Genomic DNA, 115343 nt, shown 5'->3' with positions numbered 1-115343 from the left:
GCCTCGATTATTCACACACTACAACAGCGTGAATACGTCATCGTGGATAAAAAACGTTTTGTGCCAACTGATGTCGGTCGCATAGTCAACCGCTTTCTGACCGGTCACTTTACCCGCTATGTTGATTACAAATTTACAGCGCAGCTTGAAGATACACTCGATGCGATCTCACGTGGAGAAAGGGAGTGGATTCCTGTCTTAGACGAGTTTTGGCAACCCTTCATTCAACAAATCCATGTGACTGACGAGCAGGTACAACGAAAAGACGTAACCACTGAAACACTTGATGAGCAATGCCCTAAGTGTGGTAAACCCTTAGCGATTCGCTTAGGAAAACGGGGGCGATTTATTGGCTGTACTGGCTATCCAGAATGCGATTATACACAAGATCTTAATAACGAAGGCGAAAAAACAGAACCTGAAGTCGTTGAAGGGCGCACTTGCTCAGACTGTGGAAGCCCTTTACATATTAAAATGGGGCGTTATGGGCGTTTTATAGGTTGCAGCAATTATCCCCAATGTAAACATATGGAACCGTTGGAAAAACCGGCTGATACTGGTGTTGAATGCCCTAAATGCCATAGTGCTAAGATTCTCAAGCGAAAATCGCGTAAAGGTAAAATATTTTACTCCTGTGGCAATTATCCAAAATGTGATTATGCCCTATGGAATGAACCCATCGATAAACCTTGCCCACAATGTGCTTGGCCTTTGCTCACTGCCAAAGAGACTAAACGTTCTGGCCGTCAAATTATTTGCCCAAATGAAAGTTGTAACTATACTTCAAAGGAGGATGAGTAATCCTAATGGCTAATAACTGTCTTTGCGCACCTATTTCTGAGACTTAGGATGAGCCAAACTTGGGCGCGGCCATGATTCAAAAGAAATGCGGCTAACAAAAGGAATTTAGCTATGTATTTACTCTTTGATTTTGATGGAACTTTAGTTGATAGTTTTGATTGCGTCGTTGAAAAAATGAATGAATTAGCTGAGGTATTTCATTTTAGAAAAATTGAAGAACATGAAATTGAAGATTTACGAGAAATGTCCGCCAAGGAATTGATTAAATTTTTAAAGATTCCCTTTTATAAAATACCAATACTCATTCGGCAAATAAGAAAACTTTTACACAAAGAAATGCCTAGCATCAATCCAATTGCCAATATTAATCCTATAATAGAAAAACTATATCAGGCTGAATTCTCTCTTGGCATTTTAACCTCTAATTCAATTGAAAATGTAATCATGTGGCTTGAGAGCCATCAAATGAGTCATCTCTTCAAATTTATCCATAATGAATCTAATTTTGTTTCTAAAAAATATTTATTAAGAAGAACCATTAAAAAGTACAATATTGAAAAATCAAACCTGCTTTACATTTGTGATGAAACACGCGATATCGAAGCGGCAATGAAAAATAATGTTAAATCCGTAGCAGTAACATGGGGCTATAATTCCGAAAAAATTCTTTCACAATACCAACCCACTTTCCTCGCGAATAAACCTGAAGATTTATTAGAAATTTGCGGCTTGCAAACCTAAGCCCTCCCATAAAAACGCCGCCTTCTGGCGATTACTTGAACTTAAAGAACAAAATTAATAAATTAGATTATAATTAAAGGCAATTCGAATAAATATTAGACGCGAGAGCTTCTATGTTTTCTAAACGATGTCCCGATATATTAGATTATAGTTTAAAAAATTTAGAGTCTTTAACCAGAAAAAATAAAGAAAAAAGAATAGGTAATTATATTGTCAGTAAGACTGCAAGTAATGATCTATTTACGGATTTTCGTCATTATTCGCTACAGCAATCCTTAAGCACAGGGTGGAAAGCATATCTTAGTATCTTGCCGGAGCAATTAAGTGAGAGCTATCAATCCATTGTGTCTATCTTATTAAAATACGAAGTATTACAGTTTAAATTTAGTGATATCCCGGTTATGAAAGCCTACCTAAAAAAAATAAAGGATAATGAAGATTTTGTGAAAGATATCGAACGTTTATATTACGGTATGCAGGTTAGTATTTATATGCAAAACGGCCAAGAGTGTTTGTTTAATGAGATGTTAGCTGAAATTGAATTTGCACTCACTGAAAAAAACATCCTACCAGGTATTATAAGTTCATCAGATAGAACACTAGGGAAGTATAGTTCCGTACGACATCAAGGAACCCGCGAATATACCTCTTCACAAAACGCCGAATCTTATAATCCTGAAAAAGTGTATGATCCTTTTATTAAACTTGAGGATTTACAAGAATCAATTCATAGAACTAGCTTGTAGCTAACCTCTCATTAGTTTTTTTCTTAATCGCTTTATTTTTCCCTGGAATTATTAAAATACTCGTCTTTCAATTTGAGCTAATTAATGTGAGAAATGGAATAAATTATTTACTTCGATAATAAAAAAATTCTATTTTTTTCTATAAATATTGAGTATTTTTTATTGTTTCATTTACCTACTAATTCGTGTAGTAAATAATTTATGTTTGCGAAACTTTATCTTTTCTAAGCGGGAATACATTTGAAGAAAATGACAATTTTTTTAATTTCTTTTCTGAGTATAAATGGTTAATAAAAACCTGCATTGCTTCTTTAGAAGTCAGGTAAAGAACACTATCCTCACCGTCCTGTAAATAGCAATTAAAAGTAGCATAACTTTCCGTAGATACACCAATTTTCTTTAAAAAATTAATAATCAAATTGAGGTTTCCATGGCATGCACAAATTATACTCGCATTATGACGTCTTTCATCGCTCCAAATTGAATAAAATTTATTAGCTACAAAAATATCAACTAACTTCTCCTTATTGTCATCTTTGTAAGTAAATTCATCATCAATATTGAGATCGCTATCTTCGAAATTCTCAAAGACTAAAAATTTATAACCAAATAATTCAAATAGCTTCCTCTCAATTTGAATTTTTCTCATTAGATCCTCTTAATTTTTTCAAATCAGGATCAGTTTATAAAATCGGGATTAAAAATGAAAGGAATGAAATGTGGTAAAATTGTAAATATTTCTTCGATTATTTACTTGAAAAAAATAAAGTTATAGCTGATAAATCCAAGTGAAAAACAGTTGCACACTAAGTTTTTATACAATCAAATAAACTCATTCTTTTGAAAAAAAACCTTATTATTGGCAATGAATAAATCAATTTTCTGCTGTTAAAAAATGATATAAATTGATTTAATAATTGTACTGGGCCTACAGAGTTGTCCACAAGTTTGTTGTCAACCTATCTTCGCAGGGACAATTGGAGCCCAGGCAGCAATCCCTCGCTACATTCAGATGAAAGGAGAAATAGCCTGATGAGAAACCTCATGTAAGGAATTGGCAATGATAGAATGCTGCCTCAATAGATCCTTCCCTTACTTTGTATAAAAAGACTTTATTTGCTTAACAACTTCCCTTAAATCAACCCTCGATACATCCAAGTGCGTTACACATCTTAGCTTACCCATTTTATTAGGCTGTTCAGCAAGTAAAATGCCTCTAGTAAATAAATAATCCCGCAAAGCAAAATAATCACCTTTCACCTGAATAAATAAAATATTAGTTTGCAAGGAAGCAAGATCTACTTCGATTTCATCGATCTCTGCTAATGCTTGAGCAAAATAGGCAGCATTCTCATGATCTTCGCTCAAACGCTCAATATTATGTTGTAAAGCATAAATTCCTGCAGCTGCTAAAATACCTGCTTGGCGCATTCCGCCACCGAGGACTTTACGCCAGCGTCTTGCTTTTTTAATGAGCTCGCCTGGACCACATAAAATGGATCCCACGGGAGTCCCTAGTCCTTTAGATAAACAAATAGAAATTGAATCAAAATTAGAACTAATTTCGTTGAGATTTACACCTAATTTGACAGCCGCATTAAATACTCTCGCTCCATCGAGATGATTATTCAGTTTATTTTGCTCACAAAATCGTTTCGCCTCTCTTAAATAATTGAGGGATAAAACTCTGCCCGCCGTTGTATTTTCCAAACAAAGTAACTTGGTTTGGGCATAATGGTAGTCAAGTGGTTTAATTACCCTAGCAATCTTATCGAGTGCTAAGCTGCCATCTTTTTCAAATTCAATAGGTTGCGGTTGAATGCTCCCTAAAACAGCAGCGCCACCACCTTCCGACATATAAGTATGTGCTGTTTGGCCCACAATATATTCGTCCCCTCGTTCACAATGAGCCATTATAGCCATCAGATTCGTCTGTGTGCCTGAAGCTGCGAATACGGCCGCCTCCATACCGGCTCTCTCAGCAATTATGCTCTCTAAACGTTTTACGGTTGGATCTTCGCCATAAACATCATCCCCTGTTTCCGCATTCATCATCGCGCTTAACATTGCCTTACTCGGCTTAGTGACCGTATCACTGCGTAAGTCAATTAATTTCATAGTATTATTCTCAAATAGAGTTATTAAAAAAAGACTGACAATCTGAATAAATTTTCTGCATTTTAGGAAGATTTTCCTTGATAAATTCAATAAGCTCGCGCGTATATTTCGCCTCTTCTACTCTGTTGTGCTGTAAACAATAGCTATACCAAAGAAGCCAGGTATGAAAGCTGAGCATCCATAATTTAGGATTCATTTGAGGCAAAGTTCTGGTGCGCTGACCATAGCCTATCAGGGTGGCACGAAAACGCTGTGCTTGAAAATCTCCATAGGCAAGCCCTGAACAATTTTCAGCAAGTCCAATGAGTTCAATAGCCGGATGAATAAGGCCCGCGCTTTCCCAATCAAGCAAATGCGGCGTTTTTTTTTCACGCCAAACTATATTCTCAGCATGAATATCACGATGGCTAAACACCCAGTTTTCTGCTTGATATTGCGCATTGTCATTACAGAAACTAATGAGTTCTTGTAGCCAAACAGGAGAATCATTGTCTTCTGGTAGTAGAATTGAGGGGAGGGCTTGTGCTGCTTTTTGCGGTAGATGATGAACTAAATGCAATTGGGCTAAGATTTCACCCAATACAAAGGCTTGTTCTTCGTTGACTGCCTCTATCACTTGACCTTCACAGTAGGGGTGTATGATTGCTTTAGCACCATCTACGATGAAAACAAACTTATTATTTTTTTTGTAGGCGGCAAAAGTAATTCCAAGCTCGGCAGCAACTGTTGCGGCTAGCTCTTCAGTTAATTCGAGATTGGACTCCTCGACTTGACCCAACCAAGTTTGCGTATCAAATTTCTTACAAACCCATTTGCTTTGGTCGCTGAGCTCAATTAATTCAAGATGATGCGGCCTTCCTTCACCTAGAGAAGAGCGCGATATAATTTTTTGCTTAAAAAAATCCTTAGACCAATGCTCATTGTTCATGCATGAGCTGCTCGATATAACGTCTACAAGTCAGGGGTTTGTCGAGAAAGTTTATCATCTGTCGGGTTCCACCTGTACCAGTAATAATGAGTGTGCCGTAGCGAAAGATACTTCCTAGAACCGATTGTCTAATATCAATGGTTTCAATTTTAGTCAAAGGAATATCGATGGTTTGTCTTACTAAGATCCCGGTGCGCAAAATAACCTGTTTCTTCTTGATTGTGAGAGAAGCGAAATGATAGTTAACCCAATTCATTATCCCCCAAACCAAAGCAAACAGCAGAAAAAAAAGCGCTACCTCTTTGAGCTGATGAATTTCTATGCCAATCAACATTGCAACGCAAGCAAGTACAACTGGCCAAAAAAAGAGAACCCAATGAAGTCTTGCCAAATATACCACATTGCTCTCTGCCATCTTTATCCTCTTAGCTAAAAACTAGTTTAAACCTAAAACTTCAAGTCCCATGAGTATATTTCAGATGCTATAAATTTGCTATGCTAGGCTTTTGTAGGATCTAAACCAATTATTATGATTCGGCCTATCAATCGTTGTTTAAATGCGCAGTTATTAACTATCTGTCAGCAGGCAGTTCAATTAGACGAATTAAATCGTAAACTCAAAGATCATTTACCCTCGCCTTTAGGCAATCATTGCCAGGCTGGTTCATTTAATAAAGGCTGCTTGTTAATTACGACTAGCAATGCCTCTTGGGCCACAGAGCTTCGATACACTGTTCCGGATTTGCGAGATAAGTTAAGAAAAGAGGGATTGTATCAATTAACTTCAATCAAGATTGCTGTCATTGACCAGGTTGATCAAATCATTGCCGATAAACAAGCTAAGCAAACAAAACTCTCCTCATCCGCTCGCGATAATATTCGCACAGCCAGTGAACTTTGTACTTATCCACCATTAAAAATAGCCTTGGATCATTTAGCTAGGGCTAAGGGGGAATAATAGCCTTAGCTACGTACGTCATCCCCGCACTGAGGTATCTCTTGTTTTTTTGAACAGGAATCTGAGTGAATAAATTGTCATCCCTGCAAAGGCTGTGGATGACAATAACTTCGAAGGGATACCTCAGCTCTCTCGCTACACTCGAGATGACGCCCTAGGATCGAATGACAACACGGGAGCCCGAACAACGTAAGGAAGTGAGCTATTAAGTATTATGCTTCGGCCGGGAGCATATCAACAACGAAATTAGGTTGATAATTTTCTGCATCAAAGTAGGTATATTCCCAGGCATCTTGGCGTACCATTAATTCGCGTAATAAGCGGTTATTGAGACCATGACCTGACTTGTAGCCTTCAAAAGCACCGATTAATCCACAGCCTAAGAGGTAAATATCTCCGATTGCGTCCAGCACTTTGTGAGTCACGAATTCGCTTTCAAAGCGTAAACCGTCTTCATTGAGCACTCGATAATTATCCACAACGATGGCATTATCTAAGCTGCCGCCTTTGGCCAAATCACATTCCCTCAGTTTTTCGTAATCAGACAGAAAACCAAAGGTTCTCGCCCGACAAACCTCTTTTACATAAGAGGTGGTTGAGAAATCGAAAGTAGCTGTTTGGGGTTTATCATTAAAAACTGGATGATCAAAATCTATCGTAAACGAAACCTTGCAACCGTTATAGGGCAAAAATTGTACGTATTTGCCCTTATCTTCTACACGGATAGGTTTTAAAATTCGAATGAAGCGCTTCGCTGCACTTTGTTCGCGAATGCCAGCAGATTGAATCAGGAACACAAAAGGCGCTGCACTGCCATCCATAATAGGAAGCTCGGCCGCATTGACATCCACATAAGCATTGTCAATTCCTAACCCCGCGAAAGCGGAAAGTAAATGTTCGACAGTCGCTACCTTTACCCCATCTTTTTGTAGAGAGGTGCACAGCATGGTATCGCCAACCTGATCATATAGAGCAGGAATTTCAACCACTGGATCTAAATCAGTACGCCTAAAAATGATACCGGTATTAATGGGAGCAGGATGTAGGGTAAGATAGACCATTTCCCCGGTGTGTAACCCAACCCCTGTTGCTTGAATGACTTTCTTAGGAGTTCTTTGTTTTATCATTCAGTGTTCACCTTTTCAGATATCCCATATTTTAAGCGCAATAAACGGCGGAATCATAGCAGCAATTTATTGGGCTGTCTAATTTTCTCATGCTACCTAACAAGCTAAGTGCATACCTTGTTCAAATAAAACCGAACTGACTTTTTTGCAAACGAAGTAAAGCAATTTAGGTAATGCTTAATTAAAACAACGTCTACTAGCTGTTACAGTTTATCGGTACTACTTAAGAACGGACAGAGCCGTTCTTAGTCACTCCACTTGTTCTTCTTGTCGCCGCAAGAACGCTGGGATATCCAGGTAATCAACATCAGGAATTGAAAATTCACCGGCTGATTTTACTGGTGTAGCAGCTTGCTTACGCATCACAGCTGGTCGATCAAGCTGCTGATAATCAAGAGAACCGTCGCTACGTGTTGACTCCATCATACGAGCTTTAGCTAGTGTTTGTTGCTGGCCGCGACCTCGTGCGTCACCCAAACCAGTAACAATAACTGTCACTCGCATTTCATCAGTCATATTGGGATCGATAACCGTTCCCACAACAACAGTTGCATCATCAGAAATAAACTCTTTTACCACATCACCGACTTCCTCAAATTCACCGATAGACATATCTAATCCAGCAGTGATATTGACTAAAATGCCCCGTGCGCCAGAGAAATTGACATCTTCCAACAGAGGAGAGGCAATCGCCGCTTCTGCCGCTTGACGAGCTCTTTGTTCCCCCGTAGCACTACCTGTTCCCATCATTGCCATGCCCATTTCTGACATGACAGTGCGAACATCGGCAAAATCGACGTTGATTAAACCAGGACGAGTAATCAAATCGGAAATACCTTTTACTGCACCTAAAAGCACATTATTTGCCGCCTTAAACGCATTAACTAGGCTAATATTTTTACCTAGGACGCTTAATAATTTGTTATTAGGAATAGTAATTAGGGAATCGACCTGTTCCGCTAAGCGTCGAATTCCTTCTTCTGCAGCAAGTGCACGTTGCTTTCCTTCAAAGGAAAAGGGCTTCGTAACCACTGCAACCGTAAGAATACCTAATTCTTTTGCTACTTCTGCAAAAACAGGTGCTGCCCCAGTACCTGTGCCACCACCCATGCCGGCAGTAATAAATACCATATCCGCGCCTACTAGCACGTCTCGAATTCTATCTCGATCTTCTTCTGCAGCTTCACGACCAATCTTAGGATTGGCGCCAGCACCTAAGCCTTTAGTTAATTCGTCTCCTAATTGGATATGAATTTTTGCATTCGAATTTTTTAGGGCTTGAGCGTCTGTATTAGCACAAATAAACTCAACAAAATCAATTTTTTCTGCCACCATATGTTCAACAGCATTACCACCGCCACCACCAACACCAACAACCTTAATCACGGCATTGTCTTGTTGACTTTCCGTTAATTCAAACATTAGACCTCTCCCCACTAAAATTCTTCAATTAGATACAACTAAAAATTACCGTGAAACCATTCTTTCATCCGAGCCCACATGCCTTTGCTATTATCGCTCAAGTTTGAACCATTGTAACCACCTTCGTATTGTTGTTGATAGCCATGAAGTAATAAACCTACTCCTGTCGCTAATGAAGGATTTGTAGTTGCATCAACCAAACCTGAAACATGATGAGCACAGCCTTGGCGTACTGGCATTTCAAAACACATCTCGGCCAATTCAATTGCACCTTTGATACATGAACCGCCTCCTGTCATCACCATGCCTGCTGCGATTCTTTGTTCAAAACCACTGCGTATTAATTCATTGCGAACTAAAGAAAATAACTCTTCATAACGAGCGGACACCACTTCGGAAAGCACTTTAGCTGAAATTTTTCGCCCCGGCCTTTCGCTCACACTTAAAACTTCTAGCATTTCACTAGCACTTGCTAATTCTGGCATTGCAAAGGCATGAGAAATTTTAATCGCTTCGGCCGCTTTGGTAGGCGTGCGTAAAGCCATTGCGATATCATTCGTAACTTGATCACCAGCAATCGGAATAACCGCTGTATATTGAATCGCGCCTTCAGCGAAGACGGCAATATCTGTCGTTCCGCCACCAATATCAATCAAACAAACACCAAGTTCTTTTTCGTCATCAGTCAGCACAGCATGGCTTGCAGCAAGCTGCTCGAGGATAATATCGTTCACTTCCAAACCGCAGCGACGAACACATTTAGCAATATTTTGCGCAGCACTCACTGCACCCGTCACAATATGGACTCTTGCTTCTAAACGAACGCCAGCCATACCAACCGGCTCTCGAATACTACCCTGGTTATCGATAATAAATTCTTGCGGTAAGATATGAAGAATTTTTTGATCAGCCGGAATTGCGACCGCTTTAGCCGCATCGATGACTCGCTCAACATCTGCTTGAGAAACTTCCAGATCACGAATCGCCACGATACCATGTGAATTCAAACTACGAATATGACTACCGGCAATACCTGCGTAAACGGTGTGCACTTCACAACCGGCTTTGAGTTCAGCCTCTTGAACTGCTCGCTGAATTGTATTGACTGTTGCCTCAATGTCGACAACAACACCACGTTTTAACCCGCGGGAAGGATGACTTCCTATACCAATAATTTCAATTGCACCATCTGCAGTTACTTCACCAATGAGCGCAACGACTTTGGAAGTTCCAATATCTAAACCGGTGATGATATTTTTTTCTATTTTTTTTGCCATTATCTTCCCGTTCAGTCTTTTTTAATCAAGCGTTAACTTGTTTATTTTTCCATTGCACCGCCATACCTCGCGGATACCGTAAATCAACACTTGCTAATTGATCTGCTCGCTCTGCAAATACAGCAGGATAAGCTTTGCAGAATCGTATTATCCGCGTATCTAAATCTCGTTTACCTAAGTGCAACTGCAAACCATTTGCCAGGGTAAGTTCCCAGGCATGATTATTTCGCCATTCTAATGCAGCTGCGTGTAATCCATAGATTGATAATATCTTACTCATTTTTTTATAAACTTGTAAGACTTCTTTCTGCTGATTAATAGGTCCAATGAAATGAGGCAACGAGGAATCCGACAATGCCCCCCCTTTATTAAAGATTTCACCCTCTTCAGTCATTAGCCCATCGTTCCAAGTTGCGACTGGAATTTTTTCAACTAGAGTAATTTTTAGCGTATCTGGCCATAGTCGCTCAATCTGAACTTTATTGGCCCAATCAAGCGCAGCTAAATCGGCATACAAGCGATGTACCGAAAGAGTAAAAAAACTTGAACTTAAATAGCCCGTTAAAATTGACTCAAGCTGCTTATGAGTTATGTGTTGATAACTTGCTACAATTTTAACGGTATTGATAGGGAATCGCTGCGGGTCTGACGCATAGGAATAGAGTAGCTTCGCCACCAAAATAAAGGCCGCAGCCACTAAGAGCATTAAAAAGCCTGTATTGCGCAAGCGCCCAGTCTCAGCACCCATCCATTCCTTTCCCTATCTATTTCTACTGATAACTGGTGACTAATTGCTGACGACAACGTTGATGCGTCATTGCTAAGCTGACCAATTCATCTAATAGTTCCGGATATCTTAAACCACTAGCTTGCCATAATTTTGGATACATGCTAATCGATGTAAAGCCTGGTAACGTATTGATTTCATTGAAATAAATACCACCAGTTTGTTCATTGACAAAGAAATCAACACGCGCCATTCCTCTACATTTTAACCGCGTAAAAATTTCAGCAGCAATTCCTTGTAATTGCTTTGTTATCCCTTCGTCAAGTTTTGCCGGAACATGTAATTCCGTTTGATTGCTTTCCAAATATTTTGCCGTGTAAGAATAAAATCCATCGGCATGATTAACACAAATTTCACCCGCTAGACTTACTCTTGGTACAGTAAAAGGCACTGTCGCTTCAAGAACGGCTAATTCAATTTCTTTTCCTGAAATATATTCTTCTACTAAAATAGTTTCATCATAACGTAAAGCATCTTCAATGGCTCTAGCAAGCTCTTCATTGTTTTTTACTTTATGAATACCAACACTTGAGCCTAATGAGCAAGGTTTAACAAATAAGGGCCAACCTAACTCGGCTACGACTTGCTGACAAAATTGTTGTTTTTCCTGCGCTGAACTATGCCAAGATAATAGCCGATACCGTGCTGAGCGTATTTCATTGTTGCAGGCAAGACGGCGTGCCATATCTTTATCCATACTAATCGCCGAGGAGAGCACATCGCAACCCACATAAGCGACGCCGGCTAATTTCAAGAGCCCTTGTAAACAACCGTCTTCATAGAGAGGGCCATGGACGACGGGGAAAACGACCTCAGCCTCAACAGCAAGCTGTCCATCAACTAATAAGCTTGCGAGTGGACGTGAGCGTGGTGTCACCACAGGGAGGCTCTCTTTATAAGCCAGCAACTCTTGGTAATCGTTTTGGTAAAACCGTCCCTCTTTATCCATTCCAACAGGGATAATATGATATTTATTAGCATCCAAATGCGCTAATACTGACGCTGCAGAAATTAATGAAATTTCATGTTCACCAGACTTGCCACCATAGAGCAACACTAGGTTTATTTTTGACATTAAAGTTCTCCAATGATGTGCACTTCACGAATTAAATCGATATTTGTCGTCTGATGCACAGTATCACGCACTAATTCAATGAGGGATTCAATATCGCTCGCTGAGGCGCCACCTTGTTGATTAATTATGAAATTGGCATGTTTTGTTGAAACCACAGCACCGCCTAATTGCTTGCCTTTTAATCCGCAGGATTCAATAAGCCGGGCAGCAAAATTACCCGGAGGATTTCTAAAAACAGAGCCACAATTATATTCGCTAGTTGGTTGAGTCTCTGCACGATGCGCCAATAATTCTTTGATTAGATGCAGCGACTTTTCTTTTTGTCCCCGGGCTAAACGACAAGTTGCTGCGATAAACCATTCATTTTCTAGCCCAGAAACATGACGATAAGCAATGTCGAACTCTTCGGGTTTACGCACTCTTATTTCGCCATCACGAGTCATGGTCTTGACTTCAACAACGGTTTGCCAAGTTTCACCACCAAAACAGCCGGCATTCATCCGCAGCGCACCACCCATCGTACCCGGAATGCCAGCCCAAAATTCACCGCCTTCAAGATGCGCCCGAGCACAAAAGCGCGCCATTGTAGCGCAAGAAACCCCAGCCTCGACATAGACTAACTCTTCGCCCAGCAAACTAATTTCTTTCAGGCATCCTTGGGTTAATATCACTGTTCCAGCAAATCCACTATCTCGGATTAGAGAATTAGAACCCAGACCCAACCATAATAGCGATTCTTCTTTAGGGAGCTGTTTAATAAACAGGGCCAAATCAGCAATGCCTGCAGGTTTATAGAGCTTTTTTGCCCTTCCTCCAACACGCCAGGTAGTATAATCAGCTAAAAGCTCGTTGAAAAGTAGCTGTCCTTGATAAGAGCCTAGGCTTGGAGCGATTTCTTCTGATCTGTTCACGCTGATTCTCTCATTGTCTGCATCAGATTAAGTGCCATTTGACCAATATTACCGGCGCCCTGCATTAAAATAACGTTTCCATCTCTAATCAATTCATTGAGGACATCCGTGAGATTTTGGGATGTAACTAGCCGGGCATTAGGCCGTTTCTGGTTAATTTGCTGTAACAAAGTTTCACTCGTCAATCCAGGAATTGCTGTCTCTCCAGCTGAATAAATATCTAATAGCAGTAACTCGTCAGCTAAGCAGAGTACATTCACAAATTGATCAAATAAGGATTGTGTACGACTATATCGATGTGGTTGAAACACATGAATCAAACGTTTGTCGGGCCAAACACGACGGAAAGCATCAATAGTCGTTCTGATTTCTTGGGGATGATGTCCATAATCATCGACAACAATGGCCGAACCATGTTCAAAACGTTTCTCCCCAAGCATTTGGAAACGTCGACCTACCCCTTGGAATTTAAGCAAGCCATTAATAATCGCTTCATCACTTACACCCAGCTCAGTTGCGATAGCAATAGTGGCTAAAGCGTTAAGCACATTATGGCGTCCCGGCCAGTTAAATTGAATAGTTAAAGGGCCATGGGGTGCTGGACGTTGTACTTTAAATTCGCTTAATAAGCCGTTTTGGGTCCATTCGAAAGCACGATAATGGGCATCTTCGCGGAAGCCGTAGGTTCGTATTGGACGTTGTACTAACGGAATGATATTGCGAACTTCTTCGTCTTCAAGGCAAAGAACCGCAAGTCCGTAGAAAGGTAAATGATGTAAAAACTCAATAAAAGTATTGCGTAACTTATCAAAATTATCCTCATAGGTTCCCATATGATCGGCATCAATATTGGTTACTACGGCCATCATAGGTTTTAAGAATAAAAATGAGGCGTCACTTTCGTCGGCTTCTGCCACAAAATACGCTGATTTGCCTAGCTGGGCATTGGAGCCACAACTATTTAGTTTTCCTCCAATAACAAAACTGGGATCTAAGCCGCCTTCGGCTAAGACACTACTCACAAGGCTCGTTGTGGTTGTTTTTCCATGGGTACCGGCAATGGCAATACCGTGACGGAAACGCATTAACTCCGCAAGCATCGCGGCGCGAGGAATGACGGGAATTGATTTTTCTTGAGCCGCTACAATTTCAGGGTTGTCCGCTTCAACAGCGGTGGATTTCACCACCACATCGGCACCCTCTATATTTTCAACTTGATGGCCAATATAGACTCTAATCCCTAAAGACTGTAAGCGCTGCACTACACGGCTGTCACTCAGATCAGAACCAGTGATCCTATAGCCTTGATTATGTAGTACTTCTGCGATGCCACACATACCAGCACCACCTATGCCAACAAAATGAATCTGCTCAACTCGCCCCATCCTTGGTGACAAGAATTGTTCTACATTGTTCACAAAGTTCCCCTATTCGTTATTCTAGAAAAGTAGAAGCATCTTTCATACCTACTTTTCTAGAATTATGATGTCGGCGACCTCAATCCTAGAGCATGCCAACGATTTTCATGATCAATGCGAAGAAGAAGGGCAATGACCATACAATTCACAACCATGCTAGCGCCACCATAACTCAACATGGGTAAAGTTAACCCTTTTGTAGGCAACAATCCTGAGTTGACCCCCATATTGATGGCTGCTTGCAATCCTAACCAAAACGTCAAACCATAAGCAGTAAATGCTGCAAATAATCGTTCTTGGCTATGCGCTGTGAAACCAATCATTAGCCCTCTTACAACTAGTATACTATATAGGCTCAGTACTAGAGTCACACCTAACAACCCTAGCTCCTCTGCAAGTACAGCAAACAGAAAATCCGTATGCGCCTCTGGTAAATAGAACAACTTTTGGACACTCTCGCCCAGTCCTACACCTAACCAACCACCGCGTCCAAATGCGATAAGCGACTGAGTAAGTTGATAGCCTGAATTAAATTGGTCGGCCCAAGGATCGAGAAAGGCTGTTAGCCGGGCTACTCGATAAGGCGAAGACAACGCAAGCACGACAAGACAACAAATAACAACAATCACCAAACCTATATAATAACGCAATTTTACGCCAGCCAAAAATAACATTGCCATTATTGTTCCAGTAATAACCACGGTAGCACCAAAATCGGGCTCCATGAGCAATAAAATGGCAATCACACCCAAGATAATCATCGGCTTAATAAAGCCGAAGATACTCTGTTGTACACTCGCTTGTTGTCGCACTAAATAGCCGGCCACGTAAAATATCATCGTCATTTTAGCCAGCTCTGACACTTGAATACCTATTGGCCCTAAAGCTAGCCAGCGTCGGCTACCATTCACTGAGCGACCAATACCGGGTACTAAAACGACCAATAACATTAATAAGCAAATCAACAATAAGGGCGTGCTTATTTTTTCCCAAGCAGCACTATCAACACGCATCACCACAAGAGCGACTACAAATCCGGCAAATAAATAACAGGATTGGCGAATCAAAAAATGAAAAGGTTGATCATAATATTTGGTCGATATCATGACAGAGCTCGAAGCAACCATCATTAATCCAATAATCAATAAACCCAATACCGCACCCATTAACCATTTGTCATAGAGTGCGATGGGTTTATTCGTTGGTTTACCGCGTTGATTATAATGACGAGGCTGCATAACTACTCACAATTGCCCTACTAAATTAGCGAATGATTCGCCACGATGATTAAAATCCTTGAACATATCAAAACTGGCACAAGCCGGCGATAATAAAACAACATCACCTGGCATCGCTTGTGATTTCGCGAGATTCACAGCACCATCAAGTGACGGGGCTCGCAGCACAGGTACGACATTGGATAAAGCCGCTTGAATTTTATCGGCATCTTCACCAATTAACACGACTGAACGGACATAATCAGCTACTGGAGTGCGTAGTTCAGTGAAATCGGCTCCCTTGCCAATTCCTCCGGCAATTAATACAATCTTCCCTTGCATGGAACCTCCTATTCCAGAAATAGCAGAGATAGCTGCTCCTATATTTGTTCCTTTTGAGTCATTAATCCAATCCACCCCATTTAAATTTCGGACCCACTGACAACGATGAGGTAAGCCTGAAAAAGTCTCTAATACTTTAATCATAAATTCGGGCTTAATATCGGCAACAGAAGCCAAGGCACAGGCAGCCAGCGCATTTTGCCAATTGTGTTTTCCCTTAATGCGCAATTGGTCGACGGCTAATAAAAGATACGATCCTTGAGCAAGATAATAAACCCCTTGCTTTTCAACGATACCCCACTCCCCTTCTGCTGGCGTATCTAGACCATAACTGATCGATAAAATCTCATTGGGGGGGTAAGTGGCCTGATCATCGCGATTATACAAAATAAATTCCGCGTTTTTATAAACCCGCTGTTTTGCCGCGGTATAAGCAGCCAAGGTACGATGTCTATCTAAATGATCAGGGGAAATATTAAGAATGGTTGCTGCTCTAGGCTTTAGGGAGTGCGTTAACTCTAACTGAAAACTTGATAACTCGAGTACCCACAAATCATATTGAATACCATTATCTAATAAATCCAGAACGGGTAAACCAATATTGCCAGCAACCGCAACATTTAAACCCGCGGCTTTAGCCATTTCACCGACCAAGGTCGTGACCGTTGATTTACCATTCGTCCCAGTGATTGCAACGACAGGCGTTTTTAGATCACGAGCAAGGCATTCAATATCCCCGTAGACCGGAATATTAAGTTGAAGCGCTTGATGCAAAAAAGGTTCATCAAGCGATACGCCTGGGCTTGTTATAATGCTATCTAACTGCTCAAACAGGACGGTGGGGAATGCACCTAAAAATACCTCCACCCCTGGAAATTGGTTAGTAAATTCGGCTAAGCCTTCAACTTCACGCCGCGTATCGAAAACCACAAAAGGCATGTTGCGTCGGCGCAAATAATTTGCAATGGAATGCCCTGTTTTACCTAAACCCGCGACTAAATAAAGTGGTTGACTCATGATCGCACCTATCTTAATTTTAGAGTTGCTAACCCGCAAAGCACAAAGACTACTGTCATAATCCAAAAACGCACAATGACCTTGGGCTCAGACCATCCTTTTAATTCAAAATGATGGTGGAGAGGGGCCATGCGAAATAAACGTTTACCGCCAGTATATTTAAAATATCCCACTTGCAAAATAACGGATAGCGTTTCGATAACAAATAGACCACCCATGATAAGTAATACTAATTCTTGCCGAACGATAATCGCAACGATCCCAAGAGCGGCTCCTAGCGACAAAGAACCAACATCACCCATAAAAACCTGCGCAGGGTAACTGTTATACCAAAGAAAACCAAGTCCTGCACCGACCAAAGCTGAGCAAAAAATCGTAAGTTCCCCAGTATTAGGGACATATGGAATGGCTAAATAGTGAGCGTACAAAGCATTGGAACTTGCATAAGCAAAAACACCCAATGCACCAGCCACCATGACGATAGGCATGATTGCTAAACCATCCAAGCCATCTGTTAAATTCACTGCATTAGAACTACCTACAATGACGAAATAGGCGAGCAGGGGGAATAACGGTCCCAAATTTATCAATAAATTTTTGAAAAAAGGAACTGTTAAATGTGAACTAACAGGAATATCGGGGCTTAAATAGAGGAAAAGCACTGCAGCGAGTGCGATCACAGATTGCCAAAAATATTTCCATCGCCCCGGTAATCCTTTGGAATTTTTTCTAACGACTTTGCGATAATCGTCAATCCAACCGACAAGGCCAAAACTGGCAGTCACGAGCATAACTAGCCAAAGAGCAGGTTGATGCAGATCACCCCATAATAAGCTGCTTACTAGCACCGCTAATAAAATCAACACGCCCCCCATTGTTGGGGTTCCTGCTTTTGATAAATGTGATTTTGGCCCATCATCGCGTACCATCTGACCGATTTGCAAATTTCGAAGCCAATTAATCATTAAAGGACCACAGAACAATCCCACAAGGAGCGCGGTTAAAGCGGCCAAAATAGAACGAAAGGTCAAATATTGGAACACTCGAAATGCATGATATTGCCCTTGTAATAGCTGTGTTAGCCAATAAAGCATCTTTTTTACCTCTCAAAAAGTTAAGTCGTGCAATTAAACTATTCAGCTTATCAATTGCTGTACGATTTTTTCCATCGCAGCAGAGCGCGAGCCTTTTACTAGAACCGTAGTATTCTTATTGAGTTCAGGGAGCAAATCTCGCGCCAATTCTTCTTGATTTTTATAATGTTTTGCTGCAGAACCAAAGGCTAGAGCACTGTATTCACTGTGCGTTCCGCAAGTCATTAATCGATCAATACCACGCTGCTGAGCAACACGTCCAATCTCTTCATGATGCTCTCTTGTCCAGGCGCCAAGCTCACCTAAATTTCCCAAGACGAGAATTCGCTGCCCCTGTCGTTTGGCAAGCACGTCAATCGCTATAAGCACAGAACGCAAATTAGCATTATAAGTGTCATCAATAATAAGCGAATTATTTTTGCCAGCACGAAAGGCCATTCGCCCCGCTACGCCCTGAAATTGGTTTAATCCTTGAACAATATCAGTCAAGGAAATACCTACCGCATAACAACAGCTTGCTGCCGCTAAGGCATTGCGCACGGAATGTTCCCCAGGAACTTGTAAACTGACTTCTGCCTCTCCGATAGGCAATACCAGAGCAAAAGAGGCATAACCTCCCTCATTAAAGGAAAGATTTCGTGCATAAACATCAACTGGTTTTGTTAAAGAAAATCGTAATTGCTTTTTATCCCTTAGCAACTCATCCCAGAAATGAGCATAGTCGTCATCATCATTAATCACTGCAGTACCATCCGCACTGAGACCTTGATAAATCTCGCCTTTTGCGCGCGCCACCCCATCAATGGAACCAAAGCCCTCGATGTGGGCAGGTGCAATATTATTAATCAGCGCCACTTGCGGTTGAACCACCGCCACTGTATGAGCAATTTCTCCAATGTGGTTGGCACCTAATTCAAAAACTGCATAACGATGTTCGGGCAATAATTGCAGTACGCTTAAGGGAGCTCCGATATGATTATTTAAGTTTCCAGGAGTCGCGTGAGCCGGTTTTGGTAAAATAGAAGAAATCATTTCTTTCACAGTGGTCTTACCATTACTTCCTGTCAGCGCAATGACTGGACAGTGAATTGTTAAACGATAATGGGCGGCTAATTTTGCTAAGGCTTGTAGAGTATCCGTGACTTCGATTTGTGGGATAGTGACTTCGGTGTTCTTTCGGCTACAAATGACAGCGGCAGCACCTTTTGCAACTGCATCTTTAATAAAATCATGACCATCAAAATTTTCCCCCTGCAAGGCAACAAATAAATCGCCTGATTTTACCTTACGACTATCAATGCAAACCCCATTAATTAATGGATTACTTGAAAAGGAACTATTAAATAGTTCGGCAATATTATTTAAGTTTAGGTTCATGATGTTTTTAAATGGTTAAAAGACTAGTGTACTGATTATTCGCAAAACTCACCAGCGTAGAATTATCATTCTCGCTACCTAGTTGAATTGTAGATTGGGCCTTGATCTAGCACCATTAAGCTAAGGTAATTTTATCTGGTTCCGTTCCGGCTCAGAGATATCCCCACGAAATTAAATAGACCATTTAGTTCATTGATCGTTATGTTTATCCCGTTCGCACTGAGGAAGCGCGCAGCGCTGTCTCGAAGTGTCGCAAAAGCGCCCCCCTTCAAGAGCCCAGGGCAGGCCTTCGAGAGCTTCAGGACAAGCCCCTTCGAAGGAGCCTCAGGTCAGGCTTCGAGACGCACGCCATACCTGCTCCTCAGGCTGAACAGGATAAAATGAATACAAATTCCTTAAATACTCTTTTCATAGAGATAGCCCAGAGCCCGAACGGGTATATGGCCAAGGTTCCAACACTGCTAAGCCGGCTCAAGCTCAGAAATATTTAGCAACTCCCGATATCGCACTAAACTTGTTTCTAATAAGGGTTGTTTTTGCTCGTCGAGTAAATAAGTATCTAAACCATCGCGGAGTTGTTTTGCTGTTTCGTACATAATGGTTAAACGCTCTGAATCGATCGCAGGATTACCGGAAGATTGCATAAATAAGCACAGTCCGCGCACACTAAAAGCGCCGATATTCTGTAAATCGAAAACTCCGCTGGCTGTTGCTGCAGCTAAGCTGCAGAGGATAGGTCCTTGGCCATTAGCAAATTGATGACGATGAAATAAATTCCCTTCCCCGAAACGCAAACCCGCAGCCAACACTGTTTGCAGTAACTCATAACCAGCTAATTGGCGATTTTCTTTCGCTAGCAAAAACATCATCACTGATTTGCCTTTTTCAGTAGTAAGAGTATTGCTCTCTTCAATTAGCGTATCTGCTATAGGAGTTGAATTGGCTTCCAATGTATCGTGATAGTTATCTTCGGGCGGGGTTTCTATATTAACTTTTCGAACAGCAATAATATCATCAAAATGCTTGTTTTCAGTTTGCCCTAAAGAAGGTTGATAGCCTGCAGGCTTTAAACTACGGCGTCTTGCTTTCATCAAGCGGCCGATAGCAATCACAACCCCAATGAGTAAAAGAACATTAAGGATAAGACTCCAATTTGCCTGCATGTTTACTCCCCTATAGTTTTTCTGCCAGACTGGGAGCTAACTCCCTGTTCCCAATTATTTTTAAGTCTCAGTCATTGCCAAAGCTTGTTCTACATCGACTGCAACAATACGTGAAACGCCAGGCTCACGCATCGTTACTCCGATTAGATGTTCTGCTAACTCCATTGTCACTTTATTGTGAGTGATAAACAGAAACTGCACGAACTGTGACATTTCTTTTACCAAATCACAGAAACGCCGGACATTAGCATCATCCAAAGGAGCATCCACTTCATCCAACATACAAAAAGGCGAAGGATTCAGTTGGAAAATCGCAAAAACTAAAGCCACAGCCGTCATTGCTTTTTCCCCACCCGACAATAAGTGAATGGTACTATTTCGCTTACCCGGGGGCTGTGCCATTACTACAACACCAGCTTCCAACAGATTATCACAAGTTAGCTCTAACAGAGCACGTCCGCCACCAAAAAGACGGGGAAAAAGCGCTTGAAAAGCGGTATTCACTTCATCAAAGGTTGTTCTTAATCGTTGATGAGTTTCTTTATCCATTTTTTCAATGGCCGCATCGAGTGTTGCTAAAGCCTCCGTCAAATCGTTGTATTGCTCATCTAAATGCTGTTTTCTCTGAAATTCACTTTCGTATTCTTCAATCGCAGCTAAATTGATGGCACCTAAGCGTTTGATTTTATCAACAATATCTTGTAATTGTTGTTCACGCAAATTTTGATTAACACCGGCAGGAATTGCGGCAAGTACTTGATCAACTTGTTCATCTAATTCCGCTAACGCTTCAAGAATTCCCCCTGCACGAACTGCTAAAGCCTGTTCTTGCATTTGTTCTTGCTGAATGTTTTCTTGCACCACTTTGCTTTGCTTTTCTTCAGCTCGCATCTTTGACTCTAAAACTTCCAACTCTTTGGTAAGATTTCCTAAGTCATCACGTCTTAAGTTTAATTCAGCTTCTAACTGACCATGTTGGCTAATTTTCTCAGTTAAGGATTCATTCAATGAAGCATCAGGCTTATCGAGTTCGAGTAAGCGATTTGCTAGCACTTCCATACGCTCATTTAAGGTACTCAACCGCGCTTGTTCACGTTGCAGATTAGCTCTCAATTGTTGGATTTTTAGTTTTTCGCGATCCGTTTGCAATTGGCTTTGATGAAGGGCAGCTCTAACCTCTTCAAGTGCTAAACGGCAGTTTTGCAAGGAAGCTTCTAGTGCTGCTTTTTCTTCACTTAAGAGTTTCTGTTCTTGTTCATAGTGTTTTGCATCTTCAGCCGTGGCCTGTAGCAATTGTTCTGTTTTTTCTTGCTGAATAATGAGATCTTCAAGGTTGAGATGTAATTCCTCACTTTCGTCGGTTAAGGCATTTTTGCGGAGTTGCAATTGCTGTAAACTGCGCTCTTTATGACTGATCTCAGCCTGACAAGCGCGCAAATTATCCTTCGTTGCCGCTAAATTTTGCTTTATCGTTTCAAGCTGCTGTTCGTTTTCTTTGACCTGATCATGTAAAAGATCACGTAAATCTTTTAAAGCAATTAATTCGTCTTGAGCAACAGTAAGCGCTTCTTTGAGCTGGGCTAATTGTTCCTGGCGCAGCAATAAACTGGGTTCATCTTGAGTTTGTTTTCCTGGGAATTTAATCCATCCCTGGCCTAACCAATAGCCTTCAGGAGTGATTACCGACTCATCCGCCTTGAGCTGGCCTAGACAATCGAGCGCCTCTTCAAAGGACGAGGCAGTATAAATATTATCTAGATTGTAGATCCAATTTGGCTTATAGCCCTTGATCTTCTCCGATAAACGAGGGTAGCTCATTTTCTTTTCCGTTATTTGGCTCGGTGTGAGAAATAGAGCAGCACTGTCCTGTAGTTGTTTAATCTCAGGCCATAAATCGTTAAAAGAATCTAGTAAAATGGCCTGTAATCCTTCCCCTAAAATCAGCTCGCAAGCAAAGAGCCACTCTTTTTCAACTTGAATAGTTTCAACTAAGCGCGGCTTTTCCTCCCATTGGCTTAACTGAGCTGATGCGTTGGTTTGCCGACCTAAAGCAGTTTGTTGTGCAGCCAGCAAACCTGCTTGTTGGGTATTGAGACGATGTACTTTATCTTGGGCCTGATGCAGCAGTTTTTCTGTTTCAGTCAATTTATTGCGCAAGGCTAAAGCCTTGTCCTGCAATTGCTGATGTTTTTCTTCCTCGGCGCACGCCGTGGCTTGCAAATCTAATAAAGAATTTTGCTCGGTTTTCAAGTCCTTACTGTCATTCTCTTGTGCGAGTATTTTTAATTCATCAGCAATTTTTTCTAAGCGCGATAAAATCTGTTGCCGACGTTCAGTGAGATGTTGCAGCCGAACCTGCTCCACTTGCATTTCACGCAAACTTTTAGTCAAAACGGCTTGGACCTGCTGCGTTTTGCTATTCCAACTACTTTGCTCACTTTGCTTTTCTTGCAAAGCTTGCTGTTTAACCTCGAACTCTTCTTGCTGTATCTGCAGCTCGGTTTGCAACTTAGCCAGCAAATCCTCACTAATTATTAAGGACTCTTGATCATGCTGTAACTGCTGATCTGCTTGCTGCCAATCGACTTGCATTTGCTGCTGATCCATTTTCAAACGCTGTTTCTCGCGTTGATTTTGTTGAATGCTTTCTTCCAAACGAGCAATATCGGTCGCCAGTTGATAAAAATTAGCTTGCTGTTGCTGGAAGGCTTCATTATCGTCATGATAGGTTTCACGAACTGTTGTGCTTTGACGATAAGCTTCTGTCGCATTGGCCTGATGCTTTTCATATTCAAGCATCAATGCTTTGATATCGACTTGCTTTTTTTGTTGCTCCTCAGTTAAAGACAACCATTTCAAAGCTAGAATTTCTGCTTTGTATAAACGCTCTTCCGTTTTGAGCTGTTTATAACGTTCAGCGGCTTTTGCTTGACGCTCTAAGCGTTGTAATTGTTTATCCAATTCCTCACGAATATCAGCGACCCGCGCTAAGTTTTCACGGGTATGCTCAATCCGCGACATAGTTTCACGCCGGCGTTCTTTGTATTTCGACACCCCGGCCGCTTCTTCAAAATAAGCTCTTAGTTCTTCAGGTCTTGCTTCAATGATGCGGGAAATGGTTCCCTGGCCAATAATCGAGTAGCCACGGGCACCAGCGCCGGTTCCTAGAAAAATATCGGTGATATCTCGACGGCGGCAGCGACTGCCATTGAGAAAGTAAGAAGATTCCCCATCGCGGGTCACTAAGCGTTTCACTGCAATTTCTTGATAACTGGCATATTGGCCGGTTAAACGCCCCAAACTGTTATCGAAGACTAATTCTATAGAAGCCTGCCCCACAGCTTTACGTTGGGAAGAACCATTAAAAATGACATCCGTCATCGATTCGCCACGCAGATTTTTGGCCGAACTCTCGCCCATCACCCAGCGCACGGCATCGATAATATTCGATTTCCCACAACCATTGGGGCCCACCACGGCAACCAATTGACTTGGGAAGGGGACAACGGTCGGATCGACAAAGGATTTAAAGCCTGCCAGTTTTAACTGTTTTAGATGCATTGGAAGCTAGGACAATAAAAGAGGGAATTATAACTGAGAAAGCCACTAAAGGAGAAGTTTTTGCGTCCCTGCAAAAATGAGCGGTCTAATCATACTGCATGCTAGACTCGGCTTCCTTATCCATTGCTTGAATTAAGTCGGGATCAAATCCTATTGATTTTGCTAAATCATCAATGTAGGAGATTGTGGTTGTACGTACTGGAAAAAATCGTGTAAACCAATTTTGTCCTGTATTTAAAGTATCATAATCTGATTTAATCCAAATGCCCTGGTCGTTTTGGATAGGAAGAGTATTTCTACCGCTATAAAACTCTTTTAAAACAGCAATGACGCCGTCTTCAGTTGCTTGACCTTCCAATTTTGTAATCAAACGCTGTAATGGGGCTGCTTTTTTTACTTTTAAATCAATGCAACAAAGAAAAGTATGATCACGTTGATCGTCTCTTAATACATCATCTAGATAGGCTTTTAACCGGCCCATCTCGTTGCTATCCAAGAAATCCCCGACCACTTCCTGCTGTAAAAATTCTTCTTCACCGACTTCTATATTCAGGACATCTTTTATCGCACCCGTTACTAAACCTCTTATACCACCTTTTTTAGGAGCTCTTGCTTTAAGCTCTTCCTTTTGATTGCGCTCTTTTGCTACTTGTAAGAAACCCTGTGCTCCTTCTCCATGATCAAGGAGTACAGGTTCACCAATTGGGTTGGGACCATAAAGCTTTCCATTAGGATTAAGTCTTTTATATGCGGCTTTTAGTTCATCCACATAAGAAGTAAAAGCTTCGTCCTCTTCTAAAGTAAGTTTTTGGTTTCTGGTTTCAAGATAGATTGCGAGAATTTTTACTGCTTCTGCGTATTTTTTTAAATTGGCCTCATTGTTCCGCCGTCTTAAAACACCACGATGCTGTTCAACTTGACTACTGTAGTCTTTCCAAACCCCATTGTGAATCGCTCCTATACCAGGTTGTACCTCTAAGCCTACTATAGCCTCTGCATAACGGCGTACACTTTTTAATCGATAAGTCATCTTCATTACTCCCTATAATGGTAAAAACGTGGCCATTATACTCTATCCGAATTGAGATTTGGTAAAGCTAAAAAACAAAAAATATACAAAAAGAGTAAAACTTTTTTCATCTAAGAAAAACGGGAAGTTGATTTTAGGCTCGGCAAGCACTATCTATTAAATAATAACTAGAATTGACGAAAGAGTATAAATCACGTGAAAATAGAACAATTATGGCCTTCAGGAGTTAGGATGACCCAGGACACAGAACTTAGCGACATCATGCGCTCGGTTGCTGAAAAAAGTATGCGGATTTTGCAAGAAGTTAGCCAACAACCCGCCCAGTTGTCGAAACTTGTGAAAGAATACATGGACTTAACCAAAGAGTTCCAATTATTGGTTGCGGTCATCTTAAAAAATCCCGAGCAAGTATGGCAAATGCAAATCGCGTATTGGCAAGATGCCTTAACTCTCGCGCATGAACAATTGAACTATTGGATGGAAGGCAAATCTATGCCTATCACCGATCGGCGCTTTAGTAGTGAGGAATGGGTCAATAATCCTTTTTTTAATTTCATGAGCCAGCATTATTTGCTCGCTAGTGAACACATGAACTCTTTACTAGAACATATTGAATACGGTGATAAACAACTGGCCAGAAGAGTACAATTTTTTACCCGACAGTATTTGGACGCGCTATCACCTGCTAACTTCTTGCACACGAATCCCCAGTTGATGGCGGAAACTGTCCAAAGTCATGGTAAAAATTTATTACGCGGCCTGCAAAATCTGCTCACCGATATGGAATCAGGTTCTTCGCGACTTATCATCAAAATGACTGACACCGATGCTTTCAAGGTCGGAAAGAATCTTGCTACTACACCAGGCAAAGTCGTTTTCCGTAATGAAATGATGGAATTGATTCAATATACCCCTCAAACTGAGAAAGTCAGATCCATTCCCTTATTAATGATTCCACCCTGGATCAATAAGTACTATATTCTTGATTTGAGCGAAAATAATTCACTTGTGGGTTGGCTGGTTAAGCAGGGAATTACTGTTTTCATCATTTCTTGGATTAATCCTGATGCAAGCTATGCCGAAAAGGGATTATTCGATTATTTACAAGACGGCCCGATGGCGGCAATCAAAATCATGCAAGAACAGCTTAAGGTGAAACAAGTCAATACCTTAGGCTTCTGTATTGGCGGAACCTTGCTTGCCTGTATGCTCGCCTATCAAAAGGCGCATCATGAAAAGCCGGTACGTTCTGCCACTTTTCTTGCTTCAATGATTGATTTTAGTGATCCAGGCGATATTTCAGTTTTTATCGATGAACAGCAGATAGTCCGTATTGAAGAAGAAATGCATTCGAAGGGCTTTCTAGACGGCCGCTTCATGGCCAGCACCTTTAATTCTTTACGTGCCAATGACCTAGTCTGGTCGTTTTTTATTAAAAACTATCTGCAAGGGCAAAATCCGGTGCCTTTTGATATTTTATATTGGAATGCCGACGTTACCAACATGCCAGCCAAGATGCATTCTCAATATTTGCGCTGGATGTATCTGCATAATGATTTAGTTAAACCAGGGAAAATTCGCCTTAACCAGGTTCCTCTTGATGTTAGCCAAATTGATATCCCCACCTTTTTCGTTTCAACTAAAAAAGATCATATTGCTCCTTGGCAAACCACTTACCTAGGTTTCCAGCATATGAGTGGCAAGAAACGCTTTTTGTTGGGTGGATCTGGACATATCGCTGGGATTGTTAATCCTCCTGGCAACGATAAATATGGTTATTATCACAATACCAGTACCACACAAACTATGGACGAATGGTTAGAAAAAGCAAAAGAACGTCCGGGCTCTTGGTGGCCTGAATGGCTAAAATGGTTGGAAAAAGAATCAGGCCGAATTGTTGATGCCCCTAGTTTTGAGCAATTACCCTATAAGGGGCTAATGGACGCGCCAGGGAAATATGTTCATAAGACTTATAAAACACCCAAGCAAGACGAACCGAATGAAGAAACGGCAACTGTCGATAAAGACATTTATACTGAAACCAATAACGGTGTAAATACAGCGGCTTGATGCGGAGCCTTTTGTTAAATAAGACCCCAATCCATTCAGGCTGAGGAGGCGCATTAGCTCCGTCTCGAAGCATCCTTGTCTACACCTCAATTCTCAGCGGGTTTGTCGTTCTCTCGCTTAAGCATTAAGAGATAATACACCTACTATCTGCTCCTCCAGACAAAGCAAGATTAGTATCTTCCATTGGTCATTTTATTGACTCTGCAGATACAGAGAAGAAACAATAGCTGATTACAAGCTAAGCAAGCGTAGCCGGGCTGATTTGCTGGCGTTTTTATGAATTGATTTGTGGCTGCTTTTTTGTAATCCTATTTAGGCACAAGACCTAAACATTTTAAAATTTGGAGAAAAATATGGAAAGCAACGGATGCGCTCAAGAACAATGCTCTTGTCCATGTCATTTGAGTCAGGAAGAATGCCACCACCATGGTGAACACGATCATGGAAACTATTTTTTAGAACTTGCCGACGAAGCCTGGCAGGAAGTGTTGATAGAGAAAATTAAAGAATACATTTTAGAAAAACAAAATGATCAGATGGTTAAATTAGCTAAAATAATTGCAGAGGGAAACCATCAGCGTTGGAAAAATAGAATGGAGAAAAAACAACATAATAGAGATTTCATGGAAGAAATCCGCAAGTTCTTTAGCCAATCAAAGTAATACTCTTTCTTTTATCTCGAAATGATGCTCTGAGCAAGCGCAATCTTTAACGCGCTCGCTCCGTAAAAGCACAGGCATAGTTGCAATACGCAGTACCCTTTCTGCTACACTTCCCAAAGAAATGACTTATACCATGGCACCATGTGTGCCAATAACAAGCAAATCAGCATGCCAACCTTGTGCTTCCGCTATGATTTTTTCATCACTACCATAAACAGCTACCAAATATGTTTGTATCTCATATGGCCCTCCTTCAATAATAGGTACGTTTATTTCAGGTCAGCATTAATGGGAAGAGGTTGTAATGCCATTGTTTTGTCAAAATGAATCAAACTATCAAATTGATAAGGTAATTGTGTAAAAAAATAATGACTTAAACGTTCTGTTTCAGGTCGATAAATCACACCAATTGCTCGTTGTAAACGAGGAATCTTTAAGAAATGAGTCAACTCCTCATTCCCAATTAAATGTAAACTAAACTTTTTGTAGCGTAGCTGATGAAATAGTTCCTCATAGCTTTCCCCAAAACCTGGGACAATTTTTTTGCATTCTGCGGGCATATCCCAATTAGAGGCAGCGGTGACAAAACCTTCATAGGTTGAAAAACCAATGGAGTAAGTTTCCGTATGTTGCTCTCTTACCAACTGTCCAATATTTACTTCCCCCTGCTCTCCCATTTCAGTTGCTCGTGCATCACCCACATGTGAATTATGAGCCCAAATAATAATTTTTGCAGGTTTATTAAAGCGATGCTCCAAATGATCGGCCAATACACTCAATGTTTCCGCCATATGTCTATCACGAATATTCCATGAAGCAATGTGCCCCTCAAACATGGACCGATAATAAATCTCAGCATTTTTGACGATTCGAGCATTTTGAGTCGCAAAAAAATAGTCATCTTCAGCCGCAATGCCATCTTTATGAAGATATTTAAAAGCATTGTGTTGTATGTCACGAAGTTGTGCTATCACTTCATCAATACAGGATTTTTTTACTCGATTAGTTGCTAAATAAGCATACATTTGTGGATCAATCGTCATATGATCAAAACAGGAATAACGATTTTTAGCTTCCATCGCAGACTGCGGATCTACTTTCATTAAATAATTAACAACAGCTTCCATGGAGGCATTAAGGCTATATAAATCAAGTCCATAAAATCCAACTTTGTGCAAAGAGGTAATAGTGTCATTGTGTTGTCTGAGCCACTTAAGGAAAGGTGGCATGGTCGTATTTCGCCACATCCAGCAGGGGAAACGCTTAAAGTCATTTAACGCACTTTCTGAATCATTATTATCCATGCCTTGCAGGTAACGGTGAACTCGATGGGCATCAGGCCAATCCCCTTCTATTGTTACAGCCATAAAGCCTTTTTGCTTAATCAGCTGTTGCGTAATTTCAATACGTGTTTGATAAAACTCATGCGTTCCATGGGTAGCCTCACCAATCATCACAAAACGAGCATCACCTATTTTCTCTAAAAGTGATGAGTAATCACCTGATTCTGAGAGTGGCTCTATCGCATTATTAAGACAGGTAATTAACTTCTGATGAGCATCCCTACCCATTAGCCCCCCTAATAAGTCTAAACATTCGCATGATTTCAAATCCTTTAATAGCAGCGTATTTTCCTAGAGTGAAATCCTTTAACCGGATTAATGAGCCGTTTAAGCTTACCCTGATCTGCATGTCTTCGAAATCCCTATAGCTGATGCCGTAATTCCAATACCCGCGCACACCTTGCAGGATTACCCCACCATGAAAATGACTCCATTTAAATGCTGCAGGTTGCGTGGAGTGCATTTCGATTCCGTTTAATCGTTTTACCTCAAAGTATAAACTATCTTTCGTTTTGGCAACGGAGCCTTTTCTCTTTTAGTAATTTATCTTTGGACATTTCAGAAGGAAATGGCTTGGAAAAATCCAAGAGCAATTTAGCCGCAATTAGTCTGCTCTCTTTATGGTTGGAGCCCTCACTTTTAGCGTGTTGTTCAAAGTGGAAGGGAAAGGATAAAAGATTGCTAGTGCTTAGGTACAAATTAAAAGGCTACCACGCGGGTAGCCTTCTAGCGTTGAACGAACCTAGGCTTAGTGTTCGACCGGATTCTTCTTTACTTCTTGTACCAGTGAATGCATTGCTTTTTCAACAATCTCAAAAGACTTTTGCATGTAATCTAAAGTCTTGTGAGCATTTTCAACAACCAAGTTAATTTGTTTTTCCCATAATTCTTCGGGTTTTTTTATATTAGTTAGCTCTTCTGGTTTGAGATAGTTATAACCTTGTAAAGTTCTAACATTTAGCTCGGCAATTTCTTGAAAAGGTGCTTGTAATTTTTTAGCGACATCGTTCAACTTTTCAAATGGTTGGTTCATATTAATCTCCTCAAATGTTGCAATGCACAATAATAGATTAGTACGACCTAGCCCCAGTGTCAAGCGAGCCGGGTAAATTTTTTTTGCACTGCAGCATAAATCGGCTCAGAGAACCCCCTTGAACCTGGAAAGCGTTTGGATTTTCGCTTAAGCTGCGTCAAATACAGACGATCGATGCTAGGCAAGAGTACTTAAAAAAAAAAGACTACCGAGCAAGGTAGTCTTTTCAATATGGAAATGAGATTAATGTTTTGTTTCAGTCTTGTTTTTAACTTCTTGTACGAATGAAAGCACCGCTTTCTCTAAAATCTCAAATGACTTTTGCATGTAGTCCAATGCTCTATGGCCATTCTCAATAGCTAAACCTATTTGTTTTTCTAATAATTCTTCTGGTTTTTTTAAGTTAGCTAACTCATCGGGTTTTAAATAATTAAAACCTTGCAAAGTTTTCACGTTTAGCTCAGCGATTTCTTGAAAAGGTGCTTGCAATTTTTTGGCCATCTCACTCCACTTTTCAAAAGGCTGGTTCATGTCAAATCTCCTCAAATGTTGCAATGCACAATATTAGATTAGTACCAGCCTTATATAAATGTCAAGAATTTTTATAGTTTTTTTTGCGTTGCAGCAAAGATCTTCTTTTAAGATTTTAAAAAGCCTTGCCATTGCTTCATGAGTTGCTGCATTTGTTGGTTCCAACTGTCGGCAGCTTTTTGATAATCATTAAGATAAGCATTTTTTCCTAAAGTTTTTTCCATCCCAGAAAACATTTGTTCCAGCATACTTTTAAAAGACTGACTCATTGGATGATGCGCCCAAATGATTAACTGGCGTAACATTTCTTGAGTTAAAAATTGCGTTGGCCCGCTCTCCATTTCCACAAAAATTTGTAGTAGTGTGGCGGTCGTTATGTCCTTGCCAGTGGCTGAATCTTCGACGCGAAAGGGAATGCCATCAATGACATAAGCTTGTAATTCTTCAACCGTTATATACTGGCTTTTCTCAGTATCATAAAGTCTGCGGTTTTTATATTTCTTTATTAGTCTCGCCATTATAGTCTCAAGTAACTGAATGAGGGCAGCAATCTCTTAGCCTATTGCTGCCATGGATTTCACATTATTCAATTTAATACATATGCAATCCACCATTAACACTTAAATTAGCTCCAGTGATGTAACGACTTTTATCATTCACCAAAAACTCTACAACCCAGGCAATCTCTTCGGGCTCTGCTAGCCGTTTAGCAGGAATTAAGTCAATGATCGATTGTAAAATATCCGGTCGAATTCCCTGCATCAATCTGGTATTCACATAGCCTGGGGAAATGCTATTTACTGTAATATTTTTTGCCATTAACTCTTGCGCAAGGCTTTTCGTGAATCCATAAATACCTGATTTGGAGGCAGCGTAATTCGCTTGTGAGTATTGACCTTTTTGCGCATTAACCGAGGAGATATTAATAATGCGGCCGTTTTCCTGATTACGCATGTATTCGACCACCTGTCGAGTAACATTGAACATGCCATCTAGATTCACACGCAAAACATCATCCCATTGCTGTTTAGACATTTTGTGAAATACAGCATCTTGAGTGATACCGGCATTATTAATTAATGCATCAACACGGCCAAACTCTTGGATAATACTATCAATTACCACTTTGCACTGATCAAAATCGGTAACATCCATTCGTCGATACAAAGCTTGATGGTAACCATGCTCATTGAGTTCAGCCTGCCACAGAGACGCTTTATCACTAGTAATGACATCAAGTGCAATGACTTTGCCGTAATGGGAATCCAATTGTTTCACAATAGCTGTGCCGATATCACCGGTACCGCCAGTAATGAGTGCAACCTTATTTTTTTCCATGTTTATTCTCTTAGGTTACATGTACTGTCCACCGTTGATGTCTAAATTAGCCCCTGTCATAAAACCTGCTTCCCGAGCAGCAAGAAAAGCGACAGCTTCAGCAATTTCCTCTGGCCGCCCTAAGCGTCCAACTGGAATATTTGCGATAATGCATTTGAGCACCTCTTCTTTCATGCTAGCTAACATAGGCGTTTCAATATAACCAGGAGAAATCGTATTAACCGTAACCCCTTTGCTTGCCACTTCCTGAGCTAGGCTTTTACTGAAACCATAAAGTGCTGCTTTCGATGCCGCATAATTGCATTGTCCAAATTGTCCTTTACGACCGTTAATTGATGAAATATTGATAATCCGTCCGTATTCCTTTTCTAACATAGACGGTAAGATGTTGCGTGTGACATTAAATACTGAATTTAAATTCGCATCGATAACTTCTTGCCACTGCAGAGGAGTCATTTTTTTCAAACTTACATCGGCGGTGATTCCAGCATTATTCACTAATACTTCCACATGCCCATAACGCTCCATCACTAGGGCAGCTAATTTTTCACAGTCTTCAAATTTTGAAATATCAGCATAAAGAATATCAATGTCATATCCTGCTTCTTTTTGTGCTTCTTGCCAACGCTTCGCTTCCTCATGTCTCCCATCTTTAAAATAACAGGCTACTACTCGATATTCTGCTGCAAGACGTCTACAAATAGCAGTACCAATTCCGCCCGTACCTCCAGTAACAACGGCTGTCATTCGTTCCATAAATAACTCTCCTCATAATGTAACTGGTTTACTATTACTTCAAAACAAAACCAAGCGAATGTCAATCTTAATTTTAGTCGGTTATTTTCTGATTATCCGCGATGAATTGCTTTAAAGTTCGGGCCGAGGAGGTCGGACGATTTAATACGTAAAAATTGCCGGTTAAATCACCGGGATTCGTTAGTTGTAGCAACTGTCTTGAGAAGACAATTGCTACAACAGGAGGATTAAACTTTAATAGGCTTTGGTACAAAACCTCTCATTTGTAAAGCAAATTGCCGAAGTACTTCTAAACCAGATTCCTCGGCTTGCTTGCACCATTGCTGCAAAGCGTCTACCAATTCTTTCTGTGAGCTTGCGGTTTTTAGCCAAATGTTTTGTAAAGATTGACGATAGTTATAAACCAAACGGATTTGTTCATATCGATCTAATAAAGCTTGCAGACGAGTTTGCGCTCGTGCTGATAACAATGAATCTTGGCGGCGTAACAAGCTCCCAGCGCGTTGGAATAATCGCTTATCGTCTTTATTCAGCGTGCTTGAACGCTCATGCTTTAAAATGGGACGCACAACTCGATTATAGTAATAAGACATAATTTGGAAACGATTACTCACAACCGCTTTCACTGTTTCAAGATCAATGTGCAATTTACCTGCATCAAGCGCTAATTTGGGTGGTAATTTTTTAACTTTCGCAAGCCCCAAAAATGAGAGGCAACGAATATACAACCAACCAATATCGAATTCCCACCATTTCACAGAAAACTTAGCAGAGGATGCAAAGGTATGATGATTGTTATGTAACTCTTCTCCACCGATCCAAAATCCCCAGGGAATAATATTGGTCGCAGCATCTGGGCATTCAAAATTGCGATAACCGAAATGATGTCCTATGCCATTAATCACACCGGCAGCGTGTATGGGAATCCACATCATTTGAATCGCCCAAATGGTTATACCTGGCAGACCAAAAAGTACTAAATTCGTGATGAACATTAATAAAATACCCTTGGAAGAAAAACGAGAGTAGATATTACGTTCTACCCAATCTGTAGGGGTACCGTGAGAATATTTCTCGATCATTTCTTTATCTTGTGCAGCTTGTTTATAAAGCTCAGCACCCTGCCAAAATACTTTTTTCAAACCCAACACTTTAGGACTATGCGGATCACCTACCACATCGCAGGTTGCGTGATGTTTGCGATGAATAGCGACCCATTGGGCGGTAACCATTCCTGTGGTTAGCCAAAGCCAAAAGCGGAAAAAATGGCTGACAATTGGGTGTAAAGTTAAGGCGCGATGTGTTTGATAGCGATGCAAGTAGATAGTTACTCCTGCGATAGTAATTTGTGTCAACACGAGTGTCGCTATCACATAACCCCATAACGATAGGTTTAGAACACCATAAATCATAAGCTACTCCACTGTATAATGAGTTGACTTTGATGATAATAGACTAAAATTGGGTAAAAACGTAAGTTGTAATCTAATTTTAGATTATTACAATCAGTTGTCCGAAACCTAATTATATCACAAAATGCACAATTCTCATTGCATCAATTTCACTTGTGAACGATAATTTTAGATATAGGCTATAAATAGAACTCAGCGCAGTTCCTTAGGATTCTACACATGAATAGCAAATTAGAACGCTTGCTAGGGAATTTAATCCCTTTCCTAATCATAGGAATTACCATTGCCTTGGCCATTGGATTGTTTATCATGTTTTCCTATGTCCTCATGTGGGGGCTCTTAATTGGTGGTGTACTCTGGGTCATTTATTCAATCAAAAACCTTCTCTTTTCCCACCAGAACCGCAGTAAAACGCCTGTTAAATCAAAAAAAGGGCGCATTATTGAACATAATGATCAAGATTAATGCCTGAATTACCCGAAGTAGAAATCACAGGACGCGGTATTAGCCCGTTCCTCCTTCATCAAACCATCATAGGTACTGTCATCAGACAGCAGCAATTGCGTGTAGCGATTCCGTCTGGGTTAAACCAGCTTTGTGTCGGAAAGGAAATAAAAGCAATTACCCGTCGAGGCAAATATCTATTATTGCAGTTATCCGAAGGCTATTTGCTCAATCATCTTGGTATGTCTGGGCATTTGCGGATAGTTTCACAAGATCTAGCACCAGGCAAACATGACCATCTTGATTTTCTGTTAAATAATGGCCATACCCTCCGCTATAACGATCCCCGTCGTTTTGGACTCTGGCTTTATATTGAGAAAAATCCTGAGCATCATCCCCTTTTAGCCCATTTAGGCCCTGAACCACTCTCTGAAGCTTTTAATAGTGCCTATTTACTTAACCGTGCCCAGCAAAAAAATCAGAACATTAAAGCATTTATTATGAGAAACGACATCGTTGTCGGGGTAGGTAATATTTATGCTACGGAAAGCTTATTTTTCGCCGGTATCCATCCGCAAACCCCGGTAGGAAAACTAAACCAGTATGATTTTGATAAGCTTGTCCCCATCATTAAGCAAGTGTTGCAACAAGCAATTGATGCCGGTGGTACAACGCTGCGAGATTTCTATGCGGCGGATGGTAAACCCGGATATTTTGTCAATCAACTACAAGTTTACGGGCGCAAAAATTTACCCTGCTTTCAATGCGGCACGTCAATCCAAACGATAATGCTAGGCGGTCGTAGTTCGGCTTTTTGCCCTAACTGTCAACCTATAGCCCATGCTACTTCCAGGTAAGATGGGCATATGAGATAAATAAGCCCCTTTTCTCTTCGCAAGGCTATACTCTTGCAGTATTATCAATGCATTATTTATTAGCTCATTATTATCATGAAAATAAGCAAACTCCGCACACAATGGATTATGGTTCTTTCGGCCCTTTATACTGTCGATGCTTGTGGCCGATCGGTAATCAAATCGCTTTTTGGCAAAACCAACCGCGTTTGGGTCGATACCATCATTCAGCGTTGGGCAAATCGAATTCTCCATTTAGTCGGTGTGCAATGCAAAATCTTTAATCCTTATGGCGTAAAACCTGAACCGGGAAAAGCGACTATTGTCATGTGTAATCACAGTAGCCTTTACGATATTCCTATTAGTTTCAGAGCATTCCCCACTCATTCTATTCGCATGCTGGCCAAAAAAGAGTTGTCAAAGATTCCTATTATGGGTAAAGGAATGGCAGCGGCTGAATTTCCTTTTATCGATCGACAAAATAGACACAAGGCAGTAAAAGATTTAGAGGCCGTTCGCGAGCTTCTGGAAAGCGGCATTGTTATGTGGATAGCTCCTGAAGGAACACGCTCTAAAGACGGTAAACTCGCCCACTTTAAAAAAGGAGGATTTATTACAGCGATTGCAGCAAAGGCGACGATTATTCCTATTGGTATTCGTGGTGCTTATGACATACTTCCTGCTCGAACCACGCAATTTAATATTAATCAAACGGCCGAAGTTCATATCGGTAAACCCATTGATGCGTCTCGATATACTTTCGAAACTCGAGATAAATTGGTTGATGAAGTTTATCAATCCATGAAAAGTTTAGTGGGTGAAGAATAAATGTCTTCCCCACGGACGGGCTCTTCCCTCCCAATTGTGGCACAGAAAAAGAAATTGAAGAGTTCCTGAGATCGAGGAAAAACCATTCCATCCTAGTTCCATGTCACCCTAGATAAACTCCTATTCTTTTAATATTTAAAACCATAGCCTTGTTGCCGCTCAGAGATTGTCGCTGCTAGTCCTTGCTTTCTCGGATCAGAAGCAGCTGTCACAATATTAGTTTCTTTATCCCAACTAATTGCCTGCATATCACCGTAATACTGTTTCAATAACATCAATTGATATCCCATCGCTTTTAACTCTGCTTGCAGAGAAGGCGAAAAAGTTTCCGGCTCAACTTGTATCCAATCAGGTAGGTATTGATGATGAAAACGCATTTTGGAAACCATTGTGATTGCGCCGTGGTAATCATGAAAAACTAAAGCGGCGAGTAATAACATGGTTGGAATGCGACTACCTCCAGGTGTTCCCATAATAGCCAAACGGCCAGGCATCTCAAGAAAAGTCGGGGCCATGCTAGACAGCGGCCGTTTACCAGGTTGAATGAGATTCACATCGCTCCCGACTATACCGTAAACATTTCTCGCCCCTGGTTTAGTGGAGAAATCATCCATTTCATCATTCAGTAATACACCTGTACCCTCCGGCACTACGCTAGAACCGAAAATAAAATTCACCGTCATTGTTGCAGAAACACGATTTCCTTCTTTATCCAAAATAGCAATTTGGGTGGTATTTTTACTTTCTAGATTTGCTTTATTCCCTCCTGTTAGTGCTGTGCTTGGTAGGGCTTTGTCTACAGGAATCAATTGACGCAATTGTTTCGCATTTTCGGCAGAGAGGAGATGTTCCAATGGAATTTTAACGAAATCAGGATCCGCTAAAAATTCAGAGCGCTGCCAAAAGGCAAGTCGCATTGATTCAACAACATAGTGGATCCATTGTACCTTTGAAAGTGACTGCAATGGATAATCCGCTAAAATATTTAGCATGGTTATTAAAGACACTCCCCCGGCTGAAGGAGGCGGCGAGGTAATGATTAACATGTTATGAAAAGCACCTTGTAAAGGCTCACGAATCTTCACCTGATAGCGCGCCAAATCCTCCAGAGTCCAGATTCCCCCAGCTTTCCTTACTCCTTTTACTAAGCGGTTAGCAAGTTCACCACGATAAAAACCGTCATGACCCTTTTCAGCTAAAATTCTCAAAGTATTTGCCAAATCGGGTTGTTTAAAACGTTCACCAGCGTCATAAGCCCTACCTTCATGGAGAAAAATAGCCGCAGTCGGTGGATAGCGCTTTAATATTTCTAAACGATCGGTCATGGTAGAAAAAAAATTAAATTGGTGATCGATGGTAAAACCTTCTTCGGCCAAGCGAATAGCCGGTGCTAAGGATTTCGCTAAAGGAAGACGTCCATAATGCTGGGCAACATAGGCAAAGGTTGCTGGCTCACCGGGAATCGCCGCAGCCAATCCGCCGTTCAAAGATAATCCAGGAACAGGGTTTCCATCTTTCCCAAGAAACATATTTTGATGGGCAGCAAGCGGTGCTGTTTCACGTCCATCGATAAAGACGTTTTTTTTCTCTTTTTCTATATGCAACAACCAAAATCCCCCGCCACCTAGGCCAGAATGATAAGGTGCTACAACAGCAAGTGCTGCAGATACGGCAATTGCAGCATCAAAAGCATTTCCTCCAGCAGCTAAAATTTCTAAGCCCGCATTAGTTGCTAGTGGATGAGCTGATGCAACAGAGTAAGCAGGTGGCGTGGAAGGATAGTCAGCCCTACTGGTGGTGTTAAACCCCAATAAAACAAGGAGCGCAAATAGACAAAATCTAAAGTTCATAAATTTTGCTGTCTCCTATGCTCTAACGCTTGCACGACTGCGGGAGGAACAAATTGTGAAACCTCTCCGCCAAGGGAAGATATTTCTCTGACTAGCGTCGAGGAAATAAACATCAGATGCTCAGAAGGCGTTAAAAACAAGGTTTCGATTTCTTTTGACAATTTACGATTCATACCAGCTAACTGAAATTCATATTCAAAGTCATTAACTGCCCGTAAACCGCGCAAAATGATACTCGCTTTCTGCTTGTGAACAAAATCAATTAATAAAGTATCGAACCCAATTACCGAAACACCAGGTAAGGAGCCGACAACTTCTTGTATTAAAGCAATACGAGTTTCCAACGATAAATAGGGGCGCTTTGCACTACTGCTTGCTACCGCTACGACTACTTCTGGAAATAGTTTAGAGGCACGGGTAATAATATCAACGTGACCATTGGTCACTGGATCAAAGGTTCCTGGATAAATTGCTTTATGTTTCATATTGACAAGCTTTAATTGCAAGTTTTGGCAGTCTAGCGTATTGTGATAAGAAAAACTATTGTCTAGGGTCTGTAGATTCATTGAAGACACAAACTCCAATGGGTCGGACAAACCCTCCTTACAAGGATGAATCGGAGGATTGCAATGATTGCCGTTCGTAACATCTATATTGTTTCTTTTTTACTCCTTAGTGCCTGTGCTTCGCGTTCAGTGATCACTGAAGCACCCTTGAATCCTACAACACCTACCGCACCCGAAACATCGGCTGAAGCTAACTCACTACCGCTCAGTAGCCAACCACTGAATAATAGTAAAGCCCCTACTGAACTTAGCAGCGATAAGAAAGGGGTAGCTGTTGAACAGGATAAAACTGCTGAGAATAAAAAAGGCGTTAAAGACCGCTCTCCCTCAAACAAAAAACAAGCCACAGCGGCTTCCTCTAGCGCTTCAAGAATCTCCTCCTGGGACATCTCAGGAGCAATGGCGGCCCGCAGTAAAAACAAGGGCTGGAGCGCATCGGTTAACTGGGTACAGCGAGGTGCCAGTCAATATCAAATCCGTTTATCAGGCCCTTTAGGCAGTGGTACGGTACTTATTAGTCGAAGCGGAGGGGCAGTTACCCTTCGTGACGGACCAAAAACAGCAAGTTCATCGAATGCCGAATCTTTATTAAAACAACAAACTGGCGTTAGTTTACCCGTTTCTAACCTTTATTATTGGGTACGCGGCATTCCAGCCCCTGGGTCTGTGAAAGGGGAGAAACGTGATGCATCGGGCCACTTAGTCCAACTAAGGCAAGGTGGTTATACCATTCAATACCTACAGTATACTTCTGCTGGTGGGGCCTCACTTCCAACAAGCGTGAGATTGCAAGGGAATGGAATTTTTATCAAAATGGTTATCAAAAGCTGGAGAGTTTGATCCGGCATTTTAGCCATTAGCCATCAAATCTAAAGTAAATTGATGGCTAGGGTAGATTGGCTAAGCCTTATAAAACCTAGGCGAATAAATGCAAAAATAAATATAGTTCCCGTTGACAAGACTTTAAATACTCTGCAAAATACGCAGCACGTTACAGCACTAGCTGTGCGATGTATTCAAGGAAGAGATTTAAAGAATCTACAAAACTTATTGGGGTGTCGCCAAGCGGTAAGGCACAGGGTTTTGATCCCTGCATACCTAGGTTCGAATCCTAGCACCCCAGCCACAATTCTTGTTGATTCAAGTAAACAGACGGCAGAAGATACCCGGGAAGGATGCGTTCACCGGATCGCTCAAATAATAACTATATCTTTCTGGCTGTCTTCTGCTATGTGTTTAAGATACCTGATTAAACCCTTCGAAGGCTTTATACACATGTCGACAATGATGATCTTTACCGGCAATGCTAACCCAGAGCTGGCACTTAAAATAGCTTCTCACCTGCAGATCCCTATCGGTCAAGCAACTGTGGGAACATTCAGCGATGGCGAAACCATGGTTGAAATCCTTGAAAATGTCCGTGGTCGTGATGTCTTTGTCGTTCAATCGACTTGCGCTCCAGCAAATGACAATTTGATGGAACTCATGATCATGGCAGATGCTTTGAGGCGATCTTCTGCTGGACGAATTACTGCTGTAGTCCCTTATTTTGGTTATGCACGTCAAGATCGACGTGTTCGCTCAGCACGTGTCCCTATTACAGCCAAAGTAGTAGCAGATTTGATGGCTTCAGTTGGTATCTGTCGAGTGCTTACCGTAGACTTGCATGCCGATCAGATTCAAGGCTTTTTCTATATGCCGGTTGATAACGTTTATTCAACGCCTGTATTACTTGAAGATATTAAGCAGCAAAACCTTGCTAATCTCATGGTCGTTTCCCCAGACGTAGGAGGGGTAGTTCGGGCAAGGGCGATGGCAAAATTGCTTAATGATGCAGAATTATCAATTATCGATAAACGACGCAGTGGCCCAAATAAATCAGAAGTAATGCATATTATTGGTGAACCTGCCGGAAGGCATTGTCTCATTATTGATGACATTGTTGATACAGCAGGAACCTTATGCTCAGCGGCCTATCAATTGAAGCGTAATGGCGCAACCAGTGTAAGAGCTTACATCACTCATCCCGTCTTGTCTGGACCCGCTGTGGAAAACATTAAGCACTCGTCCCTCGATGAAGTGGTTGTTACTGACACTATACCTCTCACTGACACAGCAAAGCGTTGTGAGAAAATTAGAGTGGTTAGTTTGGCAGATATGCTAGCACAAGCGATCAAGCGAGTTAATGTCGAGGAATCTGTTAGTTCAATGTTTACTGAATAGTCAACAGCTATTGTCAATACTACCAGGGTCTAGTCGTGGGATTCTCTCCGAGTCCCATACGTGATTTTAGACCCCGTCCGTCAATCCCGAGCCCCATACGTTATTCTGAGCTAAGGTATCCCCCTGGTTTGTTTGAGCGTCGATTTGAATTAATTACTTTCTTTGAATTAATTACTTTCATTGTGTTTAAATTCGCAGGGATGTCGGAGGACTTATGGGGGTGTAATAACCTAAAAAAAAGGAAGCATTTTGCTTCCTTTAGAATTTATAACGCCCGCATCGGCGCGCGAAATTAATCACGTGTACCTACATATTTATCATCGAAATAACGACGCAGTTTGGTTCTTAATGTACCTCTGCTGATACCAAGCATGATTGCTGCGCGTGATTGGTTGTATTTGCAATGTTCCATGACAGCGCGAAATAATGGTGTTTCAATTTCTTCAAGAACAAACTGGTACAGATCAACAGGATCAGTTCCCTTCAGCTCGGCGAAATATTTCTGCACTGATTGAGTGACACTCGCGGCCAGCGATGCAGTTGTATCCCCGGCTTCATTACTGATTGTTGTCATTCTTATTCACTCCTCCTTTAAAAAGCTGCATCTTACCCAATTGAGTAATTCCTGACAAGTCTACTTTCGGAAAATTTGACTTAAAAATCAGGAATTACCGAGTAGCTAAACTCTACTCAATTGACTCAATAACTTCTATTAAAACTCATCTTCGATTATTGAAACTTTAACATTCCAGGGTTAAAAGGCTTACCATTAACCATTAATTGACCTTGGTTAAGGTTCGCTTCAATTACATAATCATTACCCTGTACCGCTAGCACTCCCGACTGAATCATGGTTGCTATTTGTTTATCTGCGGCGGCACTTGCTTGTTGAGCCACAGCATTCAGATCGATAGTCGCAGGCGGCGTAGCGTTATTAGAACTTCCCGCAGGTGCTGTGCCCGCTTGCTGCTGCATTTGTTGCACGATACCTTGCTGAATAGTTTGCGGTGGCTGCGGAGCTGCCAACATCTTTTGTCTAATCGACTCAGAGATGAGCTCTTTAACAACTACAGAAGGTACTTTTAACTTTCCATTTCCTTGAATTTTCTGTATCAGCTCAAAAGGATTCGTTGTTGCAGATTTAGGTAGAGAGACCATTAAGTTTCCTTCGATAGTTCCCTGTGGCATAACAAAATTGAGTTCTGTTACTTCGAATTCTGCTCCTTTACTAAATAACTGAGGTAATTCTGGTAATATCGCTAATAATGCTTGTTGACGTTGCGCATCTGGCCCCTGCTGCAGTTGGTTGGCTTGCTGATTAATTCTGGCTAGCGCGTCTGCATCGAGATTTCTAATTGCAACTTCCAAACGGCCAGGACCATAAGTTTTGTCGTTAGTCGCTATTTTCTCGATGGAGGACTTGAAATGCGAGTTAAATAAACCCTCTTCAATGTTAGTGTCAGAATGGACATCGAATTGTGCAAGCTCAAAAATTTTCTTATCATTATTTGTGATAACTAATGAGGGGAAAGATAGACTCGCATCACCAAGATATAATCCAGAACTTGTCTTATGCAGATTGTATTCGCTGGTTACAGAAGACATATCCGTTTTTATTGGTCCTTTAGCAATTCGCAAACCATCAACAGTAATGTTACCGCTTACTTTCTTCATATCAGGAGAGAGGCTGGTAGAGGAAGTCATACCTAACCAATCTAATTGTCCATTACCTTGTTTAGCGATTAATTTAAACGCCGGAACGGATGCATCGATATTCGTATTTAGGAGATAGCTTACAAATAAACTTAAGTCTAATTTAGGCTGAGTTGATTCGCTTGAAAAGGCATTATTAAATTGCTGAGCAAATTTCTCAGGTAGCAATAATTCCGTATGAGCATATCCCAAACCAAATTTGACAGATTTATCAGCAAATATCACCGGGCCATGATGAATGGTGAGTGGCATCTTCATTTGAAAATCTTGAGCAGCTACAGTTTCTGATTGACCGTCTGCTGAACTAACCACATGCGCGGGGATATGTAAGCCCCAATTGAGAATGGCTTTGGAGGTAAACCAACCTCGGTTGTATCCTTCTAGATTTACAGTCAATCCGTTGGATTGATTTACTGTTTTGAGGTCTTCTTTCACTTGCTTTTCAGTGAGATACCCCATCCCGTAATATGAGCCGAGGAGTAGAACCACTAGGATAATCACTAATCCTGTGAATTTTTTCATTATTATCTCCGAGTTAAGGTCAGGCCTCTCCAAAATCCAAATAGCTTTGAACTTTTTCTGCAGAGGCACCGCAACAATTAAAACACGAGATTCGCTAACTAGCAAAGATATATGTGCAAAAAAATGTTAACTGACAGCAACTTACTAAGCCTTACGAATAGGCTTACAGTAAGTCTCTTTAACAGTAAATGCGAGGATCAGTGCCACTAATGAGCAAAGTGGCAAAATTTTTAATCCTGCTTGGAAATCTGAAAGCAGTAAGGTTTCCACATTATAAGCACGCGAACCGGATACGGAGTCTACTAAATGCCCGACCAAGGGCTGCATCAGTGCCCCCACAAAAATAGAAATCATATTAGTAAACGCTATTGACGTTCCAATCACATTACTTTCATGAATTTCCGTCGAAACCGCATAAGCAATAGCGACCCCTGTATTTGTCAAACCAAATAGGAAAAATAGAACATAAGCCGTTGTTTTATCAATTCCTGGGTAAAAGACATAGAGCGAAGTCAAGATGATCCCACACAAGGCGGAGAAGATCATTAAAGGCTTACGGCGCCCCATTTTGTCGGATAGCCAACCTGATAAGGGACCACTTATCCCCCAACCAATGAAAATTAGTCCTGTGGCAAAAGCTGCAGCGTGAGCCGACAAACCTCGTCCATATTGCAAATAAGCAGGACCTATTGCTTCACCAATAACGGCTGTAGGACCAAAGAGAAAACCGGCGTAAAGTGCATTAAGCCAGGTTTGGCGATGAGAGAGAATAATCTTCAAGCTAGATAAAATACTTAAGCTTTTTTCACTGTGAATTTCATGTCGCTTCGTACCTGGCGCATCTTGAACAAATTGATACAATAGACCAGCAAGCGCGATAAATAAGAAGGCTATAATCAACATACTATGACGCCAGCCTACATTGGCAACTAAAAAAGACACCGGCGCTTCGCCTGCCGCAGCACCCAACATCCCTAATGCTTGGGTTAAACCTGATAATAAGCCTAGCATGGCAGGAGGGAACCAAGAAGTCGCTAAGCGCAACGAGCTCACAAATGCAAACGCGGCACTAAAACCGATAAGCATACGACCCACGGAAGCCATCATCAAACCATCAGCTAAACCAAAAACACAACAACCCAAGGCAGTGATTAAGGACATCACTGTTAAAATTGAGCGAATACTTAGGCGATCTACAGTTAATCCCACCGGGATTTGCATAAGGATGTAGGGGAAATAAAAGGAGGCAGTAAGAATTCCAAATCCTGCTTCATTAATACCAAAATCCATTTGCAAACTGCGGTGCATGACTCCTGGAGCCACGCGTGCTAGATAATCAGAGAAATAAAAGGCTGCGGCTAATCCCCAAACAATCCATGCAAAACCTAATTGACTAATACGACCTGTTTTTTCACTAGACATTGCTATCATATTCATAAATTCACTACTCAGTTACTTTTCCATCCTAGCTGAAGCTGAGACACACTACCCGCGCAGAATCCAAGCAGAATAATTGGCTAATAAATTACCAATCGCAAAATTACATTATACTGTCAGCGATGATTATTTCAACACATTGAGCGATCTGCAACGTATCATTTTTCTCGAGCTTTGTACATCATTTAGAGGTAACTCACGAGCAAATCAGTTATAATTCTGCTTTTTTATAGGTCTTGACTAAATGAATGCTCTCGAATTGGCAATAAAAAATGCGCTTAATACAGAAGGAAACAATAAGGAAGCGAATAAAGCCTATTTGGAATTTATAAAAGCAAATTTTATTATTCCTATCGATAAAAACTCCACAGAAGAACAGCCTGAGGTTCTCTATTTAGAAGAGGGCGGCCTATATTATCTGCCAGTATTCACTAATATGCTGTGCTTCGATAATTGGGCTAAAGAAATTACAGAGGAAGTGCTGCTACTCAAATTATCAGGCGTTGACTTGCTAAAAGGCATTGGAGAAAACGTACATGTTTGTTTGAATATTGGTTCGGAGATTTATAAAGAATTTAACCCGGCAGAGCTAGGAAGAATGAAATCAATGGTATTGAAATTATTTAAGTAGATTGTCAACGGACAAGCAGCGGATGGCTGATTTTTCTGTTTCCAGAGTGCAATCAACCATCCTTCTTAAATTGCGTAAAATCAAAATGAACCCCTGTTTTTTATAATTAAGCCACCAGTTCAAATACCTGATAACCTACTACAGCTGTCGCTGCGAGTGCACCAGTTATTTTCAGCATATTCGCTAAAAAATTGCTGCTTACTAAACTGGTAATGAAGTGATAGGTTTGATCATTTGCTGCTTCAGATGCACCGGTTTCAGCTTCAGTAGGTTCATATAACGGTTTCTCACCATAAAACCCAGCCCACCAACCTTCTTGCCATTGCTCATATTCATGGCTGCCTTCGGGGAAAGGGTTTTCATCCTCTCCTACCTCAGCTAAAGCACACTCATAGCCATAAGAATAGCATTCTTCAAAACTTGGATGTTCAATATTAAAACGCAATTTAATATGTGGTAACAACTCAGTTGTGTCATTCATATTAGTACCCTCTCGTTAGCGTCTTAAAACAAATTTAAGATAGTTCACACAAAGCATTTATCCTGCCAAGAAAATAAAATGTTTAATCTCACTCAATAAACGCCTTATTTAACATCATTCTACGACTATAGGAACAGTTATGCCTCAGAGTGGTTTTTTTTTACTCTTTCTTGACAATGTGAAATCTTTATTGTTTTTTTTTGAACTTCTGTTGAGAGGTAACTCGTTGATTTATAAAATTTAAGCTTAAACAGTCTTTTTGGCGTAAAATCGCTGGCATCCTATAAATTTGCAGGTTAGCAATTCAACCAGAGGCAAATCTTGTTTTACCAGTCCTCCAAATTTGTTGCCAAGCCTCAGATGCGGCAAACTTTATTAGGGGGCTAACCTGCAATGCAACCAATGTCCTCTTTTTTTATAAAAAAGTATCCGATCATGCAAACGATTATCACGGCCTTGCCAAAACTCTATTTCGTCCGGAATAACCATATAACCTCCCCAATATCTTGGTCGTATAATGGTGTCTTGACCGTATTGCGCAATTAATTTGTTTAATGCTTGCTCTAGAACATCCCGATCAGCAATTTTTTGACTTTGAGGAGAAGCAATCGCGGATAACTGGCTTGTCACCGGTCTAGAAGCAAAATAAGTATCAGATTGTTTTTTTGATACGCGCTTAGCTCGCCCACGCACCCGCACCTGACGCGACAACTGTGGCCAATAAAAATTTAAAGCAACATAAGGCCCCTGCTGTATTTGTAAAGATTTTGTGCTTTGATAGTTGGTATAAAAAACAAAAGCACCTTCATCTAACCCTTTGAGTAAAACAACTCGTGAGTCAGGGCGCCCTTTCTCGTCAACCGTTGAAAGCACCATTGCAGTCGGATCACTTTTTTCTGTCATCAAACCTTCTTCAAACCAACGCTTAAATTGAGCGAGTGGAGACTCTTGAAGACTGTCTTCGTTCAACTGTAAATCACCATATTCGCGGCGAATATCCGCTATTGTTTTCCAATTACTCATCTTCTTAGGAACCCAGATAAATGCTGTTGATTATAATGCGAAGCTCAAAAGATACCTATACCCCCAGGCATGAAGATACTAATAAAATAAATCTTAGCTATTGTTAATATTACCTTAATAAAACTCCGTGTATAATGAGCGCATTTTACTCAGGCCATGTAGCGTCCATGCTGGAAAATGTTTTAAAGATGCTTGACGCGTTTAAAGAGCGTCAAACTTCGAAATTCTTACTGAATATTCGACAACAAATCCTTGCCAAAATTCAAGATTCGCACTCTAGCCTGAAACTTGAACCTGAAATTCCAGCTTTGCAATCTAGCTCAGAACTTCAAGATTCGCAGCCTAGCCTGGAACTTGAGACTAAAATTCCAACTTTGCAATTTAGCCCTGAACTTCGGCCTTATTTTGAAAAAATCAACCGCTTTGGCGAGCCCTTTACTAATTTTTCGACCGAACCCCAAGAAGTCATCCAAATTAAAGAAATTATCAACGGAATATACCATGCAGAAATTGCTTTCCGTGATTTAGAAACCGTTAATTTGCGCAATAAATTAAATTGGCCTCAGGATTTACAACAACTCTGGTTTCATACTGTCAAGCATGGTTATCATGCAAGTTATCTTTTAACTCATCTTGGTATTGACTTAACTAATATTTTCTCCGCAGAAATAACAGAAGGGCTGCATTTACTTCGTATATTTAACGATTTTACTGACCAATATGCTGACGATGCGGCCGCGTTTGCCGCTAAATTAAAAGAATATCCTATTAGTTTTAATGGTGGATTATTAAGCGGTATTACTGTCGATCAAATGAGAGCAGGCAGTGGTAAAATTGATTATCATTTTTTAACCCAATTAAGTGCTGCTTTACCTGGATATATTCAACAAGCTACGAATTATATTCAACAATTTTCACCACAAATCACTTCTGTAAAACCAGGCTTAGATCAAGACCAAGTCGATAAGTTACATAGAGAGGGATTGAAATTATTAGACTCCTTAAGCGTCTTGCAGAACGATAATGACCTTTTATTGCCTGCTAAAGTCATTTATTACGTCGATATACTACGTCGTGTTATTCGTCTCTCAAAAACCACCTTAGAACAAGCTAAAAATTTAGATGAATCTTCCCAAGAAGTAATTCGCAATAATTTAGCTGAATTAAAATACAAGTGGTTAATACCCTTATTCAATTTCGTGGATCGCATTGAGGACGACGGGTTGCTTGCTCCAGGTTCGCTCTCCAATCTAGTATTGGGGCAGTTAAGGGCTCCCTATCAAACCCTAATTTCCTATACTTCGAGTATCGTTAACTTTTCCGTGAAAGGAAAAGAGCTTTTAGCGATCGAAGATGAACATTTTATGGAGTTGCGACTCGAGCCAATACGACACAAAATTAACCAAGAAAAACGATGGTTAATTCATCTCGGGCAAACAGAAAAGGCTTGTAGACGCTTTTTCAGTCTACTTAAAAAAAACCCCGACCGAGACTTGAGTAGTTTACCTGAATCCACTAGAAAATTACTGTTGGAAAATTATAAATTTTTACATCCTTTCGTTAATCATTTTGATAAAAAACTCAATAATGACATCATTAATGCGTTAACAAAAGATAGTACTTGGTGGTCTCAAGTCCCTTTTACACAAACTAAAGTAAAGCTAAGTCAAATATTGGCACTAAAAGATAGCGTAGAAACAATAATTGCTAGAGATAAATCAACTCAACAATTTCATATAAAACTTCAAGAAGCTCAGATTGAATCTATCTATGAAAGCGCAGAAACTCATGTATTCCCCTACGATGGGAAGACAAACCATTTTGTGGTCGATGAAGCACAAGTTTTAGTAAAATCTAATGTGAAAAAAAGATTACACTTTACTGAAAATCCGCCGAATCGTTTAGTGATCCACCCAGAAGCCTTAACTGCTAATCAAAGTTTTACTCTTGCCGAACATTATGCTGAAAGAGTTGAAAAGCTAAACAGAGCCGAAAAGGCTTATAAACGTTTTTTTGAGACCATTCGGGTTCAGCATCCAAACCGCCTCAAGGATTTAAACGAGCACATTAAAAAGGAGTTGCTTGATTTATATTGCGTATTTCGACCTTACTTGATTGATCTCATCGTAGCCGCTCCTGAGCTTCCTAATTACGATCAGGATATCATTGATGCCTTACAATCTCCCGTTCCAGAAAGTTTAGACGATCGAGAATTCGAAACTGTCAGCCCCATTCACACAGCCTATTTTTTTCAAAATAATGCTTTAAGGGGAGGGCGAACCCTCCAAAGCTGGTTTACAAATACCGGTTCTGCTTGGCAAAATCGAGCACAAATGCTGCAAAAATTAGCGCAGCAAAAATTAGCAGCAGAAACGAAAGAATCCACTCTGACTCCCTATGAGAACAGTGCCCAAGAAAGGCGCGATTTTTTAATTAAGCACCGCAACTACTCTCAAGCGGTTGGTGAATTTAAAGAATCATTACTCAAGCTTACCTCTCTATTTAATAACACAATCCAGAAGGAGCTTGAACCAGCTAGCTACTGGAGCATACCCTTTGTTGGTGACGGAGCTCCCTTTCCAGAGTTACAAAATCGCAATCAGTTACTTGCGCAGGGTCAACAAGTGATAGGGATTAAGCGGCTTATAAACTGCTTATACCATTTGGAAAAAATTTGCCAACAGCTAGAAAAATTAAATGATAACAATTGGGAGGCTATTTATGTTCTTCACTTAGTTCAAGCCAATAACCATGTGGGTGAAATTCTTGAATTATCAAAAAGCTTATATGAAGACCCTCTATTAAGATTGTTAGTTGCTGATTTGGTTAGCAAAGCAAAACACATCTCAGAAACCTTAGTGAGCAAAACTGAGCCTTACAGAAAAGACCCAACTACCGTCCCTATTCCTGAAAATGATACAAGACTACAGTATGGTTCCATCTGGTATAGTCTTAACGCCTTGATGTATGCCCCTACCCATATTGCTACTCTTTTAAATCAAGGGGAGGTGCCATCCCAGGAGCAAGAAAGGATTGCTGCTCACGCTAAGCAAGTCGCTCTAAATATCGAGTCAATTATTGAAAACTCGGACTCTTATTTCAAGTTATTTCTTAAAACGCCAATGATGTACCAATTGTTTAAAGAACTAAAACAAAAGGTTAAACATTTTACTACGCTTTCACATGACACCGTGATAAGTCATTTGGAAGAAATCAATACCGGCATATTCGCTCAAATTTTACTTGAAACCGATAAGTGGGAAGATAGAGTTGGATTAAAACCAGGTCAATTATCAGGCCCTATGAAAACGATACTTGATGAGTTTTATCAAGGTCTAGTACAACCACTAGGCTGCGCATCACAAAAACACATTGCTCTAATTACAAACAGCCAACCAGTCACTCTACGCCTTGATGCGGTAGCAGCAAGAAGGGTACATGCTCAAAAACAAAAAGCAAACTACATGGCTGACTATCTTTGCCTGAAAAAATTAGTAGACTGCATTAAGCGCTATGAAAACTTTACTAGTCCCGGCTTTGGTCCTCCTCCATCGGTCAATTTTATCGAATTTGCGAAACAAGATTTACTTCAAGCCTATGAAGAAGCGCTCCCCCTGCTTCAGCAACAAGGGACACTATTCCTTTCATTTGCAGGTGAAGTTAAAGCAAGCCCCCAAATTGATGAATTGCTAACCCCTAAAACACCCATTGAACTTATTCCGCCTTCAAAAGAACCAGATGCTAAACAAAAAGAATTAACAGCCGAAGAACTAAAACAAAATACAGAAATCCATGCAAAACTAAAACGTTTAATCGACATACTTGGACTACCCCCAAAGCATGTCTTAAAAGAGATGCAAGAGAAACTACGCTCTGAGTTTGAAGCGGCAATTCCCATTTTAAAACAGCATAAAGCACTCTTGGATACGCTGTCAGGTGAAGTAAAAGTGAGTCCTCAAATTGATGAAATCTTGGGACCTAGAGTGACAGAACTATTATTACAAGACTCGACGGAAATTGATTTAGACTCCACTGAAAAGGACCGAGTTTCTGCAGCTAACAAGTTCATGGAGAACACTCATATTTTAGCCCAGTGCCAGTTTGTTTTTGAACATTACGATCGGTTAGTCAATTCTACAAAATTAGAGGCTAAGCCTACAGATCAACCAAGAAAAGTTGACATTAAAACACGATGTGAACTTGTGTGTAGTTATTATGAAGGCATTGTCAAAACTTGGGAGCTAAGAGAAAAAACAGCCGCGGAAAAAGAAAAATATTTAACTGTTCTACGTGACCAACAAACACTGGTGACAGAAAGAGCTACTTTCAACTACATTAATGCAGTTTTTAAAAAGCAATTCGATTTGGCGTTAGGAAGAAAAACTGATTTGCATCTTATGCAAGGCGAATACAATGATAAATTGAAACAGCATTTACTACACTGGAAACCTACCATTCTAGAATGCGCAAAAAATGCTCCTAATATCGATGAACTTGTTCAAAATATTGTTCAAGAAAGAGTCAAAAATTTCGACAAGGAGTTTTATAAAAAATATGCACATCTCAATGAAATAATGGCTGAGCTTGCAGAATTTGAGTCTTATCTCAAACAAGCTGAAATGGATGTCAAAAAGCAAATTTCTCGCTTTGAAACCGAAACAACTTTGCAAAAAAAACAACTGATCATTACTAGATTGAAAAATATTGCTACTAATCCACTTAAATCCACCGAAGCTCGAATAAAGGAAATGAGAACCCTTGTTAATAGTCCTCTGTCTTACAACGGTAAATCCTGTACTTTTAGAGAAATTATGCTTGAGCATTCTAAACATCAGGTTTTGACCTACGAATGGCTTATGCAAAAAGTATCCTCCTTTTTAAATCTTTTTAATCTTCTTAAACCAGAGTATTATGTTGAGTATGAGAAATTAAATGATGCCATTACAACCCCCCCTAGCCCGAAAAGTCTCAATCGCTACCGAATATTTACCCCTACATCTCGGAGCTACGAATTACCCAAACCAGTTGTTGCGAATTCTACCTCCTCTGAAAACGATTCAACTCCAAATCCTAGTTAACAAATAACTTGTAGTAAAATCACAATATTTGCGGGGTATCTTAGGTTGCGTAGTTTCTATAAACTTTTGTTCTCTTTATTGCTCTTAGGACTTCTAATGACTGAACAACAAGCCTATGCACTCAATATTATTACTGCTGAGCAATCAGTACACAGCAAGGTTTTACAGATACCAGCAAAAGTCGTTCATTTTCCTTTATCTAAAGAAGATAAAGCGCTTATTGCGGCAATGAAGGAGAAACTCTATGAATTACAGGGCGTTGGATTAGCGGCTCCCCAGGTCAATCACCACAAACAGATTATCGCAATCTATATCCCGGAAGAGTCGGCTCTGTTGCGTACTAATGCTAGGACCTATCCTATGCATATACTGATCAATCCCTCCTATGTGGGTATAGATTCTGCAGGAAAGAGTTCTGATTTTGAAGCTTGCTATTCGGTGGCGAATAAAGCTGGGAAAGTTCCTCGTTTTAACCAAATCACAGTCCAATTTTATGATGAACAGGGGCAGAAATACAGCCGTAGAGAAACTGGCTTTTATGCCCGAGTTTTACAACATGAAATTGATCATATTAATGGGACATTAATCACTGATCGACTAACACCTGAGTGTGTGCAGGGAACTATGGAAGAAATGGTGAATTTACGGCGGCAGGAACTTCCACCCCAACAGAGAGAGCTTTTCGATAAGTTAATGAAAGAAAAGCAAATAAAATCAAAGCAATAAATGCTTTCTTAAAATACTAGATTTTAGCTAAAAAAGTCTCGTTTAAAAATAGCATTTTGAAATAGCTTGAGTATATAATTAGCTTCCCTATTTTTAACCATAATAAGAAAAAATCATGAAAAAAATTTCTCTGCTTTTACTTACCGGTTTACTCACTTTTAATGCTCAAGCTAAAGAAAATTTTTCTTGCGGTTATAAAGATTATTTTCATCTGGACGAACAAATTCATCCAGGGATTAACTTTGTGAGTGTCTACGGCAACTCAGAAATTGACTTGCATCTTATTAGTCCAAGAAGCTTTGAAATAAAAGATACTAATCGCTGTGAAACAGGTTATGGACATGTCACCGTTGCTTATGATCCTTATAATTGGTGTGTCTTGGATGTAAAAGACGGTCCCTATATGATGCACCCCACTATTAGTGCCTCATGTAATGGTTTACATTATGACGGTATGACATACGATGGATTTAATTCCTATTCTTATACTATCCATCTAAGTTAAAATTTAAGCAATTATTCCCCGCCCTTCGGCGAAAACGAGAGTCCAGGTTCAACAGGTGTTGGGCCTTTGCGATTCTAGCGAACAGATAGCTATTACCAAAACAGAATCTGTTTAGTAAACTAGGCGAACAGGGATTTAGAATGGCAGGTTTTTCATGGAACAAAAAACAATTTTCATCACTGGCTGCTCCACGGGTATTGGTCATGATGCGGCCCTTAGTTTAGCTCGTCGCGGCCATCGAGTGATAGCGTCTTGTCGTAAAGAAGAGGATGTTAGCAAGCTTATTGAGTTAGGGCTGGAGGCTGTAAAAATGGATGTGAATGATGAACAATCCATTGCTTCCACATTTAGCGAAGTTCTAGAAAAAACATCTGGCTGTCTAGATGTGCTCATTAATAATGCGGGTTATGGTCAGGCCGGTGCTCTAGAAGATATCCCACGGGACGCATTACGCGAACAATTTGAAACGAATGTTTTTGGACTGATGAATCTCACTAAACTTGCCATTCCTATCATGCGTAAACAGGGACAAGGGCGCATCATTAATATCAGTTCTGTTTTAGGCTTAATTTCCATGCCATTTCGCGGCGCCTATAATGCCTCCAAATATGCCGTTGAAGGTCTGAGTGATACCTTAAGACTCGAGCTTAAACCCTCAGGAATTAAAGTGATCTGTATTGAACCTGGCCCTATTGCAAGCCGCTTTCGTGATAATGCGATCGACAACTCACTGAAAAAGATTGATCAAAACAACAGCCATTTTCGTCAACAATATCATCGAATGCTGAATGGTTATCGCGAGCAAAAAGAAGACTCAATCTTTACCAAAGGAACAGACGCAGTCATTAGCAAACTGATTCATGCCATTGAAGCCAAAAAACCTAAACTGAAGTACCCAGTCACTTTCCCTGCTCATTTATTTACGATACTTAAGCGTATTCTTAGTGTAAGAATGCTAGATCGCTTTATAAGCTATCTATCTAAAAAAGAATTAGGGGCGGCTAATTAGCTGCCTTGTCCCAATACACAAGTTTCATCCTGAGTGGCATGAGTTTGAGTGAGCTCCCCGGCCTCTGTCTTGAAAAATTTCGGTTGGTAGCAGCTTAAGATATCTGGTACTGGGTGTGTGGACCCTGCACTCTCAGATGAAGACCTTCTCTCGCCTTTGCCCTCAACCTTGTCATAACCAGCGTTGGTGAATATACTGCTATTAAGTAGTTCGCTGCCCCTAAGTAGTACAAAGTCAAGATCACTTGAGCTTAATTCTGTTTCTTCTTGCTCTTTCTCCTTTGTAGCCGCGTTGGGTGATTTAGCCCAAGGATTAATCCGTTGCCAAAAATTGCTAATAGGCTCAGCCTGCGCTTGAGTTGCTGATGCAGCTTGAGCAGTAATGCCGAGCTGCTGTTTATAGGCATTGAGATCAATCACGACGGCTTTGACTGCGGCTGGCTCCGCACTTAATTCAGCCTCTACACTTATCAATGGTTCTGGAGGTTCTTCAACAGTTTCTTCCTTTAGGAAACTCATCTGAGCTTTTTGTAGATTTTGCAAAGCAGCTACTTCCTGTTGTAAGTTTGCAAAAGAGCTTACTAAGCTCTCAAGTGAACTTGTATAGTTCTCCGCCAAGGTTTTTCGCGCATCGTTAAACTTAATTTTTAAGATCGCCTCAACTTCAGCCATTTTTTCTTGCAATTGTTCTAGAGTTTGCTCAATCGCTTCACTCTGATCTCTAAATGGCATTTTAGTTTGCTCATCTACTTTTTTCTCGATAAATTTAACCTGTTGGTTGAGCAATGCTGTTAAATGGGTTAATTGGCCTTTTACCAGATTTAACTGAGCAAGTTCTTGTTCAACTCGATCGCGTTTGGGCCAAATGCGAAATGCATTGCGAATACTCTCGAACATTGAAAAAGCTAATAAAGTACTCACTTTGGCGACGATAAAATCCGTAAAAATAGTTTTGGCTAGTGCTAGACCGAAACATTTAAGCACTAATAAACTCATTTTTCCTATTTTCTGCATTAATGAGGGATTGTCATTGAGATCTAGAAATTGATCCTTATGCTTATAAATTTCCATTCCAAATTTGTAGGCCAGCCGCATTAACGCAAACGCTCCCACTACTGCAGCGCCAATACCCGTTGCACCTGTCCCAACACCTATTGCAACCAACAATGCTTGTAAAAAGCCTCCGGTCATTAAAGGAGAAATAATGGATAACCAAGTTGAGACAAAACTAAAGAATTCAAGCAGAAAAGAAAATACAGCTACGATTTTTCTTGAGGCAAAGGATTTGTGATATTCCCACTCCAGCACACTAAGACCTAATCTCGGCTCTGGTGATTTTAATAATTCCTCATGATGAGCTATTTGTGTAGCAACTGCAGCTTCCGCCTGCGCTAGTTTTGCTTGAACACGGCTGAGTTGCAATTTGCGCGCACGGTTATTAGCCGCATTTAATGCGGAAATGATCTCCTCCGAAGTTGCTCCTTGTTCCACCTCCTTTTCCCTCTCTGCTTGAGCTTTAATTTTATTGAGAACTTCCGCTACTTTATTAATCGCTTGTTGTTGTAATTGTTCTTGAACGTCAGAACCCAATTGGGATGAAGCATCCATCGTCATAATTAATAAGCGATTCACTAAGGCTAATTTAATCAAACTATCGTTAGCGTTATCGGCTAGATCGACGTGTTCAATTAAAAATTGTAATTGCTGATTCGTTTCTTCAAGAGGCTTGGCAGCAAGAGGATAAGTCTCTTTGAATAAGCCATCTACTCTTGTAAATGCGTTTGCAATACTGGCGATTATTGCTTCCTTTTCATCCTCTTTCTTCTTAGCTAAGAGTCCAGGAAAAAGAAATTGAATCACTCCCTTTCTGTCAAACGCCTGTCCATTTTTTATGATTTCGCGATATTGCAAATAATACATGGCAAAGGAATCGCGCTCTGTTTCATTTGCTTCGTTAGGATTCGTTGCATAATGAAAAGCATTCGCCTCAATTGTCTTTTGAATTTCTATTCCCAAAATAGGGTAAAGACGGTTTTTTGCCAACTCTTTAAACTCGTTCGCTTTTTCTGCAAGAGCACCACCGTATTGACCCACCAAATGATTCATAATTGGGGCTACTTGCGCTTGCACAGCATCACTTTTGATTGCTTGTAATGCTAGTTCAGCTAAAAACGGATAGGGTAAAAATCGAATGAGTTGCTCTTGAGTCATCTGCGAAGCAATTTTCTTTAAAAAATTGGTTCCCCATGAAAAAGCTGTTTTACCACCGATTTCGATTAAATTATCGACGAGGGCATCCATCATTTTTTCTTGACTAGGAAGAATATTGGCAACAGCGAGAGGATCACTAAGCTCCTTCATCAATGCAGGAATAGGATTTCGATTTAAATTGGCGGAATAGGCGGCCTCCGCAGCTCTAACTTCATCAATTTCAGCATTTGCTAGGTAGAAAGCAATGAGCTTGGCTAAAAATTTCTCATCCATCTGCGCCATATCTGGCGGCAATATGTTCCAAACAAAATTGAATAGTCCTTTAGCAAAAGAGGTAATGGATAAATTTTGCAGTTTGCTTTCTATTGATTGCTGGGCAAGCTCAGTAAGCTCACCATTGAGTAAAAGGATAAGATGACTATTTAACTTGGAACCTTTATCTCTAAAATCCCTTTGAAAACGTGTTATTAACCCTGATAAGGCATTGATATATCGTAGCTTGCTATCGCATAAATCAGCGATTTTTTTGTTTTCAGCGAGTCTTTTCAGTTCTTTACAAGACTTTTTTTGCTCCTCTAATCGGTCTTGTATTTGGTTAAGAAAGAGACGAATAGTGGGCTTAACTTTTTTTATCGTTGCCCTAGCACCTTTTTTCCCTTTTTCATTGGGTGTCTCAGCACTTGCTTCCTTGCTAGGTTGTTGTTCTTTGTCATTTCCCAAGACCCTAGTGAGTTCTTTTACACTAGCCATCTGATTTTTAAATTGAACAGCACTGTCTTCTTTTAGCTCCTGGTACTTTATCCAAATTTCTTCAACAGTGGTCAAATCAGCAACAGAAATGGCTAAATTTTCATTCAATTTCTTATAAATTGTGCGAAGAGAATAATCGTCAGAATCCAACTCGTGCGAATCAAGCATCTGCTCCAGTAAAGAAGCCAATTGTTTGTTTTGATATTGCTCAAACATTCGCTTGATTGCCGGTTGAAAGAACTCTTCACCAAACACTTTATGGACATCATGAGGAGAGTCAGCTATTGCTGTGGCAGCTTCAGTTAGCTCCTGAAAAACGGCTGTGGGGTCTTTGACATCAAGTTGTCTTTCTAAAGTCTGCAACCGATTGATTAAGGCAAGAATATCCAATTGCAGGGGTTGAATATTAAACGCGTCATTGGTTGCCATAATAAATGAATCACTTAAGCTATCTTTAGCATATCCTTTAATACGCTCAGCCAAGCTTTGATAGATATTAAACCCTTGTTCCTCTATTTTAGTTTCCAGACGCTGATAATGTTCAAAATTAAACTCCTCAAGTTTAAGTTTCCCCTCTGATGCTTTCACGACTTCTTGCATGTAAGCGTTAAAAAACTTAGCCTTAAGTGAACCTTCAATTTTTCCTTGTTGAGTTAATTCATAAAATTGAACATAAGCGATTATTTTATCAATTGGGAATTCATTTATAAGAGCAACCTCATTTAACACTCTCGTTAAGGCATCAGTACGTGATAAATAATAAGAAACACTTTCCGGTATATAAGAAATTGCATAACTAAAAAATGCACCTAAGCCTTTTTTAGTCGCGTTAATAAGATCATGAACCTTAGATCCGCCCCCTTTTAAGCCAGTATAATAAACATTTGCTTGCATTAGCCAAGCAGGAAGCACATCCGTTTCTTCTAAACCAGCACAGAGGGATGTAATTTTGTCAAAATCCCTGAATGCTTCGCTGATATAGCCTAATCGATTAAATAAATTCTCATCTTGAACAGCATTAGTAATCGCAACGGCAGCGCTCTTACCGTCAGCAACGACTTGCTTACATTGACGAACTGGCTCTAGTAAGGTTTTGGTTAAAATATCAGTTAACGAATCAAAATTGACTTCTAACGCAGCCAGCATTTGTTTGCGTGCTACCGCCACTGTTGAATCTGAACCGTCACGATTTTTCGGAAAAATAAGTTTCTTCTGTTCTTCAAGTTTTTTCGTATTTTTTATAATTTTATTGAAGGTAGGTAATTCCTCTTGGATGGCATCAAGCAGCTCGCTATCCATGGGTAAATCTGGCATAGTAATTTTAATAGCGAGTTTAAGTCCTTCGGTCAATGCATCTCTAGCAGTATTTCTATTCTCAATACTCAAGGCAGCATTTATAGTGTCTAGGGACGCAGCCAACATCTCGGCTGTTTTTCTTGGTTGATAGTTAATTCCTTTGTTGTTCGCCAGTTTTAAACAGATTTTTTCCAGAACAAAGGGCAAAGTAGATAAAGAGTCTAAATAGTCGACCTGTGCTTGCAAAACAGCCTGCATTGCTTTGTCGGCAGGTGAAGACTCTTCGTCTGATTTTTCTTCGAGATGGTTGATTAGACGTTCACAACTCACATATACGCGATCTAAATTGTGGAGATAACTCGTTTTTATCAGCTTCACTGCCCAGTTATCTTGACTCGCCTCGCTCACCTCGTTAACGATGGTCTGAGCAAACTTCACAATTCTGTCATGTAAAACTTTATTATCTTCATCCCAATTAAGCGGTTTTTTAGATTCGCTTGCTAGTCCCACATCCCTGCAGAGTGCATCCCATTCTTCCTTACGACAAGTCGCTTGATGACGGAAAGCAACGTGCAGATAAAACCTATAAACTTGAGGATCATAGCCTGCTCTATCGAGAGTAAAACCACATAAATCAAAGATAAATTTAGAAAGGGAACTTTTATCGCGCGCAATTAAATTCTTAACTTCTTGTTCAGACTGCATTTTATACTAGGGTCAGAAAATTGTGTTTATAGTATAAATGCCTAACATTAAGGAAATATGAGGTTTTTTAAGACACTTGGGTGATCGTTTTTTTACCTAGTCGAATGTAGGTCGTACCTTGGCCCGACACTCCATAAGAAATGACTTTGTTGGGCCAAGGTCAAACTTACATGTTGACCATCTTTCAGCAAGCATAGTTGCTATGTTTTACTTATTTCCAGCCAGTGACTTCAGCAATTGCATCACCTAAATCAGCAGGGGAGCGAACTGTTTTGACACCAGCAGCTTCTAAGGCTGCAAATTTTTCAGCTGCAGTTCCTTTTCCACCAGATATAATCGCTCCAGCATGTCCCATGCGCTTACCAGCAGGTGCTGTTACCCCGGCAATATAAGAAACGACTGGTTTGCTTACATTGGATTTAATATACTCAGCCGCCTCTTCTTCGGCAGAACCGCCAATTTCACCAACCATAATAATGGCTTGTGTTTGTTCATCTTGCTCAAATAATTCTAAAGCATCAATAAAACTTGTTCCTGGAATTGGGTCACCACCAATTCCTATACAAGTACTTTGTCCGAAGCCTTTATCCGTTGTTTGCTTAACTGCTTCATAAGTCAGAGTACCAGAACGAGAAACAATACCGACCTTACCTGGCAGATGGATTGAGCCAGGCATAATACCAATTTTACATTCACCTGGAGTAATAATTCCTGGGCAATTTGGCCCTATCAGGCGTGCTGAAGTATTATTTTCTAAATAAACTTTCACCTGCAACATATCAAGCACAGGCACGCCCTCAGTAATACAAACAATTAATTCAATCCCTGCATCAGCTGCTTCTAAAATTGAATCCTTGCAAAATGGTGCAGGTACGTAAATGACAGAGGCTTGAGCACCTGTTTCCTCGACCGCTTCGCGGACTGTGTTAAAAACAGGCAGGCTCAAATGTTGTTGACCTCCCTTTCCAGGAGTCACCCCACCAACCATTCGTGTTCCGTACTCGATTGCTTGTTCAGAATGAAAAGTTCCTTGTTTACCAGTAAAACCCTGGCAAATCACTTTTGTGCTTTTATTTACTAATACGCTCATTGCTAGCCTCGATCTGTAGTTCTGCCTACCTAAGAATGATCTAAGGTGGACTTAAAATAGTAATAATTAGGGCCTAGGCGATAGCCGCCACAATTTTTTTAGCTGCATCGGTCAAGCTATCAGCAGCAATGACGTTTAAGCCGCTTTTATTTAGAATCTCTGCGCCTAATTTTGCATTGTTACCCTCAAGGCGCACGACCACCGGTACTATCACGTCAACTTCTCTTACCGCAGCAAGAATACCGTCAGCAATTAAGTCGCAGCGAACGATACCACCAAAAATATTTACTAAAATTCCTTTCACTTTGTCATCAGAAAGAATAATTTTAAAGGCTTCAGCGACTCGTTCTTTAGTTGCACCGCCACCCACATCTAAAAAGTTTGCCGGTTCGCCGCCGTGTAATTTAATGACATCCATTGTTGCCATTGCAAGACCTGCCCCATTAACCAGGCAACCAATGGATCCGTCAAGAGGAATATAATTTAATTCCCAATCCGTAGCACGGTTTTCACGCTCATCTTCTTGTGTAATATCACGTAACATTTTCAACTTAGGCTGTCTGTAGAGCGCGTTACTATCAATATTCACTTTACCGTCCAGACAAAGCAGTTCGCCTTTCTTAGTGACAACAAGAGGATTGATTTCCAGTAGACTTAAATCGCATTCGACAAACATTTTGCCTAAAGCTATCATCAAATGGGTGAATTGCTTCATTTGATCGTCATTCAGATCAAGCTTAAAAGCCATTTCTCGACATTGATAAGGCATGACACCGACTAAGGGATCAACGGTTGCTTTGAAAATTTTCTCAGGGGTTTCATGAGCTACTTTCTCAATCTCAACACCACCTTCAGTAGAAGCCATAATGACAACTCGGCGAGTTGCACGATCAACCACGGCACCTAAATATAGTTCGCGACCGATGTCACAGGTTTCTTCAACTAACACTGCATTGACGGGTTGTCCCTTTGCATCAGTTTGGTAAGTGACCAAACGAGTACCCAGCATGGCTTTCACTGCACTTGCTAATTCGTCTTTATCAGAAACGATTTTAACACCACCTGCTTTACCACGACCACCCGCATGAACCTGAGCTTTTACTACCCATTTAGAGGTATTAAGTTGAGAAGCAACTTGCAGCGCATCCTCAATACTTTGGGCTACTTGCCCATTTGGAGTAGGCAGGCCGTAGCTAGCAAATAACTCCTTGGCTTGATATTCATGTAAATTCATTCTATTACCCTTTAAAAAAGCAAAACCCGGCGTCGCGGGTCTTGCGGTTAGTCATTCTGTTCAAACATTTAAAAGTAAACGGGCTGGGTCTTCAAGTAACTCTTTCACATTTACTAAGAACTGCACTGATTCTTTGCCATCAATTAATCGGTGATCGTAAGATAAGGCTACATACATCATCGGACGGATAACAATTTGACCGTTTTCAGCAATAGGTCTTTCCTGGATCTTGTGCATACCGAGAATTGCTGTTTGCGGTGGATTAATGATTGGCGTTGCTAATAAGGAACCGAATACGCCACCATTGGTAATGGTAAAGGTACCACCTTGCATTTCTTCCATGCCTAATTTGCCCTGTCTTGCGCGGGTCGCTGAATCGTTAATGCTTTTCTCAATATCTGCCATACTCTTTTGATCGGCATCTCTTACAACAGGCACCACCAAGCCACGCTCTGTTGATACTGCAATACCAATATCATAGAAACCATGGTAAACAATGTCTTGGTCATCGATAGAAGCATTCACAGCAGGAAAACGCTTTAACGACTCAACCACTGCTTTAGTGAAGAAGGACATAAAACCTAACTTAACAGCATGTTTTTTCTCGAAGCTGTCTTTATATTGAGCTCTCAAATCCATGACTGCTTTTAAGTTCACTTCATTAAAAGTTGTTAACATCGCTGCATTGTGCTGTGCTTGAACAAGACGCTCTGCAATTTTAGCACGCAATCTTGACATGGGTACACGACGTTCTTCACGAGGTCCCAAAGTAACCTGTTCTTGTTTAGCGGCAGGTTTTGCGGCAGGCTTTTCACGATTAGTTTCGATAAAAGAAATCACGTCTTCTTTGGTGAGACGACCATCTTTACCTGAACCTAGAATTTGACTGGATTGTAGATCATTCTCAGCAAGCATACGTCTTACTGCAGGGCCTGTTGATTTTTCGCTAGCTGATGCACTGACTTCAACTTTTTCCTCTTTAGCCGCTGGTGTTGCTTCCTTAGTGGGTTCAGCTACACCTTGTTCTATGCGAGCAAGTAACTGACCTCCCTCCACGGTATCCCCCTCTTTAAATAGGATTTCTTTCAAAATCCCATCGGCTGGGGCAGGAACTTCAAGAACGACTTTGTCTGTCTCTAGATCTAAAAGATTCTCATCGCGAGTTACCTTATCGCCAATTTTTTTGTGCCAACCAGCAATTGTAGCATCGGCTACCGACTCGGGTAGTGCAGGTACTTTAACTTCAATAGACATAGTAATACCTTCTTCTTTCGTTATATGTTTTAATTTGTTAATCCAATAGGGCCTGCTCAACTAATCCCTGTTGTTGTTGAGCATGAAATATGGGGCTTCCAACCGCTGGTGCGGCAGCAAACTCCCTTCCGGCATAACTTAGAGATTGATCATCAGATAAGCAATCCACAATATTATGCTGAGAGGCAAACCATACACCTTGGTTTTGTGGTTCTTCCTGACACCAGACAATTTTTTTAGCATGGGGATATTTTTCAAGCTCCTGAATCAATGCTTTTTTCGGGAAAGGATAAAGTTGCTCAATTCGGATAATCGCGACGTGATTTAACTTTTTATCCTCGCGCCTTCTTTGCAGCAGATCATAGTAGACTTTGCCGCAACATAATACTACTTTTGTAATCTTATCGGCAGCTAAATCATCGATTTCAGGGATAACCGTATGGAATTTGCCTTTAGTTAAGTCTTCTAGAGGCGAAACAGCCAATTTATGGCGCAGTAAACTCTTTGGTGTCATGACAATAAGTGGCTTACGGAATTTCCGCAACATTTGACGCCGCAGCAAATGGAACATTTGTGCTGGAGTTGTTGGTGTACAAACTTGAATATTATGCTGAGCGCATAACTGCATATAGCGCTCTAAACGGGCAGAGGAATGCTCAGGGCCTTGGCCTTCATAACCATGCGGTAGAAGCATGACCAAACCACAGAGGCGACCCCATTTTTGTTCACCCGAGCTGATGAATTGATCGATAACCACTTGAGCGCCATTCGCGAAATCACCAAATTGCGCTTCCCACAACACCAAAGAAGTAGGCTCTGAAGCAGCATAGCCGTATTCAAAAGCAAGTACTGCTTCTTCTGAAAGAACAGAATCAATCACCGCGAACGGTTTGTTGGGATCAGTGGCAACTATCTCCAGAGGCACATAGGTTTTACCTGTATTAACCTCATGCAGAACAGCATGGCGATGAGCAAAAGTACCACGACCGGAATCTTGGCCTGACAACCGTACTCCATAACCCTCGTTAAGCAGACTGGCATAAGCCATGATTTCCGCATATCCCCAATTCATGGGAATTTCGCCTTCTGTCATTTTTTCTCTTTCAGACAGAAGACGTTTCACAACCGGATGCAATTCAAAGCCTTCAGGTAAGGTACTTAATTGCTTTGATAATTTTTGAATAGTCGATTTGGTGATGGTAGTATCGACTTTGTCTGTCCATTTAGCATTAATGTAAGGTGTCCAATCGACAGAAACTCGACCCTCATAATTACCATGAACCACGTCAACAACCGCTTCGCCTTTATCCAATTTATCGCGATAAGCATCCATCAGTTTGTTCACTTCTTCGCTGTTGATAATGCCTTTTTCCATTAATTGGTTAGCATAAATTTCTCGCAGCGTAGGGATGGTTTTAATCTTTTGATACATGGTTGGTTGGGTCACCGCAGGCTCATCAGCCTCATTATGACCGTGACGGCGAAAACAAACCAAATCAACAACCACATCGCGCTTAAACTTCATTCTAAACTCAAAGGCGATTTGCGTTGCGAAGATCACTGCCTCTGGGTCATCGCCATTCACATGAATCACCGGCGCCTGCACCATTTTAGCAACATCCGTACAATACAGGGTTGAACGTGCATCAAGTGGATTAGAGGTAGTAAAACCAACTTGGTTATTGATGACAATATGAATTGTTCCCCCGGTGGAGTATCCTCTTGCCTGAGAAAAGTTGAAGGTTTCCATAACTACACCTTGACCTGCAAAAGCAGCATCACCATGCACAACTACAGGAACAACCTTATCTTTTTTCACTAGATCGTGTTGACGTCTTAGACGCGAACGGGCGGAACCTTCTACTACTGGACCGATAATCTCTAAATGTGAAGGGTTAAATGCCAAGGCTAAATGAACAACTTTGCCATTTTCCATACATAAATCAGAAGAGAATCCCATGTGATATTTCACATCACCCGTGCGATCTGATTTTACTTTCCCTTCGAATTCCTGGAACAAAAGGTCAGGTGCTTTACCCAAGACATTAACTAATACGTTTAAACGACCACGGTGAGCCATGCCAATGACAATTTCCTTTACATTGACTTCGCTGCCTTGATTGATAATTTCTTTCATCATCGGAATGAACGCATCGCCGCCCTCAAGGGAGAAGCGTTTTTGTCCAACATAGCGTGTACCTAAATAGCGCTCAAGACCATCAGCTGCAATTAAATCTTTAAGAATATTTAATTTTTTCTTCGCATTAAACTGAGGACGCCCCCGCATAGTTTCCATTTTCTGCTGTAACCATTCAGTTTCTGCATTATCGGAAATATGCATATATTCAATACCGATACTTCCGCAGTAAGTGTCACGCAGTGCTTGAAGGATTTCACGCAGTGGCAGCATTTGTGAGCCATTAAAATATTTGCCGGCGATAAATGGACGATCTAGATCATTTTCAGACAGTTGATGGTAACCTAATTCAAGGCTTGGAACCTGTATCCGCTCTGCCATCCCCAGAGGATCCAGTTTGGCAACGTGATGCCCATGTGAGCGGTAAGCATTGATTAAATGAGCGACTTGAAACTGCTTAGAGTCTCCAGTAGAAGCAATGGGCGAGGGCCTTTTGTCTGCATTTTGCAAAAAATGCTCACGAATTTCGCGATGTGAAGATTCTTTTTCTGCACCATTTACTTTGGGTAATGCATCAAAAGCTGCACGCCAATCAGCAGAGACTGAATTGGGATCCGCTAAATAATCTTCATATAAACCATCGACATAAGCCATGCTTCCACCGGATAAATAGGAAGAAGCCCATTGTTTTTGCAGGTCAGTACCGCTCATCGTTATTCTCTCCAAAGGGACACGTCCCGATCATGAAGATCGGGATAATAAGAAATCGCTATTAAGTTTCCTCGGTTAACATTTGCTTGCGTATTTCAGCAATTGCTTTCGTCGGATTGAGTCCCTTCGGGCAAACATCAGCACAATTCATAATTGTGCGGCAACGGAATACACTGAAAGGATCTTGTAATTTATCCAAGCGGTGTTTCGTCGCAGTATCACGGCTATCGGCCAAGAATCGTCTAGCTTGCAACAATCCAGCTGGTCCAACAAATTTATCTGGATTCCACCAGAATGAGGGGCATGAACTTGTGCAGCAGGCGCATAAAATACATTCATATAAACCATCAAGCTGCGCACGTTCCTCAGGGGATTGTAAACGTTCACGTGCTGGAGCAGGATCGTTATTTTGCAAATAAGGTTCGATACGCTCATATTGCTGATAAAATTGCGTCATATCAACCACTAGATCACGGATTATTGGAAATCCAGGTAAAGGACGAATGACGATTTTGTCAGTTTTTAATTGAGAAAGCTTAGTAATACAAGCTAAGCCATTCTTACCGTTTATATTCATACCATCAGAACCACATACCCCTTCTCGACAAGAGCGTCTGTAGGTAATGGTGGGATCTTGCTCCGCTTTTAAACGCTCAAGTACAGGAAGCAACATTGGATCACTTTTAGCCGGAATTTCAATCTCATAATCTTTCATAAAGGGCTTAGTATCAACCCCAGGATTATAACGGTAAATTGACAGGCTCAGAGTTCTAGTATCAGCCACGGCATATCCTCTCTAGTAAACGCGTTCTTTCGGCTCAAACGGCGCGATGTGTTTAGGTGATGTATTCACAGGGCGATACTCGATAGTATCACCTTCTGGGAAATACAAAGTGTGTTTAATCCAATTAGCATCATCTCGTTTAGGATAATCTTCTCGGCTATGTGCACCACGACTTTCTGTTCGCGCAATTGCCGAATGGGCTGTCGCATAAGCGGTTGCCATTAAATTATCCAATTCTAAAGCTTCTACCATTGCAGTATTAAATATTTTAGACTTATCTTTTAAATAAGCGTTGGGCAGACGCTCGCGTAATGCCTCTAAGCGTTTTAAACCTGAAGCCATTACATCACCTGTACGGAATACTCCGAAATCTTCTTGCATGATACGTTGCATTTCGTCGTGAATAACTGCAGGGCTCTCGCCTTCTTTAGAATTGGCCCAACGATTATAACGAGCTAAAGACGCATCAATATCATCATCGGAAACATAGGGCATTTCTGGCATTTGGTCAGATTGCCATAATTCTTCAACATGCAGACCAGCAGATCTTCCGAAGACAACTAAATCGAGGAGTGAATTACCACCTAAACGGTTTGCACCGTGTACAGAAACGCAAGCACATTCGCCTACGGCATATAAACCTTCAACCATGTGATCCTTTCCGTCTCGGTGAGTTATCACTTGTCCATGCATATTGGTTGGAATGCCACCCATACTATAATGGCAGGTAGGCACGACTGGGATAGGCTCAACAATAGGGTCTACTCCAGCAAATTTCATAGATAATTCACGAATACCAGGAAGACGAGCTTTAATAAGGTCAGCACCCAAATGATCAAGTTTTAATTTAACATAATCAACACCTTTGGGATCAAAACCATTTCCGGCGCGAATTTCTAGAGCCATGGCGCGTGCAACGACATCTCGCGAAGCTAAGTCTTTAACCCGGGGAGCGTAACGTTCCATAAAGCGCTCACCATCTTTATTGATCAAATACCCCCCTTCACCACGACATCCCTCAGTCACTAAAACACCGGCACCAGCAATACCTGTAGGATGGAATTGCCACATTTCCATATCTTGTAATGGAACGCCGGCACGCAAAGCCATACCAAACCCATCACCAGTGTTAATCAGGGCATTGGTTGTGGATTGATAAATACGGCCTGCACCACCGGTTGCTAAGATACATACTCGAGTTTGATAAAAAACGATCTCGCCCGTTTCAATGCACATTGCCGTAACACCGGCTATACGACCGTTAGCATCTTTAACCAAATCAAGGGCATACCATTCACTAAATACATGAGTTTTAGCTTTTAAGTTTTGCTGGTAAAGGGTATGCAAAAGCGCATGCCCTGTTCTATCCGCTGCAGCACAGGTACGCGCTGCTTGTTCGCCACCAAAATTTTTGGATTGACCACCGAATTGGCGCTGATAAATCTTGCCATTATCCATGCGCGAAAAAGGTAAGCCCATATGCTCTAATTCATAAACTGCTTCTGGGCCTGTCTTACAAAGGTATTCAATACAGTCTTGGTCGCCAATATAATCCGCCCCCTTCACTGTATCATACATATGCCAACGCCAATCATCCTCATCCGCATTACCGAGGGCAGCAGTAATACCGCCTTGTGCAGAAACAGTATGTGAACGAGTAGGAAAAACTTTTGATAGAAGTGCAACCTTTAAACCGGAGTTGGCCATTTGTAATGCAGCTCTCATTCCTGCACCACCTGCACCAATAATTACTGCGTCAAATTTGTTACGTGCAATTGCCATGCTCATCGTCCCCACACAATCATTAAGCCCCAAATAAATTGCCCAAGCAGCCACAAAATAACTAGATACTGTACAGTGAGTCTGATAGCAGTACATTTTATGTAGTCAGTGGTGACGGTCCAAATCCCTACCCAACTATGCAAACTAAGAGTGAATAGGGCAATTAGGCTGGCAACCTGAAACCAACCATTATGGAATAAGGCATACCATTGCATATAGTTCATTGGCGGTGTAAACAGCAAATAGGCCAACATATAAATGCAGTAAATCATAAAATAGACTGCGGTAAAGCGCTGAATCAACCAATCTTTTAGCCCATTACCTGTTAAACTTGTGACATTCGTTACCATATCCAAATTCCTAGAAAAATTGTCAGAATTACAGCTAATGCAATAACCCATATGGCCGTCTGGCGTCCTTCTTTCACTTCTTCACCATAGCCTAAGTCCATAATCATATGACGAATACCAGCCAAGATATGGTAAACAAGAGCAGCACTGAAAACCCATAGCAGCAATTTATAAAAAGGACTTTGGAGGAGAATTTGCATCTGCATAAACGATACATCACTATTAAGTGACTTACTCAAAAGATAGAGGATAAAAGGTAGTAACAAAAATAAAACAAGCCCGGAGATACGATGCAGAATCGATGCAATGGCCATAGCGGGAAATTTTATGGTTCCCAAATCTAAATTCACTGGTCTTTTTTGATTCACTGTCAAACTCTTCCTTAAAAGAAAATGTTATTACCTCTCCAAATCGACGAGGCAGCTTTTTTTAGGCAAAACCAATTTTGCCAGGTGTTTTTCAAAAATGCGAGTCATAGAACAATTTAATTTTGAATAGTTTTACAGAAATACCAACACTTTAATTACGCAATAAATCCCGTGTTCAATTTTAGATCCAATTATGGACACGGTATAAAGGACAGAAATAGACCCCAGTATAGCACTCCGTTTTTTTGGCGCAAAGTACCAAGCAAGAGATTAGAGCACTTAGCGTGTAAATCGAGGTGTGGCAGGGACATGACGCCGATCTCTGGGCGTAGGAGAGGGGTAACCGTAACCTCTATCAGCCAAGCGTTTTACTATTTGTAGATAATTTTCACCCCAGTCACCTGGATCAAAATTAGTCACGACGACGTTATAACTTAGGTTAATGATTGACTCAAAGGCTTTGCGTTGGGCAAGGATATGTCCGCCAAAAGCAACCTGTACTTCGGTTTCCTCATCAACACCGCCTGATCTTAAACGTTCGATCAGCAAATAAATCATCTTTTCAATGGTATTGAATAATTTACACATTGACATGCCGCTGGTATACATGTCTTCGCCTTTGGAGGTCACTAATTTAAATCCATGATCGTCAATATTATAGACAAATTCACGTTCATTAGTGCCAGGTAAAATTTCCGGCTCAAGAACAAGAGGCGGGGAGATGGGAGTAATGGATGGACTAACAATATATAGCTCAAAATTAGCCCAATGCCACCATAATTGGTAGACTCTCTCGACGATTGCAACTGGATCGTCGTCAATGGTCATTCCTAAACTAGCTTCAGGAGTTTCATTAGCCATATCAATACTCATCTACAGGTTTTCTTAAGATATAAACTATCTTAGCCCAAATTAGCTTGCCGAGCACAGTTCTAGAACATTAAGAAAGTGTAAAAGAAGCAATTATTCAGCAAGATTCTAAAAATTGATAATACACCGGGGGAGTTTTGCATTTAAAGCAGCGACTTTGACAAGCTGATTTCGCTTGGCAACAGGCAATAACACCTTTGCGTAGCCAAAGATCAAGCATGGGTTGCAAGGCTTGCAGATCCAAATGGAACTCTCTTGCAATTTGCTGATTGCTAGCAACTCGTTCGCGGCGTAGGTATTCACGAATTTGTAGTAACATGAGTCCCTCCTAAATTCAACGTTCTAACCCGTAAGACTCCAAATGCTAAACCAGCAAAACCTAAGATTACTAGTACCCAGGTTATTGATTGCTGCGGATGAGCAGCAAAAGTAGCTGATTGATAAAATAAGACTGCCGTAGCATAGGCAATAATAAAGGACCAAAAGATAGAAAACCACATCAATTTACGGCTTGCTTCTTGGCGGATAACTGCCATCGTCGAAACACAGGGAATATAGAGTAAAATGAATAGTAAATAGGCATAAGCCCCTGCTTGTCCATCAAAACGTTGTACCATCATTCCATAAACAGATTGCGAAACCTCTCCATCAGGAGCACTCGCAATAATTGGATTGATTAAAGCAGATCCCAATTGCGATAAATTCTGCGGAATTGACCAGAGTGCCGCCTGTAATGACGCCCAAAAATCAAAATGGGCAACCGACATTTGTCCCACCTGACCAATTTGCGCATACAGCGAATTCAAAGAGCCAACGACAACTTCTTTCGCTAGCATTCCGGTTAATAAACCCACTGTTGCAGGCCAGTTATCTTGATGTAGTCCCATTGGCGCAAAAACAGGGGTTAGCCATTGACCTAGTGCCGACAAAACAGAATGAGTACTTGCTTCCGCTTGGCTTAGACCACCCTGAATGGTCATTGCATTCAAACCACCTAAAATGACACAAATAGGAATAATTAAACGACCGGCACGAATAACAAAATGACGCAAACGCAAAGAAGTCTCTTTCATTAAACGTTTTAATGAAGGCCGATGATAAGCAGGTAACTCTAAAATCAAGGGCGAAGTCTGCCCGCGTAAACTGGTTTTACGTAAAATAAATCCAGTCAATACGGCCATCAAAATACCAATTAGGTACAGTGAAAAAACAATATTCTGGCCGCCTGTCGGGAAAAAGGCAGCAACGAAAACCGCATAAATAGCTAAGCGAGCGCTGCAGGACATGAAAGGGCTCATTAAAACGGTCAAGATCCTATCTCTTTCCGAGTCAAGTGTGCGGGCCGCCATAATTGCAGGGACATTGCAACCAAAACCAACGATCATGGGCACAAAGGATTTACCCGGCAAACCCAACGCGCGCATTGCCTTATCCACAACAAAGGCTGCGCGTGCCATATAACCGGAGGCTTCCAATAGCGATAAAAAGAAAAACATGGCTGCAATAACAGGAATGAAGGTTAAGGTGGTATTAATGCCTTTACCTACCCCATTGGCGATTAAAGCAATAAGCCAGGCAGGGCTATTGAACTGTTCCAGCACTTTAGCAGAGCCTTGGACGAAAATAGCATCAGTACTGATATCAAAAAAATCTTGAAAAGCGCCGCCAATATTAATTGCGAATAAAAACATCAGATACATCATGGCAAAAAATATAGGGAAAGCCCAATAGCGATGCAAAACAACACGATCTAATTTGGCAGTAAAATGCTCGCTTGCATCACTGCCTTTTTGTTGTATCGTTTGAACGATTTGGTGTATTTTTTCATAACGCGCATCAGCGATAATAATGTCTATATCTTGTTCAGCAGACTCGCTAATTCTCTTATCTTCACCCAAAAGCTTAAGTCCTAAAGCATAATCGCCTTCTAGAATACGACGGGCATAATAAGGGACATAGCGCGATTCAATAGATTGCGCTCGCAATTGTTGCTCTAGCCGCAATAAAGAGTTATGAATGGAAGGAGGAAAATTGAGGTCGAGTGGTTTACTCATTTGACCAGGATTTTTAATGGCTTGCTGTAGCGCTGATAACCCAACTTGCTTATGGGCTTGTATGGCAAAGACAGGACAATTCAATTGCTTAGATAATTGCTTGAGGTCGATCTCAATGCCTCGTTGTTTAGCAATATCCATCATATTGAGGACAACTATTACCGGTTTACCTAGCTCTAGAATTTGGCTTGTCAGATAGAGATGGCGCTCAAGATGGCAAGCATCTACTAAATTGATAATTAAATCCGCCTCAAGGCTGACGATTGCATTGGCTGCAATTTGCTCATCCAGACTTGAACTATTGCCGGATGAAGCGAGGGAATAAATACCAGGTAAGTCAGTCACCTCAATTGTTTGTTCGTCTAGAATAAAACGGCCTGTTTTCTTTTCTACGGTTACACCAGGCCAATTGCCTACGCGTTGATTGGCGCCTGTCAGCGCATTGAACAAGGTTGTTTTACCGCAATTTGGATTACCTACTAATAAAAGCTGCGTCATATCCGTTCCCACTCTAATTCGCCGGCTTCTTCTTTGCGCAAAGTCAATGCGGTACCACGAACCTCTACTTGAACTGGGCAGCCTAAAGGAGCTACCCTTACAATTTGCAATTCCACACCGCGTGTAATACCTAAGGATAATAAACGTCGTCGATAAGCTAGATCGGTTAAACCAAAATCAACTAAACGTACACGATCACCTTTGGCCAGTTCAGTAATGCGCATGATATCCAATTCAAAAAAACATCTAGTATAAAAGTTTAACACAAATGATATCGAGAATCATTCTCAATTTAGAAAAAATTGGGAGTAAGTTATTAGGATAATGTAGATGCTATTATAGGCCGCAGCAGATGCCAGGTGCTGCTGCGGTCTTTTAAAAACCTTCTAATCAAGCCGCTCAGTGAAGGCTAATTTGCTAAATTTTTTCTTTGAACTTAACCGCTTCTTCCGACCCTGCTGTCGTATTTCCTGCTGTATAAGAATGCGCTCCTGTTCCGGCAAGCTTTCCTTGATCGACGATAAGATACACATCGCGAATAGGACGTTTATCGAACCAGCATTCTAATATTTCGCGTGTTCCGGCAGCATAACGAGCTTGGGCGGAAAGCGAGGTTCCAGAAATATGAGGCGTCATACCATGATGGGGCATGGTACGCCAGGGGTGATCTTTTGGTGCGGGTTGAGGAAACCACACATCACCTGCATAGCCTGCAAGTTGTCCTGATTCACAAGCTTTTACTATCGCTTCACGGTTGCAAATCTTACCGCGGGCTGTATTGATCAGGTAGGCACCGTGTTTCATCTTAGAAATTAATTGATGATCAAATAGATTGTCTGTTTCTGGGGTCAGAGGGCAATGAATAGAAACCACATCACAAACTTTGACTAAAGACTCTACCTTGTCATGAAACACTAAACCTAATTCTTTCTCCACTTTTTCAGGTAGGCGATGACGATCAGTGTAATGCAACTTAACATCAAAAGGTTTTAAGCGCTTTAATACAGCTAAAGCAATACGGCCCCCTGCAACAGTACCGACTGTCATGCCTTCAAGATCGTAAGAACGGCTGACACAATCTGCAATATTCCAACCTTTATCAAGAACCCATTGGTAAGAAGGCAGATAATTTCTCACTTGCGATAAAACCATCATCACCACATGCTCAGCCACACTAATACTATTTGAAAAAGTGACCTCGGCAACAGTAATATTTCTATTCATAGCGGCTTGTAAATCCACATGATCTGAGCCAATTCCAGCAGTGATTGCTAATTTTAAGTTCTTAGCTTTGGCAATGCGTTCCGCGGTTAAATAAGCCGGCCAAAAGGGTTGCGAAATGACCACATCAGCATCGACTAATTCTCTTTCAAAAACCGAATTAGGACCGTCTTTATCCGAAGTAACAATGAATTCATGACCTTGGCTTTCCAGAAACTTGCGCAAACCAAGCTCACCAGAAACACTTCCTAACATAGTGCCTGGTTGAAAATCGATCGCTTTAGGCGTAGGCACTGTCTGTCCATCGGGATAATGTTCTATTTTAGGTAAATCATCGCGTGCATAGGTCTGCGGATAGCCATCGATTGGATCATCGTAAAGAACACAAAGAATTTTAGCCATAATTTTTTCCTTAAAATAAAAGCAACATTAATAATTACTCCATTATGCTGTCGAACACCCCTTTCGTATTGGGCAACTTACAGCACATTTAGTTGAGCAAGACCACCCCCCACCTAAAGCTTTAATAAGTTGTACACTTGCAAGCTGGCGACGCGTGCGTATATTGACTAATGCAAGCTCAGCTTGTAAGGCTATATTCTCATTTACCACTACATCAAGAAAGTTGGTAATACCACCTACATAGCGATTTTTAGCCTGAGTTAGGGAACGACTGGCCGCCGCTGCAGCCGCGATTTGGCTACGCTCTTCTTGATCTAACCAACGAACGGCGGCAAGACCATCTTCGACCTCTTGAAACGCAGTCAGTACCGTTTGGCGATACAGAGCCACTGTTTCGTGATAACTTGCAGTAGCCGATTTTAATTGCCCCTCTAAATAACCGCCATCATATAAGATGACCCGCGAAAGAGGGTTAGCAAAGATACCGCTGGGCGGCCCCAACGACCAAAATATACTTGGCTTGGTGAACAAATTGGCTAAGGCGCGACTTTCAAAACCCCCTATTGACAATAAAGTAAACTGCGGGAAAAAGACAGCACGGGCAACGCCGATTTCTGCATTTGCTGCTTGTACACGTTGCTCAGCCGCAGCAATATCGGGTCGACGCTCCAATAAGCTGGAAGGCAGTTCGGGATCCACGGCAACTAACTTCATCTTAGTTACTTCGGGGGGCATATTGAAATTGGCGGGAATATCACCCACTAATACAGCAATTGCGTGCTGAAGTTGTGCCTGTTGTAAGCGTATGTCAGTTGCTAAAGTCTTGGCATTTTCTAATTGCTGTTCCGCTTGATCAACATCAGCAATAGGCGACGCCCCACCTGTGTATCGTTTGCGCGTTAAAAATAAGGCTTTCTGATAAGCAATGACGGTGTCATCCAAAACACGCTGCGCTGCCTCGGCTCCTCTTAAACTAAAATAATCACTTGCTAATTCAGCACGGATACTCAAAGTAGCTGCCGCCAGGTCGGAAGCACTAGCTTCTGCAAGACTTTCGTTGGCTGCCACTAAATTGCGCACGCGCCCCCAAACATCTAATTCATAAGTCAAATCAGCGCCTACTAATAAATCACTGTAGCGTCTTGTCGTATTTGGGTTAGCCACATGGTTGGACGTTTGTTGTGTATTGGCATTGGCTATTCCTGTTATAGTAGGAACAAAGGCCGAGCGAGCGACTTGGACAGCGGCGCGAGCTTCTTGCAACCGTGCAAAATAGGCTTTTAGATCCTGGTTACCACAGGTTAATCTATTTTCTAATTCATTTAACACCGGATCGTCAAATATCAACCACCAATGGTCTATTTTATTAAGGGCAGCTAAGCCAGCACCAAGTTTCCAATCCTTAGTTTCTTTGTAGTGCGCCGGAATCGGCATAGGCGGACGTTTATATTTAGGAGCAAAAGAACAGGCAAACAAGAAATGAATGATTAAACCAAGAAAAATAACTTGCTTAACAGGTTTATTGCTCATTTTAAGGGCGGCTCTTTTGGTGCTTCATTATCTTTAGGTGCCAATTGAACTTTTTGTCCTTCACTCAAGGAATCGGGTGGATTTAAAATAACGCGTTCCCCGATCTTAAGTCCAGTATTCACTTCAACCTCATTACCAAAATCGCGACTTACTGTTATAGAGCGTAGACTTACCCTATTGTTCTTATCCACCACCGCAACTTGTAAATTCTCTGATCTAAATAGGAGAGCGTTAACCGGTATATGGATAAGGTTTCGTGACAGCGGCATCTTAAAGTGCATTTCTGTAAAACCGCCTGGCAACAACTCCCCATCGGGGTTATCAGCCCAGAATTGAGCCAGCAAGGTTAGTGAAGTCGCATTGATTGCATCTGCTGTTTTATAAAGCTTTGCTGGGAAACTTTTGCCTGGATGTTCAGAGAAAGTCAAAGTAACCACCATATCGGGTTTGATATTCGAAACATAAGTTTGCGGGATTTGCACATAAACACGCAGGCGTTTCGATTGCACGATATGAAACAAAGGAAAGACCCCTGTACCACTTCCGGCATTGATTAGTGAACCGATATCAATAGAACGCTGACTAATGATACCGTCAAAGGGGGCGATAACTCGTTCATAGCTCACCAAATCACGTAAGCGATCGCGGTTTGCCTGCGCCGCTTGTTTTAAAGCAGCCGTTGCTTCTTGGCCGCTGATTTTTTCATCCGTCTCTTGTTTTGAGACAGAAGCTGTTTTTAATAAATTGATCCATCGTTTTGCGGTGATAATTGCGAGATTTTCATTCGCAATCGCAGTATTCAAATCGGCCTCTGCTTGATTTAATTGAGCATTCACTTCGGGGGCTTCAATTTCAGCAAGCAAATCACCTTCTTTAACGTGAGAGCCAATATCGGCATACCAATTTCTAATATAGCCATTGGTTCGTCCATAAATCGTTGCCTCATGCCAAGCTTGTACTGTAGCGGGTAAAACAATTTCCTCAGTGGCAGGACCGGGTTTTGTAATCAACGTAGCAACCACGAGTGTTGCTTGAACATTAGTCCTTTTACGTAGCTTATGATTCGCTTGCATACGCGAAAAAATGAGCAACAGAGCAAGCCCTAAAAATAAAATAAGGGCCAACACAAGGTAGCGCAAGAATTTAGATTTTTGGGGCAAGTGACTTTCGTCAGTCATGCTTTTCTCCCTGCTCTTTCTTATATCTACGGCTATGAATAATGCAAAAAATAGTAGGAACAAAAAACAGCGTAGCCACTGTAGCAAACGATAAACCACCAATTACAGCACGTCCGAGCGGTGCATTTTGCTCACCGCCTTCTCCTAGGCCAAGTGCCATGGGAAACATACCAATAATCATTGCTAAAGCAGTCATTAATACTGGCCGTAATCGCGTAGTACCGGCCTCAAGTGCCGAATGATAAGGATCATTCCCTTCTCTCATATGATCACGCGCAAAACTAATGACCAAAATACCATTCGCAGTGGCTACTCCCATACACATGATTGCACCCGTTAAAGCGGGAACGCTTAAAGTAGTATGAGTAAGAAATAGCAACCAGACAATACCAGCTAATGCAGCAGGAAGAGCGGTAATAATAATAAAAGGATCAAGCCATGACTGAAAATTAATCACTATGAGCAAATAAACCAAGACAATCGAAAAAATAAGTCCAATATATAACCCAGTGAAAGCCTGATCTTTCGTTTCTATTTGTCCTCGCACCACCACCGATGAGCCAAGAGGAATGGTTTTTTTTGTATCCCTAAGAATTTTATGAATCGCCTTAGCCACCGAACCCAAGTCCGTATCTTGGACGGAAGCAAAGATATCAATGACCGGTTGAACATTATAATGGGAAACAACTACAGGATTTATAGTGCGCGTATTTTTGCTTAATGCCCCCAAAATTTGTGCCTGAGCACTATTCAAGGGGCTAGTAATAGGAATATTACGCAACGCTTGTAAAGAATTCATATAGTATTGCGGTGCTTGAGTGGCAATGGGGTAAGAAACATGGTTTTTTGGATTCACCCAAAAATTAGGCGTCGTTTGGAAACTGCCGGAAAGCGTAATTAATAAATTATTCGCAACATCAAATTGACTAAATCCAAGTTCTCTTGCCCGGCTACGATTAGCTTCCACAGCTATCGTTGGATAATTGAAGGCTTGGCGAAAATGGGCATCGACGACCCCCGGCACATGCTTCACCCGCTCCAATAACATCTTAGCATGTTCTATATTCGCCTTTGCTTTCCAGCCCACGATTTGAATATCAATGACTGATGGCAAGCCAAAATTAAGAATTTGGTTAACGATATCGGCCGGTAAAAAAGAAAAAACGACGCCAGGAAATTTTTTTTGTAATAGCGGCCTCAATTCACGAATATAATCTTTAGTCGGCCTATGCTTTTCCTTTAGCGAAATTAAAATATCCGCATCCCCTGGACCGTTTGTGGCAGAATTACTATAGGACAAATTAATCCCGCTGGTAGGTAACCCAATATTTCCGACAATACTACCAAGCTCATTTTTAGGAATAAGTCTGCGTATCATCGCACCAATCTCTCCTGACAAGCGTGCCGTTTCCTCTACACGAGTTCCAGTGGGGGCTTGGAAATGCAATTTCATTTGCCCAGCATCCACATCAGGAAAAAAATTAGAACCAAGCCAAGGACCCATCAGTGCAATTGAACCCAAAACGAAGGTCAAGAAAGACAGAACAAAGATTTTTCTATTGTTTAAAGCCTGCTCTAATAAATAATGGTAACCTTGACGGAATTGATCAAAGCGTTTTTCAAAACCAACGTGGAACCGAACAAAAGGATTAGGGCTCTTTTCTGCGGAATGAGTTAGATCATGTCGCTTTAGTAAATATTTTGCCATGGTTGCAACAAGGGTACGCGATAAAATGTAAGAAGCTAGCATCGCAAAAATGACCGCTTCAGCCAAAGGAGCAAAGAGGTATTGAGCCACTCCCCCCAAATAAAACATAGGCACGAAAACGATACAGATACAGAGGGTCGAAACTAACGCGGGAATGGCAATTTGTTTTGCACCATCTAAGATTGCAGTCTCTACATCCTTGCCTTGCTCTAAATTCCAATTAATATTTTCAATGGCGACAGTCGCATCATCCACCAAAATACCGACTGCAAGAGCTAAACCACCCAAAGTCATAATATTAATTGTCTCTCCTAATGCCGATAAAATTGACAGCGAAGCCAAGATCGACAAAGGTATGGAAAGAGTAATAATTAGGGTGCTACGCCAACTTCCAAGAACCAGTAAAATCATTAATCCTGTTAAACAGGCAGCGATCGCCCCCTCTCTGATAACACCTTTGATTGCTGATATCACAAATACAGACTGGTCACCAATTACCGATAAGTTTAAGGCGGGCGGCATCATGTCCCTTAATAAGGGAATAAGCGCCTTCACTCGCCTGACAATATCTAGAGTCGAAGCAGCTCCGGTTTTAATCACCGACATCATGACTGCGCGCTGACCATTAACGGTTACTATGTTGGTTTGCGGAGGAAAGCCATCGCGAACATGAGCAACATCGCGGACATAGAGCACGCCATTGGGAATTGCTTTCAGCGGAAAATTGTTCATTTCATCAACTGACTTAGGACTGGCATTCAGGGTGACGTAATATTCGAACAGGCCAATTTTTTGCGTTCCGGCAGGTAAAATAAGATTTTGCGCATTGATAGTGTTATTTATATCTTGCGCAGAAATCCCATAGGTTTGCATTTTTTTTAAATTCAAATCAACTTGAACCTGCCTTATTTTACCCCCATAAGGAAAAGGCAAAGCTGCCCCTTGTACTGTTGCAAGTTGAGTCCGAATAAAATTGTTGCCTAAGTCATTGAGATCTTGCTCGGGTAAAGTTTTACTCGATAAAATCAATTGAAGGACAGGAACAGAAGAGGCATTGTAGGATAAAATTTGCGGCGGCGTAGTTCCTGGCGGCATTTGTTTTAACAATGTTTGTCCAATTGCTGTTACCTGACTTAAGGCTTGGGCCACATTAACGCCAGTATGGAAAAACACTTTAGTCACACTGATTCCCAAAAGCGATGCTGATTCAATATGCTCAATATCATTTACTGTCGTAGTAACTGCACGCTCAAAAACACTGGTTAAACGGTCTGCTAAATCTTGCGGGGGCATACCAGCGAAAGACCATAAGACACTCACAACGGGGATATTAATATTAGGAAAAATATCAGTTGGTGTTCGTAATATCGCTAATGGCCCAATGATTAATAGCATTAAAGCCAGCACGATGAAAGTATAAGGCCTCGATAAGGCAACCCAGACAAGCCACATAGCAATCCATGCACTAAAGATAAGAAGTTAAGATATCTCGAACGATAACTTACTCATTATACTCAAGATAGATCAAAATACTAGATTTTAACCACTTGCTTTTGAGTAGTTTGATATTTTTACAATAACATCGATAAGTCGTGTTCGTGGCGCCAGGGATGACGTTGTAAATAATCTGCCGCTTGCATTTCCTGTAATCGACTCAAGGTACGGGTAAATTCCCCTTTCACCTCACCTTTTAAATACAGATCCTCAAGCGGAACTGCTGCAGAAATGATTAAGCGAATCCCTCGATCGTAGAGGACGTCAATAAAGTGGATTAACAAGAGCGCATACACCGTATCATTCTCAGATAACTGCGGGATGCCACTCAAAAACACGGTATCAAAGCGCTCAGCAATTTCTAAATAATCCAAATTACTACGAGGTAAATTACAAATTACTTTAAAATCAAACCATACTTCTTGTTCACCACATTTGATATAGGGTATCTCGCGATTTTGGATATTCAAACTACCATTCTCTTGGACAACTTTAGTCAAACTAGCAAATTGCTCCGCCATAATTACCTGATTTTTTTCATCGAGAGGATAAAGATAAGTTTCAAGAATCCGCTCTCTTCCCAAACGATAATCTTTGGGATGGCTTAGGCTGATGACTTCACATCTTGTTTTAATGAGCTCGATTGCTGGTATAAACCGTTCACGATGCACTCCGTTAAGATATAAATCATCAGGTTTGGTGTTGGCAGTCACGACGATAATGATGCCATTCGCAAAGAGTGCCTGCAAAAATTCAGCGAGAATCATCGCGTAAGCAACATCATGGATAAGAAACTCATCAAAACAGAGTAAGCGAATACTTTTAGCAATATCGGCTGCAATATAGCGTAAGGGATCTTTTTGGCCTTGTCGCTTGCGTAACTGGGCATCGATTTGTTGCATAAAATGATGAAAATGAAAGCGAGCTTTGTGTTTTTCCTGGAGGTCCTGATAAAACATATCCATTAGATAAGTTTTCCCTACACCGACAGGACCATGTAAATAAATGCCTTTTATTGGCGCTTTTTTTCGTAAAGAAAACCAAGAGGGTTTGGGTTGTTCTAACTCTTCCAACAGTCTTTGCATAGACCACAAAACCTGACGTTGTGCAGGGTCGTCATTAATATCGCCTCTTATAATGCCTTCTTCATAGTGCTCAACTAAGGTCATAGTCCAGCAACCTCAGCAGAAATCGATTGGATGAGTTGTTCTTTAAGCTCGATTAATTTACCGTGAAAAAAATGGCCTGTTTCTGCAAAACGAGTCACAGGTAACGGTGGCGTAAATTCTTCTGTAAAATCAAGCACAAGAGATAAAGGCACTACTTCATCGTCATCACCCTGCATCACTAACCAGGGCTGAGGTGCTGTAAATTCGCGATAGTTATAATGATGAACAGGTGGAGCAATCGTGATTAATAACCGAGACTCAGATTGAGCTGCCGCTCGATAAGTAACATAAGAACCGAAGGAAAAACCAGCAAAGATAAATTGCGCTTCGGGCCTTTCTTGTTGACACAGACGCTTTAAAGCCAACAGGTCTTCACTTTCACCTAAACCCGCGTCATAAACGCCTTCCGATTGGCCAACACCGCGAAAATTAAAGCGTAAACTAGGAATTCCGAGCTCTTTAAACGCACGAGCCATAGTAGTAACTACTTTATTATTCATTGTCCCGCCCTGCAAAGAATGCGGATGCCCAAGTAAGGCAAGGTAAGATCGATTGGCCTCAGTTGGTATTGTCAATACAGCCTCCAACTGCCCTGCTAGACCGCTAAAAATAAAAGGATGCTCTCCAGGGCTGTTTAATTTATCGCTTAGGATCATAGAAAACCCATTTGATCTGAATCTAAGAATCATAACCCAACTTGCATTTTCGCGCGCGTGATTTATTATCTTAGATAAGCAATTTAGTTTTTAATTGCTGCTAGCACCGACTTTTTTAAAAGCGGTGACCTTATAAATCATTTTTGGAGGACTTGATCCATGCGACAGGTACCTAAAATTTTTCTGTGTTTCTTTCTTTTTTCTGTCACTCCTCGATTAAGGAGGACAGCATGAAAATCCACGATTTTAAACGAAAAAAGCAGCTACAAAATAAAATAAGCATGCTGACTTGCTATGATTATCCTTCCGCACGGATTATCGCTGAATCAAACATTGACTGCGTCTTAGTGGGAGACTCCGTCGCTATGGCAGTGCACGGTCATGAAACAACGGTTATGGCAACAATGGAAATGATGGAATTGCATACTAAAGCAGTCGCCCGCGGCTTGAAGACGCATTTTTTAATTGCGGATCTACCTTTTTTAAGCCATCGTCTCTCGCAAGCAGACACTGTCAGTAATGTCAGACGCCTTCTGCAAGCCGGAGCCCATGCGGTAAAAATTGAAGGTGGCGATTCTGATACTTGCCAAACCATTTCCTACCTCGTGACAGCCGGTGTCCCCGTTATTGGACATATTGGTTTAACACCTCAGTCTGTGCATCAATTAGGGGGGTACAAGGTACAGGGTAAGGAGCAAGAACAGGCTGCTCGTCTCATCCAACAAGCTACAGAGTTGGAAGCTGCAGGCTGCTTTGCCTTGGTTATTGAATGTGTGCCGGCAGAATTAGGAAAAGCAATTACACAGACCCTAACCATTCCCACCATTGGTATTGGCGCTGGCGCTGACACTGACGGCCAAGTCTTAGTTTGGCATGATCTTTTAGGCTTGCAAACCGAGTTTCAACCCAAGTTTGTGAAGCAATACGCACAATCTAAAGGGCTACTCTTAGCAGCAATCAATAGCTATGCAAAAGAAGTCCAAAGCGCGAACTTTCCAACGAAGGAATATGCTTTTTAAAAAGTACAGCTCAGGTTGTTCCTTTGCCGACGTCCCGCGGGCAAGCCCTGGGGCGTCGAGATAAAGAGCAATTCTTTAGACTTAATGGCAAGGTTGGTTTGCTGAGCATGCTTTCCTATTGCTAGGAATCAATCTAAGGGGTTTTACATGCAAATTTTTCATGAGCTTTCGGAGTGGATGACCGTTCGTCAGTCCTTAGATCCCAAGTTATCAATCGGTTTTGTACCCACCATGGGTAACCTGCACCGTGGGCATAGCTCATTATTTACTATCTCAAAACAAGAGAATGATTATACAGTTGCAAGTCTTTTTATTAATCCGACTCAATTTAATCAACGTGATGATTTCACCCATTACCCACGCACTTTAGAGGCAGATCTGACGCTTCTTGAACAAGCCGCTGTTGATTTTTGTATCCTTCCTACTGAACAAGCTATGTACTCTGATGGTTATCGCTATCAATTACAAGAAACCGAACTTTGCCAACTAATGGAAGGCAAGCAAAGACCTGGGCATTTTACTGGTGTCCTAACTATAGTGATGAAATTACTTCAGCTTGCCAAGCCTCATCGTGTTTATTTTGGCGAAAAAGATTATCAACAATACTTATTAATTCGCGACATGGTTGCCGCTTTTTTTATGAACATAGAAGTCAAAGCCTGTCCGACCATTCGCGAAGACAGTGGGTTGGCCTACAGTTCACGCAATAACCGCCTTTCCCCATCTCAAAGGATTGAAGCTGAGCAATTCGCTAAAATTTTTCATCAGCTAAACGATTGTCAACAAATTATCACCGCGCTTAAAAAACAAGGCATCCTCGTAGAATACATTGAAGAACATGCAGGCCGGCGTTTTGCAGCAGTGAGAATAGGAGACATTCGCTTAATTGATAATTATGCCCTTCAGAACTGATTTGTAATACTGTCAAGCCCTGCGAAAGCAGGGATGAATACAACAGAGATTGGCAAAAATCTCAGCTTGGGAATGAGTAAAAACATCAAACTTGCTGCTGATGAGTATAAGCTGCAAGGGCTGCTGCAATGACAGCTGCCTTATGTTGGGGTAGGGACTTGTTAGAATAACGGAGCCATTCAGGATGAACATCGACTAAACTAGTATTCACCAAGCCTTGCTGCAATTCCTTTGATTTCAACATCTCAAGGTAGTAAGAGATTGTCGTTTTTACCCCAAATAAACGCATCTCCTCCAGCGCCCTACGTGCGCGGCATAAGGTTGAGGGCCAATCAAGATTCCAAACAGTGAGTTTCGCGCACAAAGAATCATAATCTGGCGGAATCGTATAACCGGTGTAAATTGCACTATCCATACGTACGCCAGGCCCACCGGGTGCATAATAACGGGTAATCCGACCAAAGCTTGGTAAAAAATCATTTTGTGGATCTTCAGCGTTAATGCGAAATTCAATAGCGAAACCACGACGATGGATCTGTTCTTGGGTCATATCCAATTTTTCACCTGCTGCAATGCGAATTTGTTGCTGTACTAAATCGATACCGGTAATTTGCTCCGTCACCGGATGTTCAACTTGTAAACGAGTATTCATTTCTAAAAAATAAGGCCGATTATCTTCATCTAACATAAACTCAACGGTACCTGCATTCGTATAGCCTACCGCTTGAGCAGCTTTAATCGCATAGCTATAAACTAATTCGCGCGTGCTTTCATCTAATTGAGGAGAGGGAGCAATTTCTACTAATTTTTGATGCCGTCGCTGGATAGAACAATCGCGCTCAAAGAGGTGTAAGACCTTGTCATAATGATCCGCTAAAATTTGCACTTCAATATGACGAGGATTTCTAAGGTATTTTTCCATGAAGACTTGTGAATTGCCAAAGGCTTTATTGGCTTCAGATTGAGCGCGTGCATAGAGTTGACGTATTTGCTCGGGATTATGGCATAACCGAATACCGCGTCCTCCGCCCCCAAAAGTTGCTTTGAGCATTATAGGATAGCCTAAAATTTCAGCACAACTCAGCGCTTCTTCAACCGAATTCAAGCTGCCTTCGCTACCTGGAATGGTTGGAATTCCAGCAAGCTGCATGGCTTCTCGTGCAGCGACTTTTGAGCCCATCATTGCAATAACAGGAGCAGACGGGCCAATAAATACAATCCCTGCTTTTTCACAGGCATCAGCAAAATCAGCATTTTCAGACAAGAAACCATAACCCGGATGAAGCGCTTCACAGCCTGCTGCCTTCGCACATTCAATAATACGATGAATATTTAAATAAGCATCTAAAGGATTTTTGCTTAGGCAATGAGACTGGGAAGAGCGTTTAACATGCAAAGCATAGCGATCTACTTCACTGTAAATGGTCACCGCCGCAATACCCATTTCCTGGCATGCACGCACAATACGCAGAGCAATTTCCCCACGATTGCTTACTAGAATTTTTTTAAACATTTTCATACCTATGCGGTTTGTCATATAAGTATAGCCTCTGTCCTGTACTGCAAGAGAAACTTTCAAAACAGTTGCTAGACTAGGATTTTGGCTATAATTAATAAATAGCTGCAATAGGATCTAAGAAGGCTAATTGGAAAGGGGGAAATTAATTAATGGCACTTAATACCCAAAAAAAAATAGCCTTCATTTTACAACATAAAGATCGAAATAATCCTTTAGAAAATAAAATTCTTTCTGAGCAAATCCACCTATTTTATAAACAAAATTATTTCAGCATCTTCATTCATTTTTTTGCAGCAATTTTTCTCGCGATTTCACTTTGGTCTGTCGTTTCTCATCGACTGATAACCGTTTGGTTGGTTTATATTTTAATTGTCTATAGTGCCTGGTACTTAGTTATCTACTATTTTCGAAAAAATCATGATTTACTAACAGAACATACTTGGTTTTATTTATTAGCATTTTTCGCATTCTTTTCTGGAATAGGATGGGGGTTTTCAGGCTCGCTTCTGATTCCGATGAACAACATTCTCCATCAAACCTTTGTGCTTATTTTTATCCTCGGTATAACCGCAGTATCAATACCTTTTTTTTCGCCTATTCCGCTGATATATGCTCTTTTTCTCTTTCCTAGTTTTATCCCTTTTATCATTTGGTTTTTTGCGCAAGGAGGAATCTATATTTTGTTAGGATTATGCGGACTTATCTATTTACCCATCATTTTTTCTTGCTGTTATTATATGAATAAATTTTTAATTAATACCCTAACGCTTCAATATAAAAATATAAATCTTGATACCTTGAATCAACTACTAGAAAAACGGGTCAACCGCCGTGCAGATGAATTAGAAAAAGCATTGGCTATCACTAAATCAACTTTAGAATCGACAGCCGATGGCATTTTAGTGATCGACCTTAAAGGTCATATAGAGTATTACAATCAAAAATTCTTGGATATGTGGCAAATTCCTAACTTATTCGCTACAAATCCAAACTTACAATTATTTATGAATGAGGCTTTAAAGCAAATTAAGAATCCAAAAGAATTTTTAAAAATAGTAAACGATAATCATAACAATCCTTCTCACGAAAGTTTTGATGAAATAATTGTCAGTAAAAACAAAGTATTCGAATGGTATTCCAAACCTCACTGGAGACGTAATTTAATCGCGGGAAGAGCCTGGAATTTTCGCGATATAACACTCAGAAAACAGATGGAGCAGCAGCTCGCTTTCCAAGCAACACATGATCTTTTAACCGGGCTACCTAATCGAACATTGTTATATGACCGAATAAATCAGGGTATTGCTTATGCCAAACGATATCAAACTAAATTATATCTATTATTTCTTGATATTGATAATTTTAAACTAATTAATGACAACCTTGGTCATAATTTAGGAGATATTTTACTCCAAGAAATTGCCAAACGTCTTAAAAATAATACGCGTGAAAGTGATACAGTGTGCCGTTTTGGTGGCGATGAATTTATTGTGTTATTCATTACTAATAAATACAGCGATATATTAAAACTAACACAAAAAATGCTTGATGCAATCACCAAACCGATGCAGTTAATGCAGCAAGAAATAGTCGTCACTGCCAGCATTGGTGTAAGTATTTACCCTAAGGATGGCACCGACGCAGCAACTCTACTTAAAAATGCAGATATCGCAATGTATCTTGCCAAATCCCAAGGACGCAATACTATCAAACTTTATGATCAAAGCATGAAAAGGCGTACTGAAAAAAGCTTAGCGATGCAAATTGAATTGCGCAATGCGTTGGCCAATAATGAATTTTTCTTACTTTATCAACCCACTATTGATTTAAAAACTGGACAAATTATTGGTGTTGAGGCGCTCGTTCGTTGGAAACATCCCAAAAAAGGGGTAATTCAACCCTTACAATTTATTGCCATTGCGGAAGAATCAAGAATAATCGTGCTCTTGGGTGAGTGGATTTTTCGCACCGCCTGTTTACAAAATAAAGCTTGGCAAGACCAGGGGCTTAGACCCATTCATATCGCCATAAATGTATCAGGCATACAATTAATGCGAGAGAACTTTGTCAAACAGATTGAACTTGCTTTACATGAAACGAAACTAGACCCTAAATATGTAGAAATTGAGTTAACCGAATCAACCCTCATGGATGATAGAAAACAAAACTTATATACTTTGAAGCACCTAAAAGAGATGGGGCTTAACCTAGCAATTGACGATTTTGGTACCGGCTATTCCAGCCTCAATTATTTAAGGGAATTTCCTGTCGCCAAACTTAAGATTGATCAGTCTTTTGTACAAAATTGCAACGTTGATAGCAGTGATGCCTCACTCGTCGAGGCAATCATTGCTATGGGGCATGGCTTAAAATTGAAAGTATTAGCTGAAGGCATCGAAACCGTTGAACAACTTCGTTTTTTAGAACACTGCCATTGCGACGAGGGACAAGGTTTCTTATACGGCCAACCTATGAACGCCAAAGCATTTGCGAAACTTTTAAGTAATAATTTGACCTATGTGTAAGCTCTAAGCACGGGCAAAAGTTTCCTTCGCTAAAGTTAAGCGCTTTTCTATCTCCCCTAATTCTGCGTTGAGCTGCAAAACTGCTTGGCTATCCCCCCTAGTCTGCATCTGTCGCAGTGCTTTGCTCATCGCTTCTTGTTGCTCCGTTAAACGATTAATATCCTGTTCTAAGGATTGTAACCATTGTTGCCGAGTACTGATGCTGTTCAAACCAAAATTAGGTTTTTTTTCATTTTTGGGTTTGCTTGATTGCAGATGACAAAGGGTAACCAAAACATTAATTTTTTGTTGGATTCGTTGGGCTAGATAATAAGCGCTTGAAGCCATTTTTTGTTCTGCTAAAGTTCGAATATCCGCTTTAATTTCTTCGATGCAACTTGCAGCGGTAACCTCTAAACGAGGACGAAATAATCCTCTGGGAAGTGAATGCATTGAAAGCGCCCCTTCAAGAGCGGATATTTTCCACTCCAACTCAGGTAGTCTTGCAGTTAACTCCTGCAATAACGCACGATAGTCCATAGCTATCGAACTTAGGCAGATTCTAATTGCTGTTGCAAAGCCAATAGGCGGGCCTGTCGCCACGAACAGATGAAAGGTGGCAAGCACATCACAATCAAACCAATCACTAAGGTGAATTCATAACGAGTTATGCTACCGACATTAATCCCCTCAGGAGGCATAAAGCTGACCGCTAAAGTGGTCAAGGCACCAATAATCCCCACGCCAGCCACAAATAACATACCGCCTAATCCCCCAGGAATGCGAAAAGCTCTGGGGTGCTCTGGTGCGCTCAATCGCAATTTGATGGCAGCGATAAACATAAGAAGATACATCAACATGTAGAGTTGGGCAGCTAGGGCAGTTAATAACCAATACGACCCATTGACGCTAGGCATAAAAAGAAATAAGGCTGATAAGATCGTGACGATAATGGCCTGAGTCACTAACATAACAACTGGCGCACCTTGACGATTGGCTCGTTGGAAAAATTCTGGCAAATTACCATCTTCAGCAGCGACTAATAACCCTTTTGTTGGCGCAATAATCCAATTGCTCACGCCACCCAGTCCGCCAAGTACTAGCATGATTGCCACAATGGGCATAAACCATACTAGATGGTATTTAGCGAAAAACGCATCAAACGCTTGCATGATACCTGCAACCAAATTGATCTCATTTTGCGGCAAAACAACCGCGATAGCCAGTGAACCTAAAATCAAAGTGCTTAAAATAATCAGCACCGAATAAACCAAGGCTCGGGGGAAAGCGTGCTGAGGATTATTCACATCATTCGCATGCACCGTTGCGATTTCGATACCGCAAAAAGACATCATAATTGCTGTTAAAGAAACCCAGAGGGAGCGATCTTGCCAATGCGGGCTAATGCTCTGTGCATCAAATTGCACTTGTAAAGGATTACCACCGATTATCCAAGCGGCGCCTAGGCCAATAATTAAAGCCATCGGTAATAATAAACCCGACAACGCACAAATATTGCTAAATAAAGCAGAAGAATGCATGCCCCGCAGATTTACCAGGGTAGCTCCCCAAAAAGAACTAATAATGACCAGCCACAGAAACCAGGGGTTTGAAGCCATCGAAGGATTAATAAGATAGCCAATCGTTCCTGCTACAAAGGATAAAATGGTTGGATACCAAATCACATTTTCTATCCATTGCAACCATATCGCTAAAAATCCGGTTTGCTTACCAAAAGCCTCTTTAACCCAAATATAAATTCCACCCTGTTTCGGCCAACCAGAGGCTAACTCTGCAGAGACCAGAGCCGTAGGGATTAGAAAAAACAAGGCCCCCATAATGAAGAAGGAAATCAACTGACTGCCAAATAAAGCGGTAGCGGGTAAATTACGAATACTATCTACAGAACCTACCGTAATCATGGTTAGGCTAAAAATGGTCAACGCGTGCTTATTAGAACTCATTGCATTCCTTCTCTGCTATTGCAACTGCTTGCTTAACGCCCTTTCTATAAGGACAAAACTCAAAAAAAATTTTAAACCTTATTTTAACGAAGCAAGCTTAAAATAATCTTAATAATCGTGTAAAAAATAATCAAAGCCGTCCTACTCTACTCGAGTATGCACGCTTTGTAAATCACTAAAAAAGAGAAAATGTGCAAATAGATAACAACATTATCAACTTTATGTCATTTTGCTTTCTAGCATCCCAAAAGAAGAATGATCGGCTTTTTTTGCTGAATCGCAGGTTGGGCCTTGACCCAACCAATTCACTGAAAATCCTCTTAACCAAGGCTCAACCTACTAGTTTCTCATTGAAGCGATGGATTCATGAAACGCTTCCGCTAAGTCGCTGCTTGTACCTTCTTTCATCACCTCCTGATAACGCTGCCAAAAGGAGGGGGTCGTTTTACGCTGCTGCTGGGGAAGAGCCGCCATAAGCGCATAGCTATCCTCGTATTGTGGTGGTTGTTGCAAGAGAGTGCTTTCATTGCTGTTATCTGTTGGCGTTCTAAGATTGTTATGGAACTTCTTACAGCCTTCACTCATCTCAGCATGCACCGTTCGCTTCGCTTGTAGCATCGCTAAAGTTTTATAACTGTCATCAGACAGTTGTATATCTTCCATCACACTCTGAGCAAACACTAATTTATCCTCAGAAAGAGCTCTGTTTCTAAAAATAAAAGTGATTAACTGTTGAAGCCAGCTTGTCCGTGCTTGGATATAATTTAAAAAAGGTTGATATATTTTTTGCTTGTCTTTACGGGACAAGGAGCTGTCAGAGTCTTCGGGTAGAGATAAAGATTCATTGCCATACTTTAATTTTAGGTCATTAATAAGTGTAACTGTATTAGTATCCGGATCCTGTGCTTTTCCTTTAAAAAGGTTTCTGGAGCTAGCGATGGTATCCTTATGCACTTTCTCCCATCTCTCTATTATTTCGCCAATAGTGCCCTCTGTTCTGGTTAAAAGTGTTTGCTTTAACGCTTCCAAAGCAGCTATTTTAGCTTCCGCACTATATTGAAACCAGGTCGCGGGCGAGCGTAATTGTTGAATGTGTTGTTCGATCCGATTAATAACCGTAAATACAGGGTCTTCAATAGTAAATTGCTTGCGTAGATCTGCTTTTAATTTTTCAACGAATATTTTTTCCTTATCGTCTGATGCTAAGTTTGCTCGCAATCTCGCTGCTTCATAATTATCTAAAGCCTCGGGATCAACAACTGATGAGGAGGCGGCTGATTGTGATGATGATTTTTTAGGTTGCTTTAAGCGGGCGGCTTTAAAAGCCTCAAGGTATTGCTGAGCTGTATCAGCTCCAGCGTCGTTGTCCCGTTCATACCATCGTAAGGCTTCTTCAACAATGTGATTAAACTCTTGTTTTGATAAATGCGACATTTTAGTTCCTTAAAATAATTCGATTTATATTCGCGGAGCATTTTACCTTATAAGTCATTAAAATATCTAATTATTTAGATCTTGAAACAATTGATTTTATTTTATACAAAAATGAGAAACAAGGGGTTTGTTCACTGGTCTGATGAAGGGAACGGAAACTGTCTCGAAGTGCTATGAAAGAGCCCCTTCGAGAACCTCAGGACAGGCTTCGAGACACACGCCATGCGTGCCCCTCAGACTGAACGGAATAAAATGAATACAAATTCCTTAGATCCTGATTGCGTGGGGCTCCCTTAGAGCCCGAGGGGTTCATAGTCAGCCTAAAGACCGAATTATAAGCTAAATAAGGCTTAGCCTAACAGTTATGAGCCTTAGCGCAACTTTTAAAACAATTACATGCTCATTGAAGTCATTTCAATAGACTCATGCAGTGCTTCGGCTAAGTCACTTTTAGTAAACATTTCACCTTCCTCTACCACCATAGCACGCTGCCAAAAAGGAATAGTTGTTTTACGTTGCTGCTGAGAAGCTATCCCTCTCTCCTCGTGTTGAGAAGATGAAGATAAAAGAGTTTCTTCAGTCTGAGGCAGCTCCCTTGGCGCTCTAAGATTGTAATGATTCAGATCTTGTTCCTCACTCATATGAGCATGTATATTTCGCTTATCTCGTAACATCTTATCTAAAGCAGAATAACTGTCCTTAGAGTCTTGTATTTTCTCAATCAGGTCTTGCGCAAAAACCAATTTTTCATTAGAAAGAGCCGTGTTTCTAAAAATAAAAGTGAGGATTTGTTGAAACCATGTTGTGCGTGCTTGAATATAATTCAACAACGGTTGATAAATTTTTTGCTTGGCTTGACGAGACAGGGAATCATCATAGTCTTCTTCTAAAGAGACTTCGCCATACACTGGTAATAGGCCGTTAATAAATTTAAGTGTGCTAGCCTGAGGATCTTCTCCATTCATTTTAAGAAGGTTTCTAGAACTAGCGATAATTTGTCTATTTTGTTCCATCCACGAGGCTATTGTTTCCCCAATAGTGCCTTCCCTTCCCTCTAAGAGCCGTTGCTTTAACGTTTCCAAAGCAGCTATTTTATCTCTTGCGCTACGTTTAAACCAATTCGCTGGTGAGCGGAACTCTTGAAGATGTTGGTCGATTTCATTAATGGCTGAAAAAATTGGATTTTGAAGAATAAATACACCTCGTAGGTTTTCCTTTAATGCTGCAGCGAAGACCTCCTTTGGATTTTCAGACGCTGAATCTGCGCTTTCTTCGGCAAGAGTAAAAGCGTTAATAGCTGTTTGATGATTATAATTTATTTGAAAATCCTCACGATCGAATTCTATTTCTTCGGAATCGTTATTTTTTTCTGGTATAGCATCTGGCCTTACATCAAAACCCTTACAGGCACTAAGATAATCAAAAGCATTAGTAGCCTTTTTCCCTTGGGCATACATCTCGGTTGCTATTTCAACAATCCTATTAAGTTCTCTTATTGATAAATGCGACATTTTTCACTTCCTTAATAACGCGGTTGATATTCGCCGGGCATTTTACCTTATAAGCCATAAAAAAATCTAATTATTTATTGCTTGGAATAATTGAATTTATTTAACGCAAACATTAGCTGACATTGGTGCTCTTTTTTTTATTTATCAGGCTTAATATTGAGCTAATAAATCCTCTTTATAATGCTAAGCAGTTCTATCAACATCGATGTGCTTATGTTTAAAAAAACACTCTGTCTTGTTTTTCTTTTTCTTTTTTCACTTAACTCTTACAGCTATAAATTCGACACTATCGTCACTTTCGGTGATAGCTTGTCTGACAACGGTAATTTGTACCAATTTATAGGCCATCTCATTCCAAGCTCCCCTCCCTATTATGAAGGTCGTTTCAGTAATGGGCCGGTGTGGATTGAAAATTTATATCAAACTTATTTTACTAATACTAAACCTGAGAATTTCCTCGATTTCGCAGTCGGCGGTGCGGGAGCTGTCCTTTCTTATAAAGAAAATTTGCCTTATAGCTTAGATGCTGAGCTCAATAATTATCTGTATTTGCATAATTTTGCCAATAAAAATAAAACGCTATTTATTGTGTGGATTGGCGGGAATAATTATCTTAATGGCCCCAGCAATGTGGATGACATTACTACCTCTGTCGTGGATGCAATTGGCAATAATCTCAAAGCACTGGTTGAGCGCGGTGGCGTTATGTTTTTAGTCGTTAATCTGCCGGATTTAGGTAAAACACCGGAAGCCGCAAGATCTAATAGTCAAGAATTGTTAACTAAATTAACCCTTATGCATAATCAAAAATTACTCGATAAATTCAATGCCTTGAAAGAGGAATACCCCAATGTCAGTTGGACTTATTTTGATGTCTATAGCATGTTAAATCAGGTGATGGATTCTCCTCAACAATACGGTATTAGCAATATAACTCAACCTTGCTATACAGGCGGTTTCTATGGTAGTTCTGTCACCGCAGAAACCACCAATAATCCCATACAACTTAATAATTATTTAACCCAGCAAGCGCAAAAAAACGAGGTCAATTTAGATGAAAAAACAAGGCAAGCTATCCTTGAAAACCCAGCGCTCCGAGAAGCCTTGAGTATGAGTTATCAAAATCAACTTCAACCCAGATTAGCTGCTGACAAGGAGTCTTGTGAAGGCTATTTATTTTGGGATCACGTCCATCCTACAGCAACTATTCATCAATTGATTGCGCAAAATGCAAAATCTATATTGGATGAGGCAGGATTGGAGCCGATGAAATAGCTTAGGCTAGGAAGGCTTTGTGAGTCAGATCGATGAACCTCCTGGTTTGACTGGTGTTATTGCCTAGTTGAACTCCATCCCTACGTCCCGCGACTCGCGGGATCCAGGGATCTCGATATGAAAAAAGATCGCCTAGATACCGGTTGCGTAGGCAGGAAGGGTTAAAATTTGCAACAACGCCGGCTTGACCACGAAACCCATTTTAAGTAGAAATCCAAACTAAGATATAACCTTCAGCAAAGTTCCAGTATACTCCTTAGTTACCCGGTTTCGATCCAAGCAATCGATGACTACTTATTCCCTCTATCATATTTTTATTTTCCTCGCAGCAGCTTGCATCATCATACCGTTGGCCAGCCGTTTTAAACTTGGCTCAGTACTAGGCTATTTAATCATTGGGGTTCTTATAGGGCCTTTTGGCTTCAAATTGATAGGTAACGCTGTACAAATTATGCATTTTGCGGAGTTTGGCGTCATTATGATGCTTTTTCTTATCGGTTTAGAACTTGAGCCTGAAACCTTATGGCGACTACGCAAAGCAATCATCGGTTTAGGCAGTCTCCAAGTTATTTTGACTACATCAATCCTCACACTTATTGGCATCCTTCTGAGCTATGAGTGGCGAATTAGTTTGGCAGTGAGTATGGCCCTGTCCCTGTCGTCGACGGCTCTCGTTTTGCAATCTCTACAAGAAAAGAATTTAATGCGTACAACTATCGGTGAAACTTCTTTTGCCATCTTGTTGTTCCAAGATATTGCTGTTATTCCAATATTAATCATCTTGCCTTTATTGGTTGCGCAAGGCATCACTCCTGTAGAAAAAACGGGGCTGCTGGATTCATTGCCCGGTTGGCAACAAGCTGGAATCATCACCGCCCTTATTGCCGCCATCATTGTAATTGGGTATTTTTTCTCGCATTATTTTTTCTATATTATTGCGCAAACGAATTTGCGCGAAGTCTTTACTGCAACCTCATTAGCCTTAATTGTTGGCATCACCTTATTAATGGAGACAATAGGCGTTTCACCAGGCCTCGGAGCATTTGTGGCCGGCGTAGTGCTTGCCAACTCCGAATACAAACGCACTTTAGAAACCGATATAGAACCATTCAAAGGTCTATTGCTTGGATTGTTTTTTATCTCTGTGGGCATGAGAATGGATTTTACTATTCTCGTTCATCATCCCATTTATTTGCTCGGAACAATCGCTCTTTTTATTACAATCAAAGCATTAGTTCTTTTGTTTCTCGGTCGCTCCTTTGGGCTCAGCAGAGCGCAATCCCTAGGCCTTGCACTTTTGTTGTCTCAGGGAAGTGAATTTGCTTTTGTCTTATTCCAATTTGCTTCTTCTTCTAAAGTTATTACCGAGCATTTAGCAGATTTCTTTATTTTTGCGATTGCCTTATCGATGGCAACGACTCCACTCTTGATGATAATTTATACTCGTTTGATTGTTCCACTTTTTATGAGCAATTTACCCCCTCGATACGATACTATCGATGAGCAACATGCTGTTATTCTTGCTGGTTATGGACGTTTTGGCCAAATTATCGGACGTTTCCTTAATGCTCAAGGTATTAAACTTACTGTTTTGGAAAAAGATCCGGACCAAATTGAGTTATTGCGTAAGTTTGGATTTAAAGGTTATTTTGGTGACGCCTCACGCTTGGATTTGCTTAAAAACGCAGGTGCCGATAAAGCAAAATTGCTTATTGTTGCTGTGGATGATCCAGACACCAGTTTAGATATAGTAAGACTTGCGAAACAAGCGTTTCCGCAGATAAAAATCTATTCCCGCGCTCGCAATAGGCGACATGCTTATGAATTACATAAGGAAGGTGTCGATTATTTTAGACGAGAAGTGTTTGATTCTTCATTAACTATGGCACAAGAAATCATGAAATTTTTAGGCTATAGTCCAGAAAATACGCGCAGTAAGGCACGCACGTTTAAACATCATGATGAAATTAATTTAGTTAAATCCTTCAAATTTTTCGAAACAGAACATGAACTGATAAACTTTGCCCGACAAGCAACTGGCGAGCTCGAGCTGGTATTGCAAGAGGACCGGGTGGCGACGACTAAATCAAAAAAAGCGTGATTAAAATGTTGCGCGAATCCCTGCTGTTTGCCCGAAGTGATGTATAACTGGCGTTATGCACGATTAAACCCGATCGGGCTCTGAGGTATCCCCACGAAATTAAATAGTCTGCTTAGTTCATTTGATCGTTTGGTTTATACCGTTCACACTGAGGAAGCGCGCAGCGCTGTCTCGAAGTGTCTCAAAAAGCTCCTTCGAGAGCCTCTGGAGAGGCTCCGAGACCCAGGCCATGCGTGCTCCTCAGGCTGAACGGATAAAATGAATACAAATTCCCTAGATCCTCATTTCCTGAGAATACCTTAGCCCGAACGGATTGATTATATAAACTCTGTTTTTTTATTGTAGCGCTCGATACTGGATAATATTTCCTGGTAAGCGGCTTCAGGGCCTTCCCAACCATTTAATTTGACCCATTTTCCCTCTTCTAAATCTTTATAATGTTGGAAGAAATGCTCAAGAGATAACAATAAATGACGCGGAATATCTTCATGGGTTTTTATTGAGTCATACATCTTGCTCAATTTGCTGATAGGAACAGCCAATAGCTTCGCATCCACTCCTGCTTCATCCGTCATTTTAAGCATGCCTACTGGACGACAGGGAATAACTGCCCCAGAGATTAAAGGTACTGGCGTAACCACTAAAACATCAACAGGGTCACCGTCTTCTGATAAGGTGCTAGGCACATATCCATAATTAGTAGGATAAAACATAGCTGTTGTCATAAAACGATCAACAAACAACGCCCCAGTTTCTTTATCGACTTCATATTTTACCGGCTCCCCATGCATAGGGATTTCAATGATGACGTTGATTTCATTAGGAATATTACGACCACTTTTAATATCCATTAAACCCATTTTTATATCTCTCAATTAATAAGACCCGCTATTATGCGCAAAATAGGTTTAAAAGGCAAAATTTAACCCTTCAATCGCCGACAGGGTCTGTTGTCAACTCCTTTGTCGGAGTATAATCGCTAGTTTAGCTAAAACACATCAGGACGATCATGAGTTGCTTATTTTGCAAAATTGTATCAGGAGAAATTCCAGCTACAGTGGTATTTGAAGATCCAGAAATAATGGTTATTCGTGATATAAAACCACAAGCACCCACGCATTTGTTGATCCTTCCAAAGCAACATATTGCTACAATTAACGATACAGATAGCAAAGATGAACAACTTTTAGGCCACATGATCCTTATGGGGAAAAAGATGGCTAAAGCAGAAAAGCTTAGCGACGACGGATACCGTCTGGTTTTTAATGTTAACTCTGGTGGCGGGCAGGAAGTTTACCACATTCATTTACACGTACTAGGTGGTCGTCAGATGACGTGGCCTCCTGGTTAGGGCAAGAACCATGCAAGAATTGTACAAACAAATTTTAGAATCAATCGGTGAAGATGTTGAACGTGAAGGGTTACGAGGTACACCAGAACGAGCTGCTAATGCATTTCGCTATCTTACAAAAGGATACCAAGAGAATCTTGATGAGATTATCAATGATGCTTTGTTTGACTCCGATATGGCTGAGATGGTCATCGTCAAAGATATTGAAATGTATTCTATGTGCGAGCACCATTTACTCCCTTTTTTAGGTAAATGCCATGTAGGTTATCTACCTAATGGGAAAGTATTAGGCTTATCTAAAATAGCCCGTATTGTCGATTATTTTGCAAGACGATTACAAATTCAAGAACGTTTGACCTTAGAAATCGCTGATTGTATTGCCTCAATTACCAATGCACGTGGGGTCGCAGTAGTTATTGAAGCAAAGCATCTTTGCATGATGATGCGTGGTGTTGAAAAACAAAACTCAATTATGACGACTTCCGTCATGCGGGGTGAGATGCAAGAGAGCTCATTGAGTCGCAGTGAATTTTTACGTTTAATTTCTAAAGGCTAATGGTGAAGCGAAAAGCTTCATCATTCTAGTCTAACTTCCTCTTTTTTTTATTTTTTGATCATTCTGATCAATTTACTCCATTGTTTCCTATACTGATAATAACTCGTCTTAGCTATCCATTATTCTAATCAAAGACTTAGAGTCTTTTACAAGGAGGTTGCAAATGCAAAAAATAGGCATTGCTGCACTTTCAATTTTTCTAGGAGGCTGCGTTACAACAGGCAGTGGAAACAACCTATCCGCACCGGGTCCAACAGTCACTCAGGCTTTATTTGATAAGCCTTATGGTACTTCTGCACCAGTAGGTAATCCATCGGTCGTGTACACTGATCAAAATGAAAAACCTCTTAATGCGAAAGACATTAAAGCAATTAATGAAGCCATTGCTGCTGAACACCAGCGTGACTGGGCACCACAGGAAGAGGTGATGCAGCAACTTATGAGCGATGAGATTTAATTCTTACCTACTGTCTACATACAGGGACTTGTCTGGCAATCGTTCGGACTGAGGTATCCCCACGAAATGAAGATTTAAGGAATTTGTATTCATTTTATTCCGTTCAGCCTGAGGAGCACGCATCGCGAGCGTCTCGAAGGCTTGGCTCTCGAAGGGTCTGTCCTGAGGCTCTCAAGGAGATTTTTTGCGACACTTCGAGACAGCGCTGCGCGCTTCCTCAGTGCGAACGGCATAAACAAAATGAGCAATGAACTAAACAGTCTATTTAATTTCTTAGGGATACCTCAGAGCCCGAACGGTTTATGTAGCAACAGTGGACACACTGCGACAGGTAAAGGATAAGAATTTGTCAACGCAGCCTAATTTCAAATCTCACAATAAGAACCAATAGATATAGTTTTATTAGTTGGTAATTTGAAAAACTGGATATCTAATTCCGAATTGCGCAATAAGAAATAAAACAATTTTTTCTGCCATGGATAGAGTGGTGAGGATCTTTTCTTATTTGTAATATTTATTGTCTCTACAAGATAAATGGCTTTCTCAAGTTCAAGAGTAAAAGGAAATATTTTGCTCTGAATTGCTAACTGCAATACACGTGGAATAGACACAGTCTGCATAAAACCATAGTGTAAAATTAATTTATAAATATTTTTTTGCAGTTTTTGTAATTCATAGCGCTTTTTTTCATAAACATAGGGATAGTTTTCCGTAGTCATACTTACAATTAAAACTTGTTCCGGCATAATTCGATTCAGCTTCAAATAATGAAAAAAACTACCACCACTTTTATCATAGGGATCAGCCATAAAAACTGCGGTCACATTATCCAAAAAATTTAATTTAGAAGTTTTCAATTCACCAAGCCCATCCAGTAAAGCAACTCTCTTCATGTAGTAGGAGGCCCGTAAAACTTCCATGCCTTTTTCCCAAGTAATCATCATTGTACCGACCACCAAAGCGAAAACTAGAGGAATCCATGCGCCTTCTTCAATCTTATGGAGGTTAGCCCCCAGAAAAGCTAGATCAATTAAACTGAAAATAAGGAAAACTTGAAGTATTTTTGCAATAGACCATTGCCAATTTAATCGCGCGACGCACATGACCAAAATAGCGACAATAATCATAACCAGGTTAACTGACATCCCATAAGCTGCGGCTAAAGCGTCAGAGCTTCTAAAAATAAGAACCAATAACAAGGTGCCTGTCGCCAGAATGAAATTCACTTGCGGCATATAGATCTGACCTTTTTCTTTTTTTGAAGTATGAATGATAGATAGCCGTGGGCATACATTCAATAAAATTGCCTGTCGGGTTAGGGAAAAACTGGCAGAGATTACTGCCTGAGACGCAATGATTGTTGCTAAAGTAGCAATGATTAATAGCGGATAGGCAAACCAAGAAGGAGCAAGTGCGTAAAATGAATGGGAAATTGCATCCGGCGATTGCAATAAATTGGCTCCCTGCCCAAAATAATTTAATAGCAGTGACGGTAAAGCAACTGCGAACCAACCAATTTGAATCGGCAATCTGCCAAAATGACCCAGATCCGCATACATCGCTTCCGCACCAGTGATCACCAAAAAAACCCCGCTTAATAAAATATAAACATGCCACCCTCCATGCTTAAAAAATAAAAAAGCGTAATAAGGATTAATTGCTCGTAAGACTGTTGGATTATGGATGATGGCATTTAGTCCTAAAACGGCAATGGTTATAAACCAACAAAAAAGAATTGGCCCAAAAGAAAAGCCAATTTTCTCGGTTCCAAAGCGCTGGCAGGCAAATAAAATAAAAAGAATCGCGAAAGATATGGGAACCACTAAGTAGGAAAAACTAGGGGATATCACCTTTAATCCCTCAACAGCACTAATCACTGAAATTGCGGGGGTAATCATGCCATCACCTAGGAGTAAACCGGCTCCAATGATGCCTAAATAGAAAAATAAACGTGGAACTTTTTTATCCTGGCGTCTGAGTAAAGTAACCAAGGCTAAAACCCCGCCTTCGCCGTCATTATCTGCGCGTAGAAAAACAATGACATAACGAGTTGAGATAACTAAAACCAGGGCCCAGAAGACTAGGGATAAGATACCCAAAATGTTTTCAGTGCTAACAGAAATATGCAGTAGAGTTTGTTGTAAGGCATAAATAGGACTCGTTCCTAAGTCACCATAGACAATGCCAAGTGCCGCTAACGATAAGGGAAGGAGTTTTTGTTTTTTCATCGGCATCCTATGCCATTTATCTAACCTTAATGTAATAGCTCATCCCTGCAAGTCATCCCGAGCGTAGCGAAGGATCTAACATAGCAAGCCACGGAGGAGAGTTAGGATAACGTACGAGCGAGATAAGCTAATACACACTAATATCTATAGAGTATAACGACTTTGGCACTTTGAACAGTGTATAACAGAATTCGATTAGCACGGTATTGGCATGGTTGTCATCACTATTTATTTTCATCCCTGCGAAGGCAAGGATGAAAATAAAACCGCAAGGGTGACAATTTGGCTCCGCGAGTTCATTTACTCTGAACTCTTCGCAACTAATCTACTCTTCTGACTGATCTTCTACATCCGCTTCTACTGATAAATCTGCTTCTTCAGATTCTTGTGCTTGCGGGGCAGCTGTTGCTTCTGCTGTTTGTGGCTTATCTTTCCACTCAAGCTTCACGCGGCCTTGTTTATCCACGCCTGCAACATAAACTTCAATTTCTTGTCCTTCAGAGAGAACTGCCTCAACTTTTTGTGAGCGATCAGAACAAATTTGTGAAATATGCAGAAGTCCATCTTTGCCAGGTAATAAATTGATGAATGCACCGAAATCAACAATCTTACTGACTTTACCTTTATAAGTTTGTCCCACTTCAATTTCAGCAATTAGGGCTTTAATTTGTCGTTGAGCTTCTTCCAAAGCATCTGCGTCCGGTGAAAACAGTTGAACTACGCCACTGTCATCGATGTCAATGGCAACACCCGTGCTTTCGATTAAACCTTTAATAGTGCTACCGCCTTTACCAATGATTGTGCGAATTTTATCTTCAGCAACTTTCATAGTTGTAATTCTAGGGGCATGTTTTGATAACTCTTCACGATGTTCAGAGAGAGCAGTATTCATTACGCCAAGAATATGAATTCGGCCGGCTAATGCCTGATCTAAAGCCTGCTCCATAATTTCTTTGGTAATTCCGGTTATTTTGATATCCATCTGCAGCGCTGTGATTCCTTTTTCCGTTCCTGCAACCTTAAAGTCCATATCACCTAAATGATCTTCATCGCCAAGAATATCAGTTAATACTGCAAAGCGATCATTTTCTTTAATTAGACCCATTGCAACCCCAGCAACAGGTGCTTTTAGAGGTACGCCTGCGTCCATTAAAGCTAAGCTTGTTCCACAAACGGTTGCCATAGAACTTGAACCATTCGATTCAGTAATTTCTGACACCACGCGGATAACATAAGGAAATTCGCTTGCAGTAGGTAAAACGGCCATTAAACTACGTTTAGCTAAGCGTCCATGTCCTATTTCGCGTCGCTTCGGACTTCCTACCATACCGACTTCACCCACGGAGAATGGAGGGAAGTTATAATGCAACATAAATCTATCTTTCGATTCGCCACTTAGGCTGTCTAAAGTTTGTGCGTCACGTTCATTACCCAGGGTAGCCGCTACGATTGCTTGAGTTTCACCACGAGTGAATAAAGCCGAACCATGTGCTCTTTCTAGGAATTTTGTACGAATTGCGATTGGCCGCACTGTTTTTTGATCACGTCCATCGATACGTGGTTCTCCAGCAAGAATACGATTTCGTACAATTGCTTTTTCCAGTGAACCTAAAACCTCACTCACTTGTTCTTCTTTGAGCTCTTCACGTTCGCTCATTAAGGCATCAACGAGTTGCTGTCTAATTTCATTCAACCGCTGGTAACGCTGCGTTTTGTCTTTAATTAGATAAGCTTCCGTAACTTGTTCGGTACCTAACTCAGCAACGCGTGTGGTAAGTACAGTATCCACTGGCGGGGCAGTCCAATCCCAGCTTGATTTACCTACTTCTGCTGCTAATTCTTTTATTGCTTTAATCACGCCTTTCATCATTTCATGGCCGTATAACACAGCGCCAAGCATGACTTCTTCACTCAATTCCCGTGCTTCTGATTCTACCATTAGAATAGCGTCTTCAGTTCCAGCAACAACTAAATCGAGATCAGACTCGGCTATTGCTTTAAAGCTAGGGTTAAGGATATAAATACCATCTTTATAACCTACACGAACTGCGCCAATGGGACCTTGGAAAGGAACACCCGAGATCGCTAACGCTGCTGAAGCACCAATCATGGAAATAATGTCAGAGGGAACCTCAGGATTTAATGACATCACCGTTGCAATAACTTGTACTTCGTTATGGAAACCTTCTGGGAATAAAGGTCTCAATGGTCTATCCATTAAACGTGAAGTCAAGGTTTCAAGTTCGCTTGGACGACCTTCTCGCTTATTGAAGCCGCCTGGAATTTTACCCGCTGCATAAGCTTTTTCTTGATAATTTACTGTCAGGGGGAAAAAATTATTATTTTCCGCACCCTCTTTCTTAGCTACCACAGTAACCAGAACTTGTGTGCCCGCCATGCTGGCAAAAACGGCACCATCTGCTTGTCTTGCAATTTCACCTGTCTCGAGCACAAGCGTATGCTCACCGAATCGCACTTCTTTAGTGATTTTAGCCACGTGTGTCACCTCTTTAAAATTGGAATCCTAAAACCGCAAATACAATCTGCTCCATAACTGCAGCGAATCTTAAAGTTTTTTTGATAATTTCCTATTTCATCTTAACGATAAAAAAACTTCCGCCATTATCAAAAAAACTCTAACACTCACAACTTCTGCATCCTCGCGCCAATTGGCTATGTGTCTTTAGGATGTTAACAACGAGAAAAAAAAAGCGCAGAATACTGCGCCTTTCCTTTGAAATTAGATTGTTGAACCTGTTAGCTCTATTGAACATTTTTTGCATGTATCAATAGGAATCACGCAAGCCCAGACTTTGGATCAGAGTCTGATAACGCTCTTGATCATTCTTTTTCAAATACTTGAGCAACTTGCGGCGCTTGTTTACAAGTTCTTGCAAGCCTCGTCGCGAATGGAAATCTTTTTTATTACTTTTAAAATGGTCTGTTAAATACTTAATACGACCTGTCATTAATGAAACTTGTACTTCTGGCGAGCCAGTGTCATTCTCAGCTCGTTTGTACTCATTAACAATTTCTGTTTTTTGTACGCTAGTTAGCGACATATTCACTCCCGAAGATAGCTATGTATTCTTTCAAAGGGGAGCATTCTACCAAGGCATGAGAATAGACACAAGTATTAGATGATAATTTGTGCAATATTTTATTTAAATAAGATCAGCGCCTGATTGTTACTGCATTAAAATGCTAACAGACGCTTCACACTCAAATCACCCTCTTCGTGTAACTCACCTAAGCCAATAAATTCATCCTGATAATAAAGGCGAACCTCTCCCGTAAGACCGTTTTCTTTTCCTTTTATCGCCTTTCCTTGACGTAAAGCCAATAACTCAACGGCATCTAATTGAATTAGAGGTAAATAATTTACCGCTCTCTCCATTGGCAATAAGTAACTTCTTAATTCAGTCATTGCCTGTTGCTGCAAATCATCTAAAGTATACATTGGCTCATCGACAAATCCTGCTGTATTTATTCGATGAAGTTTGGTGACATGAGCACCGACACCAAGAGCATCGCCTATATCCTCTACCAAATTGCGAATATAGGTTCCTTTCGTGCAAGACACTTTTATACCGAAACTTAGGCCATCAAAGGCAATTAACTGTAATTCATGAATTGTAACCGCCCGTGCTTCGCGCTCAATTGAGACGCCTTCTCTTGCATATTTATACAAGGGAGTACCCTTATGTTTTAAGGCAGAAAACATCGATGGAATTTGTTTAATTGGGCCTGTAAATTGTTGGAGAATGGCAAGCACTTCACTTTCGGTTAACTGGAAAGACTCTGTTTGTTCAAGCACTTCTCCCATTGCATCGCCAGTATTCGTTTTTATCCCGAATAAACCCGTTGCCTCATACGATTTATCTGCATCAAGCATGTATTGGCAAAATTTGGTTGCCTCCCCAAAACAAATCGGTAACATACCTGTTGCTAAAGGATCAAGACTCCCAGTATGACCTGCTTTTTTTGCTCGGTATAAGCGCTTCACCTGTTGTAAAACAGCATTTGATGACAATCCCTGAGGTTTATTTACTAATAAAATCCCATTGATGGTTTGATCGCACTCAACTTTCTTCATCTTCATTGTCAGGTGGATTTAAATCATCAATCAAACGGCTTAGACGTCGACCGTACTCTACGGATTCATCATAGATAAAATGCAGTTGTGGAACCGTTCGAAGTTTTACGCTTCGAGCTAAGGCGGTGCGTAAATAACTTGCTGCAGAGTTTAAGATTACTGTAGTTTTTTCAACATCGGCATTTAAAACTGTAAAATACACCTTTGCATGCCCTAAATCCGCGGCTACCTTTACGGCTGAAACCGTCACAAAAGGAGGCAACCGCGGATCTTTGATTTCCTGCTGAATAAGTTGCGATAGCTTGCGTTGCATCATTTCTGCAACGCGATCGATACGCTTGAAGTCATTACTCATAAATCACGCTTAATTTCTATAGTCTCAAATACTTCGATTAAATCGCCGGTCTTAACATCATTATAGTTCTTCACGCCGATACCGCATTCAAATCCTTGGCGTACTTCGACCACATCGTCTTTAAATCGTCGTAATGACTCAAGCGTTCCTTCATAGATAACTACATTATTTCTGAGTACACGGATTGGATTATTACGTTTAATGGCTCCTTCAATCACCATACATCCGGCAATTGCACCCAATTTAGGTGAGCGGAATACATCACGAACTTCTGCAATACCAATAATTTCTTCTTTAAACTGAGGAGCAAGCATGCCAGTTAGAGCACCTTTTACTTGATCCACGATGTCATAGATAACACTGTAGTAATGTAAGGATACACCTTCCTGCTCTACCAAACGTTTAGCACCACTATCTGCACGAACATTAAAACCAATGAGTAAGGCATTGGAAGCGATCGCTAGATGAACATCGGATTCAGTGATCCCACCAACCCCACTAGCAATAATTTCTACCTTGACTTCATCTGTAGATAGTTTGACTAAGGCATCTGCAATTGCTTCAACAGAACCTTGCACATCAGCTTTCAATACGACATTAAGTATTTTCGCTTCCGCTGTCGTCATTGTTTCTAAAATACCTTCGATAGTCGATTTTTGTCGCCTAGCTAATTTAACATCACGGTATCTTCCTTGACGGAATAAGGCCACTTCACGAGCTCTTTTTTCATCAGGAACAACAACTGCTTCATCACCAGCATGCGGAATTGCTGAAAGACCAAGAACTTCAACAGGGATAGAAGGTCCGGCGCTATCAACTTGAGTACCATTATCACTTACTAATGCACGGACGCGTCCATACTGCAAACCAGCGAGTAAAATATCGCCTTTATGCAGAGTTCCACTCTGAACTAAAATAGTTGCAACTGGACCTCGACCTTTATCTAATCGTGATTCGATAACTACACCTTTTGCTGCTCCGTCAGTATTAGCAGTTAATTCTAATACTTCAGATTGCAATAATACGGCATCTAATAATTCATCAATACCTTCGCCTGATTTTGCGGAAATTTTAGCGAACATAGTATCGCCACCCCAAGCTTCAGGGATGACATCATGCGCTGACAACTCATTCATCACCCTATCAGGATCAGCATCTGGCTTATCCATTTTATTAACAGCAACAATAATAGGAACATTAGCCGCTTTCGCATGCTGAATTGCTTCTATTGTCTGTGGTTTAACACCATCATCAGCAGCTACGATCAAAATAACAATGTCAGTTGCTTGCGCACCACGGGCTCGCATTGCAGTAAACGCGGCATGACCAGGAGTATCAAGAAAAGTGATTTTTCCTTTTGGCGTAACCACATGGTAAGCACCAATATGTTGAGTAATACCACCTGCTTCGCCTGCTGCTACCTTAGTTCTGCGGATATAGTCAAGCAATGAGGTTTTACCATGGTCGACATGTCCCATAATAGTCACTACAGGAGCCCGAGACTCCATGACACTACCTTTAGACAACACATCACCTAAATCTTCTTCAATTGCATCTTCTTTTATTGGTCGTGGTCTGTGACCCATTTCTTCAACGACAATAACTGCAGTATCTTGATCAATTACTTGGTTGATGGTAGCCATTGCGCCTAGCCCCATCATTACTTTAATTACCTCAGCTACTTTAACCGACATACGTTTTGCTAATTCAGCAACGGTGATAGTTTCTGGGATTGCTACATCACGAACCACCGGCGATGTAGGCATAGCAAATCCGTGCGTTAAAGCTTCTTCTGCTTCACGATACTTATCTGATTTTTCATTCGGCTTACGTTTCTTCGCCTTGCCTCGCTTATGACGAACTTGCATACCACGTTCATCTTCGTCACGCTCAGGTAGTTGTTGATATTTGCTTTTTTTCTTACCTTTTTTGTACTCCATTTCAGAATCAGTATCACTCTTTTCACTATGCTTTTTCCTAGCAGTTTTTTCTACCTTTTCTGGAATAAGATTAGTAGTAGCGGGCTCATCAGTAGTTGGTAGTTCAACCTCAGATTGGTCAGCAAGGTTTTCTTGTTGCTCTTTTGAACTGGCCTCAGTTGTCTCTTCATCGCTCTGCTCTGCAGGCTGTTCAACTGTTCCACCCTCAGTCGCTTCAACTGCTAACTCAACTGGAATTTCTGTTTCTTGAGCGGCAGTTTCTATTCCATCATGTGCTTCGACAGCAAGCACTTGTTCCTCTTCATGTTCATCTTCTTGTTCAGGATGTTGCTGATCAACGAGTGTACTTCGCTTAACGTAAGTATGTTTTTTACGAACCTCGATACTCACCGTTTTTCCGCTATAGCCATCATGCCCCACTTTGACCTGTGTCAAGCTTTTTCGCTTCAAAGTAATGCGCTCTGGAGTAGTACGTGATTCACGATTAGCATGGCTCTTTAAATGAGTTAGCAAGATCCGCTTCTGCTCTTCATTGACCGTTTGAGTATCATCAGTAAATGACAACCCTGCTTCTTGTAACTGGGTCAATAGGCGCTCAACAGGGATACCAACGACCTGCGCCAATTGTTTAACCGTCACATCCGCCATAAATTTAACCCCCCTTCAGCAATTTCTATCTGTTAAATTGCTCTAATTCTAATGATTCATACGCCAACTCAGCGCAAGAAAAATAAGGCAGCATTACCTCAAATTATTTCAGCTAAGGCAAATGCTAATATTCAATAATTGTTTTTTTTTATTCAAACCAAGGTTCGCGAGCTTTCATAATTAATTCACCAGCCCTTTTTTCTGTCATTCCTGGAATATCAAGTAATTCATCGACTGAATGTTCAGCTAACGCTTCCATGGTAGTTATTCCTTTACTGGCTAAACTAGTCGCCAACTCTTCTGTCATTCCTTCCATAGTAAGAAGTGAATCTGAAGGACTACCAGCTAGACCCTCTCCAGAAGTTAACGCTTGAGTTAATAAAGTATCATTTGCTCTGTTTCTTAACTCCTCTACGATTTCTTCATCAAACTCTTCGATTGCCATTAACTCTTCTTTAGGAACATAGGCAACTTCTTCTAATGAAGAAAACCCATGTGCAACCAAGAGACTGGCAATTTCTTCATCAATTTCAAGAGTGGTAGTAAACAAGTTAATGATCTTGCTTGATTCTTCCTGGCTCTTACTGTTGAATTCCTCGATAGTCATAACATTCAGCGTCCAGCCTGTAAGTTGACTTGCTAACCTTACATTTTGTCCGTTTCGGCCAATTGCTTGTGACAATTGATCTTTTTGCACTGCCAAATCCATTGTATGGCTATCTTCATCCACAACGATAGATGAGATTTCAGCAGGTGCCATGGCATTGATAACGAGCTGCGCAGGATTATCATCCCACAGAATAATATCAACTCTCTCGCCGCCCAACTCACTTGAAACAGCCTGTACTCGCGCGCCACGCATACCAACACAGGCACCTACAGGATCTATTCGGCCATCATTGGTTTTAACTGCAATTTTAGCACGATTGCCAGGTTCACGTGCAGCTGCCTTCACTTCAATAACGTTTTCACCAATTTCAGGCACTTCTATTCGGAACAATTCGATCAGCATTTCATTACGAATTCGACTGACAAAAAGTTGTGGACCCCGTGATTGGGGAGTAATTTCATATAAATAAGCACGTACTCGATCGTTTGGTCGGAACATTTCATTCGGAAGCATTTCTCCTCGTGGCATAAATGCTTCTGCTTTGCCGCCTAAATCGATAATAATATTATCGCGAGTTACTTTTTTAACAGTACCATAAATAAGCTGGCCAAGTTTGTTTTTAAACTGATCGACGACTTGTTGTCTTTCCGCTTCACGCACTTTCTGCATAATAACTTGTCGTGCGGTTTGAGCTGCAATTCGACCAAATTCAATCGATGGCATAGGCTCTTCAATTTTCCCACCAAGCTCAATTGTGGGCACACGCTCTTTAGCTTGCTCAACTGTCAGCTCTCTCTCTGGGAATTTAAGCTCTTCATCTGCAACAACATCCCAGTATCGGAAGGTTTCGTATTCCCCAGTTCGAGGATCAAGCTTCACTCTCACACCAATATCTTTATCGGTGAGTTTACGAGTGGCAGATTCAAGTGCTGCTTGAATCGCTTGCAAAACAACTTCTTTGCTCACACCTTTCTCGTTGGATAATGCCTCAGCAACTAATAACAATTCTTTGCTCATTGTTCGCCTCTCACTCACCTATCAAGTTTGCTTTTACTACATGGGTAAATGGTATTTCTATCTTTTCTTCACCCATTTGTAGTATCAATACATCTTCACTTACATCTAAAATAGTACCCGTAAATTTACGACTACCATTGACCGGTTTGAACAGTTTAACTTGAACATCCTGTCCTAGATATCGCTTATATTGTTCTTTATAAAATAGAGGACGCGGTATGCCGGGAGAAGAAATCTCCAAGCTATAGTTACCCGGAATAGGGTCTTCAACATCCAGGAATGCGCTTATTTGTTTACTTACTCGTTCACAATCATCAATGTTAATGCCATCCTCTTTATCGATGTAAATACGTAGTAGAGAATGTTTACCTTGTGACAAATATTCGCATCCCCACAATTCATATCCAAGATCTTCAACAAGAGGCATTAACATCGCTTCAATTTCGTTTCGTATCATAACCTACTCATTAGTCGGCATTTCTAAATCTAAACTAGATTCAGGCACCCTTTTTCGAAATGATTATCTTTAACGAGTCATCTTGATGAATCTGGTAGTACCCAAAACTACCGAAAAAAACATAATAAAAAACCCCAATAATGGGGTTTAATAAAATTGGTAGCGGGGGCAGGATTTGAACCTACGACCTTCGGGTTATGAGCCCGACGAGCTACCAGGCTGCTCCACCCCGCATCAACTGAGGGCAAGTATACTCACCCTTCTTGAACTTATCAAGTTTTTTTATTGGTTAATGTGGAATTCCTTTTTGTGGCCATCTTTATACACACAGAAAATCATTTCACAACGAAGTACAATACCCAAATAGTGATAGATCCCAGTCAACGTAGGTTGACAATTCTAGAAAACATTCAGTTGAGATAAGCCGGGTCTTGGCATTACAAGATTATATGGGAGCAAAAAAATTTTAATGATGACTGTTTCTATAGATTATGTCGTCGGGCCCAACCTAGGTTATTGAGGCCCGGCGCCTATTCTTAACCTGAAAAAGCATTCGTACAAGCAGTCATTAAAGCTGAAGGGAATATTCCAAAATACAGTAAAGCAAGACAATTAATTGAATAGACCATATTCATTGGAGTTGAAAGTCTAACTGGCGTACTATCGGCTGCTTCATCAAAGTACATCACTTTAACAATGCGCAAATAATAATAAGCACCAACGACCGCAAAGAAAAGACCAAGAACCGCGACCCATGTTAGATTAACATCAACTAACGCCTTTAAAACTAATAGCTTAACGACGAAGCCGGCGGTTGGTGGCACACCCGCCATGGAAAACATAACAATCAACATCATAAACGCTAGCCACGGATTTCTTTTATTTAATCCTTTAAGATCGTCAACGTTCTCGATTTCCAATCCTTTATTTGACATCAATATGACTAAACCAAAAGCAGCGGCGCTCATGAGTGAGTAAATTAATACATAATAGAGAGCAGCAGCATATCCTTCAGGCGTAGCAGACAAAAGTCCGAATAAAGAATAACCTATATGTGCAATAGCTGAATAAGCAAGAAGACGCTTTATATTATTTTGTATCACTGCAAATAGATTACCTAAACCTGTTGATAGTAAAGCCATTACTAATAAAAGTTGTTGCCATTGTTCTATCAAACCAGGTAGACCAAAACCTAAGATTAGTATACGCATTGCCATACCTAGAGCCGCAATTTTAGTCGCAGTACCAATGAATAAGGTCACTGCCGTTGGAGCACCTTGATAAACATCAGGAGCCCACATGTGAAAAGGGATTGATGCTAGTTTAAATCCAATACCGGCAATAAGAAAAACTAAGGCAAAGGTTAATAAGGCGCCCTGCTGTTGTATGCCATTACTAGAAATCGTATTAGCAATTTCAGTAAGCTCAAGCTTGCCGGTCGCTCCATAAAGAAGTGACATCCCATAAAGCAACATTCCTGATGCGATAGCTCCCATAACAAAATACTTTAAAGCAGCTTCACTCGCATCACTATTGCTACGACGAATTGCTGTCATAGCATAAATTGGAAGAGATAATAGTTCCAAGCCTAAATAGATTGTCAGTAAAGAATGCGCGGAAACCAGTATCATCATTCCAAGAGTTGAAAACAGCCCAAGGACATAATAATCACCCTCAGGCATTTGGCGCTCAATGATATAATATCTTGAGTAGAAGAAGCTCAAAAACACAGAGATATAAATGAATACTTTCATTAGTTGAGCAAGATCATCACTAATAAATAGACCACCTAAAATTACCGTTTTAAAACTACCTATAAATAGCAAACTAACACAGGTTGCTAGTGCCAATCCTATTGTCGCGCATGTTAGAGTAATTGCTGGAATACGATGACGAAAAAAAAGCTCAGCAAGCAAGGCAACACAAGCCGTAACCAATATAATCATCTCTGGTAATGCAATATGTACATTTTCAAGTAATGCTATCGTCATGTTTGTTTAACCTTTCAACCTGAAGTTATTTTATAGTTTTGATTTATCTGCCTGTGCAAGCGTATGACTTACGGTCTGATGCACATAATCCAACATAGGCTTTGGATAGACACCTAATGCTATAACCATAAAGGCTAACAATGCATAAGCAGATATTTCAAAGCCAGAAAGATCCTTTAATTTTGCAACTTTTTCATTAGCAATAGGGCCAAAAATTACCCGCTTATACATCCATAGCGTATAGGCCGCTCCGGTAATCAGTGTGGTTGCTGCCCAAAAAGCAATCCAGAAATTTGATTTAAGACTTCCTAGAATAACCATAAATTCTCCGACGAAGCCCGAAGTCCCTGGTAGACCAGCATTCGCCATTGCAAAAAGCATAAAAAAGGACGCAAAGATTGGCATTGTGTTGACAAGGCCACCCATGTCTTTGATTTGTCGAGAGTGTAGCCGATCGTAGATATAGCCAACTCCTGCAAAGAGACCGCTGGAAACGAATGCATGGGAAACAATAACCACAATGGCACCTTCAAGCACTAGTCCCGCATTATTCAAGTTGGATTGATGAGCAATACTAAATATTGCGAAACATCCCAAAGTAACAAAGCCCATGTGTGAAATTGAAGAGTAGGCGATTAAACGCTTCATATCCTTTTGTATAATAGCTACCAAACCAATGTAGACAACAGCGATAAGTGACAAAGCAATCATCACCATCGCGTATTTATTACAAGCATCAGGAACAATAGGTAATGCAAAACGAATAAAACCGTAAGCACCTAGCTTTAGTAAGATTGCTGCTAACACAACAGAACCACCGGCCGGTGCTTCAGTGTGGGCATCAGGTAACCAGGTATGTACTGGGAACATCGGTATTTTTACCGCAAAGCCAAAGAAAAAACCAATTAAAATCAGGGTTTGTGCTGTCATACCTAATTTAAGCGCATAGAAGGTTTCGATTTTAAAATTACCTGCTTGATATCCCATATACAAGAATGCGGCAAGCATTAGTACTGAACCAAGGAAGGTATAAAGGAAAAACTTAATTGCGGCATAAACTCGGTTGGATGAACCCCAGATTCCAATGATCAAATACATTGGGATTAAGGTTGCTTCCCAGAAAATATAAAATACGATGGCATCCATTGCTGAAAAGACACCAACTAATAAACCTTGCATAATCAAAAACGCAGCCATATATTGACCCACGCGCGTTTCAATACTCTCCCATGTTGCAAGAATCACAATGAGAGTTGTGAAAATGCTTAAGACAATAAGAAGTAACGATAAGCCGTCGATTCCTAAACTATAATTAATTCCCAAGGCAGGCATCCATGCAATTTCTTCAATGTATTGCATGCTATATGTATTAACATCGAATCCAGAAACTAATGGAATGCATATCAGTAACGTTAAAATCACCGTAAACAACGATAAATAACGCGATACATTTGGATTCTTATCATCACCAGTGAGAAATACAAATACTCCCCCAATGATAGGTAACCAGATCAGTAAATTGAGCAAATGATGCATACCTTCACCTTATAATCAGCCAAGTAACAACCAGCATAGAAAAACAAAAAGACCTAACACCATAAAAGTTGCATAATGGTATAAGTATCCGCTTTGTATATTTCGGCCCTTTTGTGCAAACCATCTAATCGTGCGGCCCGCTCCATTAACAACCATACCATCGATAAGTTTTTGATCACCTATCTGATAGAAGAATCCACCTAAGCCTTTTGTACCACGAACAATAACATGATCGTTGAATGCATCAAACCAATATTTGTTGACTAGGGCACTATAAATCCAAGAAAACTTTTTCGAGATCTTAGCTGGTATAGTTGGAACCGCAATATAGCAAACCCAAGTCAGAACAACCCCTACAACGACCAGCCAGAAAACAGGAGTTAGAACAGCATCTAAAGCAGCTTGCAAAGGCGAACTCGCCTCTCGTGCAATCTCAGCAAGGACATTATGAGCTGGAAGGACAAACAAAGTATTACCAAACAAAGTAGGTTTATCGAAGAGCATTGGTTCGTAAAGAATATAACCAATAATGACTGAAGGGATTGCTAACATTACCAGAGGCAGCCATACTACCCAAGGTGACTCGTGGACATGAGACCAAGTATGTTCGTCCATGCGTGGCTTACCATGGAAAGTCATAAATAAAGCTCTGAATGTATAGACAGCAGTAACAAACGCGCCAATTGCCACACAAAAATAAGCGTAGCCTGAACCCGGAATTTCAGACAATTTTGCCGCTTCGATAATAGTGTCTTTAGAATAAAAACCTGCAAATGGTGGAACTGCACAAAGAGCTAAGCTCCCAATGATAAATGTAATATAGGTAATTGGCATTCTACGCCATAACCCACCCATCTTACGCATATCTTGCTCATGATGCATACCAAGAATAACAGAACCTGCACCTAAGAATAATAGCGCTTTAAAGCAAGCATGAGTCAATAGATGGAAGATACCAGCATTATAAGCGGAAGCCCCCATTGCTACCATCATATAACCTAGCTGTGATAAGGTTGAATAAGCAATAACACGCTTAATATCATTCATCACTATCGCTAAAATTCCAGTGAATAAAGCGCCTGTTGCACCGATGACGAGAATTACACTCAACGAGACAGTTGATAGCTCCACCAGAGGGGAAATTCTTGCAATCATAAATACGCCAGCAGTAACCATTGTGGCGGCGTGAATTAATGCCGAAATGGGCGTCGGACCTTCCATCGATTCAGGCAACCACACATGAAGTGGTATTTGAGCTGATTTACCCATTGCCCCTACATAAAGTAATAAACAGCTGACTGTGATCACGGACCATGGATGACCAGAGAACAATTCTATATTTTGATTCGCTAAACTATTAGCACTACGGAATACTGTTTCATAATCTATACTTCCGGTATAGCTTAAAAGCATCCCTATACCTAAGACGAAACCGAAATCACCTATGCGGTTAACAATAAATGCTTTTAAACCGCCTTGGATTGCTGACTCTTTTTGGTACCAGAAACTGATAAGTAAATAGGATACTAAGCCTACGCCTTCCCAACCAAAGAAAAGCTGTAGGAAGTTGTTAGCGGTTACCAGCATTAACATCATGAAAGTAAATAATGAGATATAGCTAAAGAAACGCTGATATCCATCATCATCAGCCATATAGCCAATACTATAGATATGGACTAAAAAAGAAACGAAGTTAACAACCACCAGCATGATGACTGTAAGTCGATCGATCAAAAACCCAATATTAAAGGTGTAAGGAAATAAATCACCGCCACCAACCCAAGTATAGAGGTTGACATTGACTGCTTCGGATGCACCACTCAAAATAAGTCCGGCGACATATAGAGATAATAAAAGGGATATGCCTACACCAGTAATAGTGGCAGTCTGAGCCCCGATTCTGCCTATTTGGTTACGAAAAAAACCTGCAATGATTGAACCAATGAGGGGTGCCAGAACAATGATTAGACATAGTTGTTGAATGTTCACGTTGTTAACCTTTTAAATGATTCATCTTATCAACATCGATATTGCCCCGATTACGGAATAGCAACACCACTATAGCCAAACCGATAGCTGCTTCGGCAGCTGCAACGGTTAGTATAAAAAAGACAAATATCTGTCCAGCTATCCCTCCGTAATAATGAGAGAATGCAATAAAGTTAGTGTTTACAGCTAGCAGCATTAACTCAATGCACACAAGCAACAGTATGATATTTTTGCGGTTTAACATAATACCGACAAGGCCAAGGCCAAACAAAATTGC

General features: G+C 40.9%; 91 protein-coding genes, 2 tRNA genes and 3 pseudogenes (2 of these 96 cut by a window edge). 25 read left to right on the top strand and 71 right to left on the bottom strand.

Annotated features, from left to right (window positions below):
• The 3 genes from topA to Lnau_RS14335 form a co-directional block, all read left to right on the top strand.
• Positions 1-801: the 3' portion of a type I DNA topoisomerase gene (gene topA, locus Lnau_RS14345; RefSeq protein ID WP_058505811.1), read on the top strand. The gene continues 1476 nt to the left of window position 1, outside the view; the window shows 801 of its 2277 coding nt (coding positions 1477-2277); the start codon falls outside the window, past its left edge; it ends in the stop codon at positions 799-801.
• Positions 802-912: 111 nt separating this feature from the next.
• A complete protein-coding gene (locus Lnau_RS14340; RefSeq protein WP_058505810.1) occupies positions 913-1542 on the top strand; it encodes an HAD hydrolase-like protein in 630 nt (209 codons plus the stop codon).
• 113 nt (positions 1543-1655) lie between these two features.
• Positions 1656-2288, top strand: a complete 633-nt coding sequence (locus Lnau_RS14335) for a hypothetical protein (RefSeq protein WP_058505809.1) — start codon at positions 1656-1658, stop codon at positions 2286-2288.
• A gap of 199 nt (positions 2289-2487) precedes the next feature.
• On the opposite strand, the gene Lnau_RS14330 is transcribed toward Lnau_RS14335, so the two are convergent.
• The 4 genes from Lnau_RS14330 to Lnau_RS14315 all read right to left on the bottom strand — a co-directional run bounded on the left by Lnau_RS14330 (position 2488) and on the right by Lnau_RS14315 (position 5749).
• Entirely contained in the window at positions 2488-2937 is a 450-nt protein-coding gene (locus Lnau_RS14330; RefSeq protein ID WP_058505808.1) for a hypothetical protein, read from the bottom strand.
• Between the two features lie 443 nt (positions 2938-3380).
• Complete coding sequence (gene ltaE, locus Lnau_RS14325) at positions 3381-4406, bottom strand: low-specificity L-threonine aldolase (protein ID WP_058505807.1); 1026 nt, start codon at positions 4404-4406, stop codon at positions 3381-3383.
• A gap of 10 nt (positions 4407-4416) precedes the next feature.
• Positions 4417-5334: a phosphotransferase enzyme family protein gene (locus Lnau_RS14320; RefSeq protein WP_058505806.1), complete on the bottom strand. Its 918-nt coding sequence runs from the start codon at positions 5332-5334 to the stop codon at positions 4417-4419.
• Positions 5324-5749 (bottom strand): PH domain-containing protein, encoded by a 426-nt coding sequence (locus tag Lnau_RS14315; protein WP_058505805.1) that lies wholly within the window; start codon positions 5747-5749, stop codon positions 5324-5326. Before Lnau_RS14315 ends, Lnau_RS14320 begins: the two co-directional genes overlap by 11 nt.
• Positions 5750-5863: 114 nt before the next feature.
• Here Lnau_RS14315 and Lnau_RS14310 point away from each other — a divergent pair, with 114 nt between their 5' ends.
• Positions 5864-6292 (top strand): DciA family protein, encoded by a 429-nt coding sequence (locus tag Lnau_RS14310; protein ID WP_338011308.1) that lies wholly within the window; start codon positions 5864-5866, stop codon positions 6290-6292.
• Between the two features lie 212 nt (positions 6293-6504).
• Here the strand turns inward: Lnau_RS14310 and lpxC are convergent, their stop codons facing one another.
• From lpxC to Lnau_RS14240, 14 genes are all read right to left on the bottom strand, one after another.
• On the bottom strand, positions 6505-7419 hold the full coding sequence (gene lpxC / locus Lnau_RS14305; protein WP_058505804.1) for a UDP-3-O-acyl-N-acetylglucosamine deacetylase: 915 nt from the start codon (positions 7417-7419) through the stop codon (positions 6505-6507).
• 249 nt (positions 7420-7668) lie between these two features.
• Positions 7669-8841 carry a cell division protein FtsZ gene (gene ftsZ / locus Lnau_RS14300; RefSeq protein ID WP_058505803.1) on the bottom strand — a complete coding sequence of 391 codons (1173 nt, stop codon included), beginning with the start codon at positions 8839-8841 and terminating at the stop codon, positions 7669-7671.
• 38 nt (positions 8842-8879) lie between these two features.
• A complete protein-coding gene (gene ftsA, locus Lnau_RS14295; protein ID WP_058505802.1) occupies positions 8880-10118 on the bottom strand; it encodes a cell division protein FtsA in 1239 nt (412 codons plus the stop codon).
• A 25-nt stretch (positions 10119-10143) separates the two neighbouring features.
• Complete coding sequence (locus Lnau_RS14290) at positions 10144-10866, bottom strand: cell division protein FtsQ/DivIB (RefSeq protein ID WP_058505801.1); 723 nt, start codon at positions 10864-10866, stop codon at positions 10144-10146.
• 22 nt (positions 10867-10888) lie between these two features.
• Positions 10889-11980: a D-alanine--D-alanine ligase family protein gene (locus Lnau_RS14285; RefSeq protein ID WP_058505800.1), complete on the bottom strand. Its 1092-nt coding sequence runs from the start codon at positions 11978-11980 to the stop codon at positions 10889-10891.
• Positions 11980-12891, bottom strand: a complete 912-nt coding sequence (murB, locus tag Lnau_RS14280; RefSeq protein WP_058505799.1) for a UDP-N-acetylmuramate dehydrogenase — start codon at positions 12889-12891, stop codon at positions 11980-11982. The genes Lnau_RS14285 and murB overlap by 1 nt, the downstream gene beginning before the upstream one ends.
• Positions 12888-14309 (bottom strand): UDP-N-acetylmuramate--L-alanine ligase, encoded by a 1422-nt coding sequence (murC, locus tag Lnau_RS14275; protein ID WP_058505798.1) that lies wholly within the window; start codon positions 14307-14309, stop codon positions 12888-12890. The genes murB and murC overlap by 4 nt, the downstream gene beginning before the upstream one ends.
• Before the next feature lie 62 nt (positions 14310-14371).
• Positions 14372-15547, bottom strand: a complete 1176-nt coding sequence (ftsW, locus tag Lnau_RS14270) for a putative lipid II flippase FtsW (protein ID WP_058505797.1) — start codon at positions 15545-15547, stop codon at positions 14372-14374.
• A 6-nt stretch (positions 15548-15553) separates the two neighbouring features.
• Entirely contained in the window at positions 15554-16885 is a 1332-nt protein-coding gene (gene murD, locus Lnau_RS14265) for a UDP-N-acetylmuramoyl-L-alanine--D-glutamate ligase (RefSeq protein WP_058505796.1), read from the bottom strand.
• An 8-nt stretch (positions 16886-16893) separates the two neighbouring features.
• On the bottom strand, positions 16894-17979 hold the full coding sequence (gene mraY / locus Lnau_RS14260; protein ID WP_058505795.1) for a phospho-N-acetylmuramoyl-pentapeptide-transferase: 1086 nt from the start codon (positions 17977-17979) through the stop codon (positions 16894-16896).
• A 42-nt stretch (positions 17980-18021) separates the two neighbouring features.
• On the bottom strand, positions 18022-19356 hold the full coding sequence (locus Lnau_RS14255; protein WP_058505794.1) for a UDP-N-acetylmuramoyl-tripeptide--D-alanyl-D-alanine ligase: 1335 nt from the start codon (positions 19354-19356) through the stop codon (positions 18022-18024).
• A gap of 461 nt (positions 19357-19817) precedes the next feature.
• A complete protein-coding gene (locus Lnau_RS14250) occupies positions 19818-20519 on the bottom strand; it encodes a cell division protein ZipA C-terminal FtsZ-binding domain-containing protein (protein WP_058505793.1) in 702 nt (233 codons plus the stop codon).
• A 60-nt stretch (positions 20520-20579) separates the two neighbouring features.
• Entirely contained in the window at positions 20580-24080 is a 3501-nt protein-coding gene (gene smc, locus Lnau_RS14245) for a chromosome segregation protein SMC (protein WP_058505792.1), read from the bottom strand.
• 85 nt (positions 24081-24165) lie between these two features.
• Positions 24166-25110 carry a hypothetical protein gene (locus Lnau_RS14240; RefSeq protein ID WP_058505791.1) on the bottom strand — a complete coding sequence of 315 codons (945 nt, stop codon included), beginning with the start codon at positions 25108-25110 and terminating at the stop codon, positions 24166-24168.
• Positions 25111-25341: 231 nt separating this feature from the next.
• On the opposite strand from Lnau_RS14240, the gene Lnau_RS14235 reads away from it, so the two are divergent.
• Positions 25342-27180, top strand: coding sequence for a PHA/PHB synthase family protein (locus Lnau_RS14235; RefSeq protein ID WP_083503849.1), 1839 nt, complete (start codon positions 25342-25344; stop codon positions 27178-27180).
• Between the two features lie 353 nt (positions 27181-27533).
• Positions 27534-27842 carry a hypothetical protein gene (locus Lnau_RS14230; RefSeq protein WP_058505790.1) on the top strand — a complete coding sequence of 103 codons (309 nt, stop codon included), beginning with the start codon at positions 27534-27536 and terminating at the stop codon, positions 27840-27842.
• Positions 27843-28111: 269 nt separating this feature from the next.
• On the opposite strand, the gene Lnau_RS14225 is transcribed toward Lnau_RS14230, so the two are convergent.
• The 7 genes from Lnau_RS14225 to Lnau_RS14190 form a co-directional block, all read right to left on the bottom strand.
• Entirely contained in the window at positions 28112-29413 is a 1302-nt protein-coding gene (locus Lnau_RS14225) for an erythromycin esterase family protein (protein ID WP_058505789.1), read from the bottom strand.
• 520 nt (positions 29414-29933) lie between these two features.
• On the bottom strand, positions 29934-30218 hold the full coding sequence (locus Lnau_RS14215; protein WP_058505787.1) for a phasin family protein: 285 nt from the start codon (positions 30216-30218) through the stop codon (positions 29934-29936).
• 243 nt (positions 30219-30461) lie between these two features.
• Positions 30462-30749 (bottom strand): phasin family protein, encoded by a 288-nt coding sequence (locus Lnau_RS14210; protein ID WP_058505786.1) that lies wholly within the window; start codon positions 30747-30749, stop codon positions 30462-30464.
• Between the two features lie 107 nt (positions 30750-30856).
• Positions 30857-31267, bottom strand: coding sequence for a polyhydroxyalkanoate synthesis regulator DNA-binding domain-containing protein (locus tag Lnau_RS14205; protein WP_058505785.1), 411 nt, complete (start codon positions 31265-31267; stop codon positions 30857-30859).
• A gap of 73 nt (positions 31268-31340) precedes the next feature.
• Entirely contained in the window at positions 31341-32087 is a 747-nt protein-coding gene (gene phbB / locus Lnau_RS14200; protein ID WP_058505784.1) for an acetoacetyl-CoA reductase, read from the bottom strand.
• Positions 32088-32102: 15 nt separating this feature from the next.
• The gene (gene phbB, locus Lnau_RS14195; RefSeq protein WP_058505783.1) at positions 32103-32843 is read right to left on the bottom strand and encodes an acetoacetyl-CoA reductase; all 741 of its coding nucleotides are present in this window, start codon (positions 32841-32843) and stop codon (positions 32103-32105) included.
• A 227-nt stretch (positions 32844-33070) separates the two neighbouring features.
• Positions 33071-34255: a DesA family fatty acid desaturase gene (locus Lnau_RS14190; protein ID WP_058505782.1), complete on the bottom strand. Its 1185-nt coding sequence runs from the start codon at positions 34253-34255 to the stop codon at positions 33071-33073.
• Positions 34256-34474: 219 nt separating this feature from the next.
• Here Lnau_RS14190 and Lnau_RS14185 point away from each other — a divergent pair, with 219 nt between their 5' ends.
• From Lnau_RS14185 to Lnau_RS14175, 3 genes are all read left to right on the top strand, one after another.
• The gene (locus tag Lnau_RS14185; RefSeq protein WP_058505781.1) at positions 34475-34720 is read left to right on the top strand and encodes a hypothetical protein; all 246 of its coding nucleotides are present in this window, start codon (positions 34475-34477) and stop codon (positions 34718-34720) included.
• Positions 34720-35556, top strand: coding sequence for a bifunctional DNA-formamidopyrimidine glycosylase/DNA-(apurinic or apyrimidinic site) lyase (gene mutM / locus Lnau_RS14180; protein ID WP_058505780.1), 837 nt, complete (start codon positions 34720-34722; stop codon positions 35554-35556). Before Lnau_RS14185 ends, mutM begins: the two co-directional genes overlap by 1 nt.
• Positions 35557-35649: 93 nt before the next feature.
• Positions 35650-36381: a lysophospholipid acyltransferase family protein gene (locus Lnau_RS14175; RefSeq protein ID WP_058505779.1), complete on the top strand. Its 732-nt coding sequence runs from the start codon at positions 35650-35652 to the stop codon at positions 36379-36381.
• Positions 36382-36509: 128 nt separating this feature from the next.
• Here Lnau_RS14175 and ggt read toward each other — a convergent pair whose 3' ends face one another.
• Both ggt and coaD read right to left on the bottom strand, forming a co-directional pair.
• Positions 36510-38231, bottom strand: a complete 1722-nt coding sequence (gene ggt, locus Lnau_RS14170; protein WP_058505778.1) for a gamma-glutamyltransferase — start codon at positions 38229-38231, stop codon at positions 36510-36512.
• Positions 38228-38716 carry a pantetheine-phosphate adenylyltransferase gene (gene coaD, locus Lnau_RS14165; RefSeq protein WP_238585997.1) on the bottom strand — a complete coding sequence of 163 codons (489 nt, stop codon included), beginning with the start codon at positions 38714-38716 and terminating at the stop codon, positions 38228-38230. The genes ggt and coaD overlap by 4 nt, the downstream gene beginning before the upstream one ends.
• A gap of 144 nt (positions 38717-38860) precedes the next feature.
• On the opposite strand from coaD, the gene lolB reads away from it, so the two are divergent.
• The 3 genes from lolB (at position 38861) to Lnau_RS14150 (ending at position 41020) form a co-directional block, all read left to right on the top strand.
• Entirely contained in the window at positions 38861-39637 is a 777-nt protein-coding gene (gene lolB, locus Lnau_RS16240; RefSeq protein ID WP_083503848.1) for a lipoprotein insertase outer membrane protein LolB, read from the top strand.
• Positions 39638-39848: 211 nt separating this feature from the next.
• Positions 39849-39923, top strand: a tRNA-Gln gene (locus Lnau_RS14155).
• A gap of 149 nt (positions 39924-40072) precedes the next feature.
• On the top strand, positions 40073-41020 hold the full coding sequence (locus Lnau_RS14150) for a ribose-phosphate pyrophosphokinase (protein ID WP_058505777.1): 948 nt from the start codon (positions 40073-40075) through the stop codon (positions 41018-41020).
• Positions 41021-41312: 292 nt separating this feature from the next.
• Here the strand turns inward: Lnau_RS14150 and Lnau_RS14145 are convergent, their stop codons facing one another.
• The 3 genes from Lnau_RS14145 to Lnau_RS14135 all read right to left on the bottom strand — a co-directional run bounded on the left by Lnau_RS14145 (position 41313) and on the right by Lnau_RS14135 (position 44692).
• On the bottom strand, positions 41313-41594 hold the full coding sequence (locus tag Lnau_RS14145) for a helix-turn-helix domain-containing protein (protein ID WP_043872510.1): 282 nt from the start codon (positions 41592-41594) through the stop codon (positions 41313-41315).
• Between the two features lie 155 nt (positions 41595-41749).
• Positions 41750-43255: a YdgA family protein gene (locus Lnau_RS14140; RefSeq protein WP_058505776.1), complete on the bottom strand. Its 1506-nt coding sequence runs from the start codon at positions 43253-43255 to the stop codon at positions 41750-41752.
• A 144-nt stretch (positions 43256-43399) separates the two neighbouring features.
• Positions 43400-44692, bottom strand: a complete 1293-nt coding sequence (locus tag Lnau_RS14135) for an MFS transporter (RefSeq protein WP_058505775.1) — start codon at positions 44690-44692, stop codon at positions 43400-43402.
• A 244-nt stretch (positions 44693-44936) separates the two neighbouring features.
• Here Lnau_RS14135 and Lnau_RS14130 point away from each other — a divergent pair, with 244 nt between their 5' ends.
• Positions 44937-45323, top strand: a complete 387-nt coding sequence (locus Lnau_RS14130) for an SseB family protein (protein WP_058505774.1) — start codon at positions 44937-44939, stop codon at positions 45321-45323.
• Between the two features lie 106 nt (positions 45324-45429).
• Here Lnau_RS14130 and Lnau_RS14125 read toward each other — a convergent pair whose 3' ends face one another.
• Positions 45430-45804 carry a hypothetical protein gene (locus Lnau_RS14125; protein ID WP_058505773.1) on the bottom strand — a complete coding sequence of 125 codons (375 nt, stop codon included), beginning with the start codon at positions 45802-45804 and terminating at the stop codon, positions 45430-45432.
• A 375-nt stretch (positions 45805-46179) separates the two neighbouring features.
• Positions 46180-46827 carry a pyridoxamine 5'-phosphate oxidase gene (gene pdxH / locus Lnau_RS14120; RefSeq protein ID WP_058505772.1) on the bottom strand — a complete coding sequence of 216 codons (648 nt, stop codon included), beginning with the start codon at positions 46825-46827 and terminating at the stop codon, positions 46180-46182.
• 134 nt (positions 46828-46961) lie between these two features.
• On the opposite strand from pdxH, the gene Lnau_RS14115 reads away from it, so the two are divergent.
• The 4 genes from Lnau_RS14115 (at position 46962) to Lnau_RS14100 (ending at position 54145) form a co-directional block, all read left to right on the top strand.
• Positions 46962-51905 carry a hypothetical protein gene (locus Lnau_RS14115; RefSeq protein WP_157070664.1) on the top strand — a complete coding sequence of 1648 codons (4944 nt, stop codon included), beginning with the start codon at positions 46962-46964 and terminating at the stop codon, positions 51903-51905.
• A gap of 96 nt (positions 51906-52001) precedes the next feature.
• Positions 52002-52631 (top strand): peptide deformylase, encoded by a 630-nt coding sequence (gene def / locus Lnau_RS14110; protein ID WP_058505770.1) that lies wholly within the window; start codon positions 52002-52004, stop codon positions 52629-52631.
• Positions 52632-52746: 115 nt separating this feature from the next.
• Positions 52747-53136, top strand: a complete 390-nt coding sequence (locus Lnau_RS14105) for a hypothetical protein (protein ID WP_058505769.1) — start codon at positions 52747-52749, stop codon at positions 53134-53136.
• Positions 53137-53290: 154 nt separating this feature from the next.
• Entirely contained in the window at positions 53291-54145 is an 855-nt protein-coding gene (locus Lnau_RS14100; RefSeq protein ID WP_058505768.1) for an SDR family NAD(P)-dependent oxidoreductase, read from the top strand.
• Here the strand turns inward: Lnau_RS14100 and Lnau_RS14095 are convergent.
• The 19 genes and pseudogenes from Lnau_RS14095 to Lnau_RS14005 all read right to left on the bottom strand — a co-directional run bounded on the left by Lnau_RS14095 (position 54142) and on the right by Lnau_RS14005 (position 81596).
• Positions 54142-59106 carry a hypothetical protein gene (locus Lnau_RS14095; protein WP_058505767.1) on the bottom strand — a complete coding sequence of 1655 codons (4965 nt, stop codon included), beginning with the start codon at positions 59104-59106 and terminating at the stop codon, positions 54142-54144. The two genes, Lnau_RS14100 and Lnau_RS14095, sit on opposite strands and share 4 nt — an antisense overlap.
• A 211-nt stretch (positions 59107-59317) precedes the next feature.
• The gene (gene sucD / locus Lnau_RS14090) at positions 59318-60196 is read right to left on the bottom strand and encodes a succinate--CoA ligase subunit alpha (RefSeq protein ID WP_058505766.1); all 879 of its coding nucleotides are present in this window, start codon (positions 60194-60196) and stop codon (positions 59318-59320) included.
• Between the two features lie 73 nt (positions 60197-60269).
• Positions 60270-61433: pseudogene (gene sucC / locus Lnau_RS14085) on the bottom strand (ADP-forming succinate--CoA ligase subunit beta); the annotation flags it as partial.
• 57 nt (positions 61434-61490) lie between these two features.
• Complete coding sequence (odhB, locus tag Lnau_RS14080) at positions 61491-62684, bottom strand: 2-oxoglutarate dehydrogenase complex dihydrolipoyllysine-residue succinyltransferase (RefSeq protein WP_058505764.1); 1194 nt, start codon at positions 62682-62684, stop codon at positions 61491-61493.
• A 37-nt stretch (positions 62685-62721) separates the two neighbouring features.
• Positions 62722-65532: a 2-oxoglutarate dehydrogenase E1 component gene (locus Lnau_RS14075; RefSeq protein ID WP_058505763.1), complete on the bottom strand. Its 2811-nt coding sequence runs from the start codon at positions 65530-65532 to the stop codon at positions 62722-62724.
• A gap of 61 nt (positions 65533-65593) precedes the next feature.
• Positions 65594-66316, bottom strand: a complete 723-nt coding sequence (locus tag Lnau_RS14070; protein ID WP_058505762.1) for a succinate dehydrogenase iron-sulfur subunit — start codon at positions 66314-66316, stop codon at positions 65594-65596.
• Positions 66317-66328: 12 nt separating this feature from the next.
• The gene (gene sdhA / locus Lnau_RS14065; RefSeq protein WP_058505761.1) at positions 66329-68098 is read right to left on the bottom strand and encodes a succinate dehydrogenase flavoprotein subunit; all 1770 of its coding nucleotides are present in this window, start codon (positions 68096-68098) and stop codon (positions 66329-66331) included.
• Between the two features lie 2 nt (positions 68099-68100).
• Entirely contained in the window at positions 68101-68448 is a 348-nt protein-coding gene (sdhD, locus tag Lnau_RS14060; protein ID WP_058505760.1) for a succinate dehydrogenase, hydrophobic membrane anchor protein, read from the bottom strand.
• Positions 68442-68816, bottom strand: coding sequence for a succinate dehydrogenase, cytochrome b556 subunit (sdhC, locus tag Lnau_RS14055; RefSeq protein ID WP_058505759.1), 375 nt, complete (start codon positions 68814-68816; stop codon positions 68442-68444). Before sdhC ends, sdhD begins: the two co-directional genes overlap by 7 nt.
• Positions 68817-69095: 279 nt before the next feature.
• A complete protein-coding gene (locus tag Lnau_RS14050) occupies positions 69096-69677 on the bottom strand; it encodes a hypothetical protein (RefSeq protein ID WP_058506016.1) in 582 nt (193 codons plus the stop codon).
• A gap of 106 nt (positions 69678-69783) precedes the next feature.
• On the bottom strand, positions 69784-70005 hold the full coding sequence (locus Lnau_RS14045; RefSeq protein WP_058505758.1) for a FeoC-like transcriptional regulator: 222 nt from the start codon (positions 70003-70005) through the stop codon (positions 69784-69786).
• Complete coding sequence (feoB, locus tag Lnau_RS14040; RefSeq protein ID WP_058505757.1) at positions 69986-72238, bottom strand: Fe(2+) transporter permease subunit FeoB; 2253 nt, start codon at positions 72236-72238, stop codon at positions 69986-69988. The genes Lnau_RS14045 and feoB overlap by 20 nt, the downstream gene beginning before the upstream one ends.
• Complete coding sequence (locus Lnau_RS14035; protein ID WP_058505756.1) at positions 72235-72462, bottom strand: FeoA family protein; 228 nt, start codon at positions 72460-72462, stop codon at positions 72235-72237. The genes feoB and Lnau_RS14035 overlap by 4 nt, the downstream gene beginning before the upstream one ends.
• 193 nt (positions 72463-72655) lie before the next feature.
• Positions 72656-73861: an NAD-dependent formate dehydrogenase gene (locus Lnau_RS14030; protein ID WP_058505755.1), complete on the bottom strand. Its 1206-nt coding sequence runs from the start codon at positions 73859-73861 to the stop codon at positions 72656-72658.
• Between the two features lie 42 nt (positions 73862-73903).
• Positions 73904-75391 carry an efflux transporter outer membrane subunit gene (locus Lnau_RS14025; protein WP_058505754.1) on the bottom strand — a complete coding sequence of 496 codons (1488 nt, stop codon included), beginning with the start codon at positions 75389-75391 and terminating at the stop codon, positions 73904-73906.
• The gene (locus tag Lnau_RS14020; protein ID WP_058505753.1) at positions 75388-76569 is read right to left on the bottom strand and encodes an efflux RND transporter periplasmic adaptor subunit; all 1182 of its coding nucleotides are present in this window, start codon (positions 76567-76569) and stop codon (positions 75388-75390) included. Before Lnau_RS14020 ends, Lnau_RS14025 begins: the two co-directional genes overlap by 4 nt.
• Positions 76562-79729: an efflux RND transporter permease subunit gene (locus Lnau_RS14015; RefSeq protein WP_058505752.1), complete on the bottom strand. Its 3168-nt coding sequence runs from the start codon at positions 79727-79729 to the stop codon at positions 76562-76564. Before Lnau_RS14015 ends, Lnau_RS14020 begins: the two co-directional genes overlap by 8 nt.
• 119 nt (positions 79730-79848) lie before the next feature.
• Positions 79849-80940 carry a cell division protein ZapE gene (zapE, locus tag Lnau_RS14010; protein ID WP_058505751.1) on the bottom strand — a complete coding sequence of 364 codons (1092 nt, stop codon included), beginning with the start codon at positions 80938-80940 and terminating at the stop codon, positions 79849-79851.
• On the bottom strand, positions 80937-81596 hold the full coding sequence (locus tag Lnau_RS14005) for an alpha/beta hydrolase (protein ID WP_058505750.1): 660 nt from the start codon (positions 81594-81596) through the stop codon (positions 80937-80939). Before Lnau_RS14005 ends, zapE begins: the two co-directional genes overlap by 4 nt.
• Before the next feature lie 230 nt (positions 81597-81826).
• Between Lnau_RS14005 and panB the strand changes: the two genes are divergently transcribed.
• Together panB and panC are read left to right on the top strand one after the other, a co-directional pair.
• Positions 81827-82615 (top strand): 3-methyl-2-oxobutanoate hydroxymethyltransferase, encoded by a 789-nt coding sequence (panB, locus tag Lnau_RS14000; protein WP_058505749.1) that lies wholly within the window; start codon positions 81827-81829, stop codon positions 82613-82615.
• Positions 82616-82762: 147 nt separating this feature from the next.
• Positions 82763-83527, top strand: coding sequence for a pantoate--beta-alanine ligase (gene panC / locus Lnau_RS13995; RefSeq protein ID WP_058505748.1), 765 nt, complete (start codon positions 82763-82765; stop codon positions 83525-83527).
• An 85-nt stretch (positions 83528-83612) separates the two neighbouring features.
• Here the strand turns inward: panC and Lnau_RS13990 are convergent, their stop codons facing one another.
• The gene (locus Lnau_RS13990) at positions 83613-85040 is read right to left on the bottom strand and encodes an acetyl-CoA carboxylase biotin carboxylase subunit (protein WP_058505747.1); all 1428 of its coding nucleotides are present in this window, start codon (positions 85038-85040) and stop codon (positions 83613-83615) included.
• A gap of 155 nt (positions 85041-85195) precedes the next feature.
• On the opposite strand from Lnau_RS13990, the gene Lnau_RS13985 reads away from it, so the two are divergent.
• On the top strand, positions 85196-87571 hold the full coding sequence (locus Lnau_RS13985) for a sensor domain-containing protein (protein ID WP_065240308.1): 2376 nt from the start codon (positions 85196-85198) through the stop codon (positions 87569-87571).
• Positions 87572-87574: 3 nt separating this feature from the next.
• On the opposite strand, the gene priC is transcribed toward Lnau_RS13985, so the two are convergent.
• From priC to Lnau_RS13965, 4 genes are all read right to left on the bottom strand, one after another.
• Positions 87575-88090, bottom strand: coding sequence for a primosomal replication protein PriC (priC, locus tag Lnau_RS13980; protein WP_058505746.1), 516 nt, complete (start codon positions 88088-88090; stop codon positions 87575-87577).
• Between the two features lie 11 nt (positions 88091-88101).
• The gene (locus tag Lnau_RS13975) at positions 88102-89514 is read right to left on the bottom strand and encodes an APC family permease (RefSeq protein WP_058505745.1); all 1413 of its coding nucleotides are present in this window, start codon (positions 89512-89514) and stop codon (positions 88102-88104) included.
• 339 nt (positions 89515-89853) lie between these two features.
• On the bottom strand, positions 89854-90948 hold the full coding sequence (locus tag Lnau_RS13970; protein WP_058505744.1) for a hypothetical protein: 1095 nt from the start codon (positions 90946-90948) through the stop codon (positions 89854-89856).
• A 392-nt stretch (positions 90949-91340) separates the two neighbouring features.
• Positions 91341-92459, bottom strand: coding sequence for a hypothetical protein (locus Lnau_RS13965; RefSeq protein WP_058505743.1), 1119 nt, complete (start codon positions 92457-92459; stop codon positions 91341-91343).
• Between the two features lie 213 nt (positions 92460-92672).
• On the opposite strand from Lnau_RS13965, the gene Lnau_RS13960 reads away from it, so the two are divergent.
• On the top strand, positions 92673-93734 hold the full coding sequence (locus Lnau_RS13960) for an SGNH/GDSL hydrolase family protein (protein ID WP_058505742.1): 1062 nt from the start codon (positions 92673-92675) through the stop codon (positions 93732-93734).
• Between the two features lie 286 nt (positions 93735-94020).
• Complete coding sequence (locus tag Lnau_RS13955) at positions 94021-95835, top strand: monovalent cation:proton antiporter-2 (CPA2) family protein (protein ID WP_058505741.1); 1815 nt, start codon at positions 94021-94023, stop codon at positions 95833-95835.
• 317 nt (positions 95836-96152) lie between these two features.
• Here Lnau_RS13955 and ppa read toward each other — a convergent pair whose 3' ends face one another.
• Positions 96153-96695: an inorganic diphosphatase gene (gene ppa, locus Lnau_RS13950; protein ID WP_058505740.1), complete on the bottom strand. Its 543-nt coding sequence runs from the start codon at positions 96693-96695 to the stop codon at positions 96153-96155.
• Between the two features lie 149 nt (positions 96696-96844).
• Here ppa and Lnau_RS13945 point away from each other — a divergent pair, with 149 nt between their 5' ends.
• The 3 genes from Lnau_RS13945 to Lnau_RS13935 all read left to right on the top strand — a co-directional run bounded on the left by Lnau_RS13945 (position 96845) and on the right by Lnau_RS13935 (position 98199).
• Positions 96845-97186, top strand: a complete 342-nt coding sequence (locus Lnau_RS13945; RefSeq protein WP_058505739.1) for a histidine triad nucleotide-binding protein — start codon at positions 96845-96847, stop codon at positions 97184-97186.
• A gap of 10 nt (positions 97187-97196) precedes the next feature.
• A complete protein-coding gene (gene folE / locus Lnau_RS13940; RefSeq protein ID WP_058505738.1) occupies positions 97197-97742 on the top strand; it encodes a GTP cyclohydrolase I FolE in 546 nt (181 codons plus the stop codon).
• A gap of 163 nt (positions 97743-97905) precedes the next feature.
• Positions 97906-98199: a hypothetical protein gene (locus tag Lnau_RS13935; protein WP_058505737.1), complete on the top strand. Its 294-nt coding sequence runs from the start codon at positions 97906-97908 to the stop codon at positions 98197-98199.
• A 365-nt stretch (positions 98200-98564) separates the two neighbouring features.
• On the opposite strand, the gene Lnau_RS13930 is transcribed toward Lnau_RS13935, so the two are convergent.
• From Lnau_RS13930 to nuoK, 14 genes and pseudogenes are all read right to left on the bottom strand, one after another.
• Positions 98565-100427 (bottom strand): potassium transporter Kup, encoded by a 1863-nt coding sequence (locus Lnau_RS13930; protein WP_058505736.1) that lies wholly within the window; start codon positions 100425-100427, stop codon positions 98565-98567.
• 325 nt (positions 100428-100752) lie between these two features.
• The gene (gene pnp, locus Lnau_RS13925; protein WP_058505735.1) at positions 100753-102924 is read right to left on the bottom strand and encodes a polyribonucleotide nucleotidyltransferase; all 2172 of its coding nucleotides are present in this window, start codon (positions 102922-102924) and stop codon (positions 100753-100755) included.
• A 289-nt stretch (positions 102925-103213) separates the two neighbouring features.
• Positions 103214-103489 carry a 30S ribosomal protein S15 gene (gene rpsO / locus Lnau_RS13920; RefSeq protein WP_058505734.1) on the bottom strand — a complete coding sequence of 92 codons (276 nt, stop codon included), beginning with the start codon at positions 103487-103489 and terminating at the stop codon, positions 103214-103216.
• Positions 103490-103623: 134 nt separating this feature from the next.
• A complete protein-coding gene (gene truB / locus Lnau_RS13915) occupies positions 103624-104523 on the bottom strand; it encodes a tRNA pseudouridine(55) synthase TruB (RefSeq protein WP_058505733.1) in 900 nt (299 codons plus the stop codon).
• On the bottom strand, positions 104510-104878 hold the full coding sequence (rbfA, locus tag Lnau_RS13910; protein ID WP_058505732.1) for a 30S ribosome-binding factor RbfA: 369 nt from the start codon (positions 104876-104878) through the stop codon (positions 104510-104512). Before rbfA ends, truB begins: the two co-directional genes overlap by 14 nt.
• Positions 104875-106950 (bottom strand): annotated as a pseudogene (infB, locus tag Lnau_RS13905) (translation initiation factor IF-2); the annotation flags it as partial. The pseudogene infB and the gene rbfA, both read right to left, overlap by 4 nt.
• An 83-nt stretch (positions 106951-107033) precedes the next feature.
• Positions 107034-107466: pseudogene (locus tag Lnau_RS17005) on the bottom strand (translation initiation factor IF-2 associated domain-containing protein); the annotation flags it as partial.
• Between the two features lie 148 nt (positions 107467-107614).
• Positions 107615-109093 (bottom strand): transcription termination factor NusA, encoded by a 1479-nt coding sequence (gene nusA / locus Lnau_RS13900; protein WP_058505730.1) that lies wholly within the window; start codon positions 109091-109093, stop codon positions 107615-107617.
• Positions 109094-109103: 10 nt separating this feature from the next.
• Positions 109104-109550 (bottom strand): ribosome maturation factor RimP, encoded by a 447-nt coding sequence (gene rimP, locus Lnau_RS13895; protein WP_058505729.1) that lies wholly within the window; start codon positions 109548-109550, stop codon positions 109104-109106.
• 157 nt (positions 109551-109707) lie between these two features.
• Positions 109708-109784 (bottom strand) — tRNA-Met (locus Lnau_RS13890).
• Positions 109785-110086: 302 nt separating this feature from the next.
• A complete protein-coding gene (nuoN, locus tag Lnau_RS13885) occupies positions 110087-111541 on the bottom strand; it encodes an NADH-quinone oxidoreductase subunit NuoN (protein ID WP_058505728.1) in 1455 nt (484 codons plus the stop codon).
• Positions 111542-111571: 30 nt separating this feature from the next.
• Positions 111572-113077, bottom strand: a complete 1506-nt coding sequence (locus Lnau_RS13880) for a complex I subunit 4 family protein (RefSeq protein WP_058505727.1) — start codon at positions 113075-113077, stop codon at positions 111572-111574.
• A 15-nt stretch (positions 113078-113092) separates the two neighbouring features.
• Positions 113093-115066 (bottom strand): NADH-quinone oxidoreductase subunit L, encoded by a 1974-nt coding sequence (gene nuoL / locus Lnau_RS13875; protein WP_058505726.1) that lies wholly within the window; start codon positions 115064-115066, stop codon positions 113093-113095.
• Positions 115067-115070: 4 nt separating this feature from the next.
• Positions 115071-115343, bottom strand: the 3' portion of a protein-coding gene (gene nuoK / locus Lnau_RS13870) for an NADH-quinone oxidoreductase subunit NuoK (RefSeq protein WP_058505725.1). The gene runs 33 nt beyond the window's last position; 273 of the gene's 306 nt are visible here — the last part of the coding sequence; its start codon lies off the right edge, out of view; it ends in the stop codon at positions 115071-115073.

It is taken from the genome of Legionella nautarum (assembly GCF_001467895.1).
GTDB lineage: Bacteria > Pseudomonadota > Gammaproteobacteria > Legionellales > Legionellaceae > Tatlockia > Tatlockia nautarum.
Note: the sequence above shows the minus strand (reverse complement) of the source record. Positions and strands in the feature narration are given on the sequence as shown.

Coding starts and splice junctions, on each gene's coding strand:
- Lnau_RS14340 (WP_058505810.1), top strand. CDS start 913: ATGTATTTACTCTTTGATTTTGATGGAACTTTAGTTGATAGTTTTGAT.
- Lnau_RS14335 (WP_058505809.1), top strand. CDS start 1,656: ATGTTTTCTAAACGATGTCCCGATATATTAGATTATAGTTTAAAAAAT.
- Lnau_RS14330 (WP_058505808.1), bottom strand. CDS start 2,937: ATGAGAAAAATTCAAATTGAGAGGAAGCTATTTGAATTATTTGGTTAT.
- ltaE (WP_058505807.1), bottom strand. CDS start 4,406: ATGAAATTAATTGACTTACGCAGTGATACGGTCACTAAGCCGAGTAAG.
- Lnau_RS14320 (WP_058505806.1), bottom strand. CDS start 5,334: ATGAACAATGAGCATTGGTCTAAGGATTTTTTTAAGCAAAAAATTATA.
- Lnau_RS14315 (WP_058505805.1), bottom strand. CDS start 5,749: ATGGCAGAGAGCAATGTGGTATATTTGGCAAGACTTCATTGGGTTCTC.
- Lnau_RS14310 (WP_338011308.1), top strand. CDS start 5,864: ATGATTCGGCCTATCAATCGTTGTTTAAATGCGCAGTTATTAACTATC.
- lpxC (WP_058505804.1), bottom strand. CDS start 7,419: ATGATAAAACAAAGAACTCCTAAGAAAGTCATTCAAGCAACAGGGGTT.
- ftsZ (WP_058505803.1), bottom strand. CDS start 8,841: ATGTTTGAATTAACGGAAAGTCAACAAGACAATGCCGTGATTAAGGTT.
- ftsA (WP_058505802.1), bottom strand. CDS start 10,118: ATGGCAAAAAAAATAGAAAAAAATATCATCACCGGTTTAGATATTGGA.
- Lnau_RS14290 (WP_058505801.1), bottom strand. CDS start 10,866: ATGGGTGCTGAGACTGGGCGCTTGCGCAATACAGGCTTTTTAATGCTC.
- Lnau_RS14285 (WP_058505800.1), bottom strand. CDS start 11,980: ATGTCAAAAATAAACCTAGTGTTGCTCTATGGTGGCAAGTCTGGTGAA.
- ftsW (WP_058505797.1), bottom strand. CDS start 15,547: ATGCAGCCTCGTCATTATAATCAACGCGGTAAACCAACGAATAAACCC.
- murD (WP_058505796.1), bottom strand. CDS start 16,885: ATGAGTCAACCACTTTATTTAGTCGCGGGTTTAGGTAAAACAGGGCAT.
- mraY (WP_058505795.1), bottom strand. CDS start 17,979: ATGCTTTATTGGCTAACACAGCTATTACAAGGGCAATATCATGCATTT.
- Lnau_RS14255 (WP_058505794.1), bottom strand. CDS start 19,356: ATGAACCTAAACTTAAATAATATTGCCGAACTATTTAATAGTTCCTTT.
- Lnau_RS14250 (WP_058505793.1), bottom strand. CDS start 20,519: ATGCAGGCAAATTGGAGTCTTATCCTTAATGTTCTTTTACTCATTGGG.
- smc (WP_058505792.1), bottom strand. CDS start 24,080: ATGCATCTAAAACAGTTAAAACTGGCAGGCTTTAAATCCTTTGTCGAT.
- Lnau_RS14240 (WP_058505791.1), bottom strand. CDS start 25,110: ATGACTTATCGATTAAAAAGTGTACGCCGTTATGCAGAGGCTATAGTA.
- Lnau_RS14235 (WP_083503849.1), top strand. CDS start 25,342: ATGACCCAGGACACAGAACTTAGCGACATCATGCGCTCGGTTGCTGAA.
- Lnau_RS14230 (WP_058505790.1), top strand. CDS start 27,534: ATGGAAAGCAACGGATGCGCTCAAGAACAATGCTCTTGTCCATGTCAT.
- Lnau_RS14225 (WP_058505789.1), bottom strand. CDS start 29,413: ATGGGTAGGGATGCTCATCAGAAGTTAATTACCTGTCTTAATAATGCG.
- Lnau_RS14215 (WP_058505787.1), bottom strand. CDS start 30,218: ATGAACCAACCATTTGAAAAGTTGAACGATGTCGCTAAAAAATTACAA.
- Lnau_RS14210 (WP_058505786.1), bottom strand. CDS start 30,749: ATGAACCAGCCTTTTGAAAAGTGGAGTGAGATGGCCAAAAAATTGCAA.
- Lnau_RS14205 (WP_058505785.1), bottom strand. CDS start 31,267: ATGGCGAGACTAATAAAGAAATATAAAAACCGCAGACTTTATGATACT.
- phbB (WP_058505784.1), bottom strand. CDS start 32,087: ATGGAAAAAAATAAGGTTGCACTCATTACTGGCGGTACCGGTGATATC.
- phbB (WP_058505783.1), bottom strand. CDS start 32,843: ATGGAACGAATGACAGCCGTTGTTACTGGAGGTACGGGCGGAATTGGT.
- Lnau_RS14190 (WP_058505782.1), bottom strand. CDS start 34,255: ATGATTTATGGTGTTCTAAACCTATCGTTATGGGGTTATGTGATAGCG.
- Lnau_RS14185 (WP_058505781.1), top strand. CDS start 34,475: ATGAATAGCAAATTAGAACGCTTGCTAGGGAATTTAATCCCTTTCCTA.
- mutM (WP_058505780.1), top strand. CDS start 34,720: ATGCCTGAATTACCCGAAGTAGAAATCACAGGACGCGGTATTAGCCCG.
- Lnau_RS14175 (WP_058505779.1), top strand. CDS start 35,650: ATGAAAATAAGCAAACTCCGCACACAATGGATTATGGTTCTTTCGGCC.
- ggt (WP_058505778.1), bottom strand. CDS start 38,231: ATGAACTTTAGATTTTGTCTATTTGCGCTCCTTGTTTTATTGGGGTTT.
- coaD (WP_238585997.1), bottom strand. CDS start 38,716: ATGAAACATAAAGCAATTTATCCAGGAACCTTTGATCCAGTGACCAAT.
- lolB (WP_083503848.1), top strand. CDS start 38,861: ATGATTGCCGTTCGTAACATCTATATTGTTTCTTTTTTACTCCTTAGT.
- Lnau_RS14150 (WP_058505777.1), top strand. CDS start 40,073: ATGTCGACAATGATGATCTTTACCGGCAATGCTAACCCAGAGCTGGCA.
- Lnau_RS14145 (WP_043872510.1), bottom strand. CDS start 41,594: ATGACAACAATCAGTAATGAAGCCGGGGATACAACTGCATCGCTGGCC.
- Lnau_RS14140 (WP_058505776.1), bottom strand. CDS start 43,255: ATGAAAAAATTCACAGGATTAGTGATTATCCTAGTGGTTCTACTCCTC.
- Lnau_RS14135 (WP_058505775.1), bottom strand. CDS start 44,692: ATGAATATGATAGCAATGTCTAGTGAAAAAACAGGTCGTATTAGTCAA.
- Lnau_RS14130 (WP_058505774.1), top strand. CDS start 44,937: ATGAATGCTCTCGAATTGGCAATAAAAAATGCGCTTAATACAGAAGGA.
- Lnau_RS14125 (WP_058505773.1), bottom strand. CDS start 45,804: ATGAATGACACAACTGAGTTGTTACCACATATTAAATTGCGTTTTAAT.
- pdxH (WP_058505772.1), bottom strand. CDS start 46,827: ATGAGTAATTGGAAAACAATAGCGGATATTCGCCGCGAATATGGTGAT.
- Lnau_RS14115 (WP_157070664.1), top strand. CDS start 46,962: ATGAGCGCATTTTACTCAGGCCATGTAGCGTCCATGCTGGAAAATGTT.
- def (WP_058505770.1), top strand. CDS start 52,002: ATGACTGAACAACAAGCCTATGCACTCAATATTATTACTGCTGAGCAA.
- Lnau_RS14105 (WP_058505769.1), top strand. CDS start 52,747: ATGAAAAAAATTTCTCTGCTTTTACTTACCGGTTTACTCACTTTTAAT.
- Lnau_RS14100 (WP_058505768.1), top strand. CDS start 53,291: ATGGAACAAAAAACAATTTTCATCACTGGCTGCTCCACGGGTATTGGT.
- Lnau_RS14095 (WP_058505767.1), bottom strand. CDS start 59,106: ATGCAGTCTGAACAAGAAGTTAAGAATTTAATTGCGCGCGATAAAAGT.
- sucD (WP_058505766.1), bottom strand. CDS start 60,196: ATGAGCGTATTAGTAAATAAAAGCACAAAAGTGATTTGCCAGGGTTTT.
- odhB (WP_058505764.1), bottom strand. CDS start 62,684: ATGTCTATTGAAGTTAAAGTACCTGCACTACCCGAGTCGGTAGCCGAT.
- Lnau_RS14075 (WP_058505763.1), bottom strand. CDS start 65,532: ATGAGCGGTACTGACCTGCAAAAACAATGGGCTTCTTCCTATTTATCC.
- sdhA (WP_058505761.1), bottom strand. CDS start 68,098: ATGGCAATTGCACGTAACAAATTTGACGCAGTAATTATTGGTGCAGGT.
- sdhD (WP_058505760.1), bottom strand. CDS start 68,448: ATGGTAACGAATGTCACAAGTTTAACAGGTAATGGGCTAAAAGATTGG.
- Lnau_RS14050 (WP_058506016.1), bottom strand. CDS start 69,677: ATGGCTAATGAAACTCCTGAAGCTAGTTTAGGAATGACCATTGACGAC.
- Lnau_RS14045 (WP_058505758.1), bottom strand. CDS start 70,005: ATGTTACTACAAATTCGTGAATACCTACGCCGCGAACGAGTTGCTAGC.
- feoB (WP_058505757.1), bottom strand. CDS start 72,238: ATGACGCAGCTTTTATTAGTAGGTAATCCAAATTGCGGTAAAACAACC.
- Lnau_RS14035 (WP_058505756.1), bottom strand. CDS start 72,462: ATGCGCATTACTGAACTGGCCAAAGGTGATCGTGTACGTTTAGTTGAT.
- Lnau_RS14030 (WP_058505755.1), bottom strand. CDS start 73,861: ATGGCTAAAATTCTTTGTGTTCTTTACGATGATCCAATCGATGGCTAT.
- Lnau_RS14025 (WP_058505754.1), bottom strand. CDS start 75,391: ATGAGCAATAAACCTGTTAAGCAAGTTATTTTTCTTGGTTTAATCATT.
- Lnau_RS14020 (WP_058505753.1), bottom strand. CDS start 76,569: ATGACTGACGAAAGTCACTTGCCCCAAAAATCTAAATTCTTGCGCTAC.
- Lnau_RS14015 (WP_058505752.1), bottom strand. CDS start 79,729: ATGTGGCTTGTCTGGGTTGCCTTATCGAGGCCTTATACTTTCATCGTG.
- zapE (WP_058505751.1), bottom strand. CDS start 80,940: ATGACCTTAGTTGAGCACTATGAAGAAGGCATTATAAGAGGCGATATT.
- Lnau_RS14005 (WP_058505750.1), bottom strand. CDS start 81,596: ATGATCCTAAGCGATAAATTAAACAGCCCTGGAGAGCATCCTTTTATT.
- panB (WP_058505749.1), top strand. CDS start 81,827: ATGAAAATCCACGATTTTAAACGAAAAAAGCAGCTACAAAATAAAATA.
- panC (WP_058505748.1), top strand. CDS start 82,763: ATGCAAATTTTTCATGAGCTTTCGGAGTGGATGACCGTTCGTCAGTCC.
- Lnau_RS13990 (WP_058505747.1), bottom strand. CDS start 85,040: ATGTTTAAAAAAATTCTAGTAAGCAATCGTGGGGAAATTGCTCTGCGT.
- Lnau_RS13985 (WP_065240308.1), top strand. CDS start 85,196: ATGGCACTTAATACCCAAAAAAAAATAGCCTTCATTTTACAACATAAA.
- priC (WP_058505746.1), bottom strand. CDS start 88,090: ATGGACTATCGTGCGTTATTGCAGGAGTTAACTGCAAGACTACCTGAG.
- Lnau_RS13975 (WP_058505745.1), bottom strand. CDS start 89,514: ATGAGTTCTAATAAGCACGCGTTGACCATTTTTAGCCTAACCATGATT.
- Lnau_RS13970 (WP_058505744.1), bottom strand. CDS start 90,948: ATGTCGCATTTATCAAAACAAGAGTTTAATCACATTGTTGAAGAAGCC.
- Lnau_RS13965 (WP_058505743.1), bottom strand. CDS start 92,459: ATGTCGCATTTATCAATAAGAGAACTTAATAGGATTGTTGAAATAGCA.
- Lnau_RS13960 (WP_058505742.1), top strand. CDS start 92,673: ATGTTTAAAAAAACACTCTGTCTTGTTTTTCTTTTTCTTTTTTCACTT.
- Lnau_RS13955 (WP_058505741.1), top strand. CDS start 94,021: ATGACTACTTATTCCCTCTATCATATTTTTATTTTCCTCGCAGCAGCT.
- ppa (WP_058505740.1), bottom strand. CDS start 96,695: ATGGGTTTAATGGATATTAAAAGTGGTCGTAATATTCCTAATGAAATC.
- Lnau_RS13945 (WP_058505739.1), top strand. CDS start 96,845: ATGAGTTGCTTATTTTGCAAAATTGTATCAGGAGAAATTCCAGCTACA.
- folE (WP_058505738.1), top strand. CDS start 97,197: ATGCAAGAATTGTACAAACAAATTTTAGAATCAATCGGTGAAGATGTT.
- Lnau_RS13935 (WP_058505737.1), top strand. CDS start 97,906: ATGCAAAAAATAGGCATTGCTGCACTTTCAATTTTTCTAGGAGGCTGC.
- Lnau_RS13930 (WP_058505736.1), bottom strand. CDS start 100,427: ATGAAAAAACAAAAACTCCTTCCCTTATCGTTAGCGGCACTTGGCATT.
- rpsO (WP_058505734.1), bottom strand. CDS start 103,489: ATGTCGCTAACTAGCGTACAAAAAACAGAAATTGTTAATGAGTACAAA.
- truB (WP_058505733.1), bottom strand. CDS start 104,523: ATGAAGAAAGTTGAGTGCGATCAAACCATCAATGGGATTTTATTAGTA.
- rbfA (WP_058505732.1), bottom strand. CDS start 104,878: ATGAGTAATGACTTCAAGCGTATCGATCGCGTTGCAGAAATGATGCAA.
- nusA (WP_058505730.1), bottom strand. CDS start 109,093: ATGAGCAAAGAATTGTTATTAGTTGCTGAGGCATTATCCAACGAGAAA.
- rimP (WP_058505729.1), bottom strand. CDS start 109,550: ATGATACGAAACGAAATTGAAGCGATGTTAATGCCTCTTGTTGAAGAT.
- nuoN (WP_058505728.1), bottom strand. CDS start 111,541: ATGACGATAGCATTACTTGAAAATGTACATATTGCATTACCAGAGATG.
- Lnau_RS13880 (WP_058505727.1), bottom strand. CDS start 113,077: ATGCATCATTTGCTCAATTTACTGATCTGGTTACCTATCATTGGGGGA.